The sequence below is a fragment of the Halorussus litoreus genome, from assembly GCF_003382685.1.
Taxonomy (GTDB): Archaea; Halobacteriota; Halobacteria; order Halobacteriales; family Haladaptataceae; genus Halorussus; species Halorussus litoreus.
The window spans coordinates 1-80890 of sequence record NZ_KZ859508.1 but is presented as its reverse complement, the minus strand read 5'-3'; the positions used below and the strand labels follow the sequence as shown (position 1 = coordinate 80890).

The 80890-nt window shown below is 66.2% G+C and carries 75 protein-coding genes and 2 pseudogenes; 35 read left to right on the top strand and 42 right to left on the bottom strand.

The window, feature by feature from the left end; translation table 11 throughout:
• Positions 1-359 precede the first annotated feature (359 nt).
• The 7 genes from DPQ64_RS03890 to DPQ64_RS03865 form a co-directional block, all read right to left on the bottom strand.
• Positions 360-776: a hypothetical protein gene (locus DPQ64_RS03890; protein WP_232820477.1), complete on the bottom strand. Its 417-nt coding sequence runs from the start codon at positions 774-776 to the stop codon at positions 360-362.
• A gap of 137 nt (positions 777-913) precedes the next feature.
• Positions 914-2401, bottom strand: a complete 1488-nt coding sequence (gene gcvPB, locus DPQ64_RS03885; RefSeq protein WP_115863044.1) for an aminomethyl-transferring glycine dehydrogenase subunit GcvPB — start codon at positions 2399-2401, stop codon at positions 914-916.
• Positions 2402-3745 (bottom strand): aminomethyl-transferring glycine dehydrogenase subunit GcvPA, encoded by a 1344-nt coding sequence (gene gcvPA, locus DPQ64_RS03880; RefSeq protein WP_115863043.1) that lies wholly within the window; start codon positions 3743-3745, stop codon positions 2402-2404.
• Between the two features lie 543 nt (positions 3746-4288).
• Positions 4289-4672, bottom strand: a complete 384-nt coding sequence (gene gcvH, locus DPQ64_RS03875) for a glycine cleavage system protein GcvH (protein ID WP_115863042.1) — start codon at positions 4670-4672, stop codon at positions 4289-4291.
• A 1-nt stretch (position 4673) separates the two neighbouring features.
• Positions 4674-5765: a glycine cleavage system aminomethyltransferase GcvT gene (gene gcvT / locus DPQ64_RS03870; protein WP_115863041.1), complete on the bottom strand. Its 1092-nt coding sequence runs from the start codon at positions 5763-5765 to the stop codon at positions 4674-4676.
• A 95-nt stretch (positions 5766-5860) separates the two neighbouring features.
• Positions 5861-6037 carry a hypothetical protein gene (locus DPQ64_RS19105; RefSeq protein WP_198661996.1) on the bottom strand — a complete coding sequence of 59 codons (177 nt, stop codon included), beginning with the start codon at positions 6035-6037 and terminating at the stop codon, positions 5861-5863.
• Positions 6038-6296: 259 nt separating this feature from the next.
• The gene (locus DPQ64_RS03865) at positions 6297-6998 is read right to left on the bottom strand and encodes a DUF7504 family protein (protein ID WP_115863040.1); all 702 of its coding nucleotides are present in this window, start codon (positions 6996-6998) and stop codon (positions 6297-6299) included.
• Between the two features lie 262 nt (positions 6999-7260).
• Between DPQ64_RS03865 and DPQ64_RS20000 the strand changes: the two genes are divergently transcribed.
• On the top strand, positions 7261-7395 hold the full coding sequence (locus DPQ64_RS20000; protein ID WP_449272258.1) for a DUF7503 family protein: 135 nt from the start codon (positions 7261-7263) through the stop codon (positions 7393-7395).
• Here the strand turns inward: DPQ64_RS20000 and DPQ64_RS03860 are convergent, their stop codons facing one another.
• Entirely contained in the window at positions 7396-9522 is a 2127-nt protein-coding gene (locus DPQ64_RS03860) for a hypothetical protein (RefSeq protein WP_115863039.1), read from the bottom strand.
• Positions 9523-9682: 160 nt separating this feature from the next.
• Here DPQ64_RS03860 and DPQ64_RS03855 point away from each other — a divergent pair, with 160 nt between their 5' ends.
• Positions 9683-10135 (top strand): hypothetical protein, encoded by a 453-nt coding sequence (locus tag DPQ64_RS03855; RefSeq protein WP_115863038.1) that lies wholly within the window; start codon positions 9683-9685, stop codon positions 10133-10135.
• A gap of 712 nt (positions 10136-10847) precedes the next feature.
• Here DPQ64_RS03855 and DPQ64_RS03845 read toward each other — a convergent pair.
• Positions 10848-12434 (bottom strand): S8 family peptidase, encoded by a 1587-nt coding sequence (locus DPQ64_RS03845; protein WP_115863036.1) that lies wholly within the window; start codon positions 12432-12434, stop codon positions 10848-10850.
• A gap of 216 nt (positions 12435-12650) precedes the next feature.
• Between DPQ64_RS03845 and DPQ64_RS03840 the strand changes: the two genes are divergently transcribed.
• Positions 12651-13178 carry an NYN domain-containing protein gene (locus DPQ64_RS03840; protein ID WP_115863035.1) on the top strand — a complete coding sequence of 176 codons (528 nt, stop codon included), beginning with the start codon at positions 12651-12653 and terminating at the stop codon, positions 13176-13178.
• Positions 13179-13672: 494 nt separating this feature from the next.
• Here DPQ64_RS03840 and DPQ64_RS03835 read toward each other — a convergent pair whose 3' ends face one another.
• Positions 13673-14203, bottom strand: a complete 531-nt coding sequence (locus DPQ64_RS03835) for a hypothetical protein (RefSeq protein WP_115863034.1) — start codon at positions 14201-14203, stop codon at positions 13673-13675.
• A 492-nt stretch (positions 14204-14695) separates the two neighbouring features.
• Between DPQ64_RS03835 and DPQ64_RS03830 the strand changes: the two genes are divergently transcribed.
• The 5 genes from DPQ64_RS03830 (at position 14696) to DPQ64_RS03810 (ending at position 22104) form a co-directional block, all read left to right on the top strand.
• Entirely contained in the window at positions 14696-15547 is an 852-nt protein-coding gene (locus DPQ64_RS03830) for a TatD family hydrolase (RefSeq protein WP_115863033.1), read from the top strand.
• Positions 15548-15618: 71 nt separating this feature from the next.
• Positions 15619-16206 (top strand): DUF2150 family protein, encoded by a 588-nt coding sequence (locus DPQ64_RS03825; protein WP_115863089.1) that lies wholly within the window; start codon positions 15619-15621, stop codon positions 16204-16206.
• Between the two features lie 242 nt (positions 16207-16448).
• Positions 16449-19229, top strand: a complete 2781-nt coding sequence (locus DPQ64_RS03820) for a hypothetical protein (RefSeq protein WP_115863032.1) — start codon at positions 16449-16451, stop codon at positions 19227-19229.
• 63 nt (positions 19230-19292) lie between these two features.
• A complete protein-coding gene (gene hmgB / locus DPQ64_RS03815; protein ID WP_115863031.1) occupies positions 19293-20630 on the top strand; it encodes a hydroxymethylglutaryl-CoA synthase in 1338 nt (445 codons plus the stop codon).
• 298 nt (positions 20631-20928) lie between these two features.
• Positions 20929-22104: a DUF7351 domain-containing protein gene (locus DPQ64_RS03810; protein WP_115863030.1), complete on the top strand. Its 1176-nt coding sequence runs from the start codon at positions 20929-20931 to the stop codon at positions 22102-22104.
• 387 nt (positions 22105-22491) lie between these two features.
• Here the strand turns inward: DPQ64_RS03810 and DPQ64_RS03805 are convergent, their stop codons facing one another.
• From DPQ64_RS03805 to DPQ64_RS03795, 3 genes are all read right to left on the bottom strand, one after another.
• A complete protein-coding gene (locus tag DPQ64_RS03805) occupies positions 22492-25092 on the bottom strand; it encodes an efflux RND transporter permease subunit (RefSeq protein ID WP_115863029.1) in 2601 nt (866 codons plus the stop codon).
• 194 nt (positions 25093-25286) lie between these two features.
• Complete coding sequence (locus DPQ64_RS03800; protein WP_115863028.1) at positions 25287-25562, bottom strand: DUF7521 family protein; 276 nt, start codon at positions 25560-25562, stop codon at positions 25287-25289.
• Positions 25559-25936: a helix-turn-helix domain-containing protein gene (locus DPQ64_RS03795; protein WP_115863088.1), complete on the bottom strand. Its 378-nt coding sequence runs from the start codon at positions 25934-25936 to the stop codon at positions 25559-25561. The genes DPQ64_RS03800 and DPQ64_RS03795 overlap by 4 nt, the downstream gene beginning before the upstream one ends.
• A gap of 256 nt (positions 25937-26192) precedes the next feature.
• On the opposite strand from DPQ64_RS03795, the pseudogene DPQ64_RS03790 reads away from it, so the two are divergent.
• Positions 26193-26676 (top strand): annotated as a pseudogene (locus DPQ64_RS03790) (ISNCY family transposase); the annotation flags it as partial.
• A 30-nt stretch (positions 26677-26706) separates the two neighbouring features.
• On the opposite strand, the gene DPQ64_RS03785 reads toward DPQ64_RS03790, so the two are convergent.
• Positions 26707-27450: a winged helix-turn-helix transcriptional regulator gene (locus DPQ64_RS03785; RefSeq protein WP_115863027.1), complete on the bottom strand. Its 744-nt coding sequence runs from the start codon at positions 27448-27450 to the stop codon at positions 26707-26709.
• A gap of 409 nt (positions 27451-27859) precedes the next feature.
• Here DPQ64_RS03785 and DPQ64_RS03780 point away from each other — a divergent pair, with 409 nt between their 5' ends.
• The 6 genes from DPQ64_RS03780 to DPQ64_RS03755 all read left to right on the top strand — a co-directional run bounded on the left by DPQ64_RS03780 (position 27860) and on the right by DPQ64_RS03755 (position 34104).
• Complete coding sequence (locus DPQ64_RS03780) at positions 27860-28210, top strand: hypothetical protein (protein WP_115863026.1); 351 nt, start codon at positions 27860-27862, stop codon at positions 28208-28210.
• Between the two features lie 44 nt (positions 28211-28254).
• Complete coding sequence (locus tag DPQ64_RS03775) at positions 28255-28941, top strand: potassium channel family protein (RefSeq protein WP_115863025.1); 687 nt, start codon at positions 28255-28257, stop codon at positions 28939-28941.
• Positions 28942-29060: 119 nt separating this feature from the next.
• Complete coding sequence (locus DPQ64_RS03770) at positions 29061-30590, top strand: TrkH family potassium uptake protein (RefSeq protein WP_115863087.1); 1530 nt, start codon at positions 29061-29063, stop codon at positions 30588-30590.
• Positions 30591-30710: 120 nt separating this feature from the next.
• Positions 30711-31376, top strand: coding sequence for a potassium channel family protein (locus DPQ64_RS03765; protein WP_115863024.1), 666 nt, complete (start codon positions 30711-30713; stop codon positions 31374-31376).
• A gap of 377 nt (positions 31377-31753) precedes the next feature.
• The gene (locus DPQ64_RS03760) at positions 31754-32509 is read left to right on the top strand and encodes a universal stress protein (RefSeq protein WP_232820474.1); all 756 of its coding nucleotides are present in this window, start codon (positions 31754-31756) and stop codon (positions 32507-32509) included.
• A 44-nt stretch (positions 32510-32553) separates the two neighbouring features.
• A complete protein-coding gene (locus DPQ64_RS03755) occupies positions 32554-34104 on the top strand; it encodes a TrkH family potassium uptake protein (RefSeq protein ID WP_115863022.1) in 1551 nt (516 codons plus the stop codon).
• Between the two features lie 33 nt (positions 34105-34137).
• Here the strand turns inward: DPQ64_RS03755 and DPQ64_RS03750 are convergent, their stop codons facing one another.
• The 6 genes from DPQ64_RS03750 to DPQ64_RS03725 all read right to left on the bottom strand — a co-directional run bounded on the left by DPQ64_RS03750 (position 34138) and on the right by DPQ64_RS03725 (position 38442).
• A complete protein-coding gene (locus DPQ64_RS03750; RefSeq protein WP_115863021.1) occupies positions 34138-34911 on the bottom strand; it encodes an archaeal proteasome endopeptidase complex subunit alpha in 774 nt (257 codons plus the stop codon).
• Positions 34911-35672 (bottom strand): Ntn hydrolase family protein, encoded by a 762-nt coding sequence (locus DPQ64_RS03745; protein ID WP_115863020.1) that lies wholly within the window; start codon positions 35670-35672, stop codon positions 34911-34913. Before DPQ64_RS03745 ends, DPQ64_RS03750 begins: the two co-directional genes overlap by 1 nt.
• 381 nt (positions 35673-36053) lie before the next feature.
• A complete protein-coding gene (locus DPQ64_RS03740; RefSeq protein WP_115863019.1) occupies positions 36054-36266 on the bottom strand; it encodes a helix-turn-helix transcriptional regulator in 213 nt (70 codons plus the stop codon).
• The gene (locus DPQ64_RS03735) at positions 36263-36682 is read right to left on the bottom strand and encodes a DUF2178 domain-containing protein (protein ID WP_232820473.1); all 420 of its coding nucleotides are present in this window, start codon (positions 36680-36682) and stop codon (positions 36263-36265) included. Before DPQ64_RS03735 ends, DPQ64_RS03740 begins: the two co-directional genes overlap by 4 nt.
• A gap of 165 nt (positions 36683-36847) precedes the next feature.
• The gene (locus DPQ64_RS19100) at positions 36848-37510 is read right to left on the bottom strand and encodes a hypothetical protein (protein WP_198661995.1); all 663 of its coding nucleotides are present in this window, start codon (positions 37508-37510) and stop codon (positions 36848-36850) included.
• Positions 37507-38442, bottom strand: coding sequence for a CopG family transcriptional regulator (locus DPQ64_RS03725; RefSeq protein ID WP_115863017.1), 936 nt, complete (start codon positions 38440-38442; stop codon positions 37507-37509). The genes DPQ64_RS19100 and DPQ64_RS03725 overlap by 4 nt, the downstream gene beginning before the upstream one ends.
• A gap of 57 nt (positions 38443-38499) precedes the next feature.
• Here DPQ64_RS03725 and DPQ64_RS03720 point away from each other — a divergent pair, with 57 nt between their 5' ends.
• From DPQ64_RS03720 to DPQ64_RS18545, 3 genes are all read left to right on the top strand, one after another.
• Entirely contained in the window at positions 38500-39243 is a 744-nt protein-coding gene (locus DPQ64_RS03720; RefSeq protein ID WP_368275971.1) for an HAD family hydrolase, read from the top strand.
• Between the two features lie 68 nt (positions 39244-39311).
• Positions 39312-39440, top strand: a complete 129-nt coding sequence (locus DPQ64_RS19725) for a hypothetical protein (protein WP_269814465.1) — start codon at positions 39312-39314, stop codon at positions 39438-39440.
• A complete protein-coding gene (locus DPQ64_RS18545) occupies positions 39437-39577 on the top strand; it encodes a hypothetical protein (RefSeq protein WP_157971575.1) in 141 nt (46 codons plus the stop codon). The genes DPQ64_RS19725 and DPQ64_RS18545 overlap by 4 nt, the downstream gene beginning before the upstream one ends.
• A gap of 24 nt (positions 39578-39601) precedes the next feature.
• Here the strand turns inward: DPQ64_RS18545 and DPQ64_RS03715 are convergent, their stop codons facing one another.
• From DPQ64_RS03715 to DPQ64_RS03695, 5 genes are all read right to left on the bottom strand, one after another.
• Complete coding sequence (locus DPQ64_RS03715; RefSeq protein ID WP_115863016.1) at positions 39602-39928, bottom strand: hypothetical protein; 327 nt, start codon at positions 39926-39928, stop codon at positions 39602-39604.
• 68 nt (positions 39929-39996) lie between these two features.
• A complete protein-coding gene (locus DPQ64_RS03710) occupies positions 39997-41625 on the bottom strand; it encodes a GTPBP1 family GTP-binding protein (RefSeq protein ID WP_115863015.1) in 1629 nt (542 codons plus the stop codon).
• A 725-nt stretch (positions 41626-42350) separates the two neighbouring features.
• Positions 42351-43373, bottom strand: coding sequence for a restriction endonuclease (locus DPQ64_RS03705; RefSeq protein ID WP_115863014.1), 1023 nt, complete (start codon positions 43371-43373; stop codon positions 42351-42353).
• 94 nt (positions 43374-43467) lie between these two features.
• Positions 43468-44991, bottom strand: a complete 1524-nt coding sequence (locus tag DPQ64_RS03700; RefSeq protein WP_115863013.1) for a BGTF surface domain-containing protein — start codon at positions 44989-44991, stop codon at positions 43468-43470.
• A 99-nt stretch (positions 44992-45090) separates the two neighbouring features.
• Positions 45091-45684 (bottom strand): J domain-containing protein, encoded by a 594-nt coding sequence (locus DPQ64_RS03695; RefSeq protein ID WP_232820472.1) that lies wholly within the window; start codon positions 45682-45684, stop codon positions 45091-45093.
• Between the two features lie 325 nt (positions 45685-46009).
• On the opposite strand from DPQ64_RS03695, the gene DPQ64_RS03690 reads away from it, so the two are divergent.
• The 3 genes from DPQ64_RS03690 (at position 46010) to DPQ64_RS03680 (ending at position 50210) form a co-directional block, all read left to right on the top strand.
• Complete coding sequence (locus DPQ64_RS03690) at positions 46010-47749, top strand: DUF255 domain-containing protein (RefSeq protein ID WP_115863012.1); 1740 nt, start codon at positions 46010-46012, stop codon at positions 47747-47749.
• 103 nt (positions 47750-47852) lie between these two features.
• Complete coding sequence (locus DPQ64_RS03685; protein WP_115863011.1) at positions 47853-48182, top strand: transcription factor S; 330 nt, start codon at positions 47853-47855, stop codon at positions 48180-48182.
• A gap of 324 nt (positions 48183-48506) precedes the next feature.
• The gene (locus DPQ64_RS03680; RefSeq protein ID WP_115863010.1) at positions 48507-50210 is read left to right on the top strand and encodes a homing endonuclease associated repeat-containing protein; all 1704 of its coding nucleotides are present in this window, start codon (positions 48507-48509) and stop codon (positions 50208-50210) included.
• A 90-nt stretch (positions 50211-50300) separates the two neighbouring features.
• Here DPQ64_RS03680 and DPQ64_RS03675 read toward each other — a convergent pair whose 3' ends face one another.
• Entirely contained in the window at positions 50301-50696 is a 396-nt protein-coding gene (locus tag DPQ64_RS03675; protein ID WP_115863009.1) for a DCC1-like thiol-disulfide oxidoreductase family protein, read from the bottom strand.
• 266 nt (positions 50697-50962) lie between these two features.
• Here DPQ64_RS03675 and DPQ64_RS03670 point away from each other — a divergent pair, with 266 nt between their 5' ends.
• On the top strand, positions 50963-51457 hold the full coding sequence (locus DPQ64_RS03670; RefSeq protein WP_115863008.1) for a hypothetical protein: 495 nt from the start codon (positions 50963-50965) through the stop codon (positions 51455-51457).
• A gap of 69 nt (positions 51458-51526) precedes the next feature.
• Here DPQ64_RS03670 and DPQ64_RS03665 read toward each other — a convergent pair whose 3' ends face one another.
• Complete coding sequence (locus DPQ64_RS03665; RefSeq protein WP_115863007.1) at positions 51527-52381, bottom strand: PspA/IM30 family protein; 855 nt, start codon at positions 52379-52381, stop codon at positions 51527-51529.
• A gap of 560 nt (positions 52382-52941) precedes the next feature.
• Between DPQ64_RS03665 and DPQ64_RS03660 the strand changes: the two genes are divergently transcribed.
• Positions 52942-53556: an alpha/beta hydrolase gene (locus DPQ64_RS03660; RefSeq protein WP_115863006.1), complete on the top strand. Its 615-nt coding sequence runs from the start codon at positions 52942-52944 to the stop codon at positions 53554-53556.
• A gap of 6 nt (positions 53557-53562) precedes the next feature.
• On the opposite strand, the gene DPQ64_RS03655 is transcribed toward DPQ64_RS03660, so the two are convergent.
• Together DPQ64_RS03655 and DPQ64_RS03650 are read right to left on the bottom strand one after the other, a co-directional pair.
• A complete protein-coding gene (locus DPQ64_RS03655) occupies positions 53563-53874 on the bottom strand; it encodes a hypothetical protein (protein ID WP_198661994.1) in 312 nt (103 codons plus the stop codon).
• A 164-nt stretch (positions 53875-54038) separates the two neighbouring features.
• Entirely contained in the window at positions 54039-54500 is a 462-nt protein-coding gene (locus DPQ64_RS03650) for a hypothetical protein (RefSeq protein ID WP_115863005.1), read from the bottom strand.
• Between the two features lie 164 nt (positions 54501-54664).
• Between DPQ64_RS03650 and pyrG the strand changes: the two genes are divergently transcribed.
• From pyrG to DPQ64_RS03620, 6 genes are all read left to right on the top strand, one after another.
• The gene (pyrG, locus tag DPQ64_RS03645; protein ID WP_115863004.1) at positions 54665-56329 is read left to right on the top strand and encodes a glutamine hydrolyzing CTP synthase; all 1665 of its coding nucleotides are present in this window, start codon (positions 54665-54667) and stop codon (positions 56327-56329) included.
• Complete coding sequence (gene guaA / locus DPQ64_RS03640; protein ID WP_115863003.1) at positions 56329-57246, top strand: glutamine-hydrolyzing GMP synthase; 918 nt, start codon at positions 56329-56331, stop codon at positions 57244-57246. The genes pyrG and guaA overlap by 1 nt, the downstream gene beginning before the upstream one ends.
• A 75-nt stretch (positions 57247-57321) precedes the next feature.
• Positions 57322-57642: a DUF7126 family protein gene (locus DPQ64_RS03635; RefSeq protein ID WP_115863002.1), complete on the top strand. Its 321-nt coding sequence runs from the start codon at positions 57322-57324 to the stop codon at positions 57640-57642.
• Positions 57643-57720: 78 nt separating this feature from the next.
• On the top strand, positions 57721-57936 hold the full coding sequence (locus DPQ64_RS03630; RefSeq protein ID WP_115863001.1) for a hypothetical protein: 216 nt from the start codon (positions 57721-57723) through the stop codon (positions 57934-57936).
• 616 nt (positions 57937-58552) lie between these two features.
• Positions 58553-58870, top strand: a complete 318-nt coding sequence (locus DPQ64_RS03625; protein WP_115863000.1) for a cupin domain-containing protein — start codon at positions 58553-58555, stop codon at positions 58868-58870.
• Positions 58871-59318: 448 nt separating this feature from the next.
• On the top strand, positions 59319-59813 hold the full coding sequence (locus DPQ64_RS03620; protein WP_232820471.1) for a desampylase: 495 nt from the start codon (positions 59319-59321) through the stop codon (positions 59811-59813).
• Between the two features lie 314 nt (positions 59814-60127).
• Here DPQ64_RS03620 and DPQ64_RS03615 read toward each other — a convergent pair whose 3' ends face one another.
• The 8 genes and pseudogenes from DPQ64_RS03615 to DPQ64_RS03580 form a co-directional block, all read right to left on the bottom strand.
• Positions 60128-60670 carry a SprT-like domain-containing protein gene (locus DPQ64_RS03615; RefSeq protein ID WP_232820479.1) on the bottom strand — a complete coding sequence of 181 codons (543 nt, stop codon included), beginning with the start codon at positions 60668-60670 and terminating at the stop codon, positions 60128-60130.
• Positions 60671-60853: 183 nt separating this feature from the next.
• Positions 60854-61318 (bottom strand): hypothetical protein, encoded by a 465-nt coding sequence (locus DPQ64_RS03610; protein WP_115862998.1) that lies wholly within the window; start codon positions 61316-61318, stop codon positions 60854-60856.
• 128 nt (positions 61319-61446) lie between these two features.
• Positions 61447-61858: pseudogene (locus DPQ64_RS03605) on the bottom strand (deoxyhypusine synthase family protein).
• A gap of 152 nt (positions 61859-62010) precedes the next feature.
• Positions 62011-62727 (bottom strand): bacteriorhodopsin, encoded by a 717-nt coding sequence (locus tag DPQ64_RS03600; protein ID WP_115862997.1) that lies wholly within the window; start codon positions 62725-62727, stop codon positions 62011-62013.
• The gene (locus DPQ64_RS03595) at positions 62727-65051 is read right to left on the bottom strand and encodes a methyl-accepting chemotaxis protein (RefSeq protein ID WP_115862996.1); all 2325 of its coding nucleotides are present in this window, start codon (positions 65049-65051) and stop codon (positions 62727-62729) included. Before DPQ64_RS03595 ends, DPQ64_RS03600 begins: the two co-directional genes overlap by 1 nt.
• A 402-nt stretch (positions 65052-65453) precedes the next feature.
• Positions 65454-65651 (bottom strand): hypothetical protein, encoded by a 198-nt coding sequence (locus tag DPQ64_RS03590; RefSeq protein ID WP_115862995.1) that lies wholly within the window; start codon positions 65649-65651, stop codon positions 65454-65456.
• Positions 65652-65682: 31 nt separating this feature from the next.
• The gene (locus DPQ64_RS03585; RefSeq protein WP_115862994.1) at positions 65683-66471 is read right to left on the bottom strand and encodes a Nif3-like dinuclear metal center hexameric protein; all 789 of its coding nucleotides are present in this window, start codon (positions 66469-66471) and stop codon (positions 65683-65685) included.
• Between the two features lie 533 nt (positions 66472-67004).
• On the bottom strand, positions 67005-69230 hold the full coding sequence (locus tag DPQ64_RS03580; protein WP_115862993.1) for a CDC48 family AAA ATPase: 2226 nt from the start codon (positions 69228-69230) through the stop codon (positions 67005-67007).
• Between the two features lie 377 nt (positions 69231-69607).
• Between DPQ64_RS03580 and DPQ64_RS03575 the strand changes: the two genes are divergently transcribed.
• On the top strand, positions 69608-70204 hold the full coding sequence (locus DPQ64_RS03575) for a hypothetical protein (protein ID WP_115862992.1): 597 nt from the start codon (positions 69608-69610) through the stop codon (positions 70202-70204).
• Positions 70205-70272: 68 nt separating this feature from the next.
• Positions 70273-71568 carry a nickel pincer cofactor biosynthesis protein LarC gene (gene larC / locus DPQ64_RS03570; RefSeq protein ID WP_115862991.1) on the top strand — a complete coding sequence of 432 codons (1296 nt, stop codon included), beginning with the start codon at positions 70273-70275 and terminating at the stop codon, positions 71566-71568.
• A gap of 3 nt (positions 71569-71571) precedes the next feature.
• Here larC and DPQ64_RS03565 read toward each other — a convergent pair whose 3' ends face one another.
• A complete protein-coding gene (locus tag DPQ64_RS03565; protein WP_115862990.1) occupies positions 71572-72207 on the bottom strand; it encodes an SDR family oxidoreductase in 636 nt (211 codons plus the stop codon).
• Positions 72208-72257: 50 nt separating this feature from the next.
• Positions 72258-73049: a hypothetical protein gene (locus DPQ64_RS03560; protein ID WP_115862989.1), complete on the bottom strand. Its 792-nt coding sequence runs from the start codon at positions 73047-73049 to the stop codon at positions 72258-72260.
• A 326-nt stretch (positions 73050-73375) separates the two neighbouring features.
• Between DPQ64_RS03560 and DPQ64_RS03555 the strand changes: the two genes are divergently transcribed.
• Together DPQ64_RS03555 and DPQ64_RS03550 are read left to right on the top strand one after the other, a co-directional pair.
• Positions 73376-74701 (top strand): DUF92 domain-containing protein, encoded by a 1326-nt coding sequence (locus DPQ64_RS03555; RefSeq protein WP_115862988.1) that lies wholly within the window; start codon positions 73376-73378, stop codon positions 74699-74701.
• 16 nt (positions 74702-74717) lie between these two features.
• On the top strand, positions 74718-75137 hold the full coding sequence (locus DPQ64_RS03550; RefSeq protein ID WP_115862987.1) for a GNAT family N-acetyltransferase: 420 nt from the start codon (positions 74718-74720) through the stop codon (positions 75135-75137).
• Between the two features lie 81 nt (positions 75138-75218).
• Here DPQ64_RS03550 and DPQ64_RS03545 read toward each other — a convergent pair whose 3' ends face one another.
• Together DPQ64_RS03545 and dnaG are read right to left on the bottom strand one after the other, a co-directional pair.
• The gene (locus tag DPQ64_RS03545; protein WP_157971574.1) at positions 75219-76022 is read right to left on the bottom strand and encodes a cupredoxin domain-containing protein; all 804 of its coding nucleotides are present in this window, start codon (positions 76020-76022) and stop codon (positions 75219-75221) included.
• 168 nt (positions 76023-76190) lie between these two features.
• A complete protein-coding gene (dnaG, locus tag DPQ64_RS03540) occupies positions 76191-77705 on the bottom strand; it encodes a DNA primase DnaG (protein ID WP_115862985.1) in 1515 nt (504 codons plus the stop codon).
• A gap of 213 nt (positions 77706-77918) precedes the next feature.
• Here dnaG and DPQ64_RS19095 point away from each other — a divergent pair, with 213 nt between their 5' ends.
• Complete coding sequence (locus DPQ64_RS19095) at positions 77919-78485, top strand: hypothetical protein (protein ID WP_198661993.1); 567 nt, start codon at positions 77919-77921, stop codon at positions 78483-78485.
• Here DPQ64_RS19095 and DPQ64_RS03530 read toward each other — a convergent pair.
• Positions 78482-79204, bottom strand: coding sequence for a sugar phosphate isomerase/epimerase family protein (locus tag DPQ64_RS03530; protein WP_115862984.1), 723 nt, complete (start codon positions 79202-79204; stop codon positions 78482-78484). The two genes, DPQ64_RS19095 and DPQ64_RS03530, sit on opposite strands and share 4 nt — an antisense overlap.
• Positions 79205-79359: 155 nt before the next feature.
• Between DPQ64_RS03530 and DPQ64_RS03525 the strand changes: the two genes are divergently transcribed.
• The gene (locus tag DPQ64_RS03525) at positions 79360-80796 is read left to right on the top strand and encodes a glycosyltransferase (RefSeq protein ID WP_115862983.1); all 1437 of its coding nucleotides are present in this window, start codon (positions 79360-79362) and stop codon (positions 80794-80796) included.
• The last annotated feature ends 94 nt before the right edge of the window (positions 80797-80890 follow it).

Here is an 80890-nt window from a genome sequence, read left to right as displayed (position 1 = left end):
GCGCTGGCGGCCCCCCCCCCGCGGGGTGGGGGCCGGGGCGCGGCGGGGCCACGCTCCGGAGCGTGGCCGCGCGACCGCGAGCAATCTTCCGGGTCGAGTATACCAGTTCGAGTTTTCCGAATCGAGTTTTCCGGTGTTAGCAGCCCGGTTTGGACCGTCAATGACTGATTCGCCGTGCTTTCGGAAGCCGAGCGTGCCCGGCTTCGCCGTCGCAGTCGCCGTGCCGCCGAGAGCGACGAGAGTATCGGAAAAAGAACAGTGCCGAACGAAAAGGAGGGTTTCTATCCTCGTTTGAATAATCCTATCTTGGCAGGGTTGGGGGCTGTGAGCGATGGAGAATGCGGGTTGCCTTCCAGAAGTCAGTCCCGAAGCCACTTCGGCGCGTTCGTGATAGACTGTGGGGAGTCGAAGTGAAGGAGTTCGAGACATTTCGTGATGAACCCGACGATGTCTCGCCCGGCTTCCGGTTCCAGCGTGATCACCGTCCCGATCTTGTCCCCCTGCGAAAAGTGGAACAGAATCGCATCGTCGTAGAAAGAGACGTTGCAGTGACAGTTCCCCAGCGCGAACGGCTTGTCGGAACTCTGGACCCTGCTTTGCTGTCGATAATACTCGGCGAGGTCCGTCATCTTTTTGTCGGAGTACATCGCGTCGACGTCCTCGCGAAGGTACAGCGATTCGTAGCCGTCTTCGGAGTAGTGAATCGCACCACGCAGGTGCTCGTCCGCTCGTTCTTCGAGAAATTCCACGAGACGGTTGGCGGACTCCTGAGGCATACTACTTCATCTGAAGTAGCTAGCTATAACGATTTCGTTGCAGGAAATCGGACCGCGTCGACGTTCAGTCCGGACCGGTATGTCACTCCCGATGGCGAAGAGCCGAAGGCGTTCGACCGAACCGGAAGAGTTCGAGCCTACTCCCCGTCGAGCGCCTGCCACGACAGCCGGAGGTTCCGCGCGGCGCTGGCCTGATCGATGCGCCGCGAGGTGGTCCGGTTCGGGGCCTCGGCCAGCGTCTCGTCGTCCTCCCCCGCGACCCGGTCGAACGCCTCCGCGAGCTGGTCCAAGGTGGCCTTGCTCTCGATCTCGGTCGGCTCGGTCATCAGCGCCTCCGGGACGATCTCGGGCCACTTGGTCGTCGGCGGGTGGACGCCGTAGTCGAGCATCCGCTTTGCCACGTCGGCGGCGTCCTGGTCGCCCGCGCTGGCGACGAACTCGTGGTGGAACGGTTCGAACGGCACGTCGTAGTCGACCTGGCTCGCGAGGTAGTTGGCGTTGAGGACCGCCTTCGCGGAGGCGTCCGCGAGGCCGTCGTCGCCCAGACGGGCGATGTAGGCGTACGTCTTGACCAGCACGAGCCAGTTGCCCTCGAAGCCGTGGACCTTGCCGACCGTGCTCTCGGGGTCGAAGAGTTCGTACACGCCGTCGGTTCCGCGGGCCTCACCCTCGTGCCCCCGGGACCCTCCGCCGCCGGCCTCCCGGACGCGCGGCGCGGGCAGGAACTCCGCGAGTTCGTCGGTCACGCCCACCGGGCCAGCGCCCGGGCCGCCGCCGCCGTGGGGCGTGGCGAACGTCTTGTGGACGTTGTAGTGCATGATGTCGAAGCCCATGTCGCCCGGCCGCGCCCGGCCGAGCAGCGCGTTGAGGTTCGCGCCGTCGTAGTACAGCAGCCCGCCCGCGCCGTGGATGATCTCGGCGATCTCCTCGATGTCGCGCTCGAACAGCCCGAGCGTGTTCGGGTTCGTGAGCATGAACAGCGCGGTGCGCTCGCTCGCGGCGGCTTCGAGCGCTTCCAGATCGACTCGGCCGTCCTCGCCAGACGGCAACTCGACGACGTCGTAGCCCGCGAGCGCGGCGCTGGCGAAGTTGGTGCCGTGGGCGCTGTCGGGGACGATGATCTCGTCGCGCGTCTCGCCCTCGCCGTGCTGCTCGTGGAACGCCTTGGCGACGAGGATACCCGTGAACTCGCCCGCCGCGCCGGCCGGCGGCTGGAGACTCACGGCGTCCATCCCGCCGATGCGCGCGAGGTAGTCCTGCAGGCCGGCCATCAGCCCGAGGGTGCCCTGCACGCTCCGGTCCGAGCGGTCGGGGTGGACCGCGGCGTCGCCGAGTGCGGCCACGTCCTCGGTGAACTTGGGGTTGTACTTCATGGTACAGCTCCCGAGCGGGTACGGCCCCGAGTCGACCCCGTAGTTCATCTGCGATAGCCGGGTGTAGTGGCGCGCGAGCTGGGGTTCCTCCAGCGCGGGGAGTTCGAGTTCGTCGCGCGTGAGGTCGTCGGGCAGGGGCGACTCCACGGCGACCGTCTCGGTGTTCTTCTCCGACAGCAGCGGTTCGTACTGGTCGGCCGTCCCCTCCGAGGAATCACCGGCCTGGGTCCAGCGAGCCTGATCGTACCGCATTCAGGCCACCTCCTCGACGGCCGCGACCAGTTCGTCGGCTGCGTGGCGGTTGGCGTCCGTCACGCAGACCTGTATCTCGTGTTCGCCCACGGCGTGGACCGCGAACCCCTCGGTTTCGAGGTCCCGGGCGACTGCGGCGGCGGGCTGGTCGGTGTGGGCCACGAACTCCCGGACGTGGTGGCGGTCGTGGACGGGGGCTTGGACTCCCGCGACCGCGTCGAGGCGACTCGCGAGGTCGTCGGCGAGTCGCACGCAGTCGTTGGCGAGGCCGACCAGCCCGTCGGGGCCGAGGTACGCCGCGTGGATGGCGGTCCGGAGCGCGACCCACGCCTGATTCGTGCAGATGTTGCTCGTGGCGCGCTCCCGGCGGATGTGCTGCTCGCGGGTCTGGAGCGTCAGGGTGTACGCGCGGCGGTCGGCGTCGTCCTCGCCCGCGCCGACGAGGCGGCCGGGCACCTGCCGGACGAAGTCGTCCCGGCAGGCGAACAGGCCCAGTCCCATCCCGTAGGCGGTTGGCAGGCCGAGCGTCGCGGCGTCGCCGACAACCACGTCAGCGCCGACCGACGCGGGCTCTTGGAGCACCGAGAGCGCGACCGGGTCCGAGCCGAGGCAGAACAGCGCGTCGTGGTCCTCGGCGAGGTCGCCGACCGCGTCGAGGTGCTCCTCGACGGTGCCGAGCGTGGTGGGGTTCTCGGCGTACACCATCACCGCCTCGTCGTCGATGGTTTCGGCCAGCGCGTCGGGGTCGACGTTCCCGTCGTCGGTGGCGTAGGTTTCGACCGCGAGGCCAGCGCCATCGGTGTAGTTCTCCAGTACGTCCCGGCGGGTGTCGAGAATGTAGTCGGGCACCAGCACGCGGTCGCCGTCGGTCGCCCGCACGCGCGCCGCGAGCAGGGCAGCCTCCGCGAGTGCGCTGGCGTGGTCGTACATCGAGGCGTTGACGATGCCGAGGCCGGTCAGCTCGACCAGCATCGACTGGTACTCGAACAGCGCCTGCAGGAACCCCTGCGTGACCTCGGGCTGGTACTGGGTGTAGGAGGTCAGAAACTCCGAGCGCTGCGAGAGGTGGTCGACCAGCGAGGGCACGTAGTGGTCGTAGTGGCCCCGGCCGAGGAACTCGGTCAGGTCGTCGTTGCGCGACAGCAGGTCGGCGACGTGGCGCTCGGCGGCCTGCTCGCTGCGCGCCTCGATGCCGAACTCCCCGTCGAACGCGACCGGCTCCGGGATGTCGAACAGCTCGGTCACGTCGTCGGCACCGACCGCGTCGAGCATCGCCGCGGTCTCCTCGGCGGTGTGAGGCGCGTACGGGCTTCCGCGTCCCCCTGTCTCGTGTCGTCCACTCATGTACTCGGGGCTAAGGAGTGGACCGTTTTAACGTAGGGGTATTCGGTCAGGGTTTGCGAGTAACGCGATAGAAGTGCGAGGTAGCACACCATTTCAGAGTTACCCGTCTATCATCTATCGTCTCTCAGAAGCCAAACGTGGAAATCCGGCGCACGCGAGCAGTGCGCGGCGCGAAGCGCCGCGTTAAGCGAGCGGTGTAAGATGCAGGTCGCGATGCTGTGCGGGTCGCGGTGCTATGCGGTTCTCATCTGCCTCGGCGATAGCTAGCTTCGTTTCTCCATTCACCGTTATCTAAAGCCGGTCGAAGCTAGCTACTGCTCGCGCCTCGGCGTGACCGCACAGCACCGGCAGAGCGAAGCGCTGCCGAGCCTGCGCTCGCTCCGCTCGCGCAGACCTCGCGCGATGTGGCGCGACACGAGGTCGCGCCCGGACGCGCGCCCAGGTGGAACGTGGAGCTAGCGCAATGCTGTCGAGTCGTGAAGCCAGCGCGCCGCTGTTGACTGGGGAGAAATCGGTCCGAAAAGCGAATCGAGCTTCGAGTAGTTACTCCACCTGTTCGCGGTACTCTTCGGCGCTCAGCAGTTCGTCCAGCCCGCTGTCGTCGTCGAGTTCGACCTCCAGCATCCAGCCGTCGCCGAACGGGTCCTCGTTGACCAGTTCCGGCTGGTCGGTCAGCGCGTCGTTGACTGCGGTGACGGTGCCACTCACCGGCGAGTAGAGGTCCGAGACCGCCTTGATGGACTCGACCACGCCGAACTCCTCGTCGTGGGTCACCGCGTCGCCCTCGCCGGGGAGTTCGACGAACACCACGTCGCCGAGTTCGTCCTGGGCGAAGTCGCTGATGCCCACGCGGACGGTGCCCTCGTCGTCGTCTGCCCACTCGTGCGATTCGAGATACTTCCGGTCGTCTGGAATTTCGAAGCTCATGTTACTCACTCAGAAATGGCGTGTTCGCTATCTTGGCCTTTTTGGACTGGCCGCGCACCACGACGCGGACCTTGGTCCCTACCTCTGCGTACTCGGTGGGGACGTAGCCCAGCGCGATGGGCTCGCCCAGCGTCGGGCTCATGGTGCCGCTGGTCACCTCGCCGATGGTGTCGCCGTCGGTGTCGGTGATCTCGTGGCCGTGGCGCGCGACGCCGCGGTCGATCAGCTTGACGCCGACGAACTCCTCGTCGGGGCCCTCCTCGAACACCTGCTCGAGCGCGTCGCGGCCGACGAACTCGGTGTCGAGCTTCACGGTGAAGCTCGTGCCGGCCTCGTAGGGGTTCCGGGGGTTGTCCTCGGGGTCGAAGTCCTGGCCCGAGAGCAGGAACGCGTACTCCATCCGGAGCGTGTCGCGCGCGCCGAGCCCGCAGGACTGGCAGTCGAACAGGTCCCAGACGGTCTCGGCCGACTCGACCGGCACCAGCAGCTCGAACCCGTCCTCGCCGGTGTAGCCCGTGCGAGCGGTCCAGCACTCGACCCCCGCGAAGTCGACGAACTTCGCCTCGAACTTCGAGAGGTCGGTCACGCGCCCGTCGGCCGCGTCGGCGACGAGGTCCGGCGCGTCCGGTCCCTGCACCGCGAACATGGCGTACTCGTCGGTCGCGTTGGTTACCTCGGCGTCGAGGTCCCACTCGTCGCGGTGGTCGACCCACCGGTCGTACATCTCCTCGCCGTGGCCCGCGTTCGGGACGAACAGGAAGTCGGCGTCTTCCTCGTCCGGGTATCGGTAGACGACGGTGTCGTCGAGGATGGTCCCCTCCTCGTCGGTTATCATCGAGTACTGAGAGTCGCCCGGACCGAGGTTCGTCACGTCGTTGGTGGTGAGCCGTTGGAGCAACCGCGCTGCGTCCGGCCCGGACAGCTCGATCTCGCCCATGTGCGAGACGTCGAAGATGCCGGCCGACTCGCGGACGGCGCGGTGTTCGGGCTTGATGGAGTCGAACTCGACGGGCATGTCCCACCCGCCGAACTCCGTGAAGGACGCACCCTCGGCGGCGTGGGCGTCGCGCAGTGGCGGCTTGCGAAGGCTCATACGCGGGGCATCGTCGCCCCGGCACGTAATGGTTTGTCTTTCGGTAGCTGGTCGTCGGCTCACCGTCAGTAAAGGGGGAGTCAGTGATCGCCGGATTAGGCCGGCTCGACGACGATCTCGCCGTCGCGGAGCTTGTACACGAGACGGTCGCCCTCCTCGACGTCGATGCCGTCCTTGGCGAACTCCTCGCGGACGGCCTTGATGAGGCTGATTCGCCATCGCTGGGTGACTGTCGTCGTTCCGAGTATCTTTTCGTCGGTATCGTCGCTCATCCACTCCCGCCTTGTAGCAGGGTGTTGTTATGGACTCTTAGCTATTTCGACTATCTCTGTGAAATAGGCACTATAGGTTTAGATTTTGCGCTGATTTGACGGGTTCGATGACGATGCGTTCGTCGTACTCCCTGTACGCGATGCGATTTCTCTTCTCTGTCTCGAACTCGCGTCAGCTGTCCAAAGTCCCGGAATCACAGAACAGAGCTCCGACGAAGAACGGGAGTCGATAGATTCACTCCCCCACGACCGCTCGCGGTTACAGTTCCATCCACGGCGTCTTCGCGTCAAACTCGGGGGCGTACCAGCGTTGCTCCGGCGTCCGGCGCGGGCGCTTGCGGAGTTCGATGCGCGCGTCGAACAACGGCATGAGTTCGTCCACGATCTCGTCGTCTTCGGAAACCCGGAGGTGGTAGTGAGCCATCCCCTGAACGCCGCGGACCGTCGCACCGAGCGTCCGCAGGGCGCGCTGGGTCGCCTCGCGGTCCTCCTCGAGGAGCGGAAACAGCGAGTCGACGCCGACCCGGAGTTCGGCGGGGTCGAGCCCGTCGGCGTTCTCGTCGTAGAAGCTGATCGCGGTCTGGATCTCGTTGCGGAGCTGTTGGATGTCGTCGAGCTGGAGCGACCCCAGCTCGGACGTGAGCGTGCCCGCCGTGGCCGGGACGGACCGCTCGCCCCGCCGCTGGTCGATGATCCACGTGCTGGAGTCGTCGGACGAGGCGTCGTCCGGCAGCCGGGCGTCGACGTTCGTGACCGACTGGTCGGTCAGCGCGAGCACTCGGAACCGGCGAAGGTCGCGCCCGAACAGAGTCCGGGTCGCTCGCGCGGATACCTCGTCGGGGACCTCGCCGGTGATGAGGATGTTGCTTCCCGCCTGTTTGAGATCTGCGAGCCACCGCCGAAAGCGGGTGTCCTCCCCGCTTTCGTGCTCGCCCCCGCGAAATCGTACTTCAGCGGTCATTTATTCATTTCGTCGTTATTTGTTACCATAAAATTACCGGTGTTGGCAGTCGGATTGTTGTCTATATTCCGAGGGCTGGACGACCGAGCGTAGCGGAGAAGCGGGTGTCAACCAGGCGGAATCTACCCAGCATTTTTTGTCGATTTAGAGTGATAATCGACGTGTAGTGTTCTCCATGAAGTATGGTTAGGTTTTCTATTATATTTCATAGTTAGAATACTTTAGAAAAATATAATTTCAGACGGTCGGTTGTTCTAATTGCATGTCGAGGCACAGCACACTCGATTGGCTGGAACAGCATCCACGAATGATCGGCTTCCTCTTCACCGTAAGTATGGTGTTGATGCAGGCAGGAAACGTTGTGGCGAATCAAGAAGGTGTCACAAACGGGCCATAATTACAAAAGGGCAGAGAGATCATTGCCCCAGTAGAGTTCGTCTCCGATTTGAACAGGGACAATATCTTCATCGGTCTCGACAAAGGATATTATCTCTTGTTTTGTAAGCTGAACCGGTCTGAGTGCTCCGGAAGCGAGATAATGAGTTTCTGCGTTTCCTAACCTACTTTTTGACATACTTCCAAGACTATACGATGGGGATGGATACGCGTACGGGGTTAGACTATGCTTGTTCTCGTTTTTCGAGATACGATATGACATAGGAATCCCGTTATCATTATCGCACAACGCCAATCCACCGTGTCCAATCGTCACGTACTCGATGGGGACCATCGTCTCCTTGCGCGCGATGCTCAGCGCGGACCGGAGCGTGAACCCGGAGTTAAGCAGTCTCGCCAGCGCGCACCCCACCTGCGTCGCCGCGGAGTGGATCACCTCTGCGAGCGTGACCACGCCGCCTCTGCTTCCCTTCCTGACGAGCGTCCTGCCTTGGTCGTACGACCGGCAGGCGTTCAGCAGGAACGCCTCGACGCCGACCGAGTCGAGTGATTCCGCGTCGAGGTAGCCGTCGCTGCAGTTGAACCCCTTCTCGTCCACGTGGCCGACGTAGTGGAGGAAGTCCGCCGGAGCCTCCAGCAGGTCCGCGAGTTCGGTCACCGTCGTCTCGTTGTGGATGGACACGTCGTAGTTCACGAAGTCCCGCAGGCCGTAGAACTCGCTCACCGCGTTCTCCTCGGCCATCCGCGGGTCGTTACAGACCACGTGTACGTCGATGGCCGACTCGTCGGGCGGCGTCCGGTCGGCCTCCCGATGGAGGGCGTCGAGCGTGACCTTGTTCGCGTTGACGGGGTAGCCGTCGCCGACCCACGCGTGCTCGATGGTGTCCGCGGGGTCGACCTGGAACATCTCGTCGTCCGAGTTCCAGTCGCCGCTCGTGCTCCTAGTGAAATTGCCGGTCGCGCTTCGGGTGGAGTCTCCGCTCGCGCTCCGCGTGAAGTCGCCCGCCGCGACAGCGGCTCTCGTGAACTCGTCGATGGCTTCGAGCGTCGGTTCGACCGACTTCGGCTCGGGGTCCGTCGGCGTCCGCAGCAGCGACAGTTCGTTGGCGAAGTACGGGAGCGCCGGCACGTGCTCCGCCACGGGGACGATGTCGGTCGTCAGGTGCCAGTCGAGCACGTGAGGTTCGAGCACCTCGAACGGCACCGAGAGATACCGGGGCAACTGCTCGGTCAGCGGCTGGCCGTACAGTCGCTCGAAGTCCAGATCAACCTCCGGTTCGACCTGCTCGCGCTCGTGGAGATCGACCGGATAAAACCCCTCGGTTCGGGTGAGACAGTCGAGGAAGAACACCTGCTTGAGCACGCGGTTGACCGTCTTCTCGAACCCACCGGGGCCGTCGAGCGAATACTCGAAGTCGTCGGCCACGATTCGCGGCTCGCTCCCGGCCACGAGTCGTGCGCCGAGGTAGTACGCCAGCGAGGCGATCCGGTAGACGTGCTCGCGGTCGGGCGGCACGACGATCTCGACGCCCGTCCCGGGCTCGTCGATGTCGCCGGACACGTCGAACGAGTCGCCGCGCTCGACTCGCGGCGGATGGCCCCGCAGCGTCGGGAACGACCGCTCGCAGGAGGTCGTCTTGAGCGCGGAGCCGAACAGCGAGATGGCCGCCATCGCGTCCTCGACGTCGTCGGTGACGGTGACCGTACCGATCGGCCGTTCGTGGAACGAACGTGCGCCGACGAGCGCTCGCCGACGCGCGCCGAACTCCACCGTCACGGACGTCTCGCCCGGATGAACCTCCAGCGGACCGTCGACGAGGACGTAGAGTTTCATCGGCGTGCTCTGGAGTTCGATCAGATACGTCCCGGCCCCGAACGTCTGGACGGTACTCGCCGTCGCGTCGGCGAGCATCTCGCCGTCGTGGTTCCGGACCACCGTCGAGACGAGTTTCGGAATCTCGACCGCCCTGGCGTGGAAGCCGACCGCAACGTCTACTGGAAAGTAAAACTTCTCGGTCGTCGCCGGTTCGAGTTCGACGGGGTCGGGCGTGTACAGTTCGAAGCGTGCGTTCTCGATCGGGTCGAAGACGCCGAGCCCCGAGCGACCGTCGAGTTCGTCGAACTCCATTCACTCGAAATCGTACTCTCCTGTGGTTATAATTCTATCTACCGGCCAACGGGTTCTGTCGGGCGATCTCGGAGCGAGATTCCACTGTCAACACCCACGCTATTTTCGACCACACCCATAATTTTATAAACTCTCGCCGATATTGCTGTAATAGTCTACAATGACTACAGAAGCGACGGACCGAATCCGGTCCCGGCTCGACCGGGTCGGACAGGAGGCCGTGCTCGTGCGCGGCGCGAGCGCGCCACCGCGCCCGCCGGCGACCCTTACCGTGGCCCCGGGCGTCGCCGCCCGAGCCACGCCTGACCGGCGGTTCGCCACGCTGTACGTCTCCGCGGAGGCTCCCACCGGTCGGACCGTCCGGCGCTACGACGGGGCGGACGCGACGGCGGCCGCGGACTGCGCCGCAGAACTGCTCGACGACAGGGAACTCCGAGCCGCGTGGCTCTGCGACCGCGAGCGCATCGCGACGTTGTTGGGCGACGGCGCAGCTCGGATGCTCGAACGCCGTCTCGCCACCGCGGCTCGCCGGACGGGCGCACGGCTGGTGGTGTGGACGAGGTCGGAAGACGGGGCGGTCGAGGACCGTTACGACGTGGTGCTCGACGCGTAGCGCGCCAGCAGTTCGGCGGCCGAAACCCCGACGTCGGTGCTCGCACAGACCGGACACTGCACCGCGAACGAGAGGTCGTCCCCGGAGGGGCCGTCCCGTCCGGGGAACAGGTCTTCTCCGGGGAACGCGTCCCGTTCGGGGGAGAGGCCCCGACCGGAGGACGGGTCCCGTTCGGAGCGGTCGTCACCGCGACGGCGCGACCCGGGCGGACCGCGCCGCCGGTCGCCCGGTCGGCGACTGCGAGGCGACTGAGCGGGGTCCACGGCGCATGAGCCGCGGTCGGCGGTGCGATCCTCGGGTCGAGAGTCCCCAGCGTGGGGGTTCCCGGCGCGGGAGTTCCCGACGCGGGAGTTCCCGGCGCGACGATTCCCGACGCGGGAGCTTCCGACGTGAGAGTCACCGCCGCGAGGATCGGAGCTCTGGCGGTCCGAGAGCGGACCGGGAACCGCAAGCGCGCACTCGACGAGCAGTACGAACGTACCGGCGTGACCGCAGTTGTAGCAGTGCGTCATTGTATCGGACCGGCTGGTGCGTTTCGTGCGCCGGTCGGGGGTTACTGGTTCCTTCCCCTATTTGAACCTTGGCAGGGCGACGACCGGCCCAATTTGAAGGCCGGAGTCGTCGCTATCAAGGTGTTACAGCTCTCTCGGCGAGTGTCATGGCACTCGCTTCGAGTCGCGTTTCCGAGGAGTCGAGGTTTCCGACGACCCGATTACTCGTACTCGGTGATCGTCAGGTCGTAGCTCCCCGAGCCGCTGTAGGAGTCGACGTCGATCTGGAGCGGCGTCGACGTGTCGGGGGCCGTGACGGTGATGGTCTCCTGGCTGTCCGTGGTGATCGACTGGTAGTCGTAGTTGCTGGGGCCGGCGTTCTGGGTGGTGCCCTCGTTGATGTAGAGGTCGAAGTCCGCACCCGCCGGGCCGTCGAGTTCGACGACGATCTGGCTGGGGCTGGAGAAATCCCACTCCCACGTCCAGTCCTCGTAGTCCCAGTAGCCCGACAGCGAGCCGCTGACGGTCTCGGAGCTGGTGCCGTCGCCGGGGTTTCCGCCCGGATCGTCGCCACCGCCGTCGCCGGGCTGCGTGGTGACGGCGTTGAGCGCGTTGACCTGTCCGCTACCCTGCTCGTCCGACGAGAGGCCGATGTCCGTCGCCGTGTTCTTGAGGTGGCTCCGGAGTTCGGAGTTGGTCAGGTCCCACTGGGCGAGCGCGAGTCCGGCCACGCCCGAGGCGACGGGGGTCGCCATCGAGGTCCCCGACAGCTCCTCGTAGGAGCCGCGGGTCTGGGTCGTGGTCGAGAGCACGTCGACGCCGGGCGCGCAGAGCTCGACGCTGCTGCCGTACTGCGAGAAGCTGGCGAGTTGCTCGTTGGAGTTCACCGCGGAGATGGCGACGCACTCGCTGTAAGCGGCCGGGTAGCTGACGCCCTGCGAGCCGCTGTTACCGGCGGCAGCCATGACGAGCGCGCCGTTGCTGGTCGCGTACTGGACGGCGGACTGCATCGTGGTGTTCGAGCCGCCGCCACCCAGCGAGAGATTGATGATGTCCGCGCCCTCGTCGGCCGCCCACTCGATGGCGTCGGCGATGTCCGTGAGCGAGCCGCCGCCGCTCTCGTCGAGCGCGCGACCGTTGATGAGCGTGGAGTTGCTCTGGCCCGCGACGCCGGTGCCGTTGTCGATGACCGCGGAGGCACAGCCGGAGACGTGGGTCGCGTGGTACTCGTCGTTGGGCACGTCCGGCGCGGGGTCCGAGTCGCTGTCGGCGAAGTCCTTGCCGGGGTTGGAACGGTAGTTGGCCGCGAGGTCCGGGTGGTCGTACTGCGCGCCGGTGTCCACGACCGCGATGGTGACGTTCGAGTCACCCTGCGTGGTGTCCCACGCGGCGGGAGCCTCGACCTGCTGGGGCGCGTACTGGCTGCCGAACTGCGGGTCGTTCGGGGTGGCCAGCGCGTGATAGGTCGCGTTGGGCTCGGCGTACTTGATGCCCTCCTTCTTCGTGACGGCCTCGACGAAGTTCTGGCGGGCCACGTCGGCGGCCTTCTCGGGGAACTTGACCGAGACGTACCGGAGGGTGTCGTTCTTGTGGACGATCTCGGCGTTGCCGGGGACGTGCTGGGCGACGGTGCCCTCGACGTCACCAGCACCGGCGGAGACGCCGACGACGATCTCGTCTTTCTTCGGGCCGGGTTCGCGTCCGGGAGTCGCTGCCGTTACGCCACCGAGTGCGGCTGCCGCACCGACCGCACCGGAGGCCTTGAGGAACGTACGACGGTCGAATCGCTGAGAGCTGTCGTCTGACATGCTGCATTAGTCACCAAGAATTGAAGTTATTTAAATCTTAATCTTAACTGTAATGAACCTGCTCGGCATTTATTTATTAGATTAGGTGCTCGGAAAGATACGGCTGCGGTTGCCGGTTTCTCCGACGGCGAAGCCGGCGGTGGCAGTCGGTCGCGACCTATCGTCAGCGCGGGCCGGACCGGCACCGCTAAACCGGGACGGGGTCTACGCCGGGGTATGCAACGGCTGCGTTCGCTGTTCGGCGACGACCCGGTCGGTGATGGTTCGGGCGAGGAGGGGGCGGTCGGCGAGGGTTCGACCGTCAGCGACGGCGCTACCGGCCGCGCCGACGGGCCGACCGTCGCGCTGTTCGTGGACGGCCCGAACGTGCTCCGCGAGGAGTTCGACGTGGATCTGGACGACGTGCGGGCCGTCGCCGACGAGCAGGGCAGGCTCACCGCGACGCGGCTCTACCTCGACGAGCACGCCACGCCGGGGCTGATCCAGGCCGCGGAGGCCCGCGGGTACGAGGTCACGGTAACCAGCGGCGACGTGGACGTGAAACTGGCGGTCGACGCCACGGAGTTCGCGCTCGGCGACGGCGTCGACGTGCTCGCCATCGCCTCGCGGGACACCGACTTCAAGCCCGTGCTGGAGAAGGCCGCGCGCAACGGCGTCCGGACCGTCGCGCTCGCGCCGGGCGAGTACGGCCGGTCGGACGCGCTCCGGAACGCGGCCCACGAGGCGTACGTTGTCGAAGAGTGAACGACCGGAGTTCGTCGCTCTGCTCCTCTCGACGCCGTTCTCTCGATTCTGGGTTTCCAATTCAGCGAAAACCGGGGCGATTTCTCCAGTGGTCGCGCTGGTTTCGATTTTCCACGCGGCGCGCGCTGGCGGGGTGCGTTCATGCGCCCCGCCCAAGCGCGAGGGACGAGTAGCGTGGTTCGAAAATCGGAGATTTTCGTCATCCCAGAAATCTCCGATTTCTGGAGACAGTGGAGCGACGCGACCGAGGCTTGCGAGACGCTTCGCGTCTCGCTGATCTGCGAACGTAGTTCGCAGACAACGCAGGAGGCTGGGGAGGTCCGAGGCCCGCGGTCGCGGTGCGGTCACGCCGTGCGCAAGCAGAAGCGAGCTCCGTGTCACACTCGACGTCGTTCGCGGTCGCGGTGCCCAGGAGTCACGGTGCAGTGCCGAGCAGTCGCGATAGGTCTCAGTTCCGAAAGACTCGACCGCTCACCGCAACCAACCGTGCGAAATCACTCCTCAGAATCTCCTAACGCCGACACCCTGACCTCGTGCGTCCCGTCCGGCAGCCGGAGGACCAACTCATCCACAATAGCCCCACCCACAGACTCGCGCCACGCCGTGACCGCCTCGACGTGGCGCTCGCGATGAAGCTCCACCGAGAATTCGACGTCCGGGTTCTCCCGAAGTGCGTCCTCCGTCTCGTCGGGGTCGGGATAGGATGAAATAGCGTCCTCGTCGACGAACCGCGACGGCGGGACGTGGAGCGTACCGGTCGCCGGGTCAAGGTCGGTCCGAGCGTCCGAATCGCCGTCTCCCGCGCTCTCCAGTTCGGCTCTCTCCACCCCGGCTTCGTGCAGTCGCGCGCGCATCCGCCCTGAGAAGGGTGGCGTCACTCGGAGGACGGTCCGGCGCGTTCCCCGCTGGCGAGCCTCGTACGCCGCCACCACGTCGTCGGCCGTGACGGCGAGCGACCGGACCGCTCGCGGGTCGGCGTCCGAGTCGTTGCCGTCAGATTCGTCGGGGTCGCTCTCGTCAGTCACGTGCGTACGTGTGTGCACGGGGTCTAATTACTCTCTCGGGGCGAGTCCGTGGAGTTCCAGTTGTCTGTCTGTACACTACCGCTACGCCCCCGCTGTGAACTCGTTCTGATTCGAGAGCGCTAGCTACTGTCGGCAACGGCGTGACGCTAGCTACTGCCGAGGCATAGGGTGACCGTACAGCACCGCTACCGCGACTGCACCGCTACCGCGACTGCACGGCTACCGCGACTGCACCGCTACCGCGACTGCACCGCTACCGCGACTGCACCGCTACCGCGACTGCACCGCTACCGCGACTGCACCGCTACCGCGACTGCACCGCTACCGCAATCCTCAGACCTCCCCAGCCTCCTCGCTCACTGTGTTCGCTCGTCCCTCGCACGCCAGGGCGCGGCGCGTTCGTGCGCCGCGCCCAAACGCGCGCCGGGTGCAAGGACAGGCCAGCGCGAGCGAACCGCCGAAACTTTGCCTTGCACGACCCAATCCTCGCGCATGAGTGACGACCTCGGAACCCCCGTACTCGACGACCACCTCCACCTCGACCCCGAGCACGGTCGCGGCCTCGAAGCGGTGAAGGACTTCGCGCGGAGCGGCGGGACCCACCTGCTCGTGGTGAACAAACCGTCGTGGCTACTCGGCCACGAGGTCGAGACGGGCGAGGACTTCCGACCGGTGTTCGAGACGACGCTCGAAGTGGTCGCGCGCGCGAACGAGCTACTCGACGGTCGGGCGTGGCCCGTGCTGGGGGTCCACCCCGGCCTCGTCTCGAAGTTAGTCGACGACCGCGGGTTCTCGCCCGACGAAGCCCGCGAGCTGATGCAGGCCGGGCTCGACGTGGCGGCGGAGTACGTCGATTCGAACGACGCACTCGCGCTCAAGACCGGTCGCCCACATTACGACACCAGCGAGCCGGTGTGGGAGGCCTCGAACGCAGTGCTGCGCCACGGGCTCGAACTCGCCGCCGAGCGCGACTGCGCGGTCCAGCTCCACACCGAGGCCAGCGAGGACCTGACCGAAATCGCCGACTGGGCCGAGGCGGCGGGGCTCGACCCCCGGAAGGTCGTCAAGCACTACGCCGGGGGCGAACTCGTCGGGCCGACCCCGAGCGTGATGAGCGAGAAGGACCGACTCGACGTGGCGGCCGAGCGCGGCGAGCCGTTCCTGATGGAGACCGACTTCGTGGACGACCCCGACCGCCCGGGAGCGGTGATGGGTCCGAAGACGGTGCCCCGGCGGGTGCGCTGGATGCGCGAGCAGGGCTACGGTGACGCCATTCGGAACGCCCACGTCGAGACGCCCGAGCGCGTGTACGGCGTCGACACCGAGGCGACGCTGGACAGGTAAGAGCGCAGCGACGTACCCACCGGCCGAGCCTAAGAGAAAGGCATATGGGGCGCGCAACACTCGGAGAAGACATGAGCGCGCCCCCGGAGGAATTCTACTCCGACGAACGCTGGCAGAACTGGCTCGACCGAATCCGCGAGGAGGACATCGATCCAGAGGACGAGGACTCGGCCCGCCTCCTCCTCAACCTGCAGGACGACGTTGCTATCGCGGTCGCAAAGATCGTCACTGCGTACGACGACGACGCCATCGACGAGGAGGAAGCCCTCGACGAACTCGAAGACATCCGCGAGGTCGTCCTCGACGAGGTGGCGTTCGACGACGACGAGAAGGCCATGCTTATCGACGGCGTCCAGACGAGCCTGGTCTGCGTCTTCTACGCGGCCGAGCAGTACGTCGCCGACGGCCCCGCCGACGAGGCGAACGTCGAGCAGTACGTGATCGAGGCTGGCAAGGCCGAGGAGGCCGAGGACCTCGACTCGGCGCTCGGACTGGTCGCGGCCGCCGGGACGCGCATCATCGACGGCGAGGAACTGGACATGTCCGTGACCGAGGAACTGGAGTACGGCCTCGTCACCGAGTGGATCAACGGCCTCGACAGCCTCCAGAGCGCGATGAGCGACCCCGAGGTCGTCGAAGAGGAAGACGAGGAGGAGTAAGGCTATCCTGCGGTCGCGGAGAGCTTGACGAACTACTCATTGACGACCGAGGTGTCTACGACGAGCGCGTCGACCGCCATCGCTTCACCCCGCGTTCGCCCGACCAATCGCCGCCTTCCTCGCGGAGTTCGTCCCGCGTTTGAATCTTAAAGAACGGGCGCTCGCGCTATCGTACCCCAGAAGTCCAGCGGCAGACGGGTCAGACGCTATTTTTAACTACCCCGGATGAAAGAAATCGGATAGTGCAACTGCGAACCGACGACCGTGGTGTGACGGTCCAAATCGGGACCGTGTTGCTGTTCGCAGTACTGATAGTGCTTCTCTCGACGTATCAGGCGTCGGTCGTCCCCCAGCAGAACGAGGAGGTGGAGTTCGACCACAACCAGCAGGTCCAGAGCGAACTCCAGGACCTCCGCGACGAGATCCACCGGACTGCAGTCTCCGGAAGCGGAGGCTCGTCGTCGGTGGCGCTGGGCACCCGCTACCCGGTCCGGGCGTTCTTCGTGAACCCGCCGCCGCCGGCCGGGAGCCTCGAAACCACGCCGCCGGCGAACGCGAAGATCGTGAACGCCGAGGCCGCGGGCGAGACCGGCGACTACTGGACCGGCGACTCGCGGAGCTTCTCGACGCGCGGGCTGGTCTACGACCCCGGCTACCACGTCTATCAGAACCCGCCGACGACCACCTATCGGGGCGGCGTTCTCTACAACCGCTTCGAGAGCGCGAACATCACCCTCGGCGGTCAGCGCCTCATAGAGGGGAACGCCATCTCGCTCGTCGCGCTGAACGGGAGCTACGACGAGGCCGGGAGCGGGACCGCGTCGGTCGACCTCCGGGCGATCAGTCCCGCGGTCCGGACCGTGACGGTCAGCAACGAGACCGCCACCGTCTCGGTGGTCGTGCCGACAAAGCGCCCGGCCAGCGAGTGGGAGGAACTGCTCGCCGACCAGATCGACGGGGCCGGAAGCGACGACCGGTACGTCCTGGCGGTCGACCCCGTTCCCGGCCGGAGCGCGGTCGAGGTCGTACTCGAACCCGCGACGTACGAACTCCGATTGGCGAAGGTGGGCGTCGGCACCGACGTGAGCGCGACCGGCACCCACTACGTCACCGACGTTCGGGGCAACAACGCGAGCGTCCCCGAGAACAGCGGCCAGCAGCTCGTCGTGGAGGTCCGCGACCGGTTCAACAACCCCGTCTCGGGCGCGACGCTGAACGCCACGCTGGTGAGCGACTTCGCCGACGACCTGATCACCGCGCAGGGACAGGACGGCGACCAGCTCACCGACCTGACCACCGACGCCGAGGGTCGCGTGACCGTCAGCTACGACGCGCCCGACGACTTCGACGACGGGAACGAGCCGGTCGAGGTTCGCGTGGGCACGGACTCGGTCCCGAGCGGGGCCGGGCCGCCGGGTGGCGGACCGTTCGCGCCCGGCACGCGCGCCAACCTGAGCTTCAACCTGACCGCGGTGAACGCCGACGGGAGCGGGCTGGCCGGTGGCGGCGGTGGGAATCGCACGTACGACGTGAACTGGACCGACGCCGCCGGTCTGGGCCTCGACTGCGACGCGGAGTTCACCGCGTGTACGCTGAACGCCAATCAGGGGACGAGCGTGAGCCTCACGGCGCGCGTGACCGAGGACGGCAATCCCGTCTCGCAGACGACGGTCGACTACGCCGTCAACGACTCCGCACTCGGGAGCGTCTCGCCGCCCGAGGGCGTCACTGACGGGGGGACCAACGGGACGACCCTCGACGTGGCCGAGGCCAACGGAACGATCACGGCGTACGCGGCCAGCGGCGACGACGTGGACCCGATCAAGATTCGGGTGGAAGATCCGCCAACAGGTCCCGGTCCGGGCCCAGATCCCACGCTCTCTTCGACCATCGTCGACCAGAGTCAGACCGGCTCGCTGGCCCGGTACGAGGTGTCCTACGACGTGGACAACACCGCGAACTTCGGCTACGTCCGGGTGAGCTACGAGAACCTCGACGCTGGCTACGGCGATCAGACGTACACGAGCAGCGACTCGCGGTTGAACATCGACGACTACGGCTGGTCCGACGAGTACGGAGACACCGGCGGCGACACCTACGAGATTTCCATCGAGGTGTTCGACACCGACGGGAACCTCGTCGACTCCCGGACGGTGACCGATCCGGCCGACGGCACCGACCCGAGCGGGAACGACGACCTCACGGAGGGCGACAGCCCGACGCTCCAGTCCGCCACGTTGTACGATCTGGACCCGAACAACGTCGAGTACGCGCTCGACTATCAGGTCAGCGACCCCGCCGAGAAGTTCTCGGAGACCGAGGTCCTGTTCCTCAACACCGACAGCCCGTACGCGACCGACGAGCGGACGGGCGGCACGCTCTCGGGGAACCTCTCGTACACGGGGTACAGCATCGGCGACCAGTACGAGGTGCTCGTTCAGGTGCAGGACGACGACGGCATCGTGGTCGATCAGACGGTCGTCGAAGACGAGGCGAACGGTGACGGGGGCGGCGGCGCCTCGACGAGTGACGAGCGAATCCGCGTGGTCGACGGGTCGACGCCGGCCGGCGAGAGTGACCACCTCACGTTCGACATCGAAAACGTCGGCGAGAGCGACGTGCGGATCACTGACTTCAACCTGACCACACCTGGACGCCGAAACTCCGGCGTCCGACAGGTCGGCACGCTCGACACGCCGAACGGGGACGACGAGGTGAGGATAACCGGGGGCGGGACCGACGGCTACGCGACGCCGGACTACGGTAAATTTGACGAGGCGTTCGCGGTCGACGGCACGACCTACGCGTTGGCTCGACAGGGTAATCGAGGGCGAGGGCAGGAGGCAGTCGTGACAGGTGGAAGCACCGCCACCGTCGAGATGGGCGCGTTCAACGGCGGGGACATCCAACTCACCTACGAGTTGACCGACGATTCCGCAGACGCCGACCTCGTCGCCACGCTGGTGTTCGATGACGGGACCGTGAAGCCGGTCTACGTCCGGGTCACGAACGTAAACAGCTAACTTTCGACGTTCGACGAATACCGCATCGACAAAATATTATACGTGGTCGACGGAGTAGGGGACATGACAGCAGTCGGTATCGACGCCATCGAGATCTGGACGGGGAAGCTCAAACTCGACCTCGCCGAGACGTTCGCGCCGGAGAAGGGCGAGGACCCGGAGAAGTACACGAAGGGGCTGGGTCTGCACGCGAGTTCGTTCCCCGACGCACACGAGGACATCGTCACCATGGGCGCGAACGCCGCCCACCGGCTGATGGAGCGCAAGGGGCTGAAACCCGACGACATCGGCCGCATCGACGTGGCGACCGAGTCGTCGTTCGACAACTCCAAGCCCGTCTCGACGTACATCGCGGGCTGTCTCGAATCGGTGTACGACGGTGACTTCCACCACGCCAACAAGGGCGAGCGAAAGTTCGCCTGCATCGCGGGCACCCAGAGTCTGGACGACGCGTACAACTGGATCAAGGCCGGGCGAAATCGCGGCCGGTCGGCGCTCGTGGTCGCGACAGACACCGCGCTGTACGCCCGCGGGGACCCCGGCGAGGCCACTCAGGGCGCGGGCGCGGTCGCCATGCTCATCACCGAGGAGCCGAGCCTGGTCGCGCTGTCGACCGAGCAGGGGTACGGGAGCGCCGACGAGACCGACTTTCTCAAGCCCAACCAGCAGTTCCCGAGCGTCGACGGCAAGCGCTCGATGCAAGTGTACCTCGCCCGGATGCGCGAGGCACTCGAAGACTACGAGTCGGTCGCGGGAGCCTCCCACCCCGACGACTTCGCGTACGTGCCGTTCCACACGCCGTTCCCCGGGATGGTCCGGAAGGCCGCAGTGCTGGCCTACCGGCACATGATCCGCGACACGCCCATCGAGGAGGATCTCGCCGAGGAGATCGGGTTCCAGCCCCGCGAAGAGGACTACGAGGATCGGGAGGCCTACAAGGAGGCCATCCGCGAGCACATGGACGCGCTGGGCTCGACCGCGGCGTATCAGGAGTGGTACGACGCCGCCATCGAGCCGACGCTGGACATCTCCCGCGAGGTCGGCAACTGGTACACTGGCTCGGTCCACATCGCCCGCGCCGCCGCGCTCAAGCGCGCCGCGGAGGACGGCCGCGACCTCGCTGGCGAGGTGCTGGGCGTCGGCTCGTACGGTTCGGGCGCACAGGCGGAGGTCCACGCCGAGACGGTCCGGGACGGCTGGAAAGAGGAGATCGACCAGCTCAACGTCGACGAGCAGATCGACGACCGCTACGACCTCTCGTTCGCGGAGTACGAGAACGTCCACGACCGGCACAACCACGACAAGAGCGTCGAGCTGGAGGACTTCACCATTCCCGAGAGCGAGTTCGTGTTCACGGGTCGCGGTCGGATGAACGAGCGCACCTACGAGTACGTGGAGTAGCGCTTCGGAACGTCGATTCTTCTCGTTGGAGTATTTGCCTCGATTTCCGGCATCGAACTTGTACCGATTTCGCAGTCCTCTGTTGCACCGATCCCAAACCTCGAAACCCGGCGCGCGCGAGCAACGCGCGCGAGATAAACTCGCGCCAGCACGCGCCGGTCGGGAGATCAGTTAGCGCGCCAGTTGAGAAGATTAGCCAGCACAGACTCTTGTAGACGAAATATTCAAGCAGACCAGTTACAGGCGAGACCCGACATCGTCCGAGGGCTTATAAATCGCGACCCCCGACTACTGCCCCATGAGCGACGTTGGCACGGAAGACGCGGGCGACGCCGGGGGCGCGACAACCGCAGATGCGCCACCTACGGACGCGACACCCCAGGAGGCGAGCGTCTCCAAACCGTCGGAGGCCGACGAATCTGCACACTCCTACGTCGAACCTGCCGACTCCGCAAATTCCGACTCGGAAGTCGAACTCGCGGAACCCGAAGTCGAAATCGCCGACCCCGAAATCACGCTTCCGGACCCCGAAGTCGAATCCGGCGACCCGAGCGACGCGTTCGAGGCGCTGGGCAACGAGGTCCGGATGGCCGTCCTCCGCGCGCTCGTCGACGCCGAATCCGAAGAGAGTGACGACGCGACCGACGACCACGACGTATCCGGTCGAACGATGACTTTCTCCGAGCTGTTCGAGGCCAGCCCCGCCGACACCACGGCCGGGTTCGCCTACCACCTGCGACAGCTCACGGATAGTTTCCTCCACAAGACCGGCGAGGAGGGCGACCGCTACGCGCTGACCTACGCCGGGCTACAGGTCGCGCGGGCCATCCTCGCGGGCACGTACACCGAGCGCGTGTCGTTCGGTCCCGTGCCGACCGGTGACCCGTGCCCGCTCTGCGAGGACGGCGCGCTCGCGGCCACCTGCGAGGCCAACTACGTCGCGGTCGCCTGCGCGGACTGCGAGCGCACCGTGCTGACCCTGCCGTTCCCGCCGAGCGCGCGCCGGGATCGGGACCCCGCGCACCTGCTCGACGCGTTCGACCGCCACCACCGCCACCGGCTCTCCACGATGTCCGATGGAATCTGCCCGGAGTGCGCCGCCACGATGGACGCCTCGCTGGCGCGCCCGCCCGAGTCGGTGACCGAGCGACTGCCCGACGCCGAGGCCGACCGCGCGCAGGTCCGCCTCGACTGCGCGCAGTGTGGCTGTCGGCTCCACTGTCCAGTCACCCTCGCGGTGCTCGAACACCCCGCCGTGATCGCGTTCTTCCACGACCACCAGCGCAACGTCCGCGACCGGCCGATCTGGAACGTCGGGAGCGAGTGGCGCGAGACCGTCGTCTCCGAGGACCCGTGGTGCGTCCGCGTGAGCGTCGCGTTGGGCGAGGAGGTGCTGGGGCTGTTCGTCGCCGGCGACTGCTCGGTGGCCGCGACCCGGCGGCGCGACGCGAGCGAGGTTCGACCAGCATCGTAAGTCGGCAGAGTTCCGATTTTTCGTTCTCAGCCTGCTCGACTATCCCGTTCTGACTCATCCGAACGAGCAAGACGAGCGTCTGACGCCGTTCAGATAAACTATTTATCGCGATAGCAAATCAGTACGAGACCGCTCGCACAGATCCTGCATTTGGATTCCTACGAATCGCCACCATTCCAACATGAATCCTGCAGACGGGAATCAACAGGTGCTCGCGTCAACTTCGACACAGGAACGGAGTAGATAGTTCCTCGTGCATCACCCGTGAGCAGGTGTGCACAATCGGCTTCACTTCAGATTGGTCGCTGAATCGCAACGTAATCGACCCGGCTGAGAAACTACAGTCTCGCGTGGAAAGAAGAACGCGTGTGCGACCCAAGGAGATGCTCAGGCCACTCGTGTGAGCACGCGCTCCCGAACCACGAGCAGGCACGGAAGTACCGTCACGCACGCTATGAACGCGTAGACGATACTCAACCCAGTGACGATGCCGAAGCGTTGGAGCGGGGGTGACAGCGCCAGTGCGAGCACCCCAAAGCCTGCCGCAGTCGTCACTGCACTTCCGAGCAATGCACCACCAGTTCCTTCGAGTGCTGTTGCCAGTGTTTCGGCGAGCGAATCGTGGCGAGCGCGTTCGTCGACGAACCGCTCACTGACGTGAATGCTGTAATCCACGCCGAGACCAATCGCTAGGCTCGTGATCACGACGGTCTCGCTGTTGAATGGGATATCGAGCATGGACATGGTACCGAGCAACCACGCGAGTGCGATCAGCACGGGCGCGAGCGTCACGACACCCAGCCCCGGCGCGCGGTACCGCCACCAGTACATACCGACAAGAAGGACAAGAATGACTCCAAGGGTGATAGCAAATCCTTCGACGAGCGTTTCGAACAGCGCACTTTGGACGACGGCAGTGATGACCGGACCACCCGTTGCAACAGCTCGTACTGGGACGTCCTGTACAATGGTCGAGGAAATGTCTCGTACGTCCCTTGCGACCGACTGAGCCGAGGCGTCGCCCTGCACGCCGACAATTAGCCGTGCAGATTCGTATGACCCGTTCTCGGCACGATAGAGAACCGACGATGCTCGTTCGGGAGCAGTATCGAACAGCAGGTCATAGACCGCCGCGACATCTCTGTCCGGGAGGCCGTCACCATCTACGTCACGGGCCGCAATTGCATCCGCTACCGTTTGATTTTCCGAAGCGACAGCTCGAAGGACGGACGTTGGACTTTCGATAGCTGCTCGTCCATCGGAACCGACGACGACTGTCCCGCTGCGGTTCGTATTGCGGACCACATCGTCGGTCGCGGTAAGGAGTGCTGGTGCGGTCACGTTCCCGCGTATCAATATCTGGCCTTCTGATCCCTCTCCACGTTGGCGGAAATTGTCACTGAGGTACGCAAGGTTCTCACTCACCTCGTACGCACCGGGTGCGAACGGTTCCGGGAGAGACTCCATCCACGACGGCGCATCCTGCGGGATGAAATCGGCTTGGTTGAACTCGGTGTCGATACTTGTCGCGCCGTACGTCCCTGCGGAGGCGAGGAGTAACGAGAGAACGATGACGACGAGGGGGGCTCGCCGGGCAAGCGTAGCGGTACCCGAGAGAACACGGTTCAACCGGCCCGAACCGACGCCGACGGCGGAGGTATGCCGGTCGCGGCCACGGCGGTCGAAAAACCGTTCGAGTTCGAGTTTGACAGCTGGGACAAGCGCGGCGAAAACGACGAAGATGGCGACGATTCCCACACCACTCAGGATGGCGAAATCCCGAATTGAGCCCAGCGGACTGACGTAGTTCGAGAGGAACCCGACAGCCGTCGAAAAGGCGGCGGTAGCGAGGGCGAGAACGACCCCAACGATTCCGAGACGCATCGCTGTCGCGGGATCTCGTCGACCGACGTTCTCATCGTCGGTGTCGAGCGACCCCTCTCGGGCTTCGCGGTAGCGCATGACGACGTGAAGCGAATAGTCGATACTGAGGCCGATAAGCAAGAACGGAACGGCGATCAGGGTCGAATTCGACGGAATCTCGAGCCACCCCTGTATGCCAGCGTACCACACCAACACGACGGCCACGCCGAATATACTCACGAGAACGTCGACGAGGTCGCGGTAGGCAATCGTGAGGACGGTGAGCAAGAGAACGATTGCGACGGGCGTGATGATGATGAACGTGTCGCCGATGGCCTGCGAGGATTCCGCATCGATGAGACCCTGCCCGAACACGAACGCATCGTCGAAGCGCTTCTCGACGAGAGAACTGATGACCAGCTGTGCATCGTTCACCGATTCGGTGGTCGTAGTCGAACTGCTCGGACTCTGCTGAAAGACGAGAGTCGTTCTCGCGTCTGCACTCGTCGTCCCTGGTTCGTAATCCGTCGGCAGAAATTGAGTTGGCTCGTTGCCGGGAACAGACGCGTCGTGGCCGAGGATTCGGCTGAGATACGTTTCGACTTCCTCGTCGGTGCTGGATGCAAGTGCTGTGATCTGCTGGTCGAGTGTCGGTGCTGACGGCTGACCCTGTCTTGCCATCGACGTACTGTTTCCAGAATCACTGGCGTTAGTTGACGAACCGCTACGCTGTTGGTGTGCGTACGCAACGTTCGCAACGATATTCTCGATGCCGACCATCCCCGTTCCGTCACGAAGTGTCGCATTGACCGATTCGTTTTCTCGGAGTTCCTGCTGAAGACGGAGAGTTTTAAGTAACGATTCGCGGGTGAGAACGTCCCCTCCCTCGTCCCTGATAACAACCTGTGCAACAACTGCATCGTTCGTCTCGTACGTCGCTTCGATACGGTCAAGTGCCGCCTGTTCCGGAGAATCGATACCGGCTTGACCGATCTGGCCTTCCTCAGTGGTGCCGACAATCGCGCCAGCACCAACGACGGCACTGATGACGAGCAACAGTACGATTATCAATCTGCTCCGCGATGCGAGGAGATCCGCGTACGCAGAAGTAGGGCTTCGCTTCATCGATTACCGACACCCCCGGCTATGCCAGAGCATAGGATGTCTAATTGACTGCGTTCTGTATCGGACGTGTACATATGCGCATTTCGATGGGGGTTGATAAGAAGCGATGGAAGTGTCCCAAGATGTGGGAGAACCAGTCGTAGCTTCAAACGTTCCGACTGGCGTAGCGACCGTCGGCGACGACAGACCTGATTCTACGTCTGGTTGAGCCCGTATATCATCACGACGAATCCAATGCTGATGATCACACTCTCGAGAGTCATCCCGGTGATAGTGGACGCTCCTCCGATGTGATGGAAGACTCCAACGAGAAACGTTCCAAGTGTGATGACTGCTAATCCTATCGCAAAGAACTGGAGGCCCGCGATTCGGGTGCGATTATAAGCTCTGTACGCCATCAGAGACACAATTCCCCCGAGAACGAGTGCAGTGATCTTCACGACGCCGAGTAACACGATAGAGAGGTTCATTTTGATTCCTCCTTCATTGCAGACCAGAACGTTGCCATGCGGTCTTCTGGGTCTTCTTCGGGTCGGGATACCTCTATCGTGAACTCGTCATCGGTGACGCTGATTGAGATATCAGTAAAATCGCGTTCGTAGAGAGTCGCGTTGGGTCCGTCATGCCGAACCTCGGTGTATTCACGGACGAGCATCGATTCACGGAGCAAGTCGAGCTTCCGATACACCGTCGAACGTGAGAGACCGCACTCCTCACAGAGTTCGCTGGCAGATTTCGGGTCGGCCAGTAGCGAGAGTATGGTTCGACATTTATCGTCGTCGAGGGATTTCAACACCGTCGGGAGGCCGGGTTCGTCGAGTTCCTCGGACGACCGCCGATCGATTTCAGTAGATGAATTTGGGAATAAGTTCTCCGACGGGATTAGTGATAGCCGATTCTGCTCAACATTTTGCTCGGTCATTTCAGGTGGTGTATCGTAGATGTGCTGTGGCACTTCGTTGACAGCGTATTTTGCAGTATTCGATTCTTTCGGCGCGATGGCTTTAGATTCACCGGTTATTCCCAAGTCGCTGGAGTAGCACGCTGTGGTGCGTTACTGCCGTTTCTGGTCGTTTACAAGTGCTACTCCCAGACTCTGAGAGACGATTGCAGCTATCGACATCACACACGAGCAGTCCCACGTCTGGCTGTGGGAAGAAGAAGGCAGGCGTCGCCAAGCCAGATTAGCCGAAGATGGAGAGCGGGTACGAGAAAGACGGCGAGTACAAGCGAGGGTACAAGTACGCGACCATCACGCTGGTCGGAGACCACGCACCGATTGCCCTCGGTAGCGAGTCGGGCAAAGAGGACTCCGCGTGGGAGCCTGACGGTTCTCCCGTCGTACTCGAAAGCCGCTCCGGTGAGCTGACTACTGGACAGTGCCGAGCGGTTCGTCGATTTGGACACGGTGATTGTTCGACCGAGGATTCTACGTAAATCAGGTGTTCGCAGACGTTCATAATCGGGAGCTGGCGTACCTCTCGCCAGTTCCGACGTACGAGATGACTTGACAGCGATTCAGGATAACCAGGAGCATCCGACGGCAGATGGAGCGTCAAACACGATGTGCCGCTGGGAATCGACAGCGGTTCCGGCGTGCTCAGTCCGACACTCTCACTGCGTCCCGAATACCTCCAACGAATTCTTCGCCAAGGGTGCCTTCGAGAACAGGGAAACCACGTCTCCGGTTTGAATTACGGTTTCACCCTTGGGAGTGAGGACATCCCCGTCGCGTTCGATGCCGACGACGAGCATCTCGTCGGCCAACAGGTCCCGGTCGACCGCCTGTTCGATAGTCAGACCCGCGATCTCGGCCCCCTCCGAAACCGTGAATTCGACGACCTCCGCGTCCCCGGCCAAACTCATGAAGTCCGTCAACGACGGCCCCTTCGGCACCTTCTCCGGGCCGAACGGGTTGTACGGCGTGTGGTACGTGCCTTCGACGACGCTCTCTTCTTCGATCTCGAGGTCCAAGTCCGAGAGTTCGCCCGCGATCTGGTTGATGTCGTCGGTGTCGGCTCCGACGACCGTGATCTCCAAGTTCGCAGATCCGGACATCAGTTCCCGAACGGTTACGACGCCGGAAATCTCGAGGGCCGACTGAGCCAGTCGGGCTCGGTCCGGGATGGAGGCCGTACAGCGAAACTGATAGGTGACGAATCCTTCGACGGATTTGTAATCGATGTCTGCGAGATACCCTCGAAGGATGCCCTGCTCTTCGAGCTGTTTGATCCGATTCCGGATCGTCGCCGGTGTCACTTCCATCTCCTCGGCGATATCCGACGTCGCCGTGTTCCGAGCGTCCAGCGCCAGATAATAGAGGATTCGTTTGTCGATCTCGTCGACGCGGTGAGCCATAGCGGAATTACGAGTGGGACAAGTAAAGGCCTTCCCTGTAAATCTGTCCTAAAAGACGGATCGCGACGGTCGCGATACCCGGCGGTGATGCCGAGAGTAGTGACGAGAGCATGGTCACGGAGATTACTCCTCGGACCAAGGCACCACATCCGAACTTCTCGGAATCGGTCGACGGAACCGCCTTTCGCACGCGTATCACTGTTCGACTGGTGACTCGATTTGCAATTCAAAAATTGAGGGGCGCTAGATTTCCCCGAACGAAATGAGATACCAATATTTATAGTGGAGCGGAAATTCAGGGTGAAGTGGACAGATTCAGTGATAGTAAACATATCGCTCGAAAAATCGCTTCGCCGGCCATCGGAGTCCGCGTAGCGCGACTAGTACCGCCAATGGCCCACCTCAACGTATGACATCATCGGATACGAACCCCCCTGAAAACGTCCCTGAACGAGTCATCGCTGGACTCGAAGACAGCAGTGACGGCCAACTCAGGGATATCATCCATTACGCCCAGCAACTCCTCCGAGAGCATCCGCCCCTCACGGATGCAATCGAATCCCGACGCGGGGAAGAACTCGTTCGCGTGGAAGACCACGACGGCTACACGATCGTCGTCGTCGAACGTCCGGACGAAACGGGTCAAGCACGCGGACCGTTCGCCTACAGGGTCAACTGGGAACCCGAGATCGACGGTGGGAATGGCAAGTACCGATGGCACTACCTCGGGAAGGTGTACGATGACTCCGAAGGTAACTGATCGGCTACGCAAGCGGAGATCAAACACCATAATTCAAACTATACATGTACATTATCATCGTTGGAGCGGGCGACATTGGTACGCCCCTCATCGACATCGCGACTCGTTCCGGAAACGAGGTAGTGGTCATCGAGCGAAACACGCAGAAAGCTGACGAGATCGCCAGTGAGTACGACTGTTTGGTGCTCAATGCGGACGCTACCACGAAAGAAACGCTCGACGATGCCGGGGCCGAGCGGGCTGACGCAATTATCTCGACGACCGACCAAGACGCCACGAACGTCATGGTCTGTTTGCTCGCGGAGGAGTTCGATATTCCGGCGATCACGTCGGTGGTTCACAGTGCAGAGCACATGAACCTCTTCCGGCAGATCGGGGTGAACACGATCGAAAATCCCCAACAGCTCATCGCGGGGTATCTCTATCGGGCGGTCGCTAGGCCAGCTATCGTCGATTACATGCGGATCGGCAACGAAGCGGAAGTCTTCGAGATAACGGTAACGGAGAACGCACCAATTGCTGGCAAGACCCTCACTGAAGTAGGGAGGGAAGACCTCCTCTCGGACGACGTCCTGATCGTCGCCATCGAACGGGAGGGCGAAGACAGGCCACTGACGCCGCGAGGAAATACGCAAATCGAAGCGAACGATCTGTTGACCGTCTATTCCGCGACTGGAGCGGACCCGAGTCTCACGGACATCTTCGGACACTACGAAGACCAGACCGTGTAATCAATAACGGAGAGATAAATACTATGTCTAACACGTCCGTCGGCCGCCCCGGCTTCGTGACCGCCGCGAAAACGGTCCTCAGAGACATCGGAGCGCTACAAGTCCTCATCGGGGGACTGATGGCGGTCCCGCTACTCGTCTCGCTGCTCTATCAGGAGTGGTACAGCGCAGTTGCGTTCCTGATCGGCGGCGGAATCACCGCGCTCGCTGGCGGGGCCGCCTACAGGCTGTGTGAGGACGCTCCCGAACCGCAACGCCACCACGCGATGATCGTCGCGGCGCTCGGGTGGCTCGTCACCGCAGCGTTCGGCGCGCTCCCGTTCATCATCGCGGCGTACGTCACGCCACCGGCCGTCCTCGAATCATTCGTTCCCGCGGGCGCGACCTATCAGTCGAGCCTCCTCAACTTCCAGAACCCGGTCCACGCGTTCTTCGAGAGCATGAGCGGGTACACCACCACCGGCCTGACCATGAGCGTCCACGAACCCTCGGTGGGCCACGGATTCCTCTGGTACCGCTCGCAGATACAGTGGATCGGCGGCGCAGGGATGATCGTCCTCTCGCTCGCGATCCTCCGCCAGCCACACGGCACCGCGGGAATCTCGCTGTACCAGTCCGAGGGGCGCAACGAGAAGTTGCGGCCGAGCATCGCGGGAACCGCGCGCGCGATCTGGAAACTCTACGTCGGGATCACCGCCCTGGTCGCCGTCTACCTCGCAGCGGCGACGTTCCTCGTCAACCCCGGCTACGGCATCGAGCAGACGATCTTCGACGCGGTCAATCACGCGATGACCGGGCAGTCCACCGGCGGGTTCAGTACCCTCGACGATTCGATCGCCGGCTACGGCTCCTACGCGATGGAGGTGGTCCACATCCCGGCGATGATCACGGGCGCGATCTCGATTCCGGTGTACTACGGGGCAGTCTCCGAGCGTGACCTCCGGGAGTTCACGCGGGACCCGCAGGTCAGAGTGCTCTTCGGCATGTTCGTCGTCGGCGCGCTCGGCCTGTCGGCGTTTCTCGCTCGCTGGGTCGGCGTCCCCTACAACGGTGACCCGATCGGGTACGTCGGACGAGTGGCGACGAGTCAGGCGTTCCGCGACGGCCTGTTCCAGTTCATCAGCGCGCAGACGACCACCGGCTGGCAGACGTCTGCAATCGGTGACTGGAACGACGGGGCGGTCATGTTCATCGTGTTCGGTGCGATGCTACTCGGCGGGTGCGCAGGCGCGACGGTCGGCGGGATCAAGATTCTGCGTGGCTACATCATCGCGCGGGGGATCAGCTGGGAGGTTTCGCGGGCGTTCCTCCCCGGGCACGCAATCGAGGACCTCCGGATCGGACAGCGGATCTTCAAGCGAGACGAGGCCAACGACGAGATTCGCGCTGCGACGACGTTCGCGTTCGCGTATCTCGTGCTCCTGGTCCTATCGTTGTTCGTGCTGTTGGCAGTGCTTCCTTCGGAGTTCACCCTCGCGGACGCCATCTTCGAGGTCGCGACTGCACAGGGAACCGTTGGGCTCTCCTCGGGGATCACGGGTCCGAATATACCGGTCGTCGCGGAACTACTGTTCATCGTCCAGATGTGGATGGGGCGGCTCGAGATCATCCCCGTCCTCGTCCTGATCAACAGTATCGTCCGGAGGTAGAAACATGGTTCACCGAAGTACGCCTCGCACTCCCGCACTCGACGTTCCTGATCCGCCCGACAGTGTCGGCATCACTCGAACGCATCGGGAGCTAACTACTACCGCCACAACCAACAACCAATGTACGTAATCATCATCGGCGCAGGCCGCACCGGAAGCACAGTCATCGACCTAGCCACTCAAGACGACCACGAAGTCGTCGTCATCGAACGCGATGCGGAACTCGCCGAGGAGGTGAGCGCCGCCGCCGACTGTCTGGTCATCAACGCCGACGCGGCGTCGAACGAGATCCTGCTCGAAGCCGGCGTCGAGGAGGCCGACGCGCTCATCTCGACGACTGGGAGCGATTCGGTGAACCTCATGATCTCCATGTTCGGAAAGCAGTACGGGGTCGAGACGCTCGTGAGTTCGATCAACGATCCCGATCACATCGAACTGTTCGAGGATCTCGGAGTGAACATCGTCGAGAGCCCGCACCAACTCAACGGCCAGTACCTCTACCGAGCCGTCCAACACCCGACGATCCAGGACTTCATGCCGATCGCTAGCGGAGCCGAAATATTCGAGACCACGGTCGACGACGGCGCTCCGATAGGGGGCCTCACCCTCATCGAAGCCGATAGGGAAGACCTGCTACCCGAGGAGACGATTATTGTGGCCATCGTTCGGGACGGCGAGATGCTCATCCCGCAGGGAGAGACGGACATTCAGGCGGGTGACGTCGTCACGATTTTCGCGAGAAACGGGGCAACGAGCCGGATTACGGACGCCTTCACGGGGCCGTAACGATGCCGGGCGACTCCGAGCGCTCGGATGTTCGAATCGCAGTCCAACGCGAATCCGCCAGTGCGAAGGACGATTCGTACCTTCGTAGCGGACCGCTCGTTCACACACCGGAGTACACCGTCGTCGTTCCCATCACCGACGCGGTGCACGATTCGAGTATGGCAATCGACGCTCGACAGTTCCTCCGGACGGCAACTGCACTTGCAGCAGATAACGAGGGTCGGGTCCTCCTGCTCGGCATCGAGACAGTTACGAACGAAGCATCGCTCGAAGCGGTTCGGAAGTACGTCCGAACGGACCAGCCGGCTGACCCCGACACGGAAACTGTCGTCGAGGTCGTCGAAGAACGACGAGCACAGTTAGCACGGGTAGCAGACGTGGCTCAGAATCTCGATTCGAGCGTCCCGACCAGCGCTGTCGTTCGCGTCGTGACGGATACTACGGAGGGGATACTCGACGTCATCGGTGATGGGAACGAGACTGCGGTATTGCTGCTACGCGACGCAGGCATCGACGGAGGTGAGGTACTCAATCGAAGTACGATTGACACCGTACTGGCCGACGCCGAATGTGACGTGTTCGTCGAAAATCTGGGCGTGAAACGAGGAGAGAACGCGCTGTACGTTCCAGACGTCGAGGAACACACCGTCGCTTCACTCGCACAGTCCGACGCGGAAACGATAGACTCGATACTCCTCCCCGTTGGGACAGGCCCGCATTCCGCTCTCGCGACGGAAGCAGCACGCGCAGTAGCACGCGCTACGGACGCTTCGATCACCGTTCTCCACGTTATCTCACCCGATGGATCCGACCGAGCGACGACCGAAGGCGAGGACCTGCTGACGTTCGCCGAATACGTGCTCGGTTCTGACGTGACGGTCGAAACGGAACTGAGGGAGGCTTCCGACACGACTGAAGAGATCGTACAGGAAGCGAAGGCACACGACTTCACGTCGATAGGGATGCCCGAGAATAAATCCCGGTTAGAACAGTTCGTCTTTGGATCGGTACAGCAGACGCTTTCGGAACTGAGCGAGGTGACAGTACTCCTGTCACGGGATCCGGATCGCGTTATGCGTTCGCTCTACTACCGATGGAAGCGAGGTATCGAAGCGATTGACGACGACAGTTAAATTCCAAATTACCTATATTTGAGACCTACACACTGCTATCCACGATGAGAGTAGATACGAACGCTGTCGGACATGACGTCGGTCGCATCGTTCAGGCCGTCTCCTTGATGATGGTGGCGTCCATCGTCGTAGCGGCTGTGAACGGCGAGTTCTACGCGATCCCCGCCTTCGTCGTCTCCGCGGTCGTCGTGGCCGGACTCGGGACTGGACTCGTCCGGCTATACCGCGACGCCGACCCGCCCGAAAAACGCGAGGCGATGGTAACCGCCGCGACCGCGTGGGCGCTTACCGGCCTCCTCGGTGGGCTGCCGTTCCTCCTCGTCGCGTGGACGATTCAGGTCGACCCACTCCCCGCATGGACGAACACCCCACCGATGGACGCGACGACGGCGGTGTTTCTCCACCCGCTCGACGCTGTGTTCGAGAGCATGAGCGGGTTCACCGGGACCGGGCTCACGATGGCCGCCGTCGAGGAGAAACTGCCCCGATCCCTCCACTGGTGGCGGTCGTTCATCGAATGGGTCGGTGGCGTCGGCGTGATCGTGCTGACCGTCGCTATCCTGCGACGGGGCGGGCGCAGCGGGTCGTACACGCTCTACGAGAGCGAAGCTCGGTCCGAGAAGATCCATCCGAGCATCGTGACGACGGTCCAGGAGATCTGGAAGCTCTTCGTGGGACTCACCGTCGGCTCTATCGTCCTGTTAGTCCTCGCCGGAACGCCGCTCTGGGACGCGATCAATCACGGCATGACCGGGATTGCGACGGGAGGGTTCTCCGTCCACGCGGACTCTATCGGGCACTACGGTAGCCCACTGATCGAGTACGCGACGGTCCCGATAATGGTCGCGGGGAGTATCGCGTTCCCCATCCACTACCTGATATTCAAGGGTGAGCTACGGAACCTCTACGCGGACCTCCAGACGCGGTGGGTGTTCATCTGGTTCACGGTTGGGTCACTCGGATTGACCGGTATTCTGTACGCCAACGGGCAGTACGCGACGCTGGAGGAGACGTTCCGGGTGAGTCTGTTCCAGTTCGTCTCCGCGACCTCGAACACCGGCTTCGGGAGCGCGACGATCGGCGGCGGGACCGAGCAGGTCTGGAGCGCTGGCGCGACGCTGCTGGCGTGTCTGGGCATGCTCACCGGCGCAGCGGCCGGTTCGACGGTGAGCGGGCTCAAGCTGATTCGGGTGATCACGCTCGTCAAGGGGACGGTCTGGCAGATACGCGGCGTGTTCCTCCCAGACAATGCGATTCGGTATCTCAAGCTCGGGGAGCGCAGACTCAGTGAGAAACAGGCCGAACGCGAGTACACCGAAGCGACGGTCGTGTTCGTCCTCTGGCTCACGTTCCTCGCGATCGGGGTCGCCGTTCTCCTCCGCGTCTTGTCACCGGCCCACCCGTTAGAGTACGTGATCTTCGACGTGATGAGCGCCCAGAGCAACGTCGGACTGGACTCCGGTATCACCGGGCCGGGGATGCCCGATACCGCCAAAGCGATGTTGATCGTCAATATGTGGGTTGGCCGACTCGAAATCATCCCGGTCGCGGTACTGCTCGGGGCGGTCTTCCAGCGGTTCGACCTCTACCGGTAATTCGATGTCCGGGAACGGCCGAGCGGGGAGTCGTCAGGACGCCTGCTGGCCGTCATCGCCGAGCAAGCCGAGCGAGTCGAGCGCCGCCCGGCGCTCCTCGGCCGGCAGGTCGCGATAGCCGGCCGATTCCTCGACTCGGATCGTCGCGACCGCCACGTCCGCTGGCGCGAAGGTCGCCTCGTCTGGGGCCGCCAGCGCTTCCAGCGCGAGGTCGACGCCCGAATCGAGGTCGAGCCCCGCGGTGTACTCGGCTTCGAGGAACTCCCGGATGACCCCGCTGTCGCGGCCGACCGCCGCGGCATCCCACGCGGAGGGCGTGCCGGAGGGGTCGGTCTCGTAGAGGACGGGCCGGCCGTCGCCCGACCCGTCGATGCCCGCGCCGGTCACCCCGCCGACCAGCAGCGCGGTCCCGAACGGCCGCGCGCCGCCGGTCTGGGTGTACTCCTGGACGTGGTCTGCGACTTCCTTCGTCAGCGTCTCGACGCCCATCGACTCGTCGTAGGTCAATCGGTCGCGCTGGGCGGTCTCGCGAGCGAACGCCACGAGCTTGCGGGCGTCGGCCGCGTTGCCCGCCGACGCGACGCCGAGGTGGTCGTCGACCTGATGGAGCTTCTCGACGCTCGCGGGGTCCATCAGCGAGGAGCGGACCCGCCGGCGGGCCGCGAGGACCACGCCCTCGGCGGTCCGGACGCCGACGCTCGGGCTCCCGCGCTCGACCGCCTCGCGGGCGTACTCGACCTGATACAGCCGGCCGTCGGGCGAGAAGATGCTCGTCCCGCGGTCGTACGCCTGCTGGTCGCCCTGCATCAGGCCACCTCCTCGGACGGGTTCGCACCGTCCGTTTCCTCGGACGAGTTCACGCCGTCAGTCCCTTCGGCCGATGGCGCACCCTCGTACAGTTCCGCCGGGTCGTCGTGAGCGTCGATGGTCACGCCGTCGGTCGAAATCCGCGCGACGGTGACGCCGTTCCCGCTGGCGGTGTCGCGCTCGATTGCGCTCTCGACCGCGCGGGCGGCGGCGGGGGTCGCGTCCGCGACGGTCAGGTCGGGGCGGTACTCGCGTTCGAGCACACCCAGCGCGAACTGGGTCCCGCTGCCCTTCGCGTCGTAGGGCACTTCGGTGACCCCGCCCGCGCCGTCCATGCCGTACACGTGCGAGCCGTCGGCGTCGACGCCGGCAAGGAGCGGTCTGACCATCCGGAACTGGCCGCTCCGGAGGAGGTTGCCCGCGAACGTGGCGAACGCGTGCATCGTCGGCGGGTCGCCCCGCCGGACTTCGTACTGGTCGGCCTGCGCGGCGAGGCGGCGGGTGTACGCCTGGATTTCGCCGACCGCACCAGAGAGCGCGACGGCTCCCGCCGGGTGGACCTGCTCTATCTTCCGGGTGTCCTTGCTGGTGACGAACCGGCCGCCCGCGCTCGCTCGCCGGTCGGCCATCACGACCGCGCCGTCGCTCGCCGCGAGCGCGACGGTGGTCGTCCCGGTCTTCGTGAGTTCGGGTTCTTCGTTGAGGGTCGCTCCGCCGCGATTCGGCGAGCCGTGCGCCGGTTGGGGGTTGGGATTGGGCATCGACAGTCGGTAGGAGCTACGCCACAAAAAGTGTTAGCTAAAATATATTTTAGCCGGGCGTGTGGAGGGAAGGTCTGACGAGTACGTTCCGGAATTGTTCGCAAGCACGGGAGGTTACGGCGAGGAGCTCGCTTCTGCCTCGACGTATGAGACCCGCGACCTCGTCCTCCCCAGCCTCCTCTCTCTCCCTCGCACCGGCAGACGGTCCTGCTCGTCGCGTTGCTCCTGCGCGGGCTGCGACTGCCGAGCCTGCGCTCGATTCCCTCACGCAGCCCTCGCGCGCGCCGGGCCTGAACGGAGCACCGAGCGCATCACGTCTGATCTCGGTCAGTTGTTGCTAAACTCAGAATCGACTCGTCCGCATCGCCGGAACCCCGTACATCACGCCCCGCCGTTCGCTTCGCGTTCCGGGTCGAACAGGTCCTCTATCCGGCAGTCGAAGTGGGCGGCCAGTTCGAAAGCCAGTTCGAGCGAGGGGTCGTAGCGCTCGCGCTCGATGGCGTTGATCGTCTGGCGCGAGACGTCGACCGCGGCGGCGAGGTCGGCCTGACTCATGTCCGTCCGCTCCCGGTGGCGTCGCAGTTCGTTGTTCATGCCTGGTACCGGAGCACGGTGTAGGAGATGCCGAATACTGCATACACTGCGATAACGCCGTACAGCGCGGGCCATATTTCGGCGGGGAGCGCGTAGTCGGTCAGTCTTGGGAGGAGGCGTCCGACCGACGCCACGGTCGCCAGCACCGGGGCCATGATGTTGAGCGTGAGATGACTTGCGCGCCGTTCGAGCGCCCGGTCGCGTTCGTCGAACAGCGTCAGCGAGGTGCCGAACCCGATAGCGAAGAATCCGACGATGCCGAGCCAGTAGACGGCTTCGCTGATCAACGGGTAGCCTAGCACCTCCCTGAGAAGTAGGGCGAGGCCCACACCGCCGAGCAGGACGCCGAACATCAGACGTTTGTACGTGCGCTTCCTCGCGAGTAAATTCGGTTCGGACGTGGTGTTTCCGGTCATGGCTGGACGGTGAACGTAACTTTCCCCTTCCCGTAAAGCACGCTTTACAGTAAAGTCTGTTTTACACACTCACTTAATTCTGACGGTGGCAGCGACGGGCTCGACCCGCTCCAGAACGGTCCGCCAGCAGAACCAGCGCGCATCGAACCGCCCACGTCGGATCGCTCACTCGGTGTCGGCGGCGTCGACGGTGTCGACCACGTCGGTCCCGTGCTCACCGCCGACAGCGCCAGCACCGCCGTCGCTCGCTGCGTCACCGTCGACCGCGATGGAGCCGATATCCTCCTCCTCGCCCACCATCGGACAGTCGACCACTCGGAAGTGCTCCGAATCGGTCATCGCCAGTATGGCGGTGCCCTCGTGCGTGCAGGCCAGATCCGGCGGGTCGGCGAAGTGCGGGCAGCCGTGGCAGGTCTCTTTCGGGATGGTGCGCACGTCGCGGCCCGCCCACTCGTCCCTATCCTCGACCGCGACGCTCTCGCCGGCCGGGACCGTCACGCTCGGGCCCTCACCCTCCTCGTCGGCCAGTCGCTCCCAGAGCTTCTCGCCGTCGAGTTCGCCGACGTCGACCGACTCGAACGGATCGGTGCTCTCGCGCTCGCGGTCGCGCTGGCGGCGCTCGTCGACCTTGGTCGCAACGTCGGCCATCGGACCGTCCCGGGCCGGGGCGTCGGCCTGGTCGCGGCGCTCGGCGCTCCCCGCACGAGTCTTCCCGGTACGCTCGCGAACCTTCTCGGCGACCTCGCCGAGCGGTTCGCGGCTGTCGCCGCGGTCCTTGCGCTCCGTTCGATCCGCTCGGTCGTCGTCCGACCCCGACCCGTCGCTCATTCGTCGTCCTCCCCGAGGAGGTCGTCGAGGTCCTCGGTCGCCACGTCGGAGCCGAACACGCTGCCGACGTCCCAGTCGGCGCGCTCGCCCTCGAGCGCGGGCGGGTCGCCGACCGCGAGTTTGGCCGACCCGAAGAAGCCCTGCTTGGGTTCGACGTCGTTGAAGGTGCTCGCGCAGTGGGGACACTTCGGCTCGGCGAGCAGGCCGACGTGGACCGTCTCGCCGCAGTGGCCGCACTTGGCCTCCTCGACGCCCCGCCGGTTGGCGAGATGTGCAAGTTCGTCGGCCGCGGTGCGGGAGGCGTGGCGGGCCGCCAGCGCCTGGGTCTGGTCGCGCAGGTCGACGGTCACCTCCGCGAGCGTGGTCAGCTTCGATTCGAGTTCGTCGGTCGCGTCGGTGAGGTACTCCAGCACGTCCTCGTAGTTCTCGAACCCGGCGTCGACCTGCTCGTCGAGGTCCTCGACTGTGGCAGCGATGCCGTCGAGTTCGTCGGCCAGCCGGTCGGCCCGGTCGGCGACGCTCTCGGTCCGCTGGCGCAGGTCGGGGTGGTCGTGCTCGGCGGGCGCTTTGGCGTCGGCCTCGCGCTTGACCTGGATGATGCGCTCGCGCACGTCGTCGATCTTCTCGTCGAACTCGCGCTCGACCGTCCCCACGTCGCGCTCGACCTCGCCGAGTTCCGATCGCAGGTCGGCGAGCTCGCCCTGGAACTCCTCCTCCGTCGCGGCCAGTCGCTCGATCAGCTCCCGGCGGAGCGCGGCCAGTTTGCCGTCTGCTCCGTCCGCGCCGTCGAGGCTGTCGGGTGCGTCCCCGTTCCGGACCTTGGCGAGCAGTTCCTCGCGGCTCACCCCGAGCTCTTCGGCCTTCTCGTCCAGCCACCCCTCCAGCGAGTTATCCGGCGCACGAGACGGCTCGCTGACGTCTTCGCCAGCCATTCGATTTCAGTTCTCACAGCCGCGACTTAATGGTTGGCCTCTTGCGAGCGGAAATCCATGAGACTGACCAGCGACCGACACGATTTTGCGCCCGCAGAACCCACGCTCGACCGACAGGTCATGGCCACAACTATCGACGCCGTGCTGTTCGACCTCGACGACACCCTCGTCGAGTACGAGCGCTCGCCCGGCCAGGTACTCGACATTGCCTTCGAGTCGGTCGGCGTCGAACCGTTCTTCGCGGTCGAGGAGTACGTCGACCGGTTCGAGGACCACCTCGCGCCGGACGTGTCTATCGCGGAGAGCCGCGCGGCTTGTTTCGCCGCCATCGCCGACGACCGCGGCCGGGCCCCCGATCTGGGTCGCCGAGTCGCCGGGGAGTTCGCCGACGAGCGCGACCAGTCGCGCGTCGAACCCCTGCCCGGCGCGCGCGAGACGCTCGACGCGCTGGCGGCCGACCACGCGCTCGGGGTCGTGACCAACGGTCCGCCCGGAATGCAGTCCACCAAGCTTGAGGCCGCCGGACTGGCAGACCGCTTCGAGACGGTGGTGTTCGCGGGCCACGACGCCCCGGCCAAGCCCGACCCCGAGCCGTTCGCGGTCGCGCTCTCGGACCTCGGGGTGAGGGCCGACCGGGCGGTCCACGTCGGCGACTCGATGTCGTCGGACGTCGCGGGCGCGCACGCCGCGGGCCTGCGCTCGGCGTGGCTGTCGGCGGACGAGGCCGTCGAGCCAGAGCCAGAACCACATCACGCTATCGAGGGGCTGGCCGAACTCGTGGAACTGCCGTGGCGCGAGTGAAGGCTAACGAAATCGGGTAGTTACAGCGGTTACAGAGTACCGTTCTTTACACGGGGTACAGTACGTCCATGTCGTTTCACATCGACGAGTTCGACGAGAAGAGTGAAGCCGAACTCGCCGAGATGAAGTACGGTAGAGGCGACGTGGCCTTCGGTGGGGATCCGTTCGACAGGGGAAGCAGGCCCGCCCGTGAGTGATCGTTTCCGACGACTCCCATCCGTTCTACGGTGAGCAGTACGTCACGCTCACCTCGAAGTCGCGGTACGACGAAGGTGTCGAACGTGCGGTCGGCTACATGGGTCTCGAAAATGGTACTCCTGACGACCGAGACTGAATCGATCAGGTCTTAGTCCGCCGATTACCGAGCGTCGAGCAGGTTCGCCACGACCATTAGCACCCCAATTCCGGCGAACAGCAGCGAGAACAGGTCCCCGGTCGTGGCGTACTCGTAGCCGCCCCAGACCCCGACGCCGCCGAAGAAGGCGAGTTGCCAGCGCCGGTCGTTCATCCCGTCCCGAAGCGTGCCCGCGAGCAGGAGACCGGTGAGGTAGACCGCGAACAGGCCCGTGACGACGCCGTCGGTGTCGCCCTGCTGGAACGAGAAGACCAGTCCGAGCACGCTCACGGCGAACAGTCCCGCGGCGAGCAGTCGGGTCGCCACTTCGACGAGTCGAGTCCGGTTCATGGGTCGACTTCTCGCCAATCGGAGAAAAAGCCACGCGAAACGCGACGGATCTGCGTTCGTCACGGTCGTTACGGATTCACGTCCGTCACGGTGCCGACGCCCTTGCTCTGGCCCTCGCGGAACACGAAGCGCTGGCCCTCCTCGATCAGGTACGGCTTGAACTTGAACCGGACCGTCGTGGTACCCGAGTCGCCGGGCAGGAGTTGGCCCTCGTGGGGGTGGAACTCCACCGCCTCGCTGATGGTTTCTAGGTGGACCACCGGCTCGTAACCGTCGCCGATACGGGTCGGGTGGTTCAGAACGACGACCTCGGCCTCGAACTCCCGGACCGGCTCCGGGTCGGCGTCCGCGGGAAGCAGGACCATCCCGCGCTCGACGTCGGCCTCCCGGACGCCCTTCAGGGCGATGCCGACGATGCGGCCAGCCTTCGCCTGATCGACCCGGTGGTAGTGCATCTCGATGGACCGGACTTCGACCTCGCGGAACGCGCCGTCGGCCATCGGGCCGAGCAGAAGCTGGTCGCCCGCCTCGACTTCGCCGGACATGATGGTCCCCGAGGCGACCGCGCCGACGCCGGTCACCGAGTACGACCGGTCGACGTACATCCGGAACGGCCCGGCCTGCGCGGTCGTCTTGGGCAGCCGCTCGAAGAGTTCGTCGAGGTCGTCGAGGCCCTCCATCTCGACCGCGCTGGTGGCGAGTACCGGCACGACGTTCTCGTCGATCTCCTCGACCGCGGCGTCGACGCCGTGGCGCTCGACCAGCAGCGGGGTCTTGCCGGCGTCCCGGAGCAGGCGCTCGACCTCGCGCTCGACCTCGGCGACGCGCTCGGCGCTCACCGCGTCGGCCTTGGTGATGGCGACGATTGTCGGCAGGTCGGTCGCGAGCAGGACGCCCAGATGCTCGCGGGTCGTCTTGGTCGGCCCGTCATCGGCCGCAACCGTGAGCAGGCCGTAATCGAGCTTCTGGCCCACGAGCCCGCGGATGGTCGTCCGGAGCCACGGCTCGTGGCCCACCGTGTCGACGAACGAGACGAGCCGGTCGCTCTCCTCGACGACCCGCGCCCGGTCGGACTTCCGGTGGGGGTTGTCCATCCGGACCGGCCCCTCGCCGTCGAAGCCGTACACCGCGTACGAGAGGTCCGCCGAGAGGCCGCGCTCGACCTCGTGTGGCTGGACGTCGAGGTACGACCGGGTGCCGCCCTCGCCGTCGTCGGCCTGTCCGGTCACCAGCGAGCCGACCAGCGTGGACTTGCCGTGGTCGACGTGGCCCGCGGTCCCGACCACGATGTGCTCGCCGTCGGTGTCGAGCATCGCGCCCTCTCGGACCGTGGCGACCCCGACCAGCCCCTCGGCGGAGCCGCCCTCGGTCGACACCGCACCGTCCTCGATGCCCCACGTCTGGACGTCCTCGATGTGCGCGCCCGCCTCCTCGGCGAGCAGGCTGAGCACGTCCATCGACTCGGAGAAGGCGTCGTGGTCGATGCCGGCGATGCCGCCGTCGTCGGTCACGCCCACGACGTAGGTTGCCTCGCCGTCGCCCGAAAGCACCCGATGGCGGAGCTGTGCCGCCAGACTCTCCATTCGCCCGTCCGCGAGGTGGAGGTCTCTCGTGAGTCGCTCTTTGAACTCGACGCTGCCGCCCTCCCGTTCGCCGCGGTCGAGGGCCCGCTGCAACGTGGCCCTGTCAGGGCTCATACCCCGGGATTAGTGCGGTGCCGTGAAAAGGTTGCCGCCCCTTGACGTGCTAGCGAATGGCACACTGTTGGTGTGCGCTAGTTTCTCCTTTCGACTCGGCGCGCGCTGAATGGACCGTTCCACCCCGGCGCGCGCTGGTTCTTCCCTCCCACCGGTACGCGCTGGTTCGATTTTCCACCTCGGCGCGTGCGGGCGCGGTTGTCGGGAGCGGGGCGCGGCCGACGGCCGCGGAAATGCGAGCGGTGAAACCGCGAGCGGAGCGACCGACTGCTCGGCAGACGCGGGTTGTCTGCCGGTGCCTCGTGTCGCGCCAAACCGTGCGAGGGACGAGCATCGCAGGTCGGAACGAAGTGGAGACCGAGAAGCGCAGGAGGCTGGGGAGGTCTGAGGCCCGTGCTGTTGCGGTTGCGGTGGCGGTGCTGTGCGGTTGCGGACACGCCTATGCTCAAGCAGTAGCTAGCTTCATGGCTTCATTCCTTCGACTAGTTTGAGCAGTAGCTAGCTACTGCCGAGACATATGAGTCGCCGCAGCCTCACACCTCCCCAGCCTCCTCGCTCACTTCGTTCGCTCGTCCCTCGCGCGCGTTACTCGCGCGCGCCGACGTTTGAAGTAGTCGAGACGAATCAAATGAAATAGTCGGGCCGAATTGGAATAATGCCGAAGCCAGCGCACGAGCAGCCCAAACCGTCGGAAGAACGGCCGACAGATACGCAACCGACGAGTTCTACATCTCCGTCTCGTTCACGGGCAGCGCCGTGTCGCGCTCGAACTCCACCGCCACGGACATCTCGGTCGCGTTCTGGTCGTAGACCAACTCCCCGGACTCGCCCTCGGGAATCGCGAACACGGTCCAGACCGGGAACGTTTCGCCCGGCCCGATGGGGAACCCGATGAACACGTCGTGGTCGGCCAGCGTCTCGTTGGCGTAGGTCGTGCCGTTCGACCGGAACTGGAACGCCGACTGCTCCAGCGGCACCGTCCCGTTCCCGGTGTTGTTCACGGTCATCCTGACCAGCACGAACTGCTCGCCCTCCGGCGCGAGGTACGCCGTGCCGTCCGACCGGTTCGGGTCGATGGCGTCGGTCGTCTTCGCGTTCCACGTGACGTGGAGGCTGGCGTTCGCATCAGCCGGCGCGGTCGAGTTCGCCGAGAGGCCGTCGCCGCCCCCGTCGAGGAACGGGATGGGTGGACCCCAGAGCACGCCAGCGCCAAGCAGCGCGACCACGACTACGACGGCCACGACCGGGACGCCCGAGACGAGACCGGACGCGCGCCCGAGGATCGACCTCACCGGGGCGAGTGCAGATCCCTCGGAGTCGCCGTCGCTTGCTCCCCCGCGGCTTCCACTGCCCCCACTGCCGCCTCCCCCACCGCCGCCGCGGTACTGCTTCGCGAGGTCGGTCAGCCCCTTGCGCTCGAGGACCGTCTCGATCCCCTCGCCGTCGAGCAGTTCGACACCCGTTCCCTTCGCGACCTTCTCGGCGTGGTCGGAGACGACCCCGCCGGTGACGATGGCGCGCTCGCCGACCCCGTACTCGTCGCACAGCGACTGGAACTGCTGGACCTGCTGGCCGCCGATTTCGCCGTCGGCGACCGCCCATAGCAGCCCCTCCTCGCCGGTTTCGGGGCGTTGGACCGCCACGAAGATGCGGCCGTCGTCGCGCTTGATTTGGGTCTGCCAGCCCTGCCGCTTCCAGAGGGCCGCCACGAACTGCCCGAACTCGGCTCGATCCATCTCCTGACTCATGCTCTCACCGCGGGGACGTGTTTGAATCCATATCCTCGGTCGTCATATATAAAACGTCGGCCCCTGCGTCGAATCCAGTGATTATTCTGCGGTCTCATAGCCGCCGGACCGCCAGCAGGGCCCCGGCCACGAGCGCGAGCACGGTCGCGACCGGGCCGAACCCGGGGACGGGACCGTCGCCGCCCTCGGTCGTCTCGTCGGACACGGCCTGCTGGGTGTGGACGCGGTCGGTGGGATTCAACGCGGCCTGCGTCAGCCCCTCGGCGGTCGTCGTGGTCGGCGGCGGGTCGGTCGTCGTCGGCTCCGGCGTCGCAGTGGTCGGCGGAACCGTCGTGGTGGGGTCCGGCGTCGCGGTCGTCGGGGGCACGGTGGTCGTCTCCGTCGTCGGCGCGGTCGTCTCGGTCGTTGCCGGCTCCGTGGTCGTCGCGCCCGCGACCACCGCGGGGACCACCCGATTCTGGTCGCGGAGCCGGAACTCGAACTCCCGGCCGGGGTCGAGCCCCGAGAAGTCGAACGAGGCCGAGAACGTCCGGTCGCCGCCCACCGTGACCGTTCGGGGCTCGAACAGGGGCGTGATGCCCGGGTCGCGCGCGGTGAGGTTGATGGTCGTGCCGGGCGTGAGCGTCGTCGTCCCGGAGATGGTCGTCGCGCCGTCGACCACGATGGTCTGTCCGGGACCGTTGCGCCGCAGGTCGACCCGGCGCTCGACCACGCGGATCTCCGTCGAGACGCGCTGTTCGGCGGTCACGAGCGGGCTCTTCTTCGGGACGACGAACGAGACGCGGTACCGGTCGCCGGGGTCGACGTCGTGCTCACCGGTGTCGACCGCCACGTGGAACCCATCGGTGCCGGCGTGGGTGAACAGTCGCTCGACCTCGTCGCCCGTGAACTCGTTGCCCTCCCCGTTCATCGGCGGGTTCGTCTGGACGAACCTCAGCCCCATGATACCGTCGTCGGGGTCGAGCCGCGAGGCGTCCATCTCTCCAGCGACGCCGAGATAGCCCTTGACGCCCGTCGCTTCGACGTGCAACAGCAGCCAGTCGTCGCGAGCAACCGAGTCGTTCCACGGCGACATGGTCGCCTCGGTCACGTCCTCGTCGGAGGCCAGTTCCTCGACCTTCGTCGCGCGCGGCGCGATGCGGGCCGAGATGCCGTCGGTCGTCGGCTCCTGAACCCAAAGCGTGGCCAGATCCTGCTCGACGCCGTCGACCGAGACGTTCATATCGTATTGAGCGGGGTCCAGCGGCGCGTCGATGGGGTCGCTCAGCAGCGTCCGGCTCCGGACGTTGCCCTTCGCGGCCCAGACCATCTCCGAGAGGGAGTATCGACCCGCTTCCCCGGCCTTGTACGTGTTGAGCCGGAGCCGGGTCGTCCCCTTGCCGACACGCACGCGGAGCACGAACGCGTCGTTCTGCGAGCCGAGGTGGACCGTCGCGGGCGCGTCGGCCTGCACGGTGACGTTCGCCACGCCCCCGGTCCGTTCGTACACCACGCGCTTCTCGAACGAAGCGCTCGACTGAGCTGCCGCCGCGCCGGACCCGAGCCACGGCGCGACGGTAGCCGCGAGTACGACCGCGGCGAGGGCGGCGACGCACCACTGCCGGAGGTTCGCTGACATGGCGGGGTGAAAGGTAGCGAGGTGTTGTGAGCCATCCGTAATAAACCCGACTGGTGACGGCCGGAAAATCAGTCCCGGCGGTCGGTGGTCGCGATAGATTCAGTTTCGATTCCGTAGCAGTTCGTACGCTTCGGTCACGCGCTTGAACTCCTCCTCGTCGCCATCCTCGCGGTCGGGATGGACGGACTTGACGCGCTCGCGGTACGCCTGTCGGACCGCCTCGTCGTCCGCACCGGGGTCGAGGTCGAGCGCCCGGTAGGCCTCGCGCGGCGTCGGCCCGTCGTCGCCGACGCCGCGCGCGCCAGCGCGGCCGGTCGCGCTGGCGCGCCCTCTCGCGCCCGCTCGACCGCCCCCGCCCGAGCCGAATCCGCCCTGCTGGGTGCCGAACCCGCCGCGCCGGCCGGAGTACGACTCGCGCGGGCCAGCGCCGAAGCCGCCACGCTGGGATTCGGCCTGCGGGCCGGTGCGCTGGTTTGGCCCCGACCCCGGCCTGCCGTAGGCCCCCGCGCGGCCCTCCTCGACGCGGTCGCGGAGTCGCCCGCTGGCGTGGTACCAGACGAGGTAGGCCGCCGCGGCGAACGGGACGGCGACTGCGAACAGCGCGGGCGTGTAGACGAACGCCAGCACGAACTCGAGGGTAGCGATGCCCGCGAGCACGGCCGCCAGCCCGAACATGAGCCGCTCCTGGTTCACGATTCACGCTTGGCGGCGCGGGATTGTAAGCGTCCCGCTACCGGTGGTGAGTTCGGGGGTCGAGAGGCTGTGGTCGGTTGCTATCGACCGGACTCCCGCGTCGCGTGCTGGCCTGGTGTTTCCTACAGCGAATAGTGGTTTATCGCCCCGGCACGCTTCGCGCCGCGCACTGCTCGCGCGCGCACCGAATCTAAAATAAAACAGTGGTCGCACCCCAATCACTGAACGACCTCGAAGCAGAACCGAACGTCAGGAACACCCGGATACCAGCCAGCGACGCCCACATAGCAAGACCCATCCGGAGCCGCGACCAACTTCGACCAAGATGAATTCGAGCGCCGAGGAGACCAAGGTCGAGTGGCGCGAGTGGGGCGCAGACGCCTTCGCCGAGGCCCAGGAGACCGACACGCCGATTCTGCTGTCGCTGTCGGCCACGTGGTGCGCCTGGTGTCACGAGATGGACCGCGAGGCGTACAGCAACCCGATGGTGGCCGCGAACGTCAACGACTCGTTCGTCCCCATCCGAGTCGACGTGGACCGCCAGCCGCGAGTCCGCGAGCGGTACAACGTCGGCGGGTTCCCCTCGACCGTGTTCCTCACACCCGAGGGCGAACTTCTGACCGGCGCGACGTACCTCGGCGTCGACGGGATGCGGCAGGTCGTCCAGCGGGTGCGCGACCTCTGGACGCACAAGGGCCGCGACGCCGCCCAGATCCCGCGAAATCTCCGGGAAGACCCGCCCGCGGGCGAGCTCTCGCCGGAGATCGAGCGACTCGTCGCCGGCCAACTGGACGACAAGTTCGACGACCAGTTCGGCGGGTGGGGCGACAGCGAGAAGTTCCCCCTGCCCCGCACCGTCGAGTTCGCACTGAAGCGCGAGCGCGAGCAGGCGCTGGCCACGCTCGAAGCCGTCCGGCGGAACCTCTACGACGACTACGACGGCGGCTTCTTCCGGTTCGCCGAGAGCCGCGACTGGAGCGGGGTCCACCACGAGAAACTGGCCGCGACGAACGCCGCGCTCGTCCGGGCGTTCGCGAACGCCTACCTCTACACCGGCGACGAGTCCTACCGCGACCCGGCCGAGCGCACGGTCGAGTATCTGACCACGGCGCTGTGGAACGGGGAGGGGTTTGCTGGAAGCCAGTCCCCCGGCGCGAGCGAGGACGACCCCGACGTGAGCGCCTACTACGGGCTCGACCCGAGCGACCGCGAGGCCGCCGACCCGCCAGCGGTCGACCCGACAGCCTTCGCCGACGCCAACGCCGCGGTCGCGGAGGCCCTGCTCGCGTTCCACGCGTACACCGACGACGAGCGCGCCCGGACGTACGCCGAGCGCGCGCTGGACTACGTGCTCTCCGAACTGGTCGCGGACGGCCGCGTCCGGCACTTCGACGCGCCCGAGAGCGAGTCCGGCCTGCTCGCCGACCACGCTCACCTCCTGTCGGCGCTCACGACCGCCCGGCAGGTGCTCGGAAGCGGGGAACCCTCCGACGACGGGGCAGCGACGGGCGAGGTCGAGCGCTACCTCGACGTCGCCCGCGAGGTCGCGGACTTCGCGCTCGACGAACTCCGGGAGAGGGACGACGATGGAACGACTCCCGGCGCGTTCGTGGACGGGCCGCGCGAGGGCCCCGGACTGCTCGACAGGTCACTCCGGCCTATCGACCACAACGCCGAGATGGCCGACGCGTTGGTCGACCTCGCGATCCTGACCGGCGACGACCGCTACCGGGAGGCCGCCGAAGGAGCCGTCGCGGCGTTCGCGGACGCCGCCGACCGCTTCGGCGTGCAGGTCGCGGCCTACGCCACCGCGGCGGCGCGACTCTCCCGGGACCCGCTCGTGGTCGAGGTCGCCGACGACGCCGGGTCGGACCTCCACCGGGCCGCGCTCCGGGTCGCCGACCACGAGAAAGTCGTGATCCCGAACGTCGAGCGACTGCGCGGCGGCGACGATGAGGATTCGCACGATCCCGGCACCGCGACCGTCGTCTCGGCGGGCGAGCGCTCCGAACCGGCGGCGACCCCCGACGAGCTCGGCGAGCGCGTGGCCGAGCTGCGGGAGTAGTGGCCGAGCTGCGGGAGTAGTGGCCGAGCTGCGGAAACAGCCGTCCAGCGGCCGATTCCCGCGGAGCGTGGCGCTTATCAGCGACCGCCGATTACGCCCGGGCATGCAATTCTGCGACGAGTGTGGCTCCATGATGAAGTCTATGGGATCGAAGATGATCTGCTCGAACGACGACTGCCAGCACACCGACGCCAAGGACGAGGACAAGGCCGCGGAGTTCGTCACCACCGAGGAGCAGGGCGAGTCCGACGTGATCGAGACCTCCGAGGACGCCAACTTCGAGGGCAAGCCCACCGACGACGACGTGGTCTGCGACGAGTGCGGGCACGGCACGGCGTGGTACACCATCAAGCAGACCGGTGCCGCCGACGAGCCGCCGACGCGATTCTTCAAGTGTCAGGAGTGTGGCTATCGCTGGCGCGAGTACAGCTGACGCGGCTGGCCCGAGTCGGTCGTCGACCCGAAGTCGGCCCGTTCCGCCGAACTGCTGTGGTCGGTCCGCCCCGGCCTGACGCCGGCCGGTTCTTCCGAACCAAGCGTGGCGAGAAAGAATGCGGAGCCAAATATTTTTGGAAAACTGGCCCCATAGTAAAATATCTTCGAAAATTCCTTCTTTTATCCTCGGATACGTGATTCCGACCGGTACAAATATACCCGGACGTTATCTAAATGCGACACATAACAGTGTCGTGCCAATCGGTGGTGTATAGGGCGTTCGTCCGCGCGAACCGGTCGACTCATCCGCGAGGCCGGTAGCATGTCGGAGAGCAGCGGAAGTGCCGAAAACGACGATTCGGCCGGCAGCGGGCGCTCGGGCAACCGGATTCCCGACGAGGCGCTGCTGGCCGACCTCCGGCGAGTCGCCGAGGAGGTCGACGGGAGTCCGAGCATGGCCGACGCGGACGAGCGCGGCGCGTTCTCGCCGAGCACGTACCAGTCGCGGTTCGGCTCGTGGACCGACGCGAAGGAGGCCGCCGGCGTCCCGGTCGACGCGGGCGGCGTGACGTACACCGACGACGAACTGCTCGAGGACCTGCTGGCGTTCGCCGACGAGCTGGGCGAGACGCCGACCCGGGCGCAGATGCGCACGGACGGTCCGCGCGCCCCCTCGACCTACGCCGACCGGTTCGGCTCGTGGACCGACGCGCTGGCGGAGGCGGGTCTCGACACCCGCGAGCACGCGACCGGCATCCCGGAGGCCGAACTCCTCTCGGAACTCCGGCGCGTGACCGAAGAGGTGGGGCGGTGTCCCACCTCCGAGGAGTTCGACGAGCGCGGTCGCTACAGCGCGGCGACGTACTTCCGGCGATACGACTCGTGGGCGGCCGCGCTCGACCGCGCGGGCGTGTCCGAGTCGTACCCATTACCGTCGCGCCGGCAGGTGAGCGACAACGACCTTGTCGCGGAGCTCGACCGCCTCGCGAGCGCACTCGGACGCCCACCGACCGAGACCGAGATGTCGGAACTCGGCGAGCACAGCCCGAAGACGTACCGCCGCCGGTTCGGCTCGTGGGAGGCCGCGCTCGTGGCCGCGGACCTCGATCTGGACCGACGGGTGACAGGCGGCGGCAAGCGCCGCATCCCCACCGCGAAGCTCGTCGCCGACGTGCACCGCGTCGCCGAGGAGCGGGGGCGTCCGCCCACGGTCGCGGAGATACGAGAGGACGGCGAGTACGCCGTGACCACGTACCTCGACCGGTTCGGCTCGTGGAACTGCGCGCTCGACGCCGCCGGGCTCGAACCGCGGCGCTCGCGCCGGGACGCCATCCCGACCCGCGAACTCGTGCGCGAACTCCGCCAGATGGCGACCCGACTCGGCCGCCGCCCGCGCCGCGCCGACATGGACGACTGTGGCCCCTACGCCGGGATGACCTACTACAACCGGTTCGGCTCGTGGGACGAGGCGCTCGACGCGGCCGGCATCCGGACGGACGACGGTCGAACGTTCGTCGAGGGCCGTTGCGACGTCTGCGCCGCGGCGGTGCGCGAGCCGGTGTCGGATCTGCCCGACGACGAAGGGCTGTTCTGCAGCGAGGCGTGTCGCGCGGTCGGAAGACGGCGAAGCGTCGCGTTCGAGTCGGACGTACTCGACGCGGCCGAGGGCGACGGTCTCGGGCGACTCGCGGCCGCGCTCTCCGAAAGCGACGAGGTCGTCCCCGCGGAGGTGCTGTTCTGCCTGCGACACGCGCTCGCGCTGTTCGACGGCGAGTTCGAGTCCGCCCGGGTCGACGACTACGACGTCGTCCGCGACGGTGACGCGGTGACCGTCTCGCGCGAGACTGGGCCTGGGACTGGGGCAGGGTCGAGGCCGGAGTTGGAGTCGGGGTCCGAGTCAGGTACTCGCGAACTCCGCATCGGGGTCGAGACGCTCGACGCGCTCCAGCGCCGGATGGCCGACCTCGGCGTCGAGCAGGTCGAGGCCGCGGGCGACCGCTGGCGCGAGTCGGCGACCGACGACTGAGCGACAAGCCCGACTCGTTCCGTCTCCTCACGCCGTCGACCTCAAAAGCGTGTCAGGGCCGAGCCAAAAGGACAGTAGAACGCCGGTTCACTACTTCTCGTTCCCGGACTTCCGACGCGCCCGCGGCGTCTTCGACATCACGAACCCCAGATCGCCGCGGTTCTGTGCGACCCACCGGTACACGCCCTCGCGAACGTCCTCGTACTCCTTGAAGTTCCGAAGGAAGCCGACCACGGGCCGGAACTCCTCGCCCAGGTCCGACCGGACGAACGCCTGCTCCAGCGACTGGCCGCAGGAGTAGACCTCGCCGTCGGCCAGCAGGTGCGAGCACTCCTCGTAATCGTCGGGCAGGCGCTCGCGCAGTTCGGGCGTCAGCTCCGAGAACCCGACTATGCGGAGGTCCGAGCGCTCCTCGAAGAAGTCGGCCCACCACGTGCAGAAGCCACAGTCGTCGTCGAAGACCAGCGTCGGGGGGGTATCGCTCATGGCCGGAACTGACGGGCGTGAGCCACTAATTCCTGCCGGAGTCGGCGGCCGACAGGTGGCCTCAACCGGAGCGGCCGACCGACGGAGAACGCCGGTCGGAAGATTTCCGGCGTTCGGCGACAACGAATCCGGCGTTCGGCGACAACGATTACGGAGGTCGGCGTCCGGTTGGGAACGGGGAGACGATGAGCGACCAATCAGACACGAACCTAAACAGACGAACTCTTCTGAAGCGCGGAACAGTAGCAGCGTTCGGAGTCGCGGGAATGGTTGCAACGGGCGTCGGGGCGTCCGGGAAGGGCCCAGACGCGACCGCACAGGACGAACCGGAGCGGGCGCGCTACACCCGCCGAATCGCGCTCCCGTATCCCGAGCGTCTCGAGAGCGGGCCAGTGCGCAAGATACTCCTGCTGACCGACCGGACAGACGACGACCCGGACGTGAGCGAGGTCGGCGGCTGCGGGTTCTCGAACTGGCCGACCGAGAACCTCACCATCTGGGAGGGCATCGTCGTCGACTGGGAGAACGCAGTCGGCGACCTCGGATTCGGCACTACCCGGGGAACCCCGACCGTGCGGGCCAACAGGCTGGTCGAGATCGAGACCATCTACGTCGACGAGCAGGCGACGCCGGTCGGACTCGGCACGGCGTACATCGTCAACGGCGTGGTGGACTGTCCGGGCGAGTTCCGCGGGCTGACCGCCGAACGGCTGCCGGGCGTCCAGATACAGACCGGGCCGGGCGTCAGCACGGAAGGTTGACGGCGGACTGGCGGTGAGCAGGCGGCGGACTGACGCCGACGAAGCCGCAGAAATCGGCTCGGGCGAGGATTAGGAGTCTTCCTCGTCGCGGAGCTCTTCGAGTTCCTGCTCGACCTCGGGGTCGGCGAGTTCCGACTCCACGTCCGCGTCGGCGTCGAGTTCGGCCTCCACCTCGGCTTCGGTGTCGCTTCCGGCGTCAGCGTCGGCGGTCGAACTGCCCGACGAGCCCTTCCCCATCTCGTTCTTCAGGGTCTCGAGTTCGGCGTTGACCTCGCCCGAACTGCGGACCTCTTCGAGTTCGCGGTCGAGGCTGTCCTTGTCCGAGAGGGCGTCCTCGAACGCGCCCGACTCCTGGAGTTCGTCCATCGCCTCGGCGCGGGCCTCCATGTCCTCGGTGCGGTCCTCCGCGCGCTCGATCGCCCGGCCCACGTCCTCCATCTCGTCGCCAGCGCCGGTCATCGCCTCGGAGACGCGGCTCTGGGCCTCGGCGGCCTCGTAGCGCGCCTTCATCGACTCCTTCTTGGTCTTGAACTCCTCGATGCGGTTCTGGAGCTGGTTCTTCTTGTCGACGAGGTCGTCCTGCGTGTTCTGGAGGCTGGCGATCTGGCCCTCCAACTCCTCGATCTGGTTCATCTTGGTCTTCTTCTTCTCTAGCGCGCGCCGCGCGAGGTCCTCGCGGTCCTGATTGACGGCCTGTCTGGCCTGCTCGTTGTGCTTCTCGACGTTCTCCTCAAGGTTGCGCTTCTGCATCTCGAGGCGCTTCTTCTGGGTCGTCAGGTCGGCGATGCCCTGCTTGACCTCCTGGAGCTCGTCGCGCATCTGCTCGTAGGAGTAGTCGAGAGTCTCGGAGGGGTCTTCGGCCCGGTTCAACACGGCGTTCAGCTTCGACCGCACGACGTACGACAGGCGTGAGAGTACTCCCATACCCCGTCCTTCGGGACCCGGACCTTAAAATCCTCACCTCTACAACAGTCGTCAGACAATTCGTCGCACGCTCGCGCGGCGGCCGATCACTCGCGGTCGTTCGACCGATCACCGCGCGAACGCTCGGCCGACCAAACCACGAGCGAACGCTCGGCCAATCAAACCACTGCAAACGCCCTGCCGAACAGACCACAGGCAAGCGCTCAGCCCCACAAACCACGAGCGAACGCTCCACGAGACAAACCACGGGGTGGGACTGAAAGGGGCCGCACGCTCGCGGTCATGCGAGCGAAGCGAGTGTGACCTCGGAAGACGCGGGTTGTCTTCCGGCGTTTACGTGGTCGTCTGAGCGACCTCTATCCGAAGCGAACGAAGTGAGCGGAGGATATGTCGCTCAGCGACCGCGAGCGGGCGGGGGCTTTCGAAAACACGGTGCCTCCGGGATCCGTCACTCTGGACTCTGAAGCTCCAACACCTACAGCTTCGGAAAATTCGACGATGCCGAATAGTCCCGAATCACGAGTACAACCCTTATCCGAACACTCGCACAAGGAACTCGCATGAACTCCGAGGACCTGCCCATCCCCGGCGGTCGCGACGTGCGCGCGACGCTGGACAGTCCCGAAGAAACCGCCCCCAATGCCGTGGTGGTCGCCTGCCCGCCCCACCCGCAGCACCGCGGCCACCGCGGCGACCAGCGACTCACAGCCGTGAGCGAGGCCCTGACTGCGAAAGGAGTCGCCTGCCTCCGGTTCGACTACGGCGACTGGGACGAGGGGTACGGCGAGCGCGAGGACGCCCGGAACGCGCTGCGGTGGGCCGAGGACCGGTACGACCGCGTGGGCGTCTTTGGCTTCAGCTTCGGCGGGGCGATAGCCGTCCTCGCGGGCGCGACGGTGGACCGCCAGCCAGCCGTCGCCTCGCTGCTCGCGCCCGCCTCGCGACTGGCCGACGACCTCGACGCCGCGGCCGCGCTGGGCGACATCGACGCGCCGGTGCAGGTCATCTACGGCACGCGCGACGACACCGCCGACTGGAAGCCGATGGTCGAGCGCGCCCGCGAACTCGGTCACGAGACGGTCGAGATGAGCGCCGACCACTTCTTCGTCGGCCAGCACGGGAAGGTCGCGGACGCCGCGAGCGAGTTTCTGGTCGAGCGGCTTTCAGAGAAGTAGCGAAACCTACGGTCCGTCTTCGGTAGTACGCTCAGGCCCGGTATCGCGTTCGTCTTCGGTGTTGCGTTCACCTTCGGCAGTGCGCTCGTGCTCGCGGACCTCGCCCGCCCGCTCGACTCTCCGATACTGCTCGGCGGAGACGTTCGACTCGCGTGCGGCTCGTAGCTGGGAGTCGATAACCCTGTTCTGCTGCTCTCCCCACTTCTCGGGCGGATTCTTCTTGACGTATCTCACCCAGCGCTTGACCGCTTCGACGCGCTGCTGGCGGTTCTTCTGGTGCTTCTCCGCGAGTCGATCACGCGCGTTCGAGTCGGTCATAGTCGTCCTCCACGCCGAGATTTCGCACCCACGCTTGGTGTTCGATTCCAGCCATACCGCATTATTTCGTGCCGGCGGTAAAAGTCATGGCCACGTTTCGACCCGCGTTCTCCGTCGTCTGCAATCGAGGCATCTCGACCTCGGATATCGTCGACGACCACCCGTCACTCGCCGCAGTATTTCCGAGAGTACGCGAACACGTCGCCGGGCAGGTCGATAACGAACACCATCCGATAGCAGTCCGCTTTCTCCGAGTCCGGTTCAACATCCATCGGCTCAACACGAATCCAGTCGGCGTCGTCCGAATCGAGTCGGAACGAGAACTCGTAGCGGCCGAGTTCGTCGGGCCAGTCGGCGAACTCCACGCCCGTCGGCTTCGAGGAGTTGGTCGCCCCGGATATCTCCCGGGAGACCGCGGTGATGACCTCGCTCTCGTACTCGACCGCGAGGTGGAAGGTGTGGTCCGTGTCGCGACGGTTGAGCACGTCGAGCGCGGTGAGCCGAATCGGGACCTGCTCCGAGTCGGATTCACTCTCTGAACCGGTCAGCGGGGAGGCCGAACACCCGGCGAGAGCCCCCCCGAATACGGCGAGCGAGCCTGTCCGCAACGCTTCTCGGCGATTCATTGATACGCAACAGCCACGGCGCGGACAAAAAGACGACGAATTGAGAGGAACGTCACGCCTCCAACGATGCGCATCACCACGAGCACGCCGACGCCGCGTGCTACCGTTCCACGCTCACCCCCGCGCTCCGAAATCGTTTTGAATCCCGGCCGCCGACAGTCGGTATGCCGACCGAACCCGAAACCGACTACGATCCTTCTCTCGGGAACAAGTTCATATTCGTCACCGGGGGCGTCATGTCGGGACTCGGCAAGGGCATCACGGCCGCCTCGACCGGCCGACTGCTCGCCAACGCCGGGTTCGACGTGACCGCGGTCAAGATCGACCCGTACCTCAACGTGGACGCAGGGACGATGAACCCGTTCCAGCACGGCGAGGTGTACGTCCTCAAGGACGGCGGCGAGGTCGACCTCGACCTGGGGAACTACGAGCGGTTCCTCGACGTGGACATGACATTCGACCACAACGTCACCACGGGGAAGACGTACCAGCACGTGATCGAGAAGGAGCGCGCGGGCGACTACCTCGGCAAGACCGTCCAGATCATCCCGCACATCACCGACGACATCAAGCGGCGCATCCGCGAGGCCGCCGAGGGCCACGACGTCTGTCTCGTCGAGGTCGGTGGCACCGTCGGCGACATCGAGGGGATGCCGTACCTCGAAGCGCTCCGGCAGTTCGCCCACGAGCAGGACGAGGAGGACTTCCTGCTCACCCACGTCACGCTGGTCCCCTACTCGAAGAACGGCGAGCAGAAGACCAAGCCGACCCAGCACTCCGTGAAGGAACTCCGGAGCATCGGCCTCCAGCCCGACATTCTGGTCGGGCGCTGTGAGGACAAGCTCGACCCCTCCACGCGGGAGAAGATCGCGCTGTTCTGCGACGTGCCCACCGACGCCGTCTTCTCGAACTCCGACGTCGAGGACATCTACCACGTCCCGCTGATGGTCGAGGAGGAGGGCCTCGACGAGTACGTGATGGAGCGGCTCGACCTCGCCGACGAAGCCCTGCCCGAGACCGACCGAGACAACGAGTGGCGAAACCTCGTCACCCAGGAGACCCACGGCGAGGTCGACGTCGCGCTCGTCGGCAAGTACGACCTCGAGGACGCCTACATCTCGGTCAACGAGGCGTTGAAGCACGCCGGACTGGAGAAGAACCTCGACGTGAACGTGCTCTGGGTCGACTCCGAGGAGATGGACGCCGACCACGAGGAGCGTCTGCGATCTGCGGACGCGGTCGTCGTCCCCGGCGGGTTCGGCTCGCGCGGGACCGCCGGAAAGATAGAGGCCATCCGGTACGCCCGCGAGAACGACGTGCCGTACCTCGGCCTCTGTCTCGGCTTCCAGCTCGCGGTCGTGGAGTTCGCGCGGAACGTGCTCGAACTGGAGGGCGCACACTCCGCGGAGATCGACGAGAACACGCCCCACCCGGTCATCGACCTGCTTCCCGAGCAGTACGACCTCGAAGACCTCGGCGGGACCATGCGACTGGGGGCCCACGAGACCGCCATCGAACCGGACACCCTCGCGGCGGAGGTGTACGGCGGGACCTCCTGCACGGAGCGCCACCGCCACCGCTACGAGGTGAATCCGGAGTACTTCGACGACTTCGAGGATACCGACCTCGTGTTCTCGGGCCAGTCGGGCAACCGGATGGAGATCCTCGAACTGGACGGCCACCCGTACTTCGTCGGCACCCAGTTCCACCCCGAGTTCCGGTCGCGGCCGACCCGCGCGAGCCCGCCGTTCGTCGGACTGCTCGACGCGGTGTTGGACCAACCGACCGCCAATTCCGATGCCGACGCGCCCGAGGAGGTGGAGGCCTGATGGTCGACCCCGAATCCTTCGTCGCGGAGGCCATCGAAGAGATCAGCGAGGAGATCGGCGACAAGCAGGCGGTCATCGCGCTGTCGGGCGGGGTCGACTCCTCGACCGCGGCCGCGCTGGCCTACGAGGCCGTGGGCGACCAGCTCACGCCCGTCTACGTCGACACCGGGCTGATGCGGAAGGGCGAGACCGACGAGATCCGCGAGACGTTCTCGTACATGGACAGCCTCCGTATCGTCGACGCGAAAGACCGCTTCCTCGACGAGCTCGCGGGCGTCACCGACCCCGAGGAGAAGCGCCACGCCATCGGCGAGCAGTTCATCCGGGAGTTCGAGACGGTCGCCGAGGACGTGGGCGCGGACTACCTCGTCCAGGGGACCATCTACCCCGACCGCATCGAGAGCGAGGGCACCATCAAGTCCCACCACAACGTCGGTGGGCTGCCGGAGGTCGTCGACTTCGAGGGCATCGTCGAGCCCATGCGGAACCTCTACAAGGACGAGGTCCGGGAGGTCGCCCGAGAACTCGATCTCGAGGAGATCATCTCCGAGCGCATGCCGTTCCCCGGGCCGGGACTCGCCGTGCGCATCGTCGGCGAGGTCACCGAGGAGAAGCTGGAGGTCGCCCGCGAGTCGAACCACGTGGTCGAGGAGGAGCTGGCGGACCACGACCCGTGGCAGGCGCTCGCGGCGGTCCTCGGCAAGGCGACCGGCGTGAAGGGCGACAACCGGGTCCACGGCTGGGTGGTCGCGGTCCGCTCCGTGGAGAGCCGCGACGGGATGACTGCCCGCGCGCAGAACGTCGACTGGGACACCCTTCAGCGCATCCAGAGCCGCATCACGGGCGAGAACGAGAACGTCGCACGGGTGCTGTACGACGTGACCCACAAGCCGCCTGCGACCATCGAGTACGAGTGAGCGCGAGCGTCAATCGAATACGAGCGACGACCGACCGAGAACGAACGAGCGAACGGACCCACCCCGAGTGATTCCATGAAGGCAATCGTCGTCGGACCGGACGCAGGCGAACTGGGCGACGCCCTCGACGCGGAGGGCGTGGAAGTGACGCGGATCGAAGACATCGGCACCCGGCCCGCGCTGGAGGAGGCCGGCGTCGTGGACGCGGACGTGCTGGTGCTCACCGCGGGCGAGGATGCCACGACCATCCCCATCGCGAAGGACCTCAACGACGACCTTCGCGTCGTCGTGTACGCGGAGGACGACCTGCCGGACTTCGCGCGCCGGCAGGCCGACCTCATCGTGGACCCGCAGCTCTTGTCGGCCGACGCGGTGGCAGAGGAACTGACGGCCTGACCGGAACGCGGACCCGGAACCGAGGCCTCGGCGGCATCGAACGGACGCTTTTTGTCGGTCCGACCCCGTAGCTCCCGTATGGAAGAGCGCTTCCCCTCCGAGTCGCGCGACCGCAAGCGGGCCATGCTGGCCGTCCTGCCGTTCCTCGGGCTCGGGCTCGCCGACGTGGTGTTGCTGCTCTTGTGGGGCGTCGACCCGCTCTGGGGGTTCGCCATCCTGCCGCCAATCCTGTTCGTGAGCGTGCTGGCGTGGGTCGCCTTCTCGACGGGGTTCGTCGGCGAGCACCGGACGTAGCGCCGGCAGGTCCAACGACTCGTTCGCTCTTCAGCGGCGTGTTCATCCCGTGCTTGAGCCGACAGCTCCGCCGGTGCCGGTTCCACATCGGCGGCGTTGAATCGTTCACGCCAGTTCATCCAGCGGGTGAACCGAGGTGAACCGTCTGGAAGGTCGCCCCGGTTGAAGTGGGTGGCCTTCCTACCGACGACTGCGGTCGTTCCGACCAGCGCGCTGTCGCCCCGCTCCCGACAGTGCGTCCGACCGCAACCGCACATCCCGGCGCGACGAACGACGACGAACGCACCCGACCGGGCCGATCCCGCAATCGGCCCGGTTTCCGCCACGCGAGCGCGGGCCGCTCGCTGGCGTCGCCGTCGCTCACCGAGAATTCGGACAGCACCGACCGCCACACGTCACACGTCCCGTCTGCACCCGACCGCGCCGCTTTTCTCGGCGCGGTCGGCCGGTCGGGATTCCCGGCCGAACAGGACTTCCGGGCACACTGCTCTCCGAGCCAAATCGTGCTCTGCCGAGCGAACGCGACGCATCGAACGCGACGCATCGAACGCGACGCACCGAACGCGACGCACCGAACGCGACGGATTTTAAGAGGTTTCGCCGCGTGCGACCGCACATGGGACTCGACCGCTATCCGGACCTCGACCCCGACGAGGGCGAGGTCGTCGACGCGGAACTGGCCGTGACCGACGACGTGCTGGTGAAGGCGTTCGCGCTGGGCCCCGGCGCGGAACTGTCGGCCCACGACCACGCCGACTCGACGAACGTCTTCCACGTCGTCGAGGGCACCGTGACCGTGATACAGGGCGACGACGAGGCGGCCGTGGACGCGCCGGGCGTGGTGCTCCACGAGCGCGGGGTCGTCCACGGCGCGCGCAACGACACCCACGAGACGGTGGTGCTGACCGCGAGTCTCTGTCCGCTCCCGTCCTGAGCGCGGGTTTTTCGTCTATTTTCGGTCCGTCTCGGTCGCTTCGTGAGCCTCGGAAACGGGCGGGCTCAGATAGTCTTGGGTTAGGACTGACGGCCATTCCACCACACGCTGGGTCCTCCTCCCACCCGGCGCGTGCGGGCGCGCCCTCCGTGGCGCGCCAAACCGCGCGAGGGACGAGGACCGCAGGCCGGAGGCCGAGGACCGCAGGAGGCTGGGGAGGTCTGAGGTCCGTGCTGTTGCGGTGCTGTGCGGTCGCGGCCACGCCGAGGCTCAATCACGAGTTGCGGTCCGCGGTTGCGGAGCGGTTGCGGTACGCCGTGGCTCAAGCGATAGAGGCGGTCGCGGTTGCGGAGCGGTCGCGGTTGCGGTGCGGTCACGAACACGACACGCCGCGAGACGACCGAAACCACCACTTATCCCGACGGAACGCGAACCAGGAGTCGAATCCGTGCCGGAAATCGTGATCCCTGAGTCCATTCACGACGCGATGGTGGCCCACGCCCGACAAGGCACACCTGAAGAGATCTGTGGAATACTCGCGGGAACACGTGGGAACGAGAGCGATTCAGCTGAGGACTCCGAAGACGAATCGGCCAGCGACTCCGATCACGAGTCGACCGACCACCGCGTGACGGCCCGCTATCCGGCCGAGAACGTGGCCGACAGTCCCCGGACGCGCTACGAGATCGACCCGCGCGAGCAGCTCGACCTGATGGAGGAGGTCGAGAGCGAGGACCGCGAAGTAGTGGGGTTCTACCACTCCCATCCGCACGGTCCGGCGCAGCCGAGCGCGACCGACGCGGCGCAGGCGGCGTGGCCCGGTCGGTCGTACGTCATCGTCTCGCTGGCGGACGGTGAAAACGGCATCTCGCTCGGGGCGTGGCGCTGGACCGGCGAGGAGTTCGTCGCGGAGTCGGTTCGGGTCGTCGACCCGGAATCGTAGTTGTTGGAAGTCGGATTCTGCTCAAGTCAGTGGGAAGTGGTCGTCGTGCCGTACTGTCACAGCAACAGCACCGCAACCGCCTCCGCAACTGCGACTACCGCGCCGCCGTTGCTTGACTTCGGAGAAACCACACCGCAACTGCACCGCGACCGGGAGCCTCAGACCTCCCCAGCCGCTTGCGCTACTCGGCCTCCGGCCTGCGTTGCTCATCCCTCGCGCGCGTTGCTCGCACGCGCCGGGTGGAGTGATACGGCAGGGGGTTAGAATGGTCTTTGTTCAATCCTCTTCGACTGCCCGACTGCTTCTACGATAAGTCACTCGCGCTCCTCCGAACACGCCACGTCGGCACCGCAGCACGAGGAGTGGTACTGGTCGTGCTCGCGGACCAGCTTGCAGTCCCGGTAGCGCCGCCCGACCACGTTGCCGCACTCGGCGCAGGTCAGCACGTACTTCGGGTCGGCGAACGGCGGACACCGGACCGTGGCGTCGACCGCCGCCGCGCGCTCGCGGAACGCCGGGCCGTGGTCGGTCGTCCCGTAGCGCTGGAACTGCTCGACGTGGACGAGTTCGTGGCGCAGCGTCGAGGTCCACTCGCCCACGTCGAACGACTGGTAGGCGTCCCACGTCAGCGAGAGCGTGCAGGTCCGGAGGTCCTCGACCGGACGGCCGAGTCGGTCGGCCGCGCGCTGCCAGTCCATCGGCTCGCCGACCTCGGCGGTCGAGAGTTTGGGGCGCTTGACCGCGGCGGCGCGGCGCTTGGCCCGCGTGGAGACCTCCCAGTCGACCGGCGAGAACGCCACGTCGATGTCGTACTCGCGGGCGGCCTCCCGGCAGTACGCCCGCGAGCCGAGGATCAGCTCCTCGTGAGTCCCCGCGTGGGCGAGCGCGCGAACCGTCGGCGAGTCCTCGGGGTCCGTGTCGGGCGAGAGCTGGCGGGAATCTGACACTGTTGGCGGCTCCTTGCCGGCTCGACGAACTCCCCCCTCAAGACGGTTTCCCGACGGCCGTCGACAGTGCGGTGCAAAAAGATCCCGCAGCTCCTACTCCAGTTCCGCTAGTTCGGCCTCGGCGCGACGCCGGATGGCCGCGGACGCCGTCTCGACCTCCCCCGGTTCGAGCTCGGACCCGGGTTTCACGACGACTCGCTCGACGACGACTTTGGTACGGGACCTCTCGAACAGCGCCTTGTTGATGGCCCGTAGCACGAGCGGCTGCGTCCACTCGTCTTTCGCGACGAAGTTCTCCGCGAGCATCTGCAGGAACAGCCTCGTCGTGCCCTCGTGGCTGTCCTCTAGTTCGCGTAACTCCGCGTCGATCTCGTCGATCTCCGTCTGCAACACCTCGCGAAGCGGATCGTCCGACGCCGACGACCGGAGCTTCTGCTCGACCCCGGCCCGTTCCCGTCTGAGCTCGTCCTCGAGTTCTCCGGCAGGCAGTCCGGGATGAGTCTCCAGATACCGTCGAGCGACGGCGACCACCGGCTCCGAGTCGTCGGTTTCGCCCATGTCCCTTCGCGGACACGCCACCGACAAAATATTTTCCGCCGTTTTCGGGGCGAGCGGTCGTTATCCATCCGAATCCCCCGTCTGAACCAACCCGGTTCTGAACCCGGAATCCGTTGTCTTCGAGTGATTCAGTTCGTGATTCGCTCACGCGCGGCCGCCACGATCAGCGGCAGCGTGAGTATCGTGTCGGCGTACACAGTCGCGTTCCGGGCGGCCTTCTCAAGCTTGTTCCACGAGCGCGCCTCGTCGAGCGTCGCGCCCGAGAGCCCGCCGGTCTAGAGGCGGGTCCATCGTCAGCTGGACCGCGTAGTCGTACGCCTCCGGAGCGACCAGCATCGTCTGGAGCACGTAGTTCTTTGGCACGCCGCCGACCACCATCGCGCTCATAAGACCGAAGAAATTGGTCACGTCCTCGCGGCCCAGCATCTCGTGGTACACGTCCACGGCCTCGTGAAGGTCTGGCGCGCCGATGCCCGCATCGCCGTACGAGTCGGCCAACTCGCCGACCGTCGTGCCGCTCCGGACCTCGGCGTGCGCGATGGGGTCGTGGTCGAACTCCTCACGGGGGGTCGTGGGCGTCGTCGGTCACGTGTCATCGTGGTCGTCCCAGCGATTTGAACGCCACGGTACGGGACGACTTGGCGCGATAACGGGGATCTACCGCGATAATGGAAGACCCGACGCAGGAGGACTTAGTCCGAGACCGATACCCCGCCGGGCGCGTCGAGCGAACGGTCGTCGCCGGTGACGACGTCGAGGGCGTCAGCGCCGTTGACCGCCATTGTGACGAATCCGACCTTGCTGATGAGATCGAGATACGTGACGACCATGATCTCGGTGCCGGACTGGAGCAGTCCGACGCCGAGCGGCCCGAGCAGCCATACCACGGGGTACAGCGTCCAGAGGACGACGGTCAGGTTCCGCAGCTTGGTGAACACGGCGTCCATCCGGTCGCCCTGGAGCGTGGACTGTCGTGGCAGCACCGACAGCAGGAGGTAAAGGAGTCCGACGTAGGCCACGCAGCCGACCAGATACGCGGCGTAGCCGTACTCTCCCGGGAGGACCCCCGCGACCACGCCCGAGGCGATGATGACCACATCGACGACCACCAGCGCGAGGTACACCCGCCGTTCGGGCCGACAGAGCATGCCGAGGTACAACACCAGCAGTGGCGTCGTGATCAGCCAGTCGAGGTACCGCGGCAGGAACAGCGACGCGCCACCGACTTCGATCTCGCCCACTCCGAGTGCCATCGAGAGGTACGCGACCGTCGCGACCCCGGTGATCGTCGCGAGGACTGCGTAGTATTTGGCGTAGCGGCCCTCGGCGAGTAGCCGCCAGAGGGGGAACGCGGTGCCGACAGCCATGCCGAGCGTTCCCAGCGTGAACCACAGCGACGTGAGGTCCATCACGCGTCGGTCACCTCCGCGGCCTCGAAGTCGGAGTCGTCCATCGGCCCGGCGCCCTGCGCGACGCGGAAGTCGTCGAGCAGGCGCGACAGTTCGGCGGCTCGCTCGGCGAGGTCGTCGGCGTCCTCCCGGACCGAGGCGAGGGTCCGGGTCTGCTCGTCCGCGGCCTCGGAGACGGACTCGGCCTGACTGGTCGTCTCCTCGCTGATGGCGGCGACTTCGTCTACCATCTCGACCACGGTGCTCGCGGACTCCGCCTGCGATTCGGTCGCCGCCTGTATCTCCTGAATGCTCGCGTCGGTCTCCTCGGCGTACTCGGCGATCTCTTCGAGGGCGTCGATGGCTCCCTCGACGGTGTCGACACCGGCGCTGATCCGTTCGCTCGTCTCGGCCATCCCCTCGACCGATTCGGACGTCTTGGACTGAACGTCGTCGATGCGGCCCTCGATCTCGGCCGCCTCGTCCTTGGTCTTCTCGGCGAGCGCTTTCACCTCGTCGGCGACGACCGCGAACCCGTCGCCGTCGCCGTCGGTTCGAGCGGCTTCGATGGACGCGTTGAGCGCGAGCATGTTCGTCTGCTCGGCGATGTCGGTGATGACCTCGACGATCTCGCTGATCGCCGCCATCTCCTCGTCGAGTTCCTCGATCTGGGCCGCGGTCCGCTCGGTGACCGCCTCGATGGCGTCCATCTCGGAGAGCGCCTCCTCGGCGGCCTCCCGGCCGAGTTCGCCGGCCGCGGCCGCCTGCTCGGAGGTCGCGGCCACGTCGCCGACGGTGGCCGCGATCTCCTCGGCGCTGGACGACAGGGTGTTCATCTCGTCGGCCACCTCGCCGAGCCGGTCGGTCTGGCGGGCCGCGCCGTCCGATATCTCCGAGACGGAGTCGTTGACCTCCTCGCCGGTCTCCATCACCGTCTGGGCGCTCCCCTCGACCTCGCCGACCGCGTTGGAGACGTGCGCCGAGAACCGCTTGACGTTCGCCACGGTGCGCTCGATGTCCACGAGCATCTCGTTGAGCGACTCGCCGATGGCGACCATCGCCTCGCTCCGGCTCTCGGGGTCGACCCGGAGGGTGAGATCGCCGTCGGCGACCTCGTTCATGACCTCCTCGTAGTGGGTCGCCTTGGTTTCGAGGTGGTCCGAGAGGGCTTCGGCCTCCTCCCGGCGAGTCTCGGCCTCCCGTCGGGCGTCTTCGGTCTCCTCGCGTGCGGCTTCCGCCTCCTCGCGGGCGGTCCGGGCCTCCGAGATCTGCTCGCGCAGCGAGTCGCGCATCCGGGCGAACGACCCGTACAGCGTGCCGAACTCGTCGCTTCGGCCCGTCTCGAGGTTCACGTCGAGATCGCCGTCGCCCATCGCGTCGGCCTTCGCCGAGAGTTGGCGTAGCGAGATGAGCGTGTTGCTACCGACGGTCACACCGACCAGCGCGAGGCTGACGACCGCGATCAGGATGAGGCCGAGAATGTTGGAGGTGACGGTCGTGCCGAGCGCGTACGCCTCGCTCTTCGGCACGTGGACGACGACCACCCAGTCGGTCGTCTCCATCGGCGCGTACCCCATCAACGTCCCGCCGTCCATCTCCATGAATCCGGACTCGCCCGCGAGGCCCCGCCGGACGGCGGGAGCGTCCGCGCCGCCGTGGTGTTCGGTCAGCAGTTTGCTGGCGTTGGGGTGTGCGATGTACCGACCCTCCGAGTCGAGGACCACGGTCTTCCCGCCGGTCATCCCCTGAGTGAACGACTGGGTGCGCTTCTCGATGTTCACCATGTAGATGATCTGCTTATTCGGCTGGTCGGGAACCGGCGAGATCACCGCGACGACCGGGAACTCCACGACCGGCACCTCGAACGGCTCGGAGACGTACACGTCGCTCGCGCCGTCGAACGACGGCGGGTCCTCGGCGAACGCCGCCCCTTGCTCAGCGGGGTCGACTCCCTCCATCCGAGCGTCCGAACTCGCGATGATCTCCTGCTCGTCGGCGTCGTAGTAGTGGACGGCGGCGACGCCCTCCGGGACCGTGCCGTCGTCTACCAGTCCGCGCGCGTAGTCCCGAAAGCGGTCGGTGTCGGCGTCCTGGACGTACGGATGGGTCGAGGTCATCCGCGCCTGGGACTTTACGCTCGTCGACCAGGTGTCGAGGCTCTCGGCGCGCGACTCCGACAGGGTGGTCAACTCCTCCTGTACGTCGGTTCGCAGTTGCTCGGCGGTCTGGGCCTGCACCACTACTCCGACTGCGACCGTGAGTGCAACGACGGAAAGCAGCGCGACCGCGAGCTTGACTGCGTAGCTCCCTTTGACTCGCTCCGCGAACGGCCGTTGTCCTCCCATGATGGTTTTTCCCGGGCGCGGATATGTACGCAATCGAGATAAGTCTCGGTACTCGTATCACGAGTGATAATCAGGGCCGTTCTTGCCGGATCTCTCAAAAACGGTGCTGCCAACTACCGCGGGGGCCCGCGTGACGGCGGTCGAGCGCCAGCGGCGGTTCAATTAGCCGCACCCGAGGGTCGGCTGTCGGGGCCGGTTGGCCGCGGCCCGTGTCCGTCGAGAACCGTCGCGTGACCGTTGCTCCGGCAACCTCCGGGGTTGTTGAAACCCGACGGACACGTGATTCAAGATTCGCCGGAGGCTTTTTAATAGTTCCCTTTTCCGAAACGGGCGATGGCCGTCGTTCCGCATCGCGCCGAGAGGAAATAACAACACCGCTACAAAACTGGCTCCAGCGAACACCTACCCGCCCACTCTCCGAACTGTCCGCGAATGCTCGTCGTCGGGAGCGAAGACGGCATCTATCGACTGACCGGCATCGGCGAATCGGAAGAGCCGACCGTCCAGAACGTACTCGACGCGGTCGTTCGGGACGAGTTCGTCGGGCGTGACGTGGCCGTGCTGGAGCGCGGCGTGGTAGGTGTCGCGGAGTTCGGGCATGATGGAATCCTGCGGCGTGTTCCGCCGTCGCTCAGAGCCCGGTCGGCGCGTCGATATACGTCGTCTCCAGTCCCCACTCCTCCGCGAGCGTCTGCAACGACCGCACGCCGAACGTCTCGGTGGCGTAGTGTCCTGCGAGAATGACAGTCAGCCCGGCCTCTCGGGCCTCGTGGTACACCTTCCCCTTGCCCTCGCCGGTCACGAGGGCGTCCACGTCTGTCCGGACCGCCTCGTCGAGCCAGTCCGCGCCGCTGCCGGTGAGGACCGCGATGTCCTCCAGTTCCTCCGGGCCGAAGTCGAGCACGCGGACGCCCTGACCGAAGTGGTCGAGTTCAGATTCGAGCGTCTCGCGCACGCGGTCGGTCGGCACGGGCTCGGGCGCGCGGCCGCACTGGCCGATGTGCTCGGGACCCAGCTCGCCGAAGGGTTCGCGGTCTTCGAGGCCGAGGAGGTCCGCCAGCCCCGCGGCGTTGCCCAACTCCGGGTGAGCGTCGAGCGGCAGGTGGGAGACGTACAGCGCCACGTCGTGCTCGATCAGCGGCGCGATGCGGCCGTACTGCCGGCCGGTCACGCGCTCGATGCCACCCCACGAGACGCCGTGGTGGGTCACCAGCAGGTCGGCACCGCGGTCGGCCGCGGCCTCGACGGTCTGCTCGGCGGCGTCGACCGCGAACGCGACGGTGTCGACCTCGGAGGTATCCGGGTCGCCCCCGCTGCCGTCGGGGCCGACCTGCAGGCCGTTCGCGCTGGCGTCCAAATCGGCGAAGTCGTCGGTTCGCAGGCGGTCGTCGTACCGGCTGACGAGTTCGGCGAGGTCCATACTCGCCACTGCGGGCGGGAGGGGTTTGTATCTCCGGTTCTCGCACGAGGGTAGTGGTCAGTTACGCAGTTGATTCCGGCGAGACATCTTCGAAAGCCCTCGGGCGTTCGCCACCGGAAGACGGTCCTGCTCGGCCTTCGGCCTGCGCGGGCTGCGACTTCCGAGGTCACGCTCGCTTGGCTCGCGGCTCCGCCGCTCGCACATCGCGGCGCGTTGCGCCGCGCACCGCTCGCGTGACGGTCGCTCAGCGGGATATGCGGCGCGCGCAGTTCTGCGCGCGCCGCATAGGGCCACGCTGAGACGACCAAGTAGAACGCGAACGCCCTCGCCCTTTCAGTCCGCGGGAAGAGCACGCTCTTCCGAGCCTGCGGTCGCTCCGCTCCCGCAGACGCCAGGGATGCCGCTAGATTCACCAGCCGAAACTTGGAGGGAAGTCAGGCTTATCTGAGCACTGCCTCGCTCATCGCGTCACGAATCCCCGCAAAAACAGTCGGTCGCTGCCGAAAATGGACAGTCGAGTGCGGTTCAGGTCGCTACTGGAAGCCGATGCGGCCGCCGCGCCGGCCCTGCTGGGGGCTCGACGAGCCGCCCTTGAACTCCTCTTCCATCTGCTCGTAGTAGTCGAGCAAGTCGTCGGTGATGGTCGGGCGCACGTTCTCCATCGCCTGCCGGAAGTGGCTCATGCCGACCTCGGTGGCGTCGTCGTCCTCGCGGAGTGCCTCGATGGCGGCCTCGCGGGCGATGGATTCGAGGTCGCTGCCGACGTAGCCGTCGGTTATTTCGGCGAGTTCGCGCAGGCTCACGTCGGGCGACAGCGGCGTGTCGTCCGTGTGGATCTTGAGGATCTGCTCGCGGCCCTCCTCGTCGGGCTGGCCGATCATCACGAGGCGGTCGAACCGGCCCGAGCGGATGAGCGCGGGGTCGATCATGTCCGGGCGGTTGGTCGCGCCGATGACCATCACGTCGCCCTTCTCTTCGAGTCCGTCAAGTTCGGTGAGGAGCTGGTTGACCACGCGCTCGGAGACGTTACTGCCCATCTCCTGACTGCGCGATGGCGCGAGGCTGTCGAGCTCGTCGAAGAAGATGACGGTCGGGGAGACCTGCCGGGCCTTCCGGAACGTCTGGCGGATGGCCTTCTCGGACTCGCCGACCCACTTCGAGAGGAGCTGTGGTCCCCGAACCGAGATGAAGTTGGCGTTGGTCTCGTTGGCGACCGCCTTCGCCATCAGGGTCTTGCCGGTGCCGGGCGGGCCGTACAGCAGGACGCCGCTCGGCGGGCTGATGCCCAGCCGCTGGAACTTCTCGGGCGAGGAGAGTGGCCACTCGACGCTCTCCTGGACCTGATCTTTGGCCTCTTCGAGCCCGCCGACGTCGTCCCACGAGATTTTCGGCAGTTCGACGAGCACCTCGCGCATCGCGGAGGGCTCGACCTCGTTCAGCGCGCCGTTGAAGTCCTGACGCTTGACGATCATCCGGTCGATGAGGCTCGGCGGGATGTCCTCCTCGTCGAGATCGATCTCGGGGAGGTAGCGCCGGAGCGCCTTCATCGCGGCCTCCTTGGTCAGACTCTCGATGTCCGCGCCGACGAAGCCGTGGGTGTCGTTGGCCAGCGAGTCCAGCGCCACGTCGTCCGAGAGGGGCATTCCGCGAGTGTGGATCTGGAGGATCTCCTCGCGGCCCGTCTCGTCCGGAACGCCGATCTCGATCTCGCGGTCGAACCGGCCGGGACGCCGGAGTGCGGGGTCCACGGAATCGACCCGATTCGTGGCGGCGATGACGATGACCTGTCCGCGCGATTCGAGGCCGTCCATCATCGTGAGCAGTTGTGCAACGACGCGGCGCTCGACCTCGCCGGTCACGTCCTCGCGCTTGGGCGCGATGGAGTCGAGTTCGTCGATGAAGATGATGGAGGGCGACTCCTCGGTGGCGTCCTCGAAGATCTCCCGGAGCTGCTGTTCGCTCTCGCCGTAGTACTTCGAGATGATCTCCGGGCCCGCGATGGAGAAGAAGCTCGCGGAGGTCTCGTTGGCGACCGCTTTCGCGAGCAGGGTCTTCCCGGTGCCGGGCGGGCCGTGGAGGAGGACGCCCTGCGGGGGCTCGATTCCCAACTTCTTGAAGATCTGGGGATGTTTCATCGGGAGTTCGACCATCTCCCGGACGCGCTGGATCTCGTTTTCGAGTCCGCCGATGTCCTCGTAGGTGATGCCGCCGCCGGTCTTCTCGAAGCCCGAGATGGGCTCCTCACGCAACTCGACGTCGGTGTCCTCGGTGATGAGACAGACGCCCTCGGGCTCGGTCTCGACCGCGATGAGCGGGATGGCCTGCCCGGGCGAGCGCATGAACGGGTGGTTGGTCGAGGACATCACGGGGACGATGTCGCGCTCGACCACTGGACGCTTGAGGATCTGGCGCTTGACCATCCCGGCCGCGTCGGAGCCGAACTGGACGCTGGCCTCCTCGGGCGGCGCGAGCACCAGCTTGTCGGCCTTCTCGGCCTCGGCCTTCCGGATCTCGACGCGCTCGCCGATACCCACGTCGGCGTTCTGGCGGGTGAACCCGTCGATGCGGACCGTGTCAGTGTTCCAGTCCTGACGGTCCGCGCGCCACACCTTCGCCGCGGTGGTGTCTCCGCCGTCGATCTCGATGATGTCGCCCGGACTCAGCTTCAGATGCAACAGCGTGTCCGGGTCGAGACGGGCGATACCGCGGCCCGAGTCGTTCGGGTACGCCTTGGCGACCTCTAGTTGGACTTCGTTCATGATTCGGAGATACGGGGATTGTTTGTCGGTCCGCGCCCGCGAAGGATAAGTCCTTTGCTACCGGGGGATTCGTCCTCACGGCGGGCAGACGGCGTCGTTTCGGCGGGGCGCATGCGATGGTCCGAGATACGGTTTCGCGCTACAAAGCCGTTTGGTCTCCCGTGATTCCAATCGGTCCGCGTGGAAGACCACCGTCTTCCGGTCGGCTGCACGTGGTAGTGCTCACCGATTCCCGCCAGTTCACCGGTTTCCGACTGTCTACCGATCCCCACCGGTTCGGCGATTTCCGACGGTAAAGCGGGGAGAGGAGTTAAATTTCTAGTAAGCTAGAAAAAATATATATGAGAAAGAGTTATAACTAATTATGGGTTCCAACGATGACCCGCAAACGAAAACTACTCGTGACGGCGACGGCAGTACTGGTACTCTCGGCATCGATCGTGGTCGGTCTCCCACTCCTCGAATCGGAGATCGGCCACGCGGAGACGGCGGCGACCGCGTCCGAAGGCTTCGCCTACCCGGCAAAGTTCGTCTGTGGTTCCATCGCGGGCCCGAACGAAGGGGTAGACGCGCATCTGCGTCCGGCCGCCGAGGAGCCACCGGTCAAGCCCGGTAACTACGCGACGACGATCAACCTCGTGAACCCGACGAACGAGGAGCTGCGCATCTCCGTACAGGGGTCGATCGCCGTCGGCGGTGGCTTCGCCGGCGAGGTGTCGAATCCCACGGAGTTGGTGCTCGAACCACGCCAGTCGACGAAGCTCAGCTGCCAGGATATCGTCGGTCTGTTCGGTGACGAGGTCGCGGGCTCACAGTTCCTCGACGGGTTCGTCACGATTCGGACCGAGCGCCGAATCGGTGTCTCGGGCGTCTACAGCGCCAAGACCGTCGAGCAGCGAGAGACCGGTGCGGGTGCCGGCGTGAGCGTCGACGTGGTGACGGTCGATCCGCTGTCGACGAACTCGACCGAGTGAGCAACCCACTCGATCCTGCTGCTCGGCTCGACCCGTGCATTTTTCGCCCGACGCGTCCGAGAGGGCGTATGAACGTACTCGCCTTCGACGGCCGGATGGGCGCGAGCGGGGACATGATACTCGCGACCCTGCTCGCCGCCGGCGCGGACCGCGACGCGCTCGCCCCGGTCGAAGACGCCCTGCGCGTGCGCTACGCTGTCGGGGCGACCACGAAGAACGGCATCTCGGCGACGACCGTCTCGGTCCTGCTGAGCGAAGCCGCCAGAGACGAAGAGACAGCCGAAGACGACCACTCGCACGCCGACGAGTCCGACCACTCGCACGCCGACGAGTCCGACCACTCGCACGACCACACTCACGCCGAAGGGGCCGGCCCCCAGCGAACGTATCCCGAAGTGGTCGAGATCGTCGAGTCGATGGACCTGCCCGAAAGCGTCGAAGAAGACGCGCTCGCGATTTTCGAACTGCTCGGCGAGGCCGAGGCGAGCGTCCACGGCACCGACCTCGACGCGACGCACTTCCACGAGGTCGGCGCGGACGACGCCATCGCGGACGTGGTCGGCGCGGCGCTCCTGCTGGCGGACCTCGACCCTGAGCGAGTCGTTACCACTCCGCTCGCGACCGGCGGTGGCACGGTCGAGATGAGCCACGGGACGTATCCGGTTCCGACGCCCGCAGTCGTGGAGATCGCCGAGCGCGCCGACTGGCGACTGCGCGGCGGTCCCGTCGAGGCCGAACTGCTCACGCCCACCGGCGCGGCCATCCTCGCGCACTTCGCGGCGGGCGTCGAAACGCTGCCGTCCCTCAAAATCGACGCCTCGGGCTACGGTGCTGGCGGGTACGACTTCCCCGACCACCCGAACGTCCTGCGGGCGACTATCGGGCAATCAGCTGACGGAGACGGGAATCTGGTCCGCGACGACATCGCGGTCCTCGAAACGAACCTCGACGACGCGCCGCCGGAGGTGCTGGGCGGCTTGCAGGAGTCGCTGGCCGAGGCGGGCGCGCGCGACCTCTCGGTGGTCCCGCTCACGATGAAGAAGTCCCGGCCGGGCCACCTCGTGAAGGTCATCTGCAAGCCAGACGACGCCGAGGCGGTCGCCCGCCGACTCGCCGAGGAGACCGGCACCCTCGGCGTCCGCGAGACGGGCGCGACCCACCGCTGGATAGCGAACCGGGAGATGGAGTCGGCGGTCGTCTCCATCGACGGCGCGCGCTACGAGGTGGCCGTGAAGGTCGCCAGCGGCGACGCGGGCGAGGTGTACGACGTGAGCGCCGAGTACGACGACTGCGCCGCCGTGGCGCGGGAGGCCGGAGTGCCCGTGCGCGAGGTGATGCGCCGAGCAGAAGAGCAGGTTCGGTGACCGCTACTCGTCCAAGAGCCTCCCCAGCGCGTCGTCGATGGGGTCGTCGCCGGACCCGAGTTCGAACGTTGCGTCGTAAGTGCTCTCTTTCGGTAGCGTAGCGACGAGCGTCCGAGCGACGTCCTCGCGGGGGATTTCGGCGCTGTCGGGGTCGATGTCGGTCCCGACCACGACGCGTCCCGTTCCCGGTTCGTTCGTCAGCGGCCCGGGTCGCACGATAGTTTGGGTCAGGTCGCTGTCCCGCAGATACTCGTCGGCCTCGGCCTTCGCGCGCAGGTACTCGATCAGCGCCTCCGGGCCGTTTTCGGGGTGATCGGCACCGAGAGAACTCAGCATGACGAAGCGCTTGATCCCTGCGGCTTCAGCAGCGTCGACCATGTTTATCGCACCGTCGCGGTCGACGCCCCAGACGTCCTCGCCGCCCGACCCGGCGGCGAAGATGATCGCGTCACACTCCCGGACCGCGTGGGTCACGTCCGCGGTCAGGTCGGCGACGACCGGTTCGCCACCGAGTGCTTCGACGTCGGGGGCCTGCTCCTCGTCGCGGACCATGCCGCGAACATCGCGGTCGCTCTCCCCTAGGATTCTCGTGACGTGCTGGCCTACCTGACCGTGCGAACCGGCGACGAGTACGCGCATACCCCACGTTCGTCCGGGACGCTGAACAGGTTGTCGGGCGTTCGCGACGACTACGACGCGTCCCGTCCGCCATTCCGGTGTTCGTCCATCGCTTCCTCCAATGTCAGATCACCGGACGCCACCCGGCGCGCCAGTTCCGCGTCGATCTCCCGGTCGTCGTCGGCCCGCTCGCGCGACCGGTTCTTGATGACCTGTAGCTCGCCCGTGGTCGGTTCGATCTCGCGGCCCTCGACGCGCTCGCCCTCCAGTCGCGCGATGTTCACCGCGGCGAGCACGTCACCCATGCCCCGCGCACCGGTGCCGAGATAGGGAGTCGTCCCCGTCTCGTCGGCCAGTTCGACCCGCACTTCGTCGAGTTCGCGCACGAGCTGTGCGCCCTGCAAGCGCGCCCCGTCGCCGATGCGGACCACGGGATCGACCGCGTCCGCGACCTCCCGGCGGACCGTCTCGGCTACGTCCGCGAGCGGGACGTGGAACGCCGCGACGACCACGTCGCCGGAAAGCACCGCGATGCCGGGCCGCGTGCCGGGATCGATACCGACAACGGTTCGGCCCTCGCCGCCGCGGAGCAGCGCGAGCGCCTCGTCGACCGCGCGCCGTGGGTCCTCGGGATCGGCGAGGACCGTCTTCGGGTCGGCATCCGCCGCGCTCTTCGTCTTCGCGTCGGCGTCCGCCCCACCCCGGTCGACAGAATCGTCGTCCTCCGCCCGAATCAGAACCGTAGTCGCATCGGGCAGTTCGTCGCCGGGCTCGACCGTGGTGAAGGTCACGCCCCGGTCGCGAAGCTCGTTGACCACGCCGTGGTACAGCTCGAAGTCCTCCGTCGCGACGACGATTGTCACTACCCGGGCGTTCGGCGGGCAAGGATAAAAAGTTCGGCCGCTCCGTCCCGGAACTCTACTGTCCCGAAACCCCGTCCTGCCCCGAAATCCACTGCCCAGCACCGCAACCCCCTATCCTGCCCCAAAATCCACCGCCCAGCACCGCAACCCACGCCCTGCACCGAAACCCACCGCCCAGCACCGCGACAGCACAACCCCGCAAAATACGACCGCACACCCCCGCAAACCGCGACGGATTCTAGCCGCGTCGGACGCGCGTCAGCCGCACATCGGTTTCTCCGACCGCTTCGGGAGGATTAAGTGGGCGTCGGGGGAACGAAGATACCGTGACTTCCCGAGTTCGGCGTGCCGCGGCGTACGCCGGCGTCGCGACCCTGTCGCTGGCCGCTCCAGCGGTAGGGTGGGCGACGGCCGCCGCGTTCGGCGCGGTCGCCGTCGTCGCGCTGGCGATCACCGAGGGGCCCGCGTTCGAGCTGTTCGCCCGGCCCGCCGACCGACAGGAGGGCCGGCTCCACGGCCTCGCCGCGTTCGGCTTCGCGGCGGCCGGTATCTCCTTGCTCGCGCTATTTGCGGAGCTTCCGACCCACGTACTCGTCGCTAGCGTGCTCGTGGTCGGCTACGGCAACCTCGCCCAGCAACTCGCGTGGGAGTTCGACGCCGACCCCATCGGCCGGACCAGCGCGTTCGTCGCCGGAGGACTGGTCGCCGGAACGGTGGGACAGGCGGTCAGCCTCGCAACCGAGGGCGCGCTCGCCGCGTCCGCGTACCCGGAGATCGTCTTTCTGGCGGCCAGCGGCGCACTGCTCGGCGGGCTCCTGCGGTCGGTGCTGTTCGCTCGCGACGACCCGCTCGTGATGCTGTCGGTCGCAATGCTGCTCTGGCTGTTCGCCGACCTGCTCGCGGCCGACGCCACAGTGACCGTCACCGTCGAGGGCGTCGCGGTCGCTATCGCGGTGACCGCGCTGTTCGGCTACGTCTCGTGGGCGCTCGGCGCGGCCTCCATCCCGGGGATGATGACCGGCGCGCTGCTCGCACTGTTGACAATCGTGCTCGGCGGCTACAGCTGGTTCGCGGTACTCATCGCCTTCTTCGGCATCGGGAGCCTCTCGACCAAGTTCCGCTACGGCCAGAAGCAGGCCCGCGGCGTCGCCGAGGACAACGAGGGCGCGCGCGGGAGCGGCAACGTCCTCGGCAACGCGGCGGTCGCGCTCGCGGCCGTGCTGGCGTACGCGGCCCGCGGGCGACTCCCGGTCCCCGGCGAACTGTTCCTGTTCGCGTTCGCGGGCTCGGTCGCGACCGCGATGAGCGACACGCTCTCCAGCGAGATCGGCGGCGTCTTCGACGGCCCGCGGCTCATCACCACGCTCGAACGCGTCGACCCCGGCACCGACGGCGCGGTGACGTGGCAGGGCGAACTCGCCGGCATCGCGGGCGCGGCGGTCGTGGCCGCCATCGCGTGGGCGCTCTTCGGAAGCGTGGGACCGGCCGGCGCGGCCGTCATCGTCCTCGCCGGCGCGGCCGGGATGACTGCCGACAGCGTGTTCGGCGCGACCCTCGAAGGCGACGCGCTGGGCAACCAGAGCGTCAACTTCCTCGCCACGCTCACCGGCGCGCTCGTCGGCGCCGGCCTCGCGGTGGTCGTCCTGCCGTGACGGAGGCGATTCCGTCGTGATCCGGGACGCTACAGTCGAGGACGGCGACCGGTTGCGCGACCTCCAGACGAACCTCCGGGAGCCGAACCCGCCGCTGCTGGACTACGCGGTCGAGGGGCCGCCGGTGGTGCTGGTTTCCACAGCAAGCAACACTCCTGTCGGCTACCTCGTCGCGTTCCACGACGGCGAGACGGGCTACGTCGCCGAGATTACTGTCGCTCCGACACACCGTCGCGAGGGTCGGGCGCGTCGGCTGCTCGTGGCCGCCTTCGACCGCCTCCGGAGCAAGGGCTGTTCGGAGATTCGGCTCACCGTCCACCCCGAAAACGGGCCGGCTCGGCAACTCTACGACTCGCTGGGCTTCGAGGAGGTCGGTCGAGAGAACGAGTACTACGAGGACGGGAGCGAGGGAATCGCGTTGGGTCGAGAACTCTGAGCCTTCCAGAGATAGCTGCGCAAAACTCGGCGGCCGCCCCTCGCCAGAACAGAGAAAAGAAGGTCTCTCGACACAGCCAGTCTACTCGGCCGTGGTGGTCTCGGCGCTGGCGTCTGCGAGGTCCGCAAGAACCGCACTGTACGGCACGGTCCCCTCGTCCTGAATTCGAGCGGGATCGAGCGCGCTCGTGGTGAATACCTCCCGCGGCGTCGGGAACACCCATTCGACGGACTCCGTCTCGTCGCTGAACTGGACGAGCAGGGTTTCGAACTCCTCGTCGAAGGGTGGGAGCTCTTCGGGCGTCTCTAAATAGTCCGGGTACTCGTCTTCGTCGACGTCGCCGACGACGACCCGCATCACCATGCCGAGGACGTGGTGAGGCCCACAGTACAGGTCGTACACCCCTTCGTGGTCGAACCGGTAGAGCCACGCCCCACCGACGGCCACTATCGGGGAAGAGAACGGCGGCGATTCCTCCGGAACCCGGTGCTGGAACCCGACCGCTTCGTGATAGGCAGTCACCGTGTGGTCGGGCGAGGCGAACGTGAACTGCACGACGTCACCGCTCTCCACGTGGAGGCCGACCGGGTCGAAGAAGAAGAGATTCACCGGCTCGCCGGGGTCCGGCGGACCCTCGCTGGCTGCCAGTTCGACCTCGTGGTCCGGCTGGAGACGCTCGGGAATGTCGGCCGGATCCTGGACCGAGTAGCCGTAAACCGGATCGATTTCGGCGTCGCCTTGCTCTCCGGCAGCGACCCCACTGCCGAACGAGAGGGCGGCACCGATACCGAGTGCTTTCAGGAGCGGTCGACGCTCGAACGCCGGCAATTCGGGTGTCGATTCAGCCGCCGTTTCTTTCGCAGTCGGTCCTGTGTTTCGGGGCATAGGACTCCCCCACAGGAACTTCATTATCTTTCGCCATATTTTTTATTGACCTCTCGGCTTCACGTGAATTCTAATCTAACGACGCCGTCTCTCGGGGAAAAGGCACAGGCGGGAACGCGGGTCTGGTTCGAATCAGTTGCTGGATCGAGCCGCTGCCGGTCGCCGAACTCAGAACTGATCGGCGGTCCGAACCCGCACGCCCGCGGGCTGTTTCACGTACTCGCCGGACTCCCCAGCAACGATCTGCCCGACCCCGCGCTGGGCCGACACGTCGAGCAGGCGCTGGTCGGCCACCCCGTCCACGACGACCGCGAACGGGGCCTCGTCGGCGCTCTCGACGGCGTCGAAGGCTTCGTCGGCCGGAACCTCCGCCAGGACCGCGAACGACTCGTCGAGCAGTCGCGCGAGGCCGCTCACGTCCTCGATCACGCCCGCGACGTGTTCGCGGAGCGTCGCGGGTGCCGGCTCGTCGTCGGCCGCGGTTTCCTCGGTTTCGGCGGCGTCGGCCGTCCCGTCGACGGCTTCGGTCACCGCGTCCGCAGCCGCCGTTTCGGCGTCGGCTGTGGCGTCCGTCATCGCCTCCTCGACCGCGTCGGCGTCGACCGTGCCGGACGCCGACTCGTCGTCCTGCTCGGCGGTTCCCGGTCGCGCCGACGCGCCGGAGTCGCCCGGCGACTCCGGCGCGTCCGGTGCGGCCGTGGTCTCGGTCCTGCTCTCGCCCTCCGGAGCCGGCCGGGCGCTCCCGTCGGTCGCAGCGGGACCGGCCTCGCTCGCGTCGGCGGGCGACGGGTCGGCGCTTCCCGCCTCGTCGCGCTGGCTCTCGGCGTCCTCGCCCGCGGCCTCCGCGTTTTCGCTGGCCGGCTCCGCGTCCTCGCCGGCAACCATCTCCTCTTCGAAGGGGCGCTTGCTCCGGAGCGCGGACATGACTTCGTGGCGCGAGAGGTCCTCGACCGACTTGCCCGCGGGCGCGAACGCTACGTAGTCGATGTCGCCGACCTGCGAGAGTTCCTTCCGGATGAGGTCGCCGCCCCGGTCGTCGTCGAGGAACACGGTGACCGTGCGGTTCTGGGTCAGCTCCGACGCCGCGTCCGGGACGTTGGTGCCCTCGACCGCGACGGCGTTCTTGACGCCGTACCGCAGCAGGTTGAGCACGTCTGCCCGGCCCTCGACCACGACGATGGCGTCGCTGGTCTCGGCCCGCGGACCGGCCGGCAGGCCCTCGTAGTCGACGATGTCCTCGACGCGGACGCTCTGGCGGACCTCCTCCATGATCTCGCGGGAGGTCATCACGTCCTCGTCGAACGACTCGGAGAGGAGTTCTTTCGCGCGGTCGACGACGGTCCGACGCTTGGCGGCGCGCACGTCCTCGATGCTCGCGACGGAGACGGTGGCCCGGCAGGGGCCGACCCGGCTGATGGTCTCCAGCGCGGCCGCGAGGATGGAGGTCTCTACCTTGTCGAGGCTCGACGCGATGGTGATGGTTCCGAACGACTGTCCGTTCTCGCTGTCGACGTCGACGTCGATGCGGCCGAGCTTCGAGGACTGCTGGAGGTCACGGAGGTCGAGGTCGTCGCCGAGGAGGCCTTCGGTCTGACCGAAGACCGCCCCGACGACGTCGCTGCGCTCTACCACCCCGTCCGCGGTGATGTCGGCTCGAATGACGTATTTGGCTGTATCGTTCATGAGTGGTGAACTGCCCCTGTGCGGGGCGTGATCGTGATGCGTCCATGAGCTGCGTGGCCATGGATGTTTTAAAATCGAACGTCGCCACTGAAATACCTGTCGTCGCCGGAACCGTTTACGCGCTCGCCCGCTGGGACTTCCGACCGTGAGTAGCGCGCATCGAGGACCACTCTGATTCCCAATGTTTACCGCGTCACGGTCCGAATCGCCGGTATGCGCCGCAATCGCCGGTACGCCGTCTCGGTCCTCGTCGGCGTCGTCGTGACCGGCGGGGTCGCCGCCGCGACGCCCGATCCGCTCCGCGAACTGATTCTCCTGCTCGGAATCGCGGCGGTGTACGTCGTCGGGACGGCCGTCGCGCTCCGATACCCCGGACCGTTCTGGGGCGCGGAGGGGAACTGGGCGAGCGCTGCGTTCACCGGCGTCCTCACGTTCGCGGGGCTGAGCCTCCTCCAAGGCGTCGACCCCGCACGCAATTTTGCGGTGGCCGCCCTCGGCTGGGGACTCGCCGCCTTCGGGTTCGTGGGGGGGGGGGGGGGGGGGCCCGCCCCCCCCCCCACGCCCCCCACCCCGGGAGGGGGCCGGGCCGCCGCGGTGGCCGTGGCGGGCGTCGCGTTCGCGCACGAACGCGACGCCAGCCACGAACCCGGTGGAGACGCCGGCGCAGGTGGAGATGCCAACACGGGTGCAGACGCCGGCGCGGGTGGAGACGCCAGCACGGATGGTGACGCCGGCACGGATGGTGACGCTGGCGCAGATCGTGAAGTCAGTGGAGATTAATCGAGCAGTCCCGCCAGCGTCTCCGCGCCGTGGGCCAGCGACTCCGCGGGGTCGTCGGGCTCGTCGTGCTCGTACACCAGCCACTCGGTCCCGGCGTCGCGGGCGGCCCGGACGCAGGCGTCTAGGTCGAGGTCGCCCTCCCCGAGTTCGACCGGCCGGTCGCCCGCCACGTCCTTGAGGTGGACCACGGGCACGCGCCCGCGGAGCGCTCCGAGCAGGTCGACCGGGTTCCGGCCCGCGGCGGTCGCCCAGCCCACGTCGAGTTCGAGGTCCAGTTCGGTGTCCGCGGCGAGCGCGTCGAACGCCGGGCCCGAATCGGTGTGCGCGAACTCGTGGTCGTGATTGTGGTAGCCAAAGGAGACGCCCCGGTCGCCGAGTCGGGCGTCGAGTTCCCGCAAGCGTCGCGCGGTGTCGGCGACCGCGGCCTCGCTCGCGAAGTGCGACTCGTCGAGGTACGGCACGACGATGCGGTCGCAGTCGAATTTCCGGTAGGTCTCGACCACCCCGTCGAGGTCGGCCTCGATCTCGTCGACCTCCACGTGTGCCGCGGCGGCGTCGAGTCCGGCGGCGTCGAGCGCCTCGCGGACCTCGTCGGGGTCCGAGTCGCCGAGTCCCGCGAACTCGACGCCCTCGAAGGCGGTGTCGCCGACGCGTGCGAGCAGGTCCACGAGCGGCTCGTCGAGGTCCCGAAGCGTGAACAGTTGGATGGCCGGGCGCATGCCGGGAGTACGCGAGGGCGCGGTAAATCGGTTGTTGCGAATCGGGGAGCGAGAATCAGTCGCGCGAACCGGCGCACGAGGGTCGGTCGCTCGAACCGGGGAAGTAGATTCAAGGGGCGGCGCGTGGTCTTCGGAGTAATCGGGGGGATCTCTGGATGCGCGTACTCATCGTTCCGGAGCTGTATCGGCCGAGCGACGCTACGGCCAACGGCACGCTCAACGACGCGGTGGTGTGGGTCGAGGAGTGGCTCGACATCGATCCGAATCTCCACGTGTACTGGCTGCTCGCACCGCTCGACGTGGCGAACTACGACCCCGAGTACGTCCACGCCGACCGCGAGCGCGTGACGCTGATCGAGGCCGAGCCGTTCATGCACGGCCGCGACCACCAGCTGGCGTTCACGGAGTCGGGGTACAGCGAGGCCCAGTTGGCGGCGCTCCGGGACGCGACCTACGACCGGTTGGGCTACGTCGACGTGGTGGTCGACCAGCTCCGGCGCGGCCGCGCGGACCTCTCGAAGTGGCTGCTCGCGCTCGACGGCCACCGGGTGGGCCAACCGTGGCCCATCGACATCGTGACCAACGTCCACGACCTCCAGTTGCCGTTCAAGTACGCCGGCACCGGGTGGCGCGACGAGTTCCAGCGCCGGACCGAGGTCGCCGACGCGGTGCTCTCGGACGGGATGTGGTTCAAGGCCGCGGTCGACGCCTCCGGGATGGCCGAGTACGGCCACGAGTTCATGCGGGAATCGGTGGTCGACGCCGCGCTCGACGACGCGGTCCGGACGGGCAGCCCAATCGACTTCTCGCGGTTCGAGGCCGAGTACGCGGACGAACCGCGCTACCTCCACGTCGCGGGATCCATCTGGGAGAAGAAGCAGGTCGGGGTCGTGATGGAGATCGCCGAGTTGCTCCACGACCGGTTCGACATCCGGACCGTCATGACGAGCATGAGCAAGATTCCCGCGGAGTACGCCGACCTGCCGTGGGTCGAGGCGTACCCGCAGGCCACCCGCGAGGAGTTCGAGACAGCGCTCCGGAAAGGCGACATCTGCGTCTCGGCGAGCGAGTACGAGACGCTGGCCCGGACGTGGTTCGAGCAGGCCGCCAGCGGGCAGGTCCTGATCGCCAGAAATCAGCCGTGGATCTACGACGCCATCCCGGAGGACTACGAACTCGCCGGACCCATCGAGGACCTGCCGGACATCGCGGTCCGGGCGGTCGAACACTGGGACGAGGCCACCGCGGCGGCCCGGCGCATGCTCGACCACGTCGAGGAGATCCGCGACCCCGGCCGGTCGGCCCGGAACACGTACGACGATCTGGCCGACCGCGTCGCCGAGAAGGTCGCGGCCTACGACCCGGACGACAACGACGCGGTCGTCGGGAAGGCGCTGACGGAATCGGACGCGCTGGAGAACGACCGAGTCGCGCTGGACGACTTGAACGACGCCACGGCCGCACTCACCGACCACGGCGACCCGCTCCTCGACGGCGACTGCGCGCTGAGCGAGGTTGTGTTTTCGCTCCGGCGTCGCGGGTACGCCGACACCGGACGACCGGGAACGCCGATCTTCGAGGAGCGCGAGTGAGTAGGTCGGCTACTCGCGCCGCTCGTCGCTGGAATCCTCGTTCCTCTCCCCGATAGAATCGTCGGAATCGCGGCGCTCGCGCGACCCGGATTCG

What these genes read in the sequence shown, in the direction of transcription:
- DPQ64_RS03785 (WP_115863027.1), bottom strand. Translation starts at nt 27,450, where the DNA reads ATGGCTCACCGCGTCGACGAGATCGACAAACGAATCCTCTATTATCTG.
- DPQ64_RS03660 (WP_115863006.1), top strand. Translation starts at nt 52,942, where the DNA reads ATGAACTCCGAGGACCTGCCCATCCCCGGCGGTCGCGACGTGCGCGCG.
- DPQ64_RS03865 (WP_115863040.1), bottom strand. Translation starts at nt 6,998, where the DNA reads ATGACCGCTGAAGTACGATTTCGCGGGGGCGAGCACGAAAGCGGGGAG.
- DPQ64_RS03595 (WP_115862996.1), bottom strand. Translation starts at nt 65,051, where the DNA reads ATGGGAGGACAACGGCCGTTCGCGGAGCGAGTCAAAGGGAGCTACGCA.
- DPQ64_RS03860 (WP_115863039.1), bottom strand. Translation starts at nt 9,522, where the DNA reads ATGGAGTTCGACGAACTCGACGGTCGCTCGGGGCTCGGCGTCTTCGAC.
- DPQ64_RS03825 (WP_115863089.1), top strand. Translation starts at nt 15,619, where the DNA reads ATGAGCGCGCCCCCGGAGGAATTCTACTCCGACGAACGCTGGCAGAAC.
- DPQ64_RS03580 (WP_115862993.1), bottom strand. Translation starts at nt 69,230, where the DNA reads ATGAACGAAGTCCAACTAGAGGTCGCCAAGGCGTACCCGAACGACTCG.
- DPQ64_RS03585 (WP_115862994.1), bottom strand. Translation starts at nt 66,471, where the DNA reads ATGGACCTCGCCGAACTCGTCAGCCGGTACGACGACCGCCTGCGAACC.
- DPQ64_RS03845 (WP_115863036.1), bottom strand. Translation starts at nt 12,434, where the DNA reads ATGTCAGACGACAGCTCTCAGCGATTCGACCGTCGTACGTTCCTCAAG.
- DPQ64_RS03780 (WP_115863026.1), top strand. Translation starts at nt 27,860, where the DNA reads ATGACATCATCGGATACGAACCCCCCTGAAAACGTCCCTGAACGAGTC.
- DPQ64_RS03575 (WP_115862992.1), top strand. Translation starts at nt 69,608, where the DNA reads ATGACCCGCAAACGAAAACTACTCGTGACGGCGACGGCAGTACTGGTA.
- DPQ64_RS03670 (WP_115863008.1), top strand. Translation starts at nt 50,963, where the DNA reads ATGGTTGCAACGGGCGTCGGGGCGTCCGGGAAGGGCCCAGACGCGACC.
- DPQ64_RS03610 (WP_115862998.1), bottom strand. Translation starts at nt 61,318, where the DNA reads ATGGGCGAAACCGACGACTCGGAGCCGGTGGTCGCCGTCGCTCGACGG.
- DPQ64_RS03725 (WP_115863017.1), bottom strand. Translation starts at nt 38,442, where the DNA reads ATGGCTGGCGAAGACGTCAGCGAGCCGTCTCGTGCGCCGGATAACTCG.
- DPQ64_RS03650 (WP_115863005.1), bottom strand. Translation starts at nt 54,500, where the DNA reads ATGAATCGCCGAGAAGCGTTGCGGACAGGCTCGCTCGCCGTATTCGGG.
- guaA (WP_115863003.1), top strand. Translation starts at nt 56,329, where the DNA reads ATGGTCGACCCCGAATCCTTCGTCGCGGAGGCCATCGAAGAGATCAGC.
- DPQ64_RS03745 (WP_115863020.1), bottom strand. Translation starts at nt 35,672, where the DNA reads ATGCCCAATCCCAACCCCCAACCGGCGCACGGCTCGCCGAATCGCGGC.
- DPQ64_RS03655 (WP_198661994.1), bottom strand. Translation starts at nt 53,874, where the DNA reads ATGACCGACTCGAACGCGCGTGATCGACTCGCGGAGAAGCACCAGAAG.
- DPQ64_RS03755 (WP_115863022.1), top strand. Translation starts at nt 32,554, where the DNA reads ATGAGAGTAGATACGAACGCTGTCGGACATGACGTCGGTCGCATCGTT.
- DPQ64_RS19100 (WP_198661995.1), bottom strand. Translation starts at nt 37,510, where the DNA reads ATGAGCGACGGGTCGGGGTCGGACGACGACCGAGCGGATCGAACGGAG.
- DPQ64_RS19105 (WP_198661996.1), bottom strand. Translation starts at nt 6,037, where the DNA reads ATGAGCGACGATACCGACGAAAAGATACTCGGAACGACGACAGTCACC.
- DPQ64_RS19725 (WP_269814465.1), top strand. Translation starts at nt 39,312, where the DNA reads ATGTCGTTTCACATCGACGAGTTCGACGAGAAGAGTGAAGCCGAACTC.
- DPQ64_RS20000 (WP_449272258.1), top strand. Translation starts at nt 7,261, where the DNA reads ATGTCGAGGCACAGCACACTCGATTGGCTGGAACAGCATCCACGAATG.
- larC (WP_115862991.1), top strand. Translation starts at nt 70,273, where the DNA reads ATGAACGTACTCGCCTTCGACGGCCGGATGGGCGCGAGCGGGGACATG.
- gcvH (WP_115863042.1), bottom strand. Translation starts at nt 4,672, where the DNA reads ATGAGCTTCGAAATTCCAGACGACCGGAAGTATCTCGAATCGCACGAG.
- DPQ64_RS19095 (WP_198661993.1), top strand. Translation starts at nt 77,919, where the DNA reads ATGCGCCGCAATCGCCGGTACGCCGTCTCGGTCCTCGTCGGCGTCGTC.
- DPQ64_RS03625 (WP_115863000.1), top strand. Translation starts at nt 58,553, where the DNA reads ATGGGACTCGACCGCTATCCGGACCTCGACCCCGACGAGGGCGAGGTC.
- DPQ64_RS03590 (WP_115862995.1), bottom strand. Translation starts at nt 65,651, where the DNA reads ATGCCCGAACTCCGCGACACCTACCACGCCGCGCTCCAGCACGGCCAC.
- DPQ64_RS03765 (WP_115863024.1), top strand. Translation starts at nt 30,711, where the DNA reads ATGTACGTAATCATCATCGGCGCAGGCCGCACCGGAAGCACAGTCATC.
- DPQ64_RS03830 (WP_115863033.1), top strand. Translation starts at nt 14,696, where the DNA reads ATGAGTGACGACCTCGGAACCCCCGTACTCGACGACCACCTCCACCTC.
- pyrG (WP_115863004.1), top strand. Translation starts at nt 54,665, where the DNA reads ATGCCGACCGAACCCGAAACCGACTACGATCCTTCTCTCGGGAACAAG.
- hmgB (WP_115863031.1), top strand. Translation starts at nt 19,293, where the DNA reads ATGACAGCAGTCGGTATCGACGCCATCGAGATCTGGACGGGGAAGCTC.
- DPQ64_RS03565 (WP_115862990.1), bottom strand. Translation starts at nt 72,207, where the DNA reads ATGCGCGTACTCGTCGCCGGTTCGCACGGTCAGGTAGGCCAGCACGTC.
- DPQ64_RS03840 (WP_115863035.1), top strand. Translation starts at nt 12,651, where the DNA reads ATGCAACGGCTGCGTTCGCTGTTCGGCGACGACCCGGTCGGTGATGGT.
- DPQ64_RS03545 (WP_157971574.1), bottom strand. Translation starts at nt 76,022, where the DNA reads ATGCCCCGAAACACAGGACCGACTGCGAAAGAAACGGCGGCTGAATCG.
- DPQ64_RS03530 (WP_115862984.1), bottom strand. Translation starts at nt 79,204, where the DNA reads ATGCGCCCGGCCATCCAACTGTTCACGCTTCGGGACCTCGACGAGCCG.
- DPQ64_RS03715 (WP_115863016.1), bottom strand. Translation starts at nt 39,928, where the DNA reads ATGAACCGGACTCGACTCGTCGAAGTGGCGACCCGACTGCTCGCCGCG.
- DPQ64_RS03665 (WP_115863007.1), bottom strand. Translation starts at nt 52,381, where the DNA reads ATGGGAGTACTCTCACGCCTGTCGTACGTCGTGCGGTCGAAGCTGAAC.
- DPQ64_RS03525 (WP_115862983.1), top strand. Translation starts at nt 79,360, where the DNA reads ATGCGCGTACTCATCGTTCCGGAGCTGTATCGGCCGAGCGACGCTACG.
- DPQ64_RS03890 (WP_232820477.1), bottom strand. Translation starts at nt 776, where the DNA reads ATGCCTCAGGAGTCCGCCAACCGTCTCGTGGAATTTCTCGAAGAACGA.
- DPQ64_RS03855 (WP_115863038.1), top strand. Translation starts at nt 9,683, where the DNA reads ATGACTACAGAAGCGACGGACCGAATCCGGTCCCGGCTCGACCGGGTC.
- gcvT (WP_115863041.1), bottom strand. Translation starts at nt 5,765, where the DNA reads ATGAGCCTTCGCAAGCCGCCACTGCGCGACGCCCACGCCGCCGAGGGT.
- gcvPA (WP_115863043.1), bottom strand. Translation starts at nt 3,745, where the DNA reads ATGAGTGGACGACACGAGACAGGGGGACGCGGAAGCCCGTACGCGCCT.
- DPQ64_RS03750 (WP_115863021.1), bottom strand. Translation starts at nt 34,911, where the DNA reads ATGCAGGGCGACCAGCAGGCGTACGACCGCGGGACGAGCATCTTCTCG.
- DPQ64_RS03720 (WP_368275971.1), top strand. Translation starts at nt 38,500, where the DNA reads ATGAGACTGACCAGCGACCGACACGATTTTGCGCCCGCAGAACCCACG.
- DPQ64_RS03700 (WP_115863013.1), bottom strand. Translation starts at nt 44,991, where the DNA reads ATGTCAGCGAACCTCCGGCAGTGGTGCGTCGCCGCCCTCGCCGCGGTC.
- DPQ64_RS03740 (WP_115863019.1), bottom strand. Translation starts at nt 36,266, where the DNA reads ATGAACAACGAACTGCGACGCCACCGGGAGCGGACGGACATGAGTCAG.
- DPQ64_RS03810 (WP_115863030.1), top strand. Translation starts at nt 20,929, where the DNA reads ATGAGCGACGTTGGCACGGAAGACGCGGGCGACGCCGGGGGCGCGACA.
- DPQ64_RS03685 (WP_115863011.1), top strand. Translation starts at nt 47,853, where the DNA reads ATGCAATTCTGCGACGAGTGTGGCTCCATGATGAAGTCTATGGGATCG.
- DPQ64_RS03680 (WP_115863010.1), top strand. Translation starts at nt 48,507, where the DNA reads ATGTCGGAGAGCAGCGGAAGTGCCGAAAACGACGATTCGGCCGGCAGC.
- DPQ64_RS03630 (WP_115863001.1), top strand. Translation starts at nt 57,721, where the DNA reads ATGGAAGAGCGCTTCCCCTCCGAGTCGCGCGACCGCAAGCGGGCCATG.
- gcvPB (WP_115863044.1), bottom strand. Translation starts at nt 2,401, where the DNA reads ATGCGGTACGATCAGGCTCGCTGGACCCAGGCCGGTGATTCCTCGGAG.
- DPQ64_RS03770 (WP_115863087.1), top strand. Translation starts at nt 29,061, where the DNA reads ATGGCGGTCCCGCTACTCGTCTCGCTGCTCTATCAGGAGTGGTACAGC.
- DPQ64_RS03690 (WP_115863012.1), top strand. Translation starts at nt 46,010, where the DNA reads ATGAATTCGAGCGCCGAGGAGACCAAGGTCGAGTGGCGCGAGTGGGGC.
- DPQ64_RS03600 (WP_115862997.1), bottom strand. Translation starts at nt 62,727, where the DNA reads ATGGACCTCACGTCGCTGTGGTTCACGCTGGGAACGCTCGGCATGGCT.
- DPQ64_RS03800 (WP_115863028.1), bottom strand. Translation starts at nt 25,562, where the DNA reads ATGAACCTCTCTATCGTGTTACTCGGCGTCGTGAAGATCACTGCACTC.
- DPQ64_RS03775 (WP_115863025.1), top strand. Translation starts at nt 28,255, where the DNA reads ATGTACATTATCATCGTTGGAGCGGGCGACATTGGTACGCCCCTCATC.
- DPQ64_RS03805 (WP_115863029.1), bottom strand. Translation starts at nt 25,092, where the DNA reads ATGAAGCGAAGCCCTACTTCTGCGTACGCGGATCTCCTCGCATCGCGG.
- dnaG (WP_115862985.1), bottom strand. Translation starts at nt 77,705, where the DNA reads ATGAACGATACAGCCAAATACGTCATTCGAGCCGACATCACCGCGGAC.
- DPQ64_RS03705 (WP_115863014.1), bottom strand. Translation starts at nt 43,373, where the DNA reads ATGAGTCAGGAGATGGATCGAGCCGAGTTCGGGCAGTTCGTGGCGGCC.
- DPQ64_RS03710 (WP_115863015.1), bottom strand. Translation starts at nt 41,625, where the DNA reads ATGAGCCCTGACAGGGCCACGTTGCAGCGGGCCCTCGACCGCGGCGAA.
- DPQ64_RS03735 (WP_232820473.1), bottom strand. Translation starts at nt 36,682, where the DNA reads ATGACCGGAAACACCACGTCCGAACCGAATTTACTCGCGAGGAAGCGC.
- DPQ64_RS03675 (WP_115863009.1), bottom strand. Translation starts at nt 50,696, where the DNA reads ATGAGCGATACCCCCCCGACGCTGGTCTTCGACGACGACTGTGGCTTC.
- DPQ64_RS03635 (WP_115863002.1), top strand. Translation starts at nt 57,322, where the DNA reads ATGAAGGCAATCGTCGTCGGACCGGACGCAGGCGAACTGGGCGACGCC.